The sequence below is a fragment of the Streptococcus sp. OMI870 genome (genome assembly GCF_047460295.1).
Lineage (GTDB): Bacteria > Bacillota > Bacilli > Lactobacillales > Streptococcaceae > Streptococcus.
The window spans coordinates 1-115,343 of sequence record NZ_JASHGM010000003.1; the positions used below are offsets into that span (position 1 = coordinate 1).

The 115,343-nt window shown below is 42.9% G+C and carries 103 protein-coding genes and 1 other annotated feature (1 of these 104 running past the window's edge); of the genes, 83 read left to right on the forward strand and 20 right to left on the reverse strand.

The features are described from left to right. On the forward strand, window positions 1-96 hold a 96-nt coding region (locus QM968_RS06140; protein WP_164978895.1), incomplete at its 5' end, for an IS3 family transposase. Window positions 97-246: 150 nt separating this feature from the next. On the opposite strand, the gene QM968_RS06145 is transcribed toward QM968_RS06140, so the two are convergent. Further along, on the reverse strand, window positions 247-540 hold the full coding sequence (locus QM968_RS06145) for a DUF3270 family protein (RefSeq protein ID WP_414382991.1): 294 nt from the start codon (window positions 538-540) through the stop codon (window positions 247-249). A gap of 129 nt (window positions 541-669) precedes the next feature. Here QM968_RS06145 and QM968_RS06150 point away from each other — a divergent pair, with 129 nt between their 5' ends. Next, window positions 670-1,599 carry a peptidase U32 family protein gene (locus QM968_RS06150; RefSeq protein ID WP_009731398.1) on the forward strand — a complete coding sequence of 310 codons (930 nt, stop codon included), beginning with the start codon at window positions 670-672 and terminating at the stop codon, window positions 1,597-1,599. Between the two features lie 96 nt (window positions 1,600-1,695). Next, the gene (locus tag QM968_RS06155) at window positions 1,696-2,982 is read left to right on the forward strand and encodes a peptidase U32 family protein (RefSeq protein WP_009731397.1); all 1,287 of its coding nucleotides are present in this window, start codon (window positions 1,696-1,698) and stop codon (window positions 2,980-2,982) included. Window positions 2,983-2,996: 14 nt separating this feature from the next. Here QM968_RS06155 and QM968_RS06160 read toward each other — a convergent pair whose 3' ends face one another. Beyond that, window positions 2,997-3,329 carry a hypothetical protein gene (locus QM968_RS06160; protein WP_037613912.1) on the reverse strand — a complete coding sequence of 111 codons (333 nt, stop codon included), beginning with the start codon at window positions 3,327-3,329 and terminating at the stop codon, window positions 2,997-2,999. A 90-nt stretch (window positions 3,330-3,419) separates the two neighbouring features. Here QM968_RS06160 and QM968_RS06165 point away from each other — a divergent pair, with 90 nt between their 5' ends. From QM968_RS06165 to QM968_RS06175, 3 genes are all read left to right on the forward strand, one after another. Beyond that, the gene (locus QM968_RS06165) at window positions 3,420-3,632 is read left to right on the forward strand and encodes a YdbC family protein (protein ID WP_009731395.1); all 213 of its coding nucleotides are present in this window, start codon (window positions 3,420-3,422) and stop codon (window positions 3,630-3,632) included. Window positions 3,633-3,791: 159 nt separating this feature from the next. Further along, entirely contained in the window at window positions 3,792-4,934 is a 1,143-nt protein-coding gene (locus QM968_RS06170) for a 5-methyltetrahydropteroyltriglutamate--homocysteine S-methyltransferase (RefSeq protein ID WP_414382993.1), read from the forward strand. A 12-nt stretch (window positions 4,935-4,946) separates the two neighbouring features. Further along, window positions 4,947-5,678: a cyclase family protein gene (locus QM968_RS06175; RefSeq protein ID WP_009731393.1), complete on the forward strand. Its 732-nt coding sequence runs from the start codon at window positions 4,947-4,949 to the stop codon at window positions 5,676-5,678. Window positions 5,679-5,872: 194 nt separating this feature from the next. Here the strand turns inward: QM968_RS06175 and gorA are convergent, their stop codons facing one another. Then, window positions 5,873-7,222, reverse strand: a complete 1,350-nt coding sequence (gene gorA, locus QM968_RS06180) for a glutathione-disulfide reductase (RefSeq protein WP_414382995.1) — start codon at window positions 7,220-7,222, stop codon at window positions 5,873-5,875. A 179-nt stretch (window positions 7,223-7,401) separates the two neighbouring features. Between gorA and QM968_RS06185 the strand changes: the two genes are divergently transcribed. From QM968_RS06185 to lysS, 4 genes are all read left to right on the forward strand, one after another. Further along, the gene (locus QM968_RS06185; RefSeq protein ID WP_009731391.1) at window positions 7,402-8,559 is read left to right on the forward strand and encodes an efflux RND transporter periplasmic adaptor subunit; all 1,158 of its coding nucleotides are present in this window, start codon (window positions 7,402-7,404) and stop codon (window positions 8,557-8,559) included. Beyond that, window positions 8,543-9,238 carry an ABC transporter ATP-binding protein gene (locus tag QM968_RS06190; RefSeq protein ID WP_414382997.1) on the forward strand — a complete coding sequence of 232 codons (696 nt, stop codon included), beginning with the start codon at window positions 8,543-8,545 and terminating at the stop codon, window positions 9,236-9,238. Before QM968_RS06185 ends, QM968_RS06190 begins: the two co-directional genes overlap by 17 nt. Beyond that, window positions 9,238-10,575, forward strand: coding sequence for an ABC transporter permease (locus QM968_RS06195; RefSeq protein WP_414382999.1), 1,338 nt, complete (start codon window positions 9,238-9,240; stop codon window positions 10,573-10,575). The genes QM968_RS06190 and QM968_RS06195 overlap by 1 nt, the downstream gene beginning before the upstream one ends. Window positions 10,576-10,848: 273 nt before the next feature. Continuing rightward, a complete protein-coding gene (lysS, locus tag QM968_RS06200) occupies window positions 10,849-12,339 on the forward strand; it encodes a lysine--tRNA ligase (protein ID WP_414383001.1) in 1,491 nt (496 codons plus the stop codon). A gap of 131 nt (window positions 12,340-12,470) precedes the next feature. Here lysS and QM968_RS06205 read toward each other — a convergent pair whose 3' ends face one another. The 3 genes from QM968_RS06205 to QM968_RS06215 form a co-directional block, all read right to left on the reverse strand. After that, window positions 12,471-13,094, reverse strand: coding sequence for a histidine phosphatase family protein (locus QM968_RS06205; RefSeq protein WP_414383003.1), 624 nt, complete (start codon window positions 13,092-13,094; stop codon window positions 12,471-12,473). Between the two features lie 14 nt (window positions 13,095-13,108). Continuing rightward, on the reverse strand, window positions 13,109-13,582 hold the full coding sequence (locus QM968_RS06210; RefSeq protein WP_009731386.1) for an aminoacyl-tRNA deacylase: 474 nt from the start codon (window positions 13,580-13,582) through the stop codon (window positions 13,109-13,111). Window positions 13,583-13,724: 142 nt separating this feature from the next. Then, the gene (locus QM968_RS06215) at window positions 13,725-14,600 is read right to left on the reverse strand and encodes a GH25 family lysozyme (RefSeq protein ID WP_009731385.1); all 876 of its coding nucleotides are present in this window, start codon (window positions 14,598-14,600) and stop codon (window positions 13,725-13,727) included. A gap of 247 nt (window positions 14,601-14,847) precedes the next feature. Between QM968_RS06215 and ftsW the strand changes: the two genes are divergently transcribed. The 4 genes from ftsW to tpiA all read left to right on the forward strand — a co-directional run bounded on the left by ftsW (window position 14,848) and on the right by tpiA (window position 21,334). Beyond that, the gene (gene ftsW, locus QM968_RS06220; RefSeq protein WP_009731384.1) at window positions 14,848-16,089 is read left to right on the forward strand and encodes a cell division peptidoglycan polymerase FtsW; all 1,242 of its coding nucleotides are present in this window, start codon (window positions 14,848-14,850) and stop codon (window positions 16,087-16,089) included. Between the two features lie 45 nt (window positions 16,090-16,134). After that, complete coding sequence (gene ppc, locus QM968_RS06225) at window positions 16,135-18,960, forward strand: phosphoenolpyruvate carboxylase (RefSeq protein WP_009731383.1); 2,826 nt, start codon at window positions 16,135-16,137, stop codon at window positions 18,958-18,960. Between the two features lie 254 nt (window positions 18,961-19,214). Further along, window positions 19,215-20,411, forward strand: a complete 1,197-nt coding sequence (gene tuf, locus QM968_RS06230) for an elongation factor Tu (RefSeq protein ID WP_009731382.1) — start codon at window positions 19,215-19,217, stop codon at window positions 20,409-20,411. Between the two features lie 164 nt (window positions 20,412-20,575). Beyond that, complete coding sequence (gene tpiA / locus QM968_RS06235) at window positions 20,576-21,334, forward strand: triose-phosphate isomerase (RefSeq protein ID WP_414383006.1); 759 nt, start codon at window positions 20,576-20,578, stop codon at window positions 21,332-21,334. A 79-nt stretch (window positions 21,335-21,413) separates the two neighbouring features. On the opposite strand, the gene QM968_RS06240 is transcribed toward tpiA, so the two are convergent. From QM968_RS06240 to QM968_RS06255, 4 genes are read right to left on the reverse strand one after another with little or no spacing between them, the layout of a single operon-like run. After that, entirely contained in the window at window positions 21,414-22,649 is a 1,236-nt protein-coding gene (locus QM968_RS06240) for an aminoacyltransferase (protein ID WP_414383008.1), read from the reverse strand. A gap of 8 nt (window positions 22,650-22,657) precedes the next feature. Beyond that, the gene (locus tag QM968_RS06245; protein WP_009731380.1) at window positions 22,658-23,872 is read right to left on the reverse strand and encodes an aminoacyltransferase; all 1,215 of its coding nucleotides are present in this window, start codon (window positions 23,870-23,872) and stop codon (window positions 22,658-22,660) included. Window positions 23,873-23,875: 3 nt separating this feature from the next. Further along, the gene (yidA, locus tag QM968_RS06250; RefSeq protein ID WP_414383010.1) at window positions 23,876-24,682 is read right to left on the reverse strand and encodes a sugar-phosphatase; all 807 of its coding nucleotides are present in this window, start codon (window positions 24,680-24,682) and stop codon (window positions 23,876-23,878) included. Then, the gene (locus QM968_RS06255; protein ID WP_009731378.1) at window positions 24,672-25,982 is read right to left on the reverse strand and encodes an HD domain-containing protein; all 1,311 of its coding nucleotides are present in this window, start codon (window positions 25,980-25,982) and stop codon (window positions 24,672-24,674) included. The genes yidA and QM968_RS06255 overlap by 11 nt, the downstream gene beginning before the upstream one ends. A gap of 115 nt (window positions 25,983-26,097) precedes the next feature. On the opposite strand from QM968_RS06255, the gene QM968_RS06260 reads away from it, so the two are divergent. The 3 genes from QM968_RS06260 (at window position 26,098) to QM968_RS06270 (ending at window position 30,158) form a co-directional block, all read left to right on the forward strand. After that, on the forward strand, window positions 26,098-26,481 hold the full coding sequence (locus tag QM968_RS06260) for a DUF1934 domain-containing protein (RefSeq protein WP_037614034.1): 384 nt from the start codon (window positions 26,098-26,100) through the stop codon (window positions 26,479-26,481). A gap of 203 nt (window positions 26,482-26,684) precedes the next feature. After that, on the forward strand, window positions 26,685-29,369 hold the full coding sequence (locus QM968_RS06265; RefSeq protein WP_414383012.1) for a calcium-translocating P-type ATPase, PMCA-type: 2,685 nt from the start codon (window positions 26,685-26,687) through the stop codon (window positions 29,367-29,369). A gap of 120 nt (window positions 29,370-29,489) precedes the next feature. Continuing rightward, window positions 29,490-30,158, forward strand: a complete 669-nt coding sequence (locus QM968_RS06270) for an MIP/aquaporin family protein (protein ID WP_414383014.1) — start codon at window positions 29,490-29,492, stop codon at window positions 30,156-30,158. A 303-nt stretch (window positions 30,159-30,461) separates the two neighbouring features. Here the strand turns inward: QM968_RS06270 and QM968_RS06275 are convergent, their stop codons facing one another. Beyond that, entirely contained in the window at window positions 30,462-31,319 is an 858-nt protein-coding gene (locus QM968_RS06275; RefSeq protein ID WP_414383016.1) for a metallophosphoesterase, read from the reverse strand. 174 nt (window positions 31,320-31,493) lie between these two features. Between QM968_RS06275 and prfB the strand changes: the two genes are divergently transcribed. The 3 genes from prfB (at window position 31,494) to ftsX (ending at window position 34,243) form a co-directional block, all read left to right on the forward strand. Further along, window positions 31,494-32,589, forward strand: a protein-coding gene (prfB, locus tag QM968_RS06280) for a peptide chain release factor 2 (protein ID WP_100209015.1) whose coding sequence is annotated in 2 segments (ribosomal slippage) — window positions 31,494-31,565 and window positions 31,567-32,589 — 1,095 coding nt in all. Because the reading frame shifts where the segments join, the coding sequence is not laid out codon by codon here. A gap of 42 nt (window positions 32,590-32,631) precedes the next feature. Then, window positions 32,632-33,324, forward strand: a complete 693-nt coding sequence (gene ftsE / locus QM968_RS06285) for a cell division ATP-binding protein FtsE (protein ID WP_009731372.1) — start codon at window positions 32,632-32,634, stop codon at window positions 33,322-33,324. Next, complete coding sequence (ftsX, locus tag QM968_RS06290) at window positions 33,317-34,243, forward strand: permease-like cell division protein FtsX (RefSeq protein WP_009731371.1); 927 nt, start codon at window positions 33,317-33,319, stop codon at window positions 34,241-34,243. The genes ftsE and ftsX overlap by 8 nt, the downstream gene beginning before the upstream one ends. Window positions 34,244-34,318: 75 nt before the next feature. On the opposite strand, the gene QM968_RS06295 is transcribed toward ftsX, so the two are convergent. Next, complete coding sequence (locus QM968_RS06295; RefSeq protein ID WP_414383018.1) at window positions 34,319-34,954, reverse strand: MBL fold metallo-hydrolase; 636 nt, start codon at window positions 34,952-34,954, stop codon at window positions 34,319-34,321. A 118-nt stretch (window positions 34,955-35,072) separates the two neighbouring features. Between QM968_RS06295 and QM968_RS06300 the strand changes: the two genes are divergently transcribed. The 9 genes from QM968_RS06300 (at window position 35,073) to QM968_RS06340 (ending at window position 46,724) form a co-directional block, all read left to right on the forward strand. Then, complete coding sequence (locus QM968_RS06300) at window positions 35,073-37,535, forward strand: bifunctional DnaQ family exonuclease/ATP-dependent helicase (RefSeq protein ID WP_414383020.1); 2,463 nt, start codon at window positions 35,073-35,075, stop codon at window positions 37,533-37,535. Then, on the forward strand, window positions 37,532-38,512 hold the full coding sequence (locus QM968_RS06305; RefSeq protein ID WP_414383022.1) for a YeiH family protein: 981 nt from the start codon (window positions 37,532-37,534) through the stop codon (window positions 38,510-38,512). The genes QM968_RS06300 and QM968_RS06305 overlap by 4 nt, the downstream gene beginning before the upstream one ends. Window positions 38,513-38,545: 33 nt before the next feature. Next, on the forward strand, window positions 38,546-39,775 hold the full coding sequence (locus QM968_RS06310) for an FtsW/RodA/SpoVE family cell cycle protein (RefSeq protein WP_414383024.1): 1,230 nt from the start codon (window positions 38,546-38,548) through the stop codon (window positions 39,773-39,775). A 15-nt stretch (window positions 39,776-39,790) separates the two neighbouring features. Continuing rightward, entirely contained in the window at window positions 39,791-40,342 is a 552-nt protein-coding gene (locus QM968_RS06315; RefSeq protein ID WP_414383026.1) for a DJ-1 family glyoxalase III, read from the forward strand. A gap of 165 nt (window positions 40,343-40,507) precedes the next feature. Continuing rightward, window positions 40,508-41,071: an HAD-IA family hydrolase gene (locus QM968_RS06320; protein ID WP_009731365.1), complete on the forward strand. Its 564-nt coding sequence runs from the start codon at window positions 40,508-40,510 to the stop codon at window positions 41,069-41,071. Window positions 41,072-41,083: 12 nt separating this feature from the next. Then, window positions 41,084-43,033: a DNA topoisomerase (ATP-hydrolyzing) subunit B gene (gyrB, locus tag QM968_RS06325; RefSeq protein ID WP_009731364.1), complete on the forward strand. Its 1,950-nt coding sequence runs from the start codon at window positions 41,084-41,086 to the stop codon at window positions 43,031-43,033. An 86-nt stretch (window positions 43,034-43,119) separates the two neighbouring features. Further along, window positions 43,120-44,844, forward strand: coding sequence for a septation ring formation regulator EzrA (ezrA, locus tag QM968_RS06330; RefSeq protein WP_414383029.1), 1,725 nt, complete (start codon window positions 43,120-43,122; stop codon window positions 44,842-44,844). Between the two features lie 111 nt (window positions 44,845-44,955). Further along, window positions 44,956-45,624 carry a phosphoserine phosphatase SerB gene (serB, locus tag QM968_RS06335; RefSeq protein ID WP_414383031.1) on the forward strand — a complete coding sequence of 223 codons (669 nt, stop codon included), beginning with the start codon at window positions 44,956-44,958 and terminating at the stop codon, window positions 45,622-45,624. Beyond that, a complete protein-coding gene (locus tag QM968_RS06340; RefSeq protein ID WP_009731361.1) occupies window positions 45,609-46,724 on the forward strand; it encodes a glycerate kinase in 1,116 nt (371 codons plus the stop codon). Before serB ends, QM968_RS06340 begins: the two co-directional genes overlap by 16 nt. Window positions 46,725-46,766: 42 nt before the next feature. Here QM968_RS06340 and QM968_RS06345 read toward each other — a convergent pair whose 3' ends face one another. Continuing rightward, window positions 46,767-47,219 carry a DUF1694 domain-containing protein gene (locus QM968_RS06345; RefSeq protein ID WP_009731360.1) on the reverse strand — a complete coding sequence of 151 codons (453 nt, stop codon included), beginning with the start codon at window positions 47,217-47,219 and terminating at the stop codon, window positions 46,767-46,769. A 211-nt stretch (window positions 47,220-47,430) separates the two neighbouring features. Here QM968_RS06345 and eno point away from each other — a divergent pair, with 211 nt between their 5' ends. Further along, on the forward strand, window positions 47,431-48,735 hold the full coding sequence (gene eno / locus QM968_RS06350; protein WP_009731359.1) for a surface-displayed alpha-enolase: 1,305 nt from the start codon (window positions 47,431-47,433) through the stop codon (window positions 48,733-48,735). A gap of 102 nt (window positions 48,736-48,837) precedes the next feature. On the opposite strand, the gene QM968_RS06355 is transcribed toward eno, so the two are convergent. Together QM968_RS06355 and QM968_RS06360 are read right to left on the reverse strand one after the other, a co-directional pair. Then, complete coding sequence (locus QM968_RS06355; RefSeq protein WP_009731358.1) at window positions 48,838-49,023, reverse strand: hypothetical protein; 186 nt, start codon at window positions 49,021-49,023, stop codon at window positions 48,838-48,840. 73 nt (window positions 49,024-49,096) lie between these two features. Beyond that, the gene (locus QM968_RS06360; protein ID WP_414383033.1) at window positions 49,097-50,107 is read right to left on the reverse strand and encodes a lactonase family protein; all 1,011 of its coding nucleotides are present in this window, start codon (window positions 50,105-50,107) and stop codon (window positions 49,097-49,099) included. A 165-nt stretch (window positions 50,108-50,272) separates the two neighbouring features. Here QM968_RS06360 and QM968_RS06365 point away from each other — a divergent pair, with 165 nt between their 5' ends. The 3 genes from QM968_RS06365 to budA all read left to right on the forward strand — a co-directional run bounded on the left by QM968_RS06365 (window position 50,273) and on the right by budA (window position 53,454). Beyond that, the gene (locus QM968_RS06365) at window positions 50,273-51,448 is read left to right on the forward strand and encodes an AI-2E family transporter (RefSeq protein ID WP_414383035.1); all 1,176 of its coding nucleotides are present in this window, start codon (window positions 50,273-50,275) and stop codon (window positions 51,446-51,448) included. Beyond that, window positions 51,438-52,670, forward strand: a complete 1,233-nt coding sequence (locus tag QM968_RS06370) for a tetratricopeptide repeat protein (protein WP_414383037.1) — start codon at window positions 51,438-51,440, stop codon at window positions 52,668-52,670. Before QM968_RS06365 ends, QM968_RS06370 begins: the two co-directional genes overlap by 11 nt. 67 nt (window positions 52,671-52,737) lie before the next feature. Next, window positions 52,738-53,454: an acetolactate decarboxylase gene (gene budA, locus QM968_RS06375; RefSeq protein WP_414383039.1), complete on the forward strand. Its 717-nt coding sequence runs from the start codon at window positions 52,738-52,740 to the stop codon at window positions 53,452-53,454. 36 nt (window positions 53,455-53,490) lie between these two features. Here the strand turns inward: budA and QM968_RS06380 are convergent, their stop codons facing one another. Further along, the gene (locus QM968_RS06380) at window positions 53,491-55,152 is read right to left on the reverse strand and encodes an NFACT family protein (RefSeq protein ID WP_414383041.1); all 1,662 of its coding nucleotides are present in this window, start codon (window positions 55,150-55,152) and stop codon (window positions 53,491-53,493) included. A gap of 151 nt (window positions 55,153-55,303) precedes the next feature. Then, window positions 55,304-55,536, forward strand: a binding site (T-box leader). 132 nt (window positions 55,537-55,668) lie between these two features. Here QM968_RS06380 and trpX point away from each other — a divergent pair. The 22 genes from trpX to QM968_RS06490 all read left to right on the forward strand — a co-directional run bounded on the left by trpX (window position 55,669) and on the right by QM968_RS06490 (window position 77,838). Beyond that, window positions 55,669-56,670 (forward strand): tryptophan ABC transporter substrate-binding protein, encoded by a 1,002-nt coding sequence (gene trpX / locus QM968_RS06385; protein ID WP_414325829.1) that lies wholly within the window; start codon window positions 55,669-55,671, stop codon window positions 56,668-56,670. Window positions 56,671-56,748: 78 nt separating this feature from the next. Beyond that, entirely contained in the window at window positions 56,749-57,168 is a 420-nt protein-coding gene (locus QM968_RS06390; RefSeq protein ID WP_414325828.1) for a chromosome partitioning protein ParB, read from the forward strand. A 313-nt stretch (window positions 57,169-57,481) separates the two neighbouring features. Further along, a complete protein-coding gene (gene pheS / locus QM968_RS06395; protein ID WP_414383043.1) occupies window positions 57,482-58,528 on the forward strand; it encodes a phenylalanine--tRNA ligase subunit alpha in 1,047 nt (348 codons plus the stop codon). Between the two features lie 2 nt (window positions 58,529-58,530). Further along, window positions 58,531-59,046, forward strand: coding sequence for a GNAT family N-acetyltransferase (locus QM968_RS06400; protein ID WP_343093240.1), 516 nt, complete (start codon window positions 58,531-58,533; stop codon window positions 59,044-59,046). A gap of 157 nt (window positions 59,047-59,203) precedes the next feature. Next, complete coding sequence (gene pheT / locus QM968_RS06405; protein WP_414383045.1) at window positions 59,204-61,609, forward strand: phenylalanine--tRNA ligase subunit beta; 2,406 nt, start codon at window positions 59,204-59,206, stop codon at window positions 61,607-61,609. Between the two features lie 235 nt (window positions 61,610-61,844). Continuing rightward, the gene (locus QM968_RS06410) at window positions 61,845-62,153 is read left to right on the forward strand and encodes a hypothetical protein (protein WP_414326066.1); all 309 of its coding nucleotides are present in this window, start codon (window positions 61,845-61,847) and stop codon (window positions 62,151-62,153) included. Window positions 62,154-62,166: 13 nt separating this feature from the next. After that, window positions 62,167-62,376 (forward strand): helix-turn-helix transcriptional regulator, encoded by a 210-nt coding sequence (locus QM968_RS06415; protein ID WP_003002675.1) that lies wholly within the window; start codon window positions 62,167-62,169, stop codon window positions 62,374-62,376. A 2-nt stretch (window positions 62,377-62,378) separates the two neighbouring features. Next, the gene (locus QM968_RS06420; RefSeq protein WP_009731346.1) at window positions 62,379-63,164 is read left to right on the forward strand and encodes a DUF3169 family protein; all 786 of its coding nucleotides are present in this window, start codon (window positions 62,379-62,381) and stop codon (window positions 63,162-63,164) included. A gap of 11 nt (window positions 63,165-63,175) precedes the next feature. Further along, entirely contained in the window at window positions 63,176-64,069 is an 894-nt protein-coding gene (locus QM968_RS06425; RefSeq protein WP_049482268.1) for an ABC transporter ATP-binding protein, read from the forward strand. Further along, window positions 64,066-65,280 (forward strand): ABC transporter permease, encoded by a 1,215-nt coding sequence (locus QM968_RS06430; protein ID WP_301356599.1) that lies wholly within the window; start codon window positions 64,066-64,068, stop codon window positions 65,278-65,280. Before QM968_RS06425 ends, QM968_RS06430 begins: the two co-directional genes overlap by 4 nt. 183 nt (window positions 65,281-65,463) lie before the next feature. Then, complete coding sequence (locus tag QM968_RS06435) at window positions 65,464-66,072, forward strand: hypothetical protein (protein ID WP_272144606.1); 609 nt, start codon at window positions 65,464-65,466, stop codon at window positions 66,070-66,072. Further along, window positions 66,069-66,698 (forward strand): hypothetical protein, encoded by a 630-nt coding sequence (locus QM968_RS06440; protein ID WP_414383048.1) that lies wholly within the window; start codon window positions 66,069-66,071, stop codon window positions 66,696-66,698. The genes QM968_RS06435 and QM968_RS06440 overlap by 4 nt, the downstream gene beginning before the upstream one ends. Beyond that, window positions 66,695-67,321: a hypothetical protein gene (locus QM968_RS06445; protein ID WP_414383050.1), complete on the forward strand. Its 627-nt coding sequence runs from the start codon at window positions 66,695-66,697 to the stop codon at window positions 67,319-67,321. The genes QM968_RS06440 and QM968_RS06445 overlap by 4 nt, the downstream gene beginning before the upstream one ends. Beyond that, window positions 67,318-67,950 (forward strand): hypothetical protein, encoded by a 633-nt coding sequence (locus QM968_RS06450; RefSeq protein WP_414383052.1) that lies wholly within the window; start codon window positions 67,318-67,320, stop codon window positions 67,948-67,950. Before QM968_RS06445 ends, QM968_RS06450 begins: the two co-directional genes overlap by 4 nt. Further along, entirely contained in the window at window positions 67,947-68,555 is a 609-nt protein-coding gene (locus tag QM968_RS06455; protein WP_414383054.1) for a hypothetical protein, read from the forward strand. Before QM968_RS06450 ends, QM968_RS06455 begins: the two co-directional genes overlap by 4 nt. Window positions 68,556-68,666: 111 nt before the next feature. Then, entirely contained in the window at window positions 68,667-69,590 is a 924-nt protein-coding gene (locus tag QM968_RS06460; RefSeq protein WP_414383056.1) for an aldo/keto reductase, read from the forward strand. Window positions 69,591-69,738: 148 nt separating this feature from the next. Continuing rightward, the gene (locus QM968_RS06465) at window positions 69,739-70,314 is read left to right on the forward strand and encodes a TetR/AcrR family transcriptional regulator (protein WP_009731342.1); all 576 of its coding nucleotides are present in this window, start codon (window positions 69,739-69,741) and stop codon (window positions 70,312-70,314) included. Beyond that, window positions 70,311-70,991 carry an ABC transporter ATP-binding protein gene (locus QM968_RS06470; protein WP_414383058.1) on the forward strand — a complete coding sequence of 227 codons (681 nt, stop codon included), beginning with the start codon at window positions 70,311-70,313 and terminating at the stop codon, window positions 70,989-70,991. Before QM968_RS06465 ends, QM968_RS06470 begins: the two co-directional genes overlap by 4 nt. 3 nt (window positions 70,992-70,994) lie before the next feature. Then, the gene (locus QM968_RS06475) at window positions 70,995-72,140 is read left to right on the forward strand and encodes an FtsX-like permease family protein (protein ID WP_414383060.1); all 1,146 of its coding nucleotides are present in this window, start codon (window positions 70,995-70,997) and stop codon (window positions 72,138-72,140) included. Between the two features lie 106 nt (window positions 72,141-72,246). After that, a complete protein-coding gene (locus QM968_RS06480) occupies window positions 72,247-74,010 on the forward strand; it encodes a glycerophosphoryl diester phosphodiesterase membrane domain-containing protein (protein WP_414383062.1) in 1,764 nt (587 codons plus the stop codon). A gap of 224 nt (window positions 74,011-74,234) precedes the next feature. After that, window positions 74,235-75,980 (forward strand): ABC transporter ATP-binding protein, encoded by a 1,746-nt coding sequence (locus tag QM968_RS06485; RefSeq protein WP_414325819.1) that lies wholly within the window; start codon window positions 74,235-74,237, stop codon window positions 75,978-75,980. Beyond that, window positions 75,970-77,838: an ABC transporter ATP-binding protein gene (locus QM968_RS06490; RefSeq protein ID WP_009731337.1), complete on the forward strand. Its 1,869-nt coding sequence runs from the start codon at window positions 75,970-75,972 to the stop codon at window positions 77,836-77,838. The genes QM968_RS06485 and QM968_RS06490 overlap by 11 nt, the downstream gene beginning before the upstream one ends. Before the next feature lie 315 nt (window positions 77,839-78,153). On the opposite strand, the gene QM968_RS06495 is transcribed toward QM968_RS06490, so the two are convergent. Beyond that, a complete protein-coding gene (locus QM968_RS06495; RefSeq protein ID WP_371585592.1) occupies window positions 78,154-78,636 on the reverse strand; it encodes a glutathione peroxidase in 483 nt (160 codons plus the stop codon). A gap of 158 nt (window positions 78,637-78,794) precedes the next feature. Between QM968_RS06495 and rexB the strand changes: the two genes are divergently transcribed. Genes rexB through QM968_RS06510 form a run of 3 tightly spaced genes read left to right on the forward strand, consistent with a single transcriptional unit; the run spans window position 78,795 to window position 86,044 of the window. Continuing rightward, window positions 78,795-82,061 carry an ATP-dependent nuclease subunit B gene (gene rexB / locus QM968_RS06500; protein WP_414383065.1) on the forward strand — a complete coding sequence of 1,089 codons (3,267 nt, stop codon included), beginning with the start codon at window positions 78,795-78,797 and terminating at the stop codon, window positions 82,059-82,061. Continuing rightward, window positions 82,058-85,723 (forward strand): helicase-exonuclease AddAB subunit AddA, encoded by a 3,666-nt coding sequence (gene addA / locus QM968_RS06505; protein ID WP_414383067.1) that lies wholly within the window; start codon window positions 82,058-82,060, stop codon window positions 85,721-85,723. Before rexB ends, addA begins: the two co-directional genes overlap by 4 nt. A 3-nt stretch (window positions 85,724-85,726) precedes the next feature. Then, window positions 85,727-86,044 carry a DUF4298 domain-containing protein gene (locus QM968_RS06510; RefSeq protein WP_009731333.1) on the forward strand — a complete coding sequence of 106 codons (318 nt, stop codon included), beginning with the start codon at window positions 85,727-85,729 and terminating at the stop codon, window positions 86,042-86,044. Window positions 86,045-86,401: 357 nt separating this feature from the next. Here the strand turns inward: QM968_RS06510 and QM968_RS06515 are convergent, their stop codons facing one another. After that, window positions 86,402-86,572 (reverse strand): DUF3042 family protein, encoded by a 171-nt coding sequence (locus tag QM968_RS06515; protein WP_003002781.1) that lies wholly within the window; start codon window positions 86,570-86,572, stop codon window positions 86,402-86,404. A gap of 83 nt (window positions 86,573-86,655) precedes the next feature. Between QM968_RS06515 and miaA the strand changes: the two genes are divergently transcribed. The 9 genes from miaA (at window position 86,656) to QM968_RS06560 (ending at window position 93,867) form a co-directional block, all read left to right on the forward strand. Then, complete coding sequence (gene miaA / locus QM968_RS06520) at window positions 86,656-87,543, forward strand: tRNA (adenosine(37)-N6)-dimethylallyltransferase MiaA (RefSeq protein WP_414383069.1); 888 nt, start codon at window positions 86,656-86,658, stop codon at window positions 87,541-87,543. Next, window positions 87,536-88,783: a GTPase HflX gene (gene hflX / locus QM968_RS06525; protein ID WP_414383071.1), complete on the forward strand. Its 1,248-nt coding sequence runs from the start codon at window positions 87,536-87,538 to the stop codon at window positions 88,781-88,783. Before miaA ends, hflX begins: the two co-directional genes overlap by 8 nt. After that, window positions 88,767-89,396: a cystathionine beta-lyase gene (locus QM968_RS06530; RefSeq protein ID WP_414383073.1), complete on the forward strand. Its 630-nt coding sequence runs from the start codon at window positions 88,767-88,769 to the stop codon at window positions 89,394-89,396. Before hflX ends, QM968_RS06530 begins: the two co-directional genes overlap by 17 nt. A gap of 3 nt (window positions 89,397-89,399) precedes the next feature. Further along, window positions 89,400-90,329: a ribonuclease Z gene (gene rnz / locus QM968_RS06535; RefSeq protein ID WP_414383075.1), complete on the forward strand. Its 930-nt coding sequence runs from the start codon at window positions 89,400-89,402 to the stop codon at window positions 90,327-90,329. A 28-nt stretch (window positions 90,330-90,357) separates the two neighbouring features. Further along, window positions 90,358-90,849 carry a hypothetical protein gene (locus QM968_RS06540; protein ID WP_414383077.1) on the forward strand — a complete coding sequence of 164 codons (492 nt, stop codon included), beginning with the start codon at window positions 90,358-90,360 and terminating at the stop codon, window positions 90,847-90,849. Between the two features lie 28 nt (window positions 90,850-90,877). Continuing rightward, window positions 90,878-91,633, forward strand: a complete 756-nt coding sequence (locus QM968_RS06545; protein ID WP_414383079.1) for an SDR family NAD(P)-dependent oxidoreductase — start codon at window positions 90,878-90,880, stop codon at window positions 91,631-91,633. Between the two features lie 10 nt (window positions 91,634-91,643). After that, window positions 91,644-92,354 (forward strand): class I SAM-dependent methyltransferase, encoded by a 711-nt coding sequence (locus QM968_RS06550; protein WP_414383081.1) that lies wholly within the window; start codon window positions 91,644-91,646, stop codon window positions 92,352-92,354. 1 nt (window position 92,355) lies between these two features. Continuing rightward, window positions 92,356-92,760 carry a GNAT family N-acetyltransferase gene (locus QM968_RS06555; RefSeq protein ID WP_414383083.1) on the forward strand — a complete coding sequence of 135 codons (405 nt, stop codon included), beginning with the start codon at window positions 92,356-92,358 and terminating at the stop codon, window positions 92,758-92,760. 342 nt (window positions 92,761-93,102) lie between these two features. Beyond that, a complete protein-coding gene (locus tag QM968_RS06560; RefSeq protein ID WP_414383085.1) occupies window positions 93,103-93,867 on the forward strand; it encodes a hypothetical protein in 765 nt (254 codons plus the stop codon). Between the two features lie 55 nt (window positions 93,868-93,922). Here the strand turns inward: QM968_RS06560 and QM968_RS06565 are convergent, their stop codons facing one another. Further along, a complete protein-coding gene (locus QM968_RS06565; protein ID WP_414383087.1) occupies window positions 93,923-97,366 on the reverse strand; it encodes a Spy0128 family protein in 3,444 nt (1,147 codons plus the stop codon). A 469-nt stretch (window positions 97,367-97,835) separates the two neighbouring features. Here QM968_RS06565 and recJ point away from each other — a divergent pair, with 469 nt between their 5' ends. The 5 genes from recJ (at window position 97,836) to QM968_RS06590 (ending at window position 103,059) form a co-directional block, all read left to right on the forward strand. Beyond that, window positions 97,836-100,061, forward strand: coding sequence for a single-stranded-DNA-specific exonuclease RecJ (recJ, locus tag QM968_RS06570; protein WP_414383089.1), 2,226 nt, complete (start codon window positions 97,836-97,838; stop codon window positions 100,059-100,061). Beyond that, window positions 100,058-100,651 carry a TipC family immunity protein gene (locus QM968_RS06575; RefSeq protein WP_414383091.1) on the forward strand — a complete coding sequence of 198 codons (594 nt, stop codon included), beginning with the start codon at window positions 100,058-100,060 and terminating at the stop codon, window positions 100,649-100,651. The genes recJ and QM968_RS06575 overlap by 4 nt, the downstream gene beginning before the upstream one ends. 156 nt (window positions 100,652-100,807) lie before the next feature. Next, the gene (locus tag QM968_RS06580; RefSeq protein WP_006154681.1) at window positions 100,808-101,320 is read left to right on the forward strand and encodes an adenine phosphoribosyltransferase; all 513 of its coding nucleotides are present in this window, start codon (window positions 100,808-100,810) and stop codon (window positions 101,318-101,320) included. A gap of 101 nt (window positions 101,321-101,421) precedes the next feature. Then, window positions 101,422-102,366 (forward strand): homoserine O-acetyltransferase MetA, encoded by a 945-nt coding sequence (gene metA / locus QM968_RS06585; protein WP_009731317.1) that lies wholly within the window; start codon window positions 101,422-101,424, stop codon window positions 102,364-102,366. Window positions 102,367-102,375: 9 nt separating this feature from the next. Beyond that, window positions 102,376-103,059: a DnaD domain-containing protein gene (locus QM968_RS06590; RefSeq protein WP_371496579.1), complete on the forward strand. Its 684-nt coding sequence runs from the start codon at window positions 102,376-102,378 to the stop codon at window positions 103,057-103,059. Window positions 103,060-103,094: 35 nt separating this feature from the next. Here the strand turns inward: QM968_RS06590 and add are convergent, their stop codons facing one another. After that, window positions 103,095-104,114, reverse strand: a complete 1,020-nt coding sequence (add, locus tag QM968_RS06595; protein ID WP_414325797.1) for an adenosine deaminase — start codon at window positions 104,112-104,114, stop codon at window positions 103,095-103,097. 137 nt (window positions 104,115-104,251) lie between these two features. On the opposite strand from add, the gene yghU reads away from it, so the two are divergent. The 11 genes from yghU to QM968_RS06650 form a co-directional block, all read left to right on the forward strand. After that, window positions 104,252-105,040, forward strand: coding sequence for a glutathione-dependent disulfide-bond oxidoreductase (gene yghU / locus QM968_RS06600; RefSeq protein WP_414383094.1), 789 nt, complete (start codon window positions 104,252-104,254; stop codon window positions 105,038-105,040). A gap of 270 nt (window positions 105,041-105,310) precedes the next feature. Further along, entirely contained in the window at window positions 105,311-106,000 is a 690-nt protein-coding gene (locus QM968_RS06605; RefSeq protein ID WP_414383096.1) for a tRNA (adenine(22)-N(1))-methyltransferase, read from the forward strand. Then, a complete protein-coding gene (locus QM968_RS06610) occupies window positions 105,987-106,784 on the forward strand; it encodes a Nif3-like dinuclear metal center hexameric protein (RefSeq protein ID WP_414383098.1) in 798 nt (265 codons plus the stop codon). The genes QM968_RS06605 and QM968_RS06610 overlap by 14 nt, the downstream gene beginning before the upstream one ends. 6 nt (window positions 106,785-106,790) lie before the next feature. Further along, complete coding sequence (locus QM968_RS06615) at window positions 106,791-107,909, forward strand: NAD(P)/FAD-dependent oxidoreductase (RefSeq protein ID WP_414383100.1); 1,119 nt, start codon at window positions 106,791-106,793, stop codon at window positions 107,907-107,909. Window positions 107,910-108,133: 224 nt separating this feature from the next. After that, window positions 108,134-108,958 carry a ZIP family metal transporter gene (locus tag QM968_RS06620; protein ID WP_414383102.1) on the forward strand — a complete coding sequence of 275 codons (825 nt, stop codon included), beginning with the start codon at window positions 108,134-108,136 and terminating at the stop codon, window positions 108,956-108,958. A 693-nt stretch (window positions 108,959-109,651) separates the two neighbouring features. Beyond that, entirely contained in the window at window positions 109,652-110,521 is an 870-nt protein-coding gene (gene rfbA / locus QM968_RS06625; RefSeq protein ID WP_023022976.1) for a glucose-1-phosphate thymidylyltransferase RfbA, read from the forward strand. Then, the gene (locus QM968_RS06630; RefSeq protein ID WP_003007862.1) at window positions 110,521-111,114 is read left to right on the forward strand and encodes a dTDP-4-dehydrorhamnose 3,5-epimerase family protein; all 594 of its coding nucleotides are present in this window, start codon (window positions 110,521-110,523) and stop codon (window positions 111,112-111,114) included. Before rfbA ends, QM968_RS06630 begins: the two co-directional genes overlap by 1 nt. A 290-nt stretch (window positions 111,115-111,404) precedes the next feature. Then, window positions 111,405-112,451 (forward strand): dTDP-glucose 4,6-dehydratase, encoded by a 1,047-nt coding sequence (rfbB, locus tag QM968_RS06635; protein WP_414383104.1) that lies wholly within the window; start codon window positions 111,405-111,407, stop codon window positions 112,449-112,451. Between the two features lie 123 nt (window positions 112,452-112,574). After that, window positions 112,575-113,669: a hypothetical protein gene (locus QM968_RS06640; RefSeq protein WP_247913715.1), complete on the forward strand. Its 1,095-nt coding sequence runs from the start codon at window positions 112,575-112,577 to the stop codon at window positions 113,667-113,669. Between the two features lie 300 nt (window positions 113,670-113,969). Continuing rightward, the gene (gene udk / locus QM968_RS06645; RefSeq protein ID WP_003007856.1) at window positions 113,970-114,608 is read left to right on the forward strand and encodes a uridine kinase; all 639 of its coding nucleotides are present in this window, start codon (window positions 113,970-113,972) and stop codon (window positions 114,606-114,608) included. Window positions 114,609-114,801: 193 nt separating this feature from the next. Continuing rightward, on the forward strand, window positions 114,802-115,343 hold the 5' portion of the coding sequence (locus QM968_RS06650; protein WP_414383106.1) for a YoaK family protein. Its footprint extends 139 nt past the window's final position; only the first 542 of its 681 coding nucleotides appear in the window; its start codon is at window positions 114,802-114,804; its stop codon lies beyond the right edge, outside the window.

Sequence of the window (115,343 nt, forward strand, 5' to 3'; positions counted from 1 at the left end):
ATTGTCGACTATATTGATTACTACAACAACAAACGAATTAAGGTAAAACTAAAAGGACTTAGTCCTGTACAATACAGAACTAAATCCTTTGATTAAATTAATTGTCTAACTTTTTGGGGTCAGTACAAATGAGCCTCTTTTCAGATTTAGTAAAGAGTAGATGGCAATCTATGCCATAGACTGCTTGAACTTTTATTTCCATTTATTACATTTCGAGTATAACAAAAAATCAGGCTAACCTGATTTTTATTTTTTCTTTTTATGGTAGTAAATTCTAAATCCTTGGATACTCGCAAAACTAGTAGCAATAGCTAAGGTAAAAGCAAATAAGGTGTTCATCTTGGTTGCCAAGAAAATAAAGCTAAACACAACCGTCAGCACACAGAAAACAGCGATATTTAAAAAATACAGCAATTCACTTAATTGAGGGGCGGGTTCAGTTTCAGGAGCGTAGTCCTGAATAGGGGATTCTTGGGTTTGTTTGGTTAATTCGATATAATCGAATTCTTCGTCATAGTGTCTTAAATTTCTTACGGGCATTTTCTCTCTCCTAACAGTACTCTATTATTCTATCATGAATTCAGCTTTATAAATGTTACAAAAATGTTACAAATTTTACAAAATGAATAAATTTTTCTAGAATATCGGATTTTTTGTTATAATGGATCTATGAAAAATATTATTATAACAGCAACAGCAGAGAGCGTTGAGCAAGCGCAAGCCTTGATTGATGCGGGGGTTGACCGGATCTATGTCGGCGAAAAAGACTATGGATTACGATTGCCTCAAACTTTAAGTTATGACGAAATAAATCGAATTTCACAACTGGTCCATGCTGCTGGCAAAGAATTGACAGTAGCTGTAAATGCACTGATGCACCAATCGATGATGGATTCAATCAAGCCATTCCTTGATTTTCTAAAGGAAATTCAGGCTGATTATGTTACTGTCGGAGATGCGGGCGTTTTTTATGTTTTGAAACGAGATGGCTATCCCTTCAAAACCATCTACGATGCTTCTACTATGGTAACCTCTAGTCGCCAGATCAATTTCTGGGGGAAACAAGCAGGAGCTTCTGAGGCTGTTTTGGCCCGTGAAATTCCGTCTGCTGAATTATTTGTGATGGCTGAGAATCTTCAAATCCCAGCAGAAGTATTGGTCTACGGTGCTAGCATTATTCACCATTCCAAGCGTCCTCTTCTTCAGAACTATTACAACTTCATCAAGACAGAGGAGTCTGTGACCAAAGATCGTGATTTGTTCCTAGCAGAACCGGGAGATCCAGATTCTCACTATTCGGTCTACGAAGACAAACATGGAACCCATATTTTTTCAAATAATGATTTGAACATGATGACCAAATTGTCAGAGTTGGTGGATCATGGATATGATCATTGGAAACTTGATGGGGTCTACTGTCCGGGTGAGAACTTTGTTAAGATTACAGAGTACTTTATCAAGGCGCGTGATTTGATTCAAAATGGAACCTTCACGCAAGATCAAGCTTATCTGTTTGATGAAGAGATTCGCAAATTGCATCCAGCTAATCGTGGCTTGGATACTGGTTTCTATGATTATGAACCAGATCGTGTAAAATAATAAATAAAGTAGTAGCTTCTTCGTTTGTGAGTTTTCCTTTTTCAGGGAACGAAGGAGCAATTCATCATATCGACAATCTTGTAAATTGGAGAAAAAATGACAAATACAAAAAAACGTCCAGAGGTCTTGGTACCTGCTGGAACCTTAGAAAAATTAAAAGTCGCCGTTAATTACGGAGCAGACGCTGTGTTCGTTGGTGGACAAGCCTATGGGTTGCGGAGCCGTGCCGGAAACTTTACTATGGATGAACTGCGCGAGGGAATTGAATACGCTCATGCACGTGGGGTCGATGTACACGTAGCTTCGAACATGGTAACTCACGAAGGAAATGAACAAGGAGCTGGTGAGTGGTTTCGTGAATTGCGGGATATGGGGCTCGATGCCGTGATCGTATCAGACCCGGCCTTGATTGAAATCTGTGCAACGAATGCACCTGGTCTCAATATCCACTTGTCTACGCAAGCTTCTGCGACTAATGTGGAGACCTTCCATTTCTGGAAAGAATATGGCTTGACCCGTGTCGTATTGGCTCGTGAGGTGTCCATGGAAGAGTTGGCTGAGATCCGTAAGCGTACCGATCTGGAGATCGAAGCCTTTGTTCATGGAGCCATGTGTATTTCCTATTCCGGACGTTGTACCCTTTCAAACCACATGTCAGATCGTGATGCCAACCGTGGTGGTTGTTCCCAATCTTGTCGGTGGAAATACGATCTCTATGATATGCCATTTGGTCAAGAGCGAAAAAGTGTTAAAGGCCAAGTACCAGAAGAATACTCAATGTCAGCTGTGGATATGTGCATGATTGAAAATATCCCGGACATGATTGACAATGGGGTTGATAGCTTAAAGATTGAAGGTCGGATGAAATCTGTCCATTATGTGTCAACGGTTGCCAACTGTTACAAGGCTGCCTGTGATGCTTATATGGAAAGTCCAGAGGCCTTTTATGCGATCAAGGAAGATTTGATTAATGAATTGTGGAAGGTTGCCCAACGTGAATTGGCGACTGGTTTCTACTACCAAACTCCTACAGAAAATGAGCAATTGTTTGGCGCTCGTCGAAAGATTCCTCAATATAAATTTGTAGGAGAAGTGGTTGATTTTGATCCATCTACCATGACTGCGACTATTCGACAGCGGAATGTCATCAATGAAGGCGACCAGGTGGAATTCTATGGACCAGGTTTCCGTCATTTTGAATGCCAGATCCAAGACTTGCATGACAAGGACGGAGTGAAGATTGATCGTGCACCAAATCCGATGGAACTCTTAACCATCACCGTCCCACAGGAAGTAAAACCAGGAGATATGATTCGTTCGTGCCAAGAAGGCTTGATCAATCTCTACTCCAAAGATGGGGCAAGTAAAACTGTTCGAGCATAAGAAAAAAGAGAGGGTTAAACCTCTCCTTTTTGTTGGGCGATGCGAATATTATTGGGAACCAAACTGATTTTCTGGATCTCAGAAATTCGGATAATGGTTGACATACTTTTCTTGAAATTTTTGACGATCAGTTGTCGGCGCTCTTGGTCAAACTTGACAATGTCACCCGTAAAACTTTTATTTGAAAAAATAACATGAACTCCTTGCTTTTTTCGCAATGCTTGTTGAATGATTTCAGTAATTCTTTCATCTTCTATTGGGGCAGGGGTGCTGACTTTTCCATTGAAAAACTCATTCGCTCGGTCTTTAACGATCTCGAGAAATTTTTTCATAGCTAAATTCTCCATAACTTGATACAATATATTATAGATAATTTCCACGATTTTGTAAATGATTTACGAATAATAGAGATGAGAAAGCAAGAAAGGAGTCGTAAAATGGCAGAATTTTCATTTGAAATTGAGGAGCATTTATTGATTTTGTCTGAAAATGACAAAGGGTGGACCAAAGAACTGAACCGTGTAAGTTTTAACGGTGCTCCTGCTAAGTATGATCTTCGCACCTGGAGTCCAGACCATACAAAGATGGGCAAAGGGATTACACTCACGAACGAAGAGTTCCAAGTCATGCTCGATGCATTTAAAAATTAAGAAAAGGGGTCTTTCAAGGACTTCTTTTTATTATAGTCTAAAACTATATAGATATCAAAGATATTAGATTATCTTAAACCCTTGTTTATCAAGTGTTAGACTGCTATAATGGTTGCATTGATGAATTAATGTAAAACTTATAGGAAAGAGGAACTAATATTGACACATACACATGCACCTTATCGCGTAGACCATGTTGGTTCATTTCTTCGTCCAGCTACTTTGGTTCAGGCTCGTGAAGATTTCGCAGCTGGAAAAATCAGTCAGGCTGACTTAACAAAAGTAGAGGATCAGGCGATTCGTGACCTCGTTGAAAAAGAAATTGCTGCTGGTCTAAAGTCAGTAACAGATGGAGAATTCCGCCGTGCTTATTGGCATTTGGATTTCTTCTGGGGCTTTGGAGGCATTGATCATGTCCAGGCGGCAGAGGGATATCATTTCCATGATGAAACGACCAAGGCGGACTCAGCTCTTGTCATTGGAAAGATCACGGGAGCCAATCATCCATTTGTAGAGCATTATAAGTTCTTGCGGGATCTTGTGGCAGATGTAGATGGTGTAGAGGCTAAATATACTATTCCAGCGCCAGCGCAATTTTATTTTGAACTGATTCGTGATGCCGAACATGTGGAGCAATTGAATACCATCTATCCTGATTTTGCGGCTGTTCGTGAAGACATCAAGCAAGCCTATCTTCAAGTGATTCAAGATTTGTATGATGCAGGACTTCGGACACTTCAAGTAGATGACTGTACGTGGGGTGTCTTGGTAGATGACAATTTCTTGACGGCTTGGGGAGCAGCTCAAGGTAAGTCAAAAGATGAGGTACGTCGGGAACTGGCTGATCTCTTCTTGACCTTTAACAACGATGTCTACCAAAATGTTCCAGCTGGTTTGACCGTCAATACGCACGTTTGTCGCGGAAACTTCCATTCGACTTGGGCTTCATCAGGAGGCTATGCGCCGATTGCTAAAGAACTCCTTGGAGAAGAAGCAGTTAATGCATACTTCCTTGAGTTTGACACCGATCGTGCCGGCGGTTTTGAACCACTTGCTGAAGTAACCCCTGGAAAAGGAGTCGTCTTAGGCCTCTTGACATCTAAGAGTGGTCAATTGGAGAACAAGGATGAGGTCATTGCTCGTATTAAAGAAGCGAGTCAGTATGTACCGTTGGAAAATCTTTATCTGTCTACCCAGTGTGGCTTTGCTTCGACAGAAGAAGGAAACATTTTGACAGAAGAAGATCAATGGAAAAAAATCGGCTTGATTAAAGAAATTGTCGCTGATGTTTGGGGCGAATAAGGAGGAAGAAACATGTCAGATTTACTAAGTATTTATAAAGAATTGCAAGCTAAAAAATGGGTGGACTTGAGTCACCAGATCAATGCGGAAAGTCCACACTTCCCAGCCCTTCCTGCTTTGCAACAAGAAGATCTCTTCACACTAAAAGATGGTTTCCATGTTCAAAAATTTACAGTGGTTGGTCAATACGGTACGCATATCGATGCACCAATTCACTTTGTAGAAGGTGGTCGTTGGTTAGATGAGATTGCCCTTAAAGATCTCCTCTTGCCACTCTATGTTATTGACAAGTCTAAAGAAGTTGCAGCCAATCCAAACTTTATCTTGAGCAAACAAGATATCTTAGACTTTGAAGCAGAGCATGGACAAATTGCAGAAGGGGCCTTTGTGGCCTTCCGTAGTGATTGGTCAAAACGTTGGCCTGATCAAGATGCTATGCGCAATCTTGATGAAAATGGGGTTCAACAAAGTCCAGGATGGAGCCGTGAAGCATTGGAATTCTTGATTCATGAACGTCATGTCAAAGCAGTGGGGCATGAAACCTTCGATACCGATGCAGGTATTCCAGCAGCAGAGCATGGCTTGGTCAATGAATACTACCTCTTGGAACAAAACATCTACCAAGTTGAAGTCTTGAACCACTTGGACCAAGTTCCAGCCGTTGGTGCCTTGATTTCGATTGCCTTCCCTCATTGGGACAAGGCAACTGGTTCACCTGTTCGTGCCATTGCCATCTTACCATAAGCGAAGAAAAAAGAGAGTGGGACAGAAATCGGTAATTCGTTAGAATTCGATTTCGTCGTCCCACCTCCGCACAGTTGAGTAGGGCTGTAAAAGCTGATGAAATCAGCGTAGTAGAGCCCACTCAACCACTGCGTCTTGCTCGACAATCCAAAAACAATTAAGAGGCTAGGACTTTTGTCCCAGCCTCTTATTTTTTATCTCATGGTTACGAATTCTTCTGATCCAGTTGGGTGAATGGCGACGGTTGCGTCGAAATCGGCTTTCGTCGCTCCCATCTTGATAGCAACGGCAAATCCTTGGATCATTTCGTCCACGCCATATCCAAGTCCATGGAGACCAACGACTTTTTCTTCTGGCCCCGCAGTGATGAGTTTAAATTTTGCCTGCTGGCGGTGTTGGGTAACGGCGGTATACATAGAAGCGAATTGAGAAGTATAGACTTTGATATTCTCTTTTCCATAAGTTTGCTGGGCTTCTTCCTCTGTTAAGCCAACGGTACCGATAGCAGGGTGAGAAAAGACAACTGTCGGGATACTTGTATAATCCATTTTGGCATCGACTTTTCCATTAAATAGTCTTTCAGAAAGGGTTCGCCCAGCCTTAATGGCCACTGGAGTCAACTCTTTTTCACCAGTGACATCACCAAGAGCATAGATGCCCGGAACAACGGTGTTTTGGTAATCATCTACTGCGATAAATCCCTTTTCATTTAAAGTAACACCTGCTGCTTCTAAATTCAGATCCTTGACGTTTGGTTTGCGTCCGGTTGCCCAGATGACATGTTCAGCTACATGGCTGGTCATATCTTCAAAGTATACCTTGACACGTCCGTCTATTAATTTTTCAAGCTTCATGGGAACCTTATGTTTGTGAAGTGGAAGGTTTTGTTTTTCCATTTCTTCCATTAAACCATCGGTAATATAGGAATCAAAACTACGTAAAACCCGATCTTTTCGGATGAAGAGGTCTGTTTGAACGCCTAAATGGTGGAGTACGCCGGCTAATTCTACCGCAATGTAGCCGGCCCCAATAATAGCAACAGACTTCGGAAGTTTCTCCCAAGCAAAGACATCATCAGATGTTTCGCCGAATTCTGCTCCAGGAACAGAAGGAATATGAGGATAGGCTCCAGTCGCAATCACGATATGCTTGGCCTGAATCGTTTCTCCATTGACCTCGATCGTATGAGCATCCAAAAAACGAGCACGACCTTCAATCAATTCGACTCCATTGCGTTTAAAACTACCATCATAAGAATTCCGAGTACGATCTATATAGGCTTCGCGATTTTTTCTTAAGGTTGCAAAATCAAATTTGGTCTGTTCAGAAGTAAAGCCATAGTCTGGCCCGTAATCACGAATGGCTTCTGCAATTTGTGCTCCGTACCACATAATCTTTTTAGGCACACATCCTCTGTTGACACAGGTGCCCCCCAATTGTTTTTCTTCGATGACAGCAGCGCGGGCTCCGTGTTCACCAGCCCGGTTCATCGTAGCGATACCTCCGCTACCTCCACCGATTGAAATAATATCAAATTCTTTCATGCTTTCCTCCTTGGTAAGACTTCAGTTTGATTGTAATACCAACTGTTACTAAAGTCAAGAGGTTAGCCTTTTACCAAGAATTTTAATTTCATTTGCTCGTGTTATTTTTAGATAGAAAAGAAAGGAAGTATGGTATACTATGGTATAGAATAAAACGCTTTCGTTGATGGAGAAAAACGATGAAGAAATTAAAAAAATGGCAACTATTTACAGCTGCTGGAGCAGCAATTGCAGTGATCGGAACAGGAAGTGTGATGATGTTTTCACGTCCGAGCTCTCCTGATCAAGCAGTGACGAATGAAACTCCAATGGTCCAAACGGTCAAGGATGGATCGATCGCCTCTTCAGTCTTGTTAACAGGAAAGGTTACCGCTAACCAAGAACAGTATGTCTATTTTGATGGAACAAAAGGAGACTTGCAATCGATTCTGGTCAATGTGGGAGATCAAGTGACGGCCGGTCAGCCGATCGTCCAGTACAGCAGTACAGAGGCCCAGACCGCTTACGATGCTGCCGTTCGAGCCGTCAATAAGGCCGATCGTCAGTTAAATGATTTGCTAACAAATGGTGTGACTATTGATACGACAGGAGATGAGGAGGCAGACGCTAAGTCAGCTTCCCAAACGCAACGAACCGTGGATTCGCAAGCTAGCGATCTACGTGATGCCAAGTCTGATGCGGTTGATAATATGAACAAGGCCAAGGCTCTTCTGGATGCAACAACCGTCAAGAGTAACACAGATGGCACTGTCGTTGAAGTCAATAAAGATGTTTCAAAATCAACTACAGGAACCAATCAAACTCTGGTTCATATTGTGAGCAATGGGAATTTACAAGTAAAAGGGGAATTGTCCGAATACAATTTGGCCAATATTTCTGAAGGTCAGGAAGTAGTCCTCACTTCCAAAGTTTATCCTGATAAAACTTGGACAGGAAAGATTTCGTATGTAGCCAACTATCCGACTGACGCGGCTCAAGCAGGTGCCAATGCAGCAGGTGGAACACAAGGAAGTGGGGGAGCCAAGTACCCATTCACAGTAGATATTACTAGTGACATTGGGGAACTCAAACAAGGCTTTTCTGTTAATATTGAGGTCAAAAGTTCCACTCAACATCCACTTGTTCCAGTAACAAGTGTTATGGCTGATGGAGAGACAAGCTACGTATGGACAGTTGAAAATGGCAAGGCTAAGAAAGTAACAGTGACTCTTGGAAATGCCGATGCTGAAAACCAGGAAATCTTGTCAGGCTTGAAGAAAGATGCCCAAGTCATCGTAAATCCTAGTGAGAAACTGGAAGATGGAAAAGAGATCGGTAAATATGACAAAATTGATTGAACTAAAAGGAATCAATAAAACCTATAAAAATGGGGACCAGGAACTTCGTGTCTTAAAAGATATCGATTTAGAAGTCGAAGAGGGCGAGTTTGTGGCTATTATGGGCCCATCTGGCTCAGGAAAATCAACCTTGATGAACGTCATTGGCTTGTTGGACAGGCCGACCAGTGGAGAATATTTCCTAGAAGGCCAGGAAGTCGGAAATCTCAGTGAGAAAAAATTAGCGCGTGTTCGAAATGAACAGATTGGTTTTGTCTTTCAACAATTCTTTCTTCTCTCCAAGCTCAATGCCTTTCAAAATGTAGAACTCCCTCTCATTTATGCAGGGGTTCATCCTGCTAAAAGAAAGGAATTAGCTGAGCAATATCTTGAAAAGGTAGAGCTTCATTCTCGCATGCACCATTTGCCTTCGGAACTTTCGGGTGGGCAAAAGCAGCGGGTTGCGATAGCTCGAGCTCTCGTCAATCAACCGGCCATTGTCTTGGCAGATGAACCGACTGGTGCCTTGGATACCAAGACGGGGGAACAAATTATGGACTTGTTAACCACATTGAACCAAGAAGGAAAAACCATTATTATGGTAACCCACGAACCAGAAATTGCAGCCTTTGCCAAGCGTCGCATCGTTATTCGTGATGGGGAAATCTCCTCAGATAGCAAGCTGGAAAGGAGGCCCTAATGCAAAATTGGAAATTTGCGATTAGCTCTATTATGAGCCATAAATTACGATCTTTCTTAACCATGGTGGGGATCATTATTGGGGTCGCTTCTGTGGTGGTGATCATGGCACTGGGAGATGGCATGAAGGCTGGTGTCACCAAGACCTTCACCAAAGATCAAGAGTATGTACAAATCTCCTATTCTCCCAATAAGAGTGGTTATGTGACAGGCATCAATATTGGTCCTTCTGACGATATGGGGGAGGGCGGTGGAGAAGGAGGCCCTGCTACTGAAGACCGAGGGATGGCTGCTCCATCAGATATCGATGGGGAAAATGCAGAAGATATTGACGGTCAAGTCCAAGAAACACCGCCAGTTGTGCAAGAATCCTGGGTCAAGGAATTAACCAAGATTCAAGGGATTGATGGCTACTATGTTGGCAACACGTCTAATGCAACGATTGCTTTTCAAAAGAAAAAGGCTGACGGGGTCAACATCCAAGGAGTTAATGAAACCTATTTTTCAGTTAAAAAGGTTGAACTCTTATCTGGACGGAAATTAACTCCTTCAGATTACAGTAATTTTTCACGGGTTGTACTCCTTGATGAAGGCTTGGCTCAACAATTATTTGGAACTGAGAATCCTCTAAATCAGGTAGTCTCTGTCGGAGATAACAACTATCGAGTTGTTGGTATTTTCAAGGATCCAAATGCAGGAACAGCCCTATATGGAGCAACCTCGGGTGGTAGCGCACTCATGGCCAATACTCAGCTGGCTTCTGAATTCGGAACGGATGAAATTCAAAATATTGTCGTCCATGTACCGGATGTGAAACAAATCAAATCCGTTGGGATTGAAGCTGCTCAAAAGCTAACAGAACTTTCAGGTGTTCGCCAAGGGGAATTCCAAATCTTTAATTTGGATAGTATCCTAGAGGAAACCAATAAAGTTGTAGGAATTATGACGACAGTCATCGGTGCTATTGCTGGGATTTCTCTCTTAGTTGGTGGTATTGGAGTTATGAATATCATGTTGGTTTCTGTCACTGAGCGGACGAGAGAAATTGGTCTTCGCAAAGCATTGGGAGCAACACGAAGTAAGATTTTGGTTCAATTTTTGATTGAGTCGATGGTCTTGACGATCATTGGTGGGCTCATTGGTCTCGGGCTTGCATATGGTGTGAATAGCTTGATTGCTTCAGTCGCTGCAGCGACCCTGGAAGGGCCACCAATTATTTCCTTAAATGTTGCGATTGGTAGTATTATTTTCTCTGCCTTTGTGGGGATTATCTTTGGGATTTTACCAGCCAACAAAGCTTCTAAATTAAACCCAATCGAAGCACTGCGTTATGAATAAAAAATAGGAGTGAGATAGGATGAATGATTCATCAACATCTACCTTGCTCCTTTTTCTATGTTCACGTAATAGAAAGCTCTAGCTCTTTTTTATTCATTATCTTTTGAAAGCCGAAACTGTATGAGGCCATCCATCAGTCTATCAGAATAGCTTTTGACTAGGGTGGAAGGGGGGACAGTCATTGCTCGCCTTATTTTTGTTTAATTGGTAATTATTAGTGAATTTCTGCTCTAAATATGATAAAATAGGGAAGAATAACTTAGGAGGTTCCAAATGACTACTGAACATATGGAAGAATTAAATGACCAGCAGATTGTCCGTCGTGAGAAAATGGCGGCCCTTCGTGAACAAGGAATCGACCCATTTGGAAAGCGATTCGAACGTACTGCAGATTCTGGTCAACTGAAAGAAAAATATTCAGAATTAGATAAAGAACAACTTCATGACTTGAACGAAACAGCCATTATTGCGGGTCGTCTTGTGACCAAACGTGGAAAAGGAAAGGTTGGTTTTGCCCACCTTCAAGACCGTGAAGGTCAAATCCAAATTTACGTTCGTAAAGACGCAGTTGGTGAAGAAAATTATGAAATTTTCAAAAAGGCTGACCTTGGAGATTTCCTCGGGGTAGAAGGAGAAGTGATGCGGACAGACATGGGTGAGCTTTCCATCAAAGCTACTCACATCACACACTTGTCTAAAGCTCTTCGTCCCTTGCCTGAAAAATTCCACGGACTTTCAGATGTAGAAACCATCTACCGCAAACGTTACTTGGATTTGATTTCTAACCGTGAAAGTTTCGAGCGCTTTGTCACTCGTTCAAAAATCATCTCAGAAATCCGTCGTTACTTGGATGGTCAAGGCTTCCTTGAAGTAGAAACTCCTGTCCTTCACAATGAAGCTGGTGGAGCATCTGCGCGTCCGTTTATCACTCACCACAATGCCCAAAACATTGACATGGTCCTTCGTATTGCGACCGAACTTCACTTGAAACGCCTGATTGTTGGTGGGATGGAACGCGTTTATGAGATTGGCCGTATCTTCCGTAACGAAGGAATGGATGCTACCCACAATCCAGAATTTACTTCCATCGAAGTCTACCAAGCCTATGCTGACTACCAAGACATTATGGACTTGACGGAAGGGATTATCCAACACGCTGCGAAAGCTATTCATGGGGATGGTCCTGTTAACTACCAAGGAACTGAAATCAAGATCAATGAACCATTCAAGCGTGTTCATATGGTGGATGCGATCAAGGAAATTGCTGGTGTTGACTTCTGGAAGGAAATGAGCTTTGAAGAAGCAGCAGCCCTTGCCAAAGAAAAACATGTGCCAGTTGAAAAACACTACACTGAAGTGGGTCATATCATCAATGCCTTCTTCGAAGAATATGTGGAAGAAACCTTGACACAACCAACCTTTGTCTATGGCCACCCTGTAGCTGTATCACCATTGGCTAAGAAGAATGACGAGGATCCTCGTTTCACAGATCGTTTTGAGCTCTTCATCATGACCAAGGAATATGCGAATGCCTTTACAGAATTGAACGATCCAATCGACCAATTGGAACGTTTCGAAGCTCAGGCACGCGCCAAAGAATTGGGAGACGACGAAGCAACTGGAATTGACTACGATTATGTAGAAGCTCTTGAATATGGTATGCCACCAACAGGAGGATTGGGAATCGGTATCGACCGTCTCTGCATGCTCCTTACTGATACGACTACTATCCGTGACGTATTGCTCTTCCCAACTATGAAATAAGCTAAAAGAAAACACTGATCTGATGATCAGTGTTTTTGAATGTATACAGACTATTGTTTTACATAAGACAACTAGATGATTTTCAAAAAATAACTTTTATTCTAAAACAATTATCTTGCAAACAGTGTTTTTTAGTCTTCCAAATAAGAGGTATCATTCCAAGTCTCTAAGTAAAAGTGCTCAAAATCATCTGTTGTCAAAATGGTCACACTGGCATTGTCGAGGCCACCGTTTTTACGGAGTTCCTCTGTTTTATAGCCAAGTAGGGTCCGAATAGAAGCGGTTAAATTGGCTCCATGGCCAACGATTAGAATGGCCTCGCCAGACTTGTCTTTTAAACTTTTGATAAAATTTCCGGTCCGCTGGGTGGTTTCTTCAACGGATTCTGCTCTGAAAATATCGTGGTGAAACTCAGCTAAATTATGACGAAAGGCCTTCATTTCCTCCGGATAGAGAGCCTTCAACTCCATAATTTTTCTACCTTCTAGGCTACCAAGCCGCCATTCCCGTAGAGCAGGAGTCTCTTGGAGGGAGATAGGATGTTGATTTTGCTCGAGAATGATTTGAGCAGTATGGACGGCTCTTGGCAAGTCGCTTGAATAAGCTGCGTCAAAGTATGTTTGAGATAGATGCTGGCCCAAGGCTTCCAACTGCTGGATGGAAGATTCTAACAGCGGGGAGTCGCCATTTGCCCCTTGAATACGTCCCTCTTCATTCCACTCAGTACGTCCGTGACGGACAAAATATAATTTCATATTGGTTTTATCCTTTACTCAACTAAGTCCTCGAAGCTAGCCTTGACAAAATCAGCTAAATCTTGCGCCTTGATTTGAATACTGTGACCAACTTCACCTGCAGAGACAATTATCTGATCTAGATCAAGGGCTGACTGGTCAATAAAAATAGGGTAGTTGTGTTTTTGTCGAATGCCAACAGGATTATTGGCTCCGTGAACATAGCCCGTCGTCTTTTCTAAGTCTTTTTGCGGAATCATACTAACTTTTTTATTGCCAGAGAGTTTGGCTAATTTTTTTTCTGATAAGTGGGCAGAGATGGGAACAATCCCGATGACAGGACCAGTTTTATCGCCTGTTAGGGCTAGTGTCTTATAGATTTGATCGGTCGTAATCCCATCTGGAATGATTCCCTCAAGGGCGTTGATTTGCAATCCTGTATGGTTGATTTTTGCTTTTTGCAGTATTTGTTCAACCAATGTTTTTTTCACTTTTTGTTTTTTTGCCATTACTTTCTCCCTTTCTATTTGTCTTTGCAAAATCAGATTTCACCTAAACCATTATATCATATAATAGAACTGATCTTGTTTTCCTCCTCAAAAATAGAAAACAGCAGAGAAGGCTTAGAGCACATAATCTGCTGTTTTGAGGCTATGAGGAAGAGCTATCTTTTTGTACCTTGAATAGTTTCCGATAAATCGCTTCTTGATCTTGCGTTGGAGCAATTTGGTTGAGATCCAAGTAGTGTGAAAATCCATTTAATTGCCCTTGAGAAGTATATTGATGCAAGTCGTATTCCGTATTGGTATCTGGTGCGGCATTATAGTAGCCATCATCAAATCCGTAGGTTGGAATCCAAAGAGCAGAAAATTTATCAGTGGAGATACTATGTTCTTCCATGAAGTAGGTTCCGATATAAATTCCAATATTTTTAGCTCCGAGGGCTTCTAATTTCGCTCGGAAAGCTTCAACTCCTGCATTCATATCCTTCATGGTTTTTTCCTCAACGTCTAACCAATAGTAGGTAGGTTTGTAAGGAGAAGCAGCTTTATAAAATTCCTCTGCTTCCTTCTCCATTTCTTTTTTATCCTTGGCTGCTACATAAGCATAGACAGCGACAGGGATATTTCGTTTTTGGAATTCTTGGATATGAGTTTTATATGATTTATCCAGACCATTGAGGTAGGTTGCCGCATTTTCTTTTTTGGCTTGGGCCCCACTATGGACACGAATGATTACACCTCCCACATTTTGAGAGAGGATATCGTAATCGATTTCGCTTGGCAATTGCCAACCCGAGATATCAATGATTGGGCGGCCAACCAATTCTGGATTAATGTCTTCTTCTTTTTTAGAAGAAGAACTTGCAGTGGTTGTCTTTTTAGATGTATTGGAGTTCGGAATAGTTTTGGTTGTTTCTTGTCGTTCTCTAGCTTGAAGATCGGCAATCGTTCTTGAAAGAACGAGGAAAGAAATGATACCGATAAAAAAGGCCAAGAGAACAACGGGTTTTATCCTTTTTCTCATACAGAATCATTTTACCGTAAAAAAAACGAAAAGGCAAAACTTAATGCTTAAAGATGCTGATTTAAGCTATTATTTTCAAAAAATAGGAATCTTTTCCTCCAAAAAGGATAAAAATATATGAAAATAAGAAGAATCATTCGAATATCTAGTAAAAAAAGTGAAGAAGCCGAATCTTTTCCGGCCTTTCCTTGGTTTTGGACCTTAAAAATGATATAATGAAGGTTGAATATCAGCAATATGGTGAACTATGAAAATTGAAAAAAGACATCTATTAAATTATTCCATTCTCATTCCTTATTTGATTTTATCCATTATTGGTTTGATTGTGGTCTATTCTACAACCAGTGCCTTGGCGATTCAAAATGGAGTGAGTTCTATTCGGATGGTGCGGACCCAGGGCCTCTTTTTTATCCTTAGCCTCTTGACCATCGCATTAATTTATAAGTTTAGCTTAAACTTCTTGCGAAATAAAAAAGTATTGGCTTTTGTCATCTTCATTGAAGTGATTTTATTAATTCTGTCCAGATTTATTACGGATACGGTCAATGGGGCACATGGTTGGTTAACGATCCCTGGGGGCTTCAGCATCCAGCCAGCCGAATACCTCAAGGTTATTTTAGTCTGGTATTTGGCCTTGATATTTTCTAAACGACAAGATGAGATCCGTGATTATGATTACCAGGCCTTGACCCACAATGAATGGATTCCAAGGAATTTAAACGATTGGCGTTGGTTGACCATGATCCTTATTGGAATCGTTGTGATCATGCCGGATTTGGGAAATGCGACGATCTTGGCCTTGACCGTCTTAGTCATGGTTACTGTTAGTGGAGTGGGCTATCGTTGGTTCACCTCCTTACTTGGTATAGTCATTGGAGCAGCTACCTTGGTCCTTGGATCTATTTGGATAATTGGTGTAGACCGTGTCGCTAAAATCCCTGTCTTTGGTTATGTGGCAAAACGCTTTAGTGCCTTCTTTAACCCCTTTAATGATTTGTCAGGTGCGGGCCACCAATTGGCTAATTCCTATTATGCGATGAGTAATGGTGGTTGGTTTGGATTGGGGCTTGGTAATTCTATTGAGAAACAAGGTTATTTACCAGAAGCTCATACGGATTTTGTATTTGCGATTGTGATTGAAGAATTAGGTTTTGTTGGAGCTAGCTTGATTCTCGCTCTCTTATTCTTTTTAATTCTTCGCATCATTTTAGTCGGTATTCGAGCAAAGAATCCATTCAATTCTATGATGGCCATTGGTATCGGAGGCATGATTCTGGTGCAAACCTTCATTAATATTGGAGGTATTTCTGGTTTGATTCCATCTACTGGAGTAACCTTCCCCTTCTTATCCCAAGGGGGAAACAGTTTATGGGTCCTATCAGTTGCGATTGCTTTTGTCTTAAATATTGATGCCAGTGAAAAACGAGCGAAGATGGAACAGGATGGTATGGTTTTTGAAGAAAAAGGTAAAATCAAACCGTATTACTAAAAGCTAAGAGACAATTGTTTAATGAGGATTCAAAAAGGAGAAAAAATGGTCTTACAAAAATTAGAGAACTATAGAAATAAAGATATTGTCAAAGAAGAAGCCGAAATTTTAACCGACTTATTAGATGATATTACCAAGAATTTGGTTCGTCCGGAAACTTTTGAAAAAATTTCACAATTGAAGGATCTATCCAAAACAAAGAATTATCAAGAGTTAAACCAATTAGTGGAACAACTGACCAATGAGGAAATGACAGTAATTTCGCGTTATTTTGCGATTTTGCCACTCTTGATCAATATTTCTGAAGATGTCGATTTAGCTTATGAAATCAATCATCTCAATAATGTCAATGGCGAGTATCTAGGGAAGCTATCTTCAACTATTCAAGAGGTTGCGAAACAAGAAGATGCACAAGAAATTCTTGAAAATCTTAATATTGTGCCTGTTTTAACAGCTCACCCAACTCAAGTACAAAGAAAAACCATGTTGGATCTAACTAATCATATCCACGCCCTGCTTCGCCAGCATCGGGATGTTAAAGCAGGATTGATTAATGAGGATAAATGGTATAGCAACCTTCGCTGTAATATTGAGATCATGATGCAAACGGATATGATCCGTGATAAAAAATTGAAGGTGACCAATGAGATCACCAATGTCATGGAGTATTACAATAGTTCTTTCTTACAAGCTGTTCCAAATCTGATGTTGGAGTACAAACGCCTAGCAAAAGAACATGGTGTTGAACTCCAACAACCACGTCCAATTACAATGGGCATGTGGATTGGAGGAGACCGGGATGGAAATCCTTTTGTAACGGCTGATACTTTGAAACGGTCAGCCACTATTCAAAGTGAAGTCATTTTGAACTATTACATTGAAAAGATTTCTAAATTATACCGTCACTTCTCACTTTCAACTAGTCTTTCGAAAACAAGTGAAGCAGTGGCTGAAATGGCTGCCCTATCAAGTGATACATCCGTTTTTCGTGAAAAAGAACCCTACCGTCGTGCCTTCCACTATATCCAATCAAAATTGATCCAAACTTTGGTCAACTTAAAAGAGTGGACCATGATTGGAGAAACAAGAGAAGATCGTTATGCGGTAGAGAGACTATTGGGAGCAAGCGCTCATCAACAAGGGCCAGTGTCCGATTATATCGGTAATCGTATCTCTGGAGCTTTAAAGGAAATTTCTGCAAAAGAGTCTCCTGCATATGCATCTGCTCAAGAATTTAAAGAAGATCTTGAAAAGATCAAAAACTCCTTATTGGAAAATAAATCAGAGTATTTAATTTCTGGTGAATTTGCAGAACTTCTAGAGGCGATTGATGTCTTTGGTTTCTATCTTGCATCCATTGATATGCGTCAAGATTCCAGTGTCCATGAAGCCTGTGTGGCTGAATTATTGAAATCTGCTGGGATCAATGACCATTATTCAGATTTGTCTGAAGATGAGAAGTGTCAGGTTCTCTTGAAGGAACTCTTGGAAGATCCACGGATTTTATCAGCTACCCATGTCGAAAAGTCTGACTTACTTGAAAAGGAATTGGCGATTTTCCAAACGGCGCGTGAATTGAAAGACCGTTTGGGAGAAGAAGTCATCCGTCAAAATATCATTTCCCATGCAACAAGTGTATCAGACATGTTGGAATTGGCCGTGATGTTAAAAGAAGTGGGCTTAATCGATACTGAAAAAGCACGTGTACAAATTGTCCCTTTGTTTGAAACGATTGAAGACTTAGATCATTCGGAAGAAACCATGAGAAGTTACTTGTCTCTTCCTATTGCTAAACGTTGGATTGCTTCAAAACATAATTACCAAGAAATTATGTTAGGCTACTCGGATTCCAACAAAGATGGTGGATACTTGTCTTCTTGTTGGACCCTCTTTAAAGCGCAACAACAATTGACCGCTATCGGGGATGAGTTTGGCGTGAAGATCACCTTCTTCCATGGCCGTGGAGGAACGGTTGGTCGTGGTGGTGGCCCTACTTATGAAGCCATCACTTCTCAACCATTGAAATCGATTAATGACCGTATCCGTCTAACTGAGCAAGGGGAAGTGATTGGTAATAAATACGGAAATAAGGATGCAGCCTACTACAACCTTGAGATGCTTGTTTCTGCAACTATTAACCGCATGATTTCAGAACAAAAGAGCCCTCTCTCCATGTTTGATCGCTTCGGGGAAGTCATGGATAAAGTGGTCGATCGCAGTTACGATATCTACCGTGATTTGGTCTTCGGGAACGAGCATTTCTATGATTACTTCTTTGAATCCAGTCCGATTAAAGCCATCTCTAGCTTTAATATTGGTTCCCGTCCAGCTGCTCGTAAGACCATTACAGAAATTGGTGGCTTGCGTGCGATTCCTTGGGTCTTCTCTTGGTCACAAAGTCGGGTGATGTTCCCAGGTTGGTACGGAGTGGGGTCTAGCTTTAAAGAATTCATTGATGAGGATCCTGAAAACATCGAAACCCTTCGCTACATGTATAAAAACTGGCCATTCTTCCAGTCCCTTTTGTCCAATGTAGACATGGTCTTGTCAAAAGCGAATATGGATATCGCCTTTGAATACGCTCAATTATGTGAGGAAGAAGAAGTCCGTAATATCTATCAAATTATTTTGCATGAGTGGCAATTGACCAAGGATATCATCCTAATGATTGAGGAACAAGAAGAGTTGCTTGCGGAAAATACCTATCTGAAAGAAAGTTTGGACTATCGGATGCCGTACTTTAACGTCTTGAACTATATCCAGTTAGAATTGATTCGCCGTCAACGAACTGGTCAATTACCGGCTGATCAGGACAAGCTAATCCATATTACCATCAATGGGGTGGCTACAGGACTACGAAATTCAGGTTAAAAAAATCGGAACCCTTGTTCCGATTTTTTTATTCAGAATCAGAAGAAATAGGGGATTTAACGGGAGATTTTTCAAAGCTGGATCAAGATCTTTCTGCCAGATGGAAAAATAAAAGATAAGAATAGGAATAATTAAGAAAATATAGGTAAAAGGCTTGCAATTTCATCTAAAATTAGATAGAATAGTAAGGAAAGTTAGACTGTATTGCCTACTGTCTATCTATAAAATATATTTTATTGGAGGCTTTTACTCAAATGGCAAAAGAAAAATACGATCGTAGTAAACCACACGTTAACATTGGTACTATCGGACACGTTGACCACGGTAAAACTACCCTAACTGCAGCTATCACAACTGTTTTGGCACGTCGCTTGCCTTCAGCAGTTAACCAACCTAAAGACTATGCGTCTATCGATGCTGCTCCAGAAGAACGCGAACGCGGTATCACTATCAACACTGCGCACGTTGAGTACGAAACTGAAAAACGTCACTACGCTCACATTGACGCTCCAGGACACGCGGACTACGTTAAAAACATGATCACTGGTGCCGCTCAAATGGACGGAGCTATCCTTGTAGTAGCTTCTACTGACGGACCAATGCCACAAACTCGTGAGCACATCCTTCTTTCACGTCAGGTTGGTGTTAAACACTTGATCGTCTTCATGAATAAAGTTGACTTGGTTGACGATGAAGAATTGCTTGAGTTGGTTGAAATGGAAATCCGTGACCTTCTTTCAGAATACGATTTCCCAGGTGATGACCTTCCAGTTATCCAAGGTTCAGCTCTTAAAGCTCTTGAAGGTGATTCTAAATACGAAGACATCATCATGGACTTGATGAACACTGTTGATGAGTATATCCCAGAACCAGAACGCGATACTGACAAACCATTGCTTCTTCCAGTCGAAGACGTATTCTCAATCACTGGACGTGGTACTGTAGCATCAGGACGTATCGACCGTGGTATCGTTAAAGTCAACGACGAAATCGAAATCGTTGGTATTAAAGAAGAAATCCAAAAAGCGGTTGTTACTGGTGTTGAAATGTTCCGTAAACAACTTGACGAAGGTCTTGCAGGGGACAACGTTGGTGTGCTTCTTCGTGGTATCCAACGTGATGAAATCGAACGTGGACAAGTTATCGCTAAACCAGGTTCAATCAACCCACACACTAAATTTAAAGGTGAAGTTTACATCCTTACTAAAGAAGAAGGTGGACGTCATACTCCATTCTTCAACAACTACCGTCCACAGTTCTACTTCCGTACAACTGACGTAACTGGATCTATCGAACTTCCAGCAGGAACTGAAATGGTAATGCCTGGTGATAACGTGACTATCGACGTTGAGTTGATCCACCCAATCGCCGTTGAACAAGGTACTACATTCTCAATCCGTGAAGGTGGACGTACTGTTGGTTCAGGTATGGTTACTGAAATCGAAGCTTAATTCGATCTAGTTCCCAGATTAACAATTATATAGACAGACAGAAAACCCCGTGAAGACGGGGTTTTTATTTTGGTAAAAAGTAAAATGAGCTTGTGCAACCTTTCATTATGACGAAAATTATGGTAGAATAGGTAGTATAAAATTAGAAAAACGAGGTATGTGAAATGTCACGTAAACCATTTATCGCTGGTAACTGGAAAATGAACAAAAATCCAGAAGAAGCAAAAGCATTTGTTGAAGCAGTAGCATCAAAACTTCCTTCATCTGATCTTGTTGAAGCTGGGATTGCAGCTTCTGCACTTGACTTGACAACTGTTCTTGCTGCAGCTAAAGGTTCAAACCTTAAAGTTGCTGCTCAAAACTGCTACTTTGAAAACGCTGGTGCCTTCACTGGTGAAACTAGCCCACAAGTTTTGAAAGAAATCGGTACGGACTACGTGGTAATCGGTCACTCAGAACGTCGTGACTACTTCCACGAAACAGACGAAGACATCAACAAAAAAGCAAAAGCTATCTTTGCTAATGGTTTGCTTCCAATCATCTGTTGTGGTGAAAGTCTTGAAACTTACGAAGCTGGTAAAGCTGCTGAATTCGTAGGTGCTCAAGTATCTGCTGCTTTGGCTGGTTTGACTCCTGAGCAAGTAGCTGCATCCGTTATCGCTTATGAGCCAATCTGGGCGATCGGTACTGGTAAATCTGCATCACAAGACGACGCACAAAAAATGTGTAAAGTGGTCCGTGACGTTGTAGCTGCTGACTTCGGTCAAGAAGTAGCTGACAAAGTACGTGTCCAATACGGTGGTTCAGTGAAACCTGAAAATGTTGCAGAATACATGGCTTGTCCAGACGTTGATGGAGCTCTTGTTGGTGGTGCATCACTTGATCCAGAAAGCTTCTTGGCATTGTTGAACTTCGTAAACTAATCGAACATAAATAAGACGAGATATTTCTCGTCTTTTTTTATCTTTAAAAAAACCAGCTAGTAAGCTGGCTTTTGTTTTCTTATGAGCGTCCTAAGATTCGTTTGATCAAGGACAAGGCTTTGAATTTCAGAGGATTTGGGTAATAACGGAAGGTTCCCATCTTACGAACGATATAGCCATTGAAGTTTTGTTTAAAACGAAGAACACCGTCTGAGCCGTCAAAAATTCCTTGAATACCTAGGAAATTATATCTTGGAATGCCACGTTTAATTGTTTCAAGCATCATGTATTCCTGGAGCACAGCAGGAGCATAGAACTTATTAAATTCTGTATAAGAGCCACTGAATAAATAGGTAGATTCTTGCGGCATATAGACAAAGAGGCTACCTGCAAGGATGACATCTTGGTCACCATATTTTTCAATATATTCTTTGGCTTCTTTCTTTCTCACCTCAAAGGTCTCAAACTGACTAGAAAATTCACGAAGTTGATTTTGTTTTTTCTCTGAATGTGGATTGACTTCAAGATCCTTCTGTAATTTCTCAATCTTCTGAGCTAGTTTGCCTTGGTCTTTTTCAAGATTGGTGTAGTAATCGTGGAAATTCAGAGTAGCAAGCATGAAATCCGCTTTGTCCCCAAAACTATCGTAGAAGGTTTGGTAATAATCCAAAGTTTTATCCAGATAGTCTCGACGGTCACTGGTAGAAGAAGTGATATCCTTGAAAAGTTGCAGTTCATCTCGATTTAATCGTTTCAGTTTCATCCCGAAAGATTTCGCTTTCTTCACAAGTGGCTTTCCTTTTTTGCTAAAACTCTTGAGAAGATCTTTTTCGGTGATGCCTTCCATATCTTTTACATAGTGCCAATCAGGCTCTCCACCAGGATATCCCGTTTGTAATCCGTCAAAGGAATAGCCGATATGGGTCAATTCGTTAATATAGTCTTGGTTAGGTTCTGAAATTGGATTACCATCACTATTGAAGGTTTGATAAGTATCGTAGGGTTTGATAATCAATTCTAGAGCCCCTTGGTTCTTGGCATAGTCCTGCAAAGACTGATAGAAATCCTGAAGATGGGAACGATCAGTAATAACTGGGCCACAGTTAACTTCTATGTGAAATCCGCCTGTCATAGGAATTGAATATAGGAGGGCAGAGATGGTAATTTGAGTTCCTGTTTTCCAACCGACATACTGGATCTTAAAGCCTCTTTTCTCAAGAAGGCTAGCCATTTCAGGTGTCTGCATAAAGGAACGATAGGAGGCGCTATTAGCATGGCTAGCGAACTCTTTTTGGGTCAGAATAGCGAAAGTCATCGGTTACCTCATTGTTTATTTCTTAATTTTTTCCGGATCTTGTAGGCTTTGTTTACAAGTGGATAGAGTGTGCTGGTTGGGAGGTTGAATTCCCCAACAAATTCTTCAATGACAGGATTGAATTTAGATTTGAAATGATAAAGTCCACCACCTAGTGAGTTTTCAATTCCCCCCATATTTTGCCACGAAGCACCACGATCGAAGGCGTGTTGAGCTGTTTCGTACCAGGTGAGGATGGCAGGTTGGTAACGACGGAATTCTTCATCCATCCCTGCATAGACATTTTCAGATGTCCCACCAAATTCGAGTGTCAAGGTACCAGATAGAGGGACGACCTGTCTGCCTGCTTGGAGATGTTGCTCAAGAAATTGCAACTCTTCTTCTAAGCGTTCTTTTTCTTTCTGGTTGTTCTCTACCTTTCCAGGTTTAGTTTTTTCTGTGAATTTTTCAGCCTCAGCCTTATTTTTCTCAAGATTGTTTGTCAGCATGGCCTTCCTCTCTACGAGATCAAGGCTAGACAAGGTAATGTAGGATTGTCCTTGGTAAGTTGTCAGCAGTTTCTCGTAGTAGTCTCTTCCACGTAAATGAATGCTTTTCCGAGCTTCCGTCTTTTTCATGAGGGAAGAGAAGTATTCTAACAATTCTATCCCGCCAAATTGCACTTGGATCCCTTTATTTCGAGCAGTTCGTATCGCTTGACGAGTCGATTTAGAAAGGTTTTGTTCGGTAAAAAAGTCTTTATGAATATTGGCTTGAAAGCGTGGTTGGATATTTTCTCCCATATCACTTGTAGGGCCTGTCCATTCAATCCCTTCTTTTGTTAGGGTTTCAATGATCGCTTGTACATCCGTCGTTTCCATATTTTCTTGTCCAATCAAGTGTTTGCTCAAGAAAAGACTTGGATCAAATTTCACAAATAAGGCCTTGTATTGTTTGGCTATTTTTTTTAGGGACTGCATCACGTATGAAACTAGTTCCTTGTTCTGGTAATCCATGATGGGGCCTCGAGGAATGTAAAGCATGGAAAAGCCAAGTGGCAGGGGTTGAATCAAAATGCTTGCAACGGCGACTAATTGGTCTTCTTGATAAAAACCAACTCGTTCATTTCCCCAATTATCTTTGATTTTTGCCCATGAGCTACTTTGTAAGAGATTAGTCTGGTCACTCTGAATAACAAAGTTATCATGCTCAGTGGCAGAAATTCCTAGCTGGTAATGATACATTTCTTATAATACCCACTTTCTAAGGGCGTAGGCTACGCCCGATTCATCGTTTGATTTGGTAATAGTTGTAGCAATTTTTTTGAGGGCAGGATTGCCATTCTCCATAACGACAGCATGTCCTACAACTTCTAACATGGAGCGGTCATTCTCCTCATCTCCAATAGCCATGGTCTCTTCTTGTTTGATTCCAAGTTGTTCAGCCAGATGGAGAACGGCAGCTCCTTTATTGGTCGTTTTCCCGAGAATTTCTAAATAAAATGGAGCTGATTTAACCATAGTGAAGCGGTCCTGAAATTCTCTTGGAATTTTTGCAATCGCAGCGTCCAGAATTTCTGGTTCATCGATGTACATGGCTTTAACAAATTCTTTCTCTCGCACTTCTTCAGGCGTCCGGTAGTAAAGGGGCATATTGACCAGTTGAGACTCATGAATAGTATAGCGTCCGATATCTCGATTACTGGTGTAAATACCGTCTTTTGTAATGGCATGAGAGTGAATCTGGAGTTTGTTGGCCAGAGACTCGATATCGAGATAGTCCTCATAATCTAAAAGGTCCTTGATGATTTCTTTTCCAGTAGCAGTTTCTTGGACCAAGCCCCCATTAAAAGTAATGACATAATCCTCAGGATCCGTGAGATGAAGTTGTGCTAACAAGTTTGAGACACCTGCGATGGGACGACCAGTTGTGATCACGATTTTCACACCTGCAGCTTTTGCGTCTTGAATGGCTTCAAAAACGGAAGGTGTAATTTCTTTTTTTGAATTAAGTAGCGTACCATCGATATCGATCGCGACTAATTTAATGGCCATTCATCTCTCCTGTAAAATAATCGTTGGTGATGTAGGAAGTGAATTCCTCCACTTGTTTGCTGAAAAGTCCATTGGCTTCCAGCATTTCTTTTGGGAAATAGAAACGGTTGTCCCCATAGCGGGTTCCAGCTAAAGCTGCAACGAGTGGGGACAAATGAGACAATTCAGCTAGACTACCATCTTTTCGGATCATCTCGATCTGAGTACGTGGTTTTTCAAGCTCCGGTCGATAAATATCGTAGGGCAGATCGAAATTCTCATGGATGGCGGTGTAATAAGTAGGATTAAACCCAACCTCTTTGATCAGTTTTCCAAGGATTGCTAAGTCTTTTCGCTTATCTTCTGTAAATAGAATCGATTTAAAGACTTTCCGATTGATATAGCGCTGAGCAAGATCAGACAGGATGGTATCCGGGCTCTCCATCCAGACTTGGAAATAGGTGTTCATCACACCGTCATCCAAATTCAGGTAATCGTCAATGGTCACCTCTTCTTCAAAAAAAGGAATCAAGCGAGGCGAAGTCAGTTGGAAATACTCTTTCTGATCTGGATAGATAGTTCGAGCGCGTTTGAGTAGATTTTGAAGGAGGACTTCCATCGCACGAGTAGCTGGGTGGAAGTAGACTTGCATATACATTTGGTAACGGCTGACTACATAATCTTCAACGGCATGCATCCCATTTTGTTGAAAGGCAATGCCATTTTCAATCGGTCGAATGACGCGAAGAATGCGGGTCAAGTCAAATTTCCCATAGGAAGCACCTGTAAAGTAGGCATCTCGTAGTAAATAATCCATTCGGTCCACATCAATTTGACTGGAAATCAACTGCACCACTTGCTTATTGGGATAGGTGTGGTCAATGACGCTGGCTACACGATTTGGAAAATCAGGTGCCACCTGTAATAGGATTTGATTGACCTCCGTCTCAGGATTGGTGATGATGAGCTGGGTCATTTTTTCATGATCGGTCCCAAAAAGTCCTTCAAAGGTATGGGAATAGGCACCGTGCCCGATGTCATGAAGAAGGGCGGCTGTCATGGTCAGTAAGTTTTCATCAGAATTCCATTGATCTGCATATTTTTCTTCAAAAATTGAGAGAATGCGTCTTGAAATCTCATAGGCGCCAAGACAGTGAGAAAAACGACTATGCTCCCCACCGTGGAAGGTAAAACCAGATGTCCCCAGTTGTTTGATGCGGCGTAGTCGTTGAAATTCTTTACTATTAATCAATTGATAAATGATGGGATGATCCACGTGAACATAATCATGTACGGGATCGCGAAAGACTTTTTCATTCATGGGTCTATTATAGCAAAAAAAAGCCTATTTTGCGATCTAGAGGCTAATGAGGGCAGTCAAAAAGCGTAAAATTTGATAGAATAGAGAAGCAATGAAAGAAGAGAAGGAGACAAAGGTGCAGATTCATATTCAAAATACGATTCGATTTGGAGAAGAAATGGAAATCATCGATCAGTACTATCAAGGAGAGTGGAAAGAAAAAGCTGGTTTTCATTATCTTTTATATACCAATGAAGAAAAGGAAAAAGTTGCCTTGAAATTTTCTAAGGCTGAACTGATTATGACCCGCTTTTCAAGCCCGAAATCCATCATGCGCTTCTACAAATTTGAAGACGGTGGGGCTGTTATTCCAACTCCGATGGGAATCCAGCAATTTTTGATCGCAACAGACCTCTTTCAACTAGAGGATAGTCGTTTACATCTTTCCTATCGCTTGATGACGCTCGATGGGGAGCAAGAATTTGCCCATTATCAATTATTGGTTGAATGGGGAGAATAGGATCTATGAAATTATTTGCGATCCTGCTTGCTTTATTCCATAAAAATGGTATAATAATACCACTCAAGGGAGTAGCTGGCGGTTAACCGCGATAGTGTCGTCATTCCGAATTATTTCCGGCACTATATTAAACAGCGAGACTTGTTTTTTTAAAAAACAGGTCTCTTTTTTTGTAAAAAGAGGCCAAAAAGGAGGAGACTGTTTTGTCAAAAGAACAAAATAAAGACTTGTTTTACACACAGACCTCAGAAGAAGTCCTAAAGAACTTGGACTCATCTATCGAAGGTTTGTCAACTGCTCAGGCTCAAGAACGCTTAGCGACTTATGGTCGGAATGAGTTGGAAGAGGGCGAAAAACGTAGCCTACTAGCTAAATTCCTTGATCAATTTAAGGATTTGATGATTATCATCTTGCTTGCGGCAGCGGCACTTTCTGTGATTACAGAAGGAATGGACGGTCTAACGGATGCCATTATCATCTTGGCCGTTGTTGTCTTGAATGCTGCCTTTGGGGTTTATCAGGAAGGGCAAGCAGAAGCAGCCATTGAAGCTCTGAAAAATATGTCTAGCCCGATGGCTCGTGTTCGTCGTGATGGTCATGTTATTGAGATTGACTCAAAAGAATTGGTACCTGGGGATATCGTCTTGCTAGAAGCAGGAGATGTCGTACCTGCTGATATGCGCTTGTTTGAAGCGGCGTCTCTTAAAATCGAAGAAGCTGCCCTTACAGGGGAGTCTGTCCCAGTTGAAAAAGATGTGACAGAACTTGTTGAAGCAGATGCTGGTATCGGGGATCGTGTTAACATGGGTTACCAAAACTCAAACGTAACTTACGGTCGTGGTATTGGTGTCGTGACCAACACTGGTATGTATACTGAAGTTGGTAAGATTGCGGACATGTTGGCCAATGCTGATGAGACAGAAACACCATTGAAGCAAAGCTTGGAACAATTATCTAAGGCCTTGACTTACTTGATCGTTGTGATTGCAGTGATCACTTTCTTGGTTGGTGTCTTTGTTCGTGGAGAACATCCATTAGAAGGCTTGATGGTGGCGGTTGCTCTTGCGGTTGCTGCGATTCCAGAAGGTCTCCCTGCCATTGTAACCATCGTTCTCTCTTTGGGAACAACAACCCTTGCCAAACGGAATTCGATTGTTCGTAAATTACCAGCGGTTGAAACTCTTGGTTCAACAGAAATCATCGCATCTGATAAAACAGGTACTTTGACCATGAACCAAATGACGGTTGAAAAAGTTTATACCAACGGTCAATTGCAAAGCTCGGCATCCGAGATTGCTGCTGACAACAATACCCTTCGTATCATGAACTTTGCCAATGACACCAAGGTAGATCCATCTGGTAAGTTGATTGGGGACCCAACTGAGACAGCTCTTGTACAGTTTGGTTTGGACCACAACTTTGATGTTCGTGAAGTCTTGAAGGATGAACCACGTGTAGCTGAATTGCCATTTGACTCAGACCGTAAGCTCATGTCTACCATTCATAAGGAAGCAGACGGTTCTTACTTTATCGCTGTCAAGGGTGCACCTGATCAGCTGCTCAAGCGCGTGACTCGTATTGAAGTCAATGGGGAAGTTCGCCCCATCACAGAAGAAGATAAACAAGCTATCCTTGCTACCAATAAAGACTTGGCCAAACAAGCCCTTCGTGTCTTGATGATGGCTTATAAGACAAGTAAGGAAATTCCAACCTTGGAATCTGAAATTGTTGAATCTGACCTCATCTTCTCTGGTTTGGTCGGCATGATCGACCCTGAGCGCCCAGAAGCTGCAGAAGCTGTTCGTGTCGCTAAGGAAGCGGGTATCCGTCCGATCATGATTACGGGTGACCACCAAGATACGGCTGAAGCTATTGCCAAACGTTTGGGGATCATCGATCCAAATGATACAGAAGACCATGTCTTCACTGGTGCGGAGTTGAATGAACTCTCTGATGAAGAATTCCAAAAAGTCTTTAAGCAATACTCTGTTTATGCTCGTGTATCACCTGAACACAAGGTTCGGATCGTGAAAGCATGGCAAAAAGAAGGTAAAGTTGTTGCCATGACAGGTGATGGAGTCAACGATGCGCCATCACTTAAGACAGCAGATATTGGTATCGGTATGGGGATTACAGGTACAGAGGTTTCTAAGGGGGCTTCTGATATGGTCCTTGCCGATGACAACTTCGCAACTATTATTGTAGCAGTAGAAGAAGGACGTAAGGTCTTCTCCAATATCCAAAAATCCATCCAATACCTCTTGTCTGCCAATATGGCTGAAGTATTCACCATCTTCTTTGCAACCCTCTTTGGTTGGGATGTGTTGCAACCAGTACACCTTCTCTGGATTAACTTGGTAACAGATACCCTACCAGCTATCGCTCTTGGGGTGGAACCAGCTGAACCAGGTGTCATGAGCCACAAACCTCGTGGCCGTAAGTCTAACTTCTTTGATGGTGGTGTCTTTGGAGCTATCCTTTATCAAGGGATCTTCCAAACTATCTTGGTACTTGGTGTATACGGTTGGGCTATTCTCTTCCCAGAGCACCAAGGTCATGCAGAGATGCATGCAGACGCCCTTACCATGGCCTTTGCAACTCTTGGTTTGATCCAATTGCTCCATGCCTTTAACGTTAAATCCGTTTACCAATCAATCTTTAAAGTGGGACTCTTCAAGAACAAGACCTTTAACTGGTCTATTCCAGTTGCCTTTATTCTCTTAATGGCAACCATCATGGTTCCAGGATTTAACAAACTCTTCCATGTTTCAAACCTGAGTTTGACGCAATGGTTGGTGGTTGCTGTAGGTGCAATTATGATCGTGTTCCTTGTTGAGATTGTCAAAGCTGTTCAACGATCTCTTGGTAAAGATAAAAACGCGATTTAAGCTTAAAAAGTCATCTTCGGATGGCTTTTTTATCTGACAGAAAATGACTAGGCATATTTCTTGAGGCAAGAGTCGATTTTTGATAAACTAGACAACAGTTTTAAGAAAGGAAACTTGATTATGAAAAAGTTTATTGCTGAAGTCATCGGCACATTTATGCTCGTCTTTATCGGGACTGGAGCAGTTGTTTTTGGGAATGGGACTGAAGGTCTCGGTCATTTAGGAATTGCCTTGGCATTTGGTTTGTCGATTGTTGCAGCAGCATACTCTATTGGGACTGTTTCTGGTGCTCACTTGAACCCAGCTGTTTCCATTGCTATGTTTGTCAACAAACGCTTGTCTTCTAAAGACTTGGTCAACTATATCGCAGCGCAAGTAGTGGGAGCTTTCCTTGCGACTGCAACTGTCTTCTTCCTTTTGTCCAATTCAGGTATGTCAACCGCTAGTCTTGGTGAAAATGCCTTAGCTAAAGGAGTGACTCCATTTGGCGGTTTCTTGTTTGAAGTGATTGCATCCTTTATCTTTATCTTGGTCATCATGACCGTGACATCAGCTTCTAAAGGAAATGGGAAGATCGCTGGTCTTGTGATCGGTTTGAGCTTGACTTTGATTATTCTTGTTGGTTTGAATATTACAGGACTTTCTGTAAACCCAGCTCGTAGCTTGGCTCCTGCTCTCTTTGTAGGTGGTGCAGCCCTTCAACAAATTTGGATCTTTATCTTGGCTCCAATTGTGGGAGGAATTCTCGCAGCAATCGTTGCAAAAAATCTCTTAGATACAGAAGAGTAAAAAAATTGGTTCCAGAGGGACCAATTCAGATTGAAGACAAAGTCATATAAAAAACTTCCCTTAGGTGAGTACGGACGTCAGCGAACTTCGTCGAAGTTCCAAGACTTAGTTTTGAACCTAGGGTCTCAAAACTCCCGAGTGCCTGAAACGTAATTGTTTCAGGCACTTTTCTCACAGCGGAAAGTTTCGGTATTTTCTTGAATCGATTTAAAAATTGGAATTTTCTTTGCAAAATCGCTTAACTTATTTTATTTTAAAGTAGTTTGTCTACATTCTAAATTGATTCTAGGAGGACTAAGTTTTTTATAGTTCAAGGATAGTCATGGCTTGGGAGAATTCATGGGCAAGTTGTTTTTTCTTATATGCCTGAAATTCTGGCAGGTCTTTTATTTTGCGATAGCGTTTGTAGGGATCATACCGTTTGGGAAAATCAAATTGAGGGAAGTCTTCGAAGAATTGCTTGCAAAGTTCCCATTCTCGAACATAGCCTAAAGGTCTAGCATGATAGGTGATCTTGTCGATTGTCCTATCTGAAATTCGGTGGTGGCTGTGTCCAAATATGACATCTTTGATAGGGAATTGCCTAAAAAGTTCATGGAAGGCTTGGCTTCCTAGAAAAGCATTAAAACGCTCGAAATAAGGATGGCGCATAAGAAAATGAGCGTGGGGAACAAAGTGCATAGCGATGACCAAGGGTTGATCCACCAGCTTCAGTTCTTCTTGGAGCTCTTGCAAAAGATTTTTGGTAATCTCTGGATCGGACCCCCTTCGTTGGAGGCGTCTATCAAACCAAAACAGATTCTTAGTTTGAAGATGTTTTTGAGGAGAGATGGCGGGAACGAAGCTATAGTCATACCAGCCTGAAAAGGCCAGAAGAGTATGCTTTGAAAAGGAAATCTTTTGAAATTCAAAAGGTTTTATAGATTCTTCTGATAGCCCCAGCATATCATGGTTCCCTAGACTGAAGGTTACGGGGACTTGGTGTTGAAGTTGGGCTATAAAATCTTGTGAGATCATTTCAAAGCCATTGGCAATATCTCCTGCGATATGGAGGTGTTGAATCTCTTCTTGCTTGAAAAGGGTGATGAGGGTCTCTATTTCTTCTTGGCCAAAGAGGTTCGAATCAATATGTAAATCGGACATAAAAGCTACTCTTGTCATGCTATCAGTCTAGCATATCCGGTTCTTTTTTTCTAACAATTAGGTTACAAATAAATAGAAAAAGACTGAAAATAAGCTGGTTTGATAGTCGTAAACCAGTAGGTTCCATATTGGAAAGTGGGCAAATAATGAAGGTTATGATATAATAGACTAGATACATAGAAAGAGGTACTTATGGATATTTCAGAAATTCGTCAAAAAATTGACGCAAATCGTGAAAAATTAGCTTCTTTCAGGGGGTCTCTTTGACTTAGAGGCATTGGAAGAAGAAATTGCCATTTTAGAAAATAAAATGACAGAACCTGATTTTTGGGATGATAATATTGCTGCGCAAAAAACATCTCAGGAATTGAACGAACTCAAGCAGACCTATGAAAATTTCCATCAAATGGTGGATCTCTTTGATGAGTCTGAAATCTTACTGGACTTTTTGGCAGAAGATGATTCGGTCAAAGAAGAATTGATCGAAAAGTTAGAAGAACTAGACAAACGAATGACCAGCTATGAGATGACCTTACTATTGTCTGAACCCTATGACAATAATAATGCTATCTTAGAAATCCACCCAGGTTCAGGAGGCACAGAGGCTCAGGACTGGGGCGACATGCTTCTTCGGATGTATACACGTTTTGGAAATGCCCACGGCTTTAAAGTTGAAGTCTTGGATTATCAGGCTGGAGATGAGGCGGGAATCAAATCCGTAACCTTATCCTTTGAAGGGCCTCATGCCTATGGTCTTCTCAAGTCTGAGATGGGGGTTCACCGTTTGGTTCGGATCTCTCCATTTGACTCTGCCAAACGTCGGCATACTTCCTTCACTTCTGTTGAAGTCATGCCAGAATTAGATGATACTATCGAAGTGGAAGTTCGAGATGATGATATCAAGATGGATACCTTCCGCTCTGGTGGTGCTGGTGGACAAAATGTCAACAAGGTCTCTACTGGGGTGCGCTTGACACATATTCCGACAGGGATTGTAGTAGCTTCGACGGTTGACCGGACTCAGTACGGAAACCGTGATCGGGCTATGAAGATGTTGCAAGCCAAACTCTATCAATTAGAGCAAGAGAAAAAAGCTGCAGAAGTGGATTCTCTAAAAGGGGATAAGAAAGAAATCACTTGGGGAAGTCAAATCCGCTCTTATGTGTTTACCCCATACACGATGGTTAAGGATCACCGGACCAACTACGAAGTTGCGCAGGTGGATAAGGTGATGGATGGAGATATCGATGGTTTTATCGATGCCTATCTCAAATGGAGACTCCAATAACCTAAAGGGGATACCTAAAAAGAATGAAAGGAATTTCATTACATGTCAATGATTGAAATGAAAGATGTTGTCAAAAAGTATGACAACGGGACTACGGCCCTTCGAGGGGTAACGGTCCAAATTGAACCGGGAGAATTTGCCTATATTGTAGGACCTTCTGGTGCAGGGAAGTCGACCTTTATTCGACTTTTATACCGTGAAGTAAAACACGATAAAGGAAGTTTGAAAGTAGCTGATTTTGATTTAGATAAAATCAAAAAACGCGATATTCCTATGTTGCGTCGGAACGTTGGGGTAGTCTTCCAAGACTACAAATTGCTTCCAAAGAAAACAGTTTATGAAAACATTGCCTATGCTATGCAAGTTATTGGGGAACGCCGACGGAATATTAAAAAGCGGGTTATGGAAGTCTTGGATCTTGTTGGCTTAAAACACAAGGTTCGTTCATTCCCGAATGAATTGTCAGGTGGGGAACAACAACGGATTGCCATTGCGCGGGCCATTGTAAACAATCCTAAAGTCTTGATTGCGGATGAACCCACTGGTAACTTGGACCCAGATAATTCATGGGAGATCATGAATCTTTTGGAACGGATTAATTTACAAGGGACCACAGTCTTAATGGCGACCCATAATAGCTTAATTGTAAATACCTTACGTCACCGTGTCATCGCGATTGAAAATGGTCGTGTCGTGCGTGATGAAGCGGAAGGAGAGTACGGATACGATGATTAGAAGATTTTTCCGACACTTAATCGAATCGTTTAAAAGCTTGAAACGAAATGGTTGGATGACGATTGCGGCAGTCAGCTCGGTTATGATTACCCTTAGCTTGGTTGCTATCTTTGCCTCTGTCATTGCCAATACCATCAAGCTCTCAGATGATATTCAAAACAGTGTGCGGGTTGTAGTATACATGCGCAAAGATATTCAAGATCAGAGCGAACAGATTGAACAAGAAGGTCAGACTGTCACTAATGAAAATTACCATAAAGTCTACGATGCTTTAACAGCCATGAAACATGTCGATAAGGTAGTTTTTTCTAGTAAGGAAGAACAGTATGATAAACTGATCAAAACAGCTGGAAACAACTGGAAGATTTTTGATGGAGATGCAAATCCTCTTTATGATGCCTATTATGTAGAGACCACAGCTCCTAAATATGTTAAGCAAGTTTCGGCTGATGCCAAAAAAATTGAAGGGGTCTCTGAAGTCAAAGATGGTGGGGTAGATACCCAACGCTTGTTTGCCCTTGGAACCTTTATTCGAAACTGGGGCTTGATTGGTGTAGCCTTATTGATCTTTATCGCGGTCTTCTTGATTTCCAATACGATTCGGATCACTATTATTTCACGTAGTCGTGAGATTAAGATTATGCGTCTAGTTGGTGCGAAAAGTGGCTATATTCGTGCCCCATTCCTTTTAGAAGGAGCTTGGATCGGTCTCTTAGGAGCCGTGGTCCCTTCTGCCTTGGTTTTCTATGTCTACAATGTTGTCTACACATCGATGAACAATAACTTAGCGGACCAAAACTTGTACCTATATAGCCCAAATCTCTTGGTGCCTATTATGGTCGGTGCCTTGTTTGGATTGGGAATTTTGATCGGAGCGATTGGTTCTTCAATCTCCATGAGACGTTTCCTTAAAATATAACAAAAAAGCAAGTTCACACTTGCTTTTTTGTATCCTTTAATTAGTACAGGAAGGATGAGACAGGGCTTTTTAAGATTACCTAAAGAAGGGATTGAACATTTTTTCATGTCCGATAGAAGTTTCAGGGCCATGACCAGGATAGACGGTGTAGGAAGATGGAAGAGGAAAGAGTTCTTCCTTGATACTGTTTAATAGCTGTGTAGCATTTCCAGTTGGAAGATCGGTCCGTCCAATAGTCTCACGAAAGAGGGCATCGCCGGATAGGACCAAGTGATCCTCGGGAAAGACGATAGAGACTCCACCGGCCGAATGGCCCGGTGTCTCCAGAACATAAAAGTGGAAATCCGCTATGTCATACTCACTGCGAATCTCATAGAGAAACTCTGCTTCTTTACAAATCACATCTTGCAAATCTGCATGACGATCCAAACCAGATAAATTGTCAACAGGAGAAGACAACCAACTAGATTCTGCTGGGTGGACATAGACAGGTGGGAAGTGATACTGCTGACGAACCTTTTCAAGACTCATAATGTGATCGTAATGCGTATGGGTTAAAAGAATCGCTACGATTGGTTTTCCTATGCGATCAATTTGTTTTTGAATAGTAGCCCAGTCGCTACCTGGATCTACTAGGATAAGGGCCTGTTCATTTTCAAGGTAGTAGGTGTTTTCATAAGCTACAGGATTAACAGTTCGATAGATTTTCATTGGGACTCCTTTCTAGAATAGTGTATCAAATTACAAGGAAAATAACAGGATTGAAGTCGGCTTGAAAGGATAAAAAAATCTGCAGAGCTTGCTCAAACGTGATATAATTTTAAGTACTATGACAAGACAGAAACGGAAATACGCCATTGTGGATCTGGAAGCCACCAGTGCTGGAAGCAATGCCAAGATTATTCAGGTTGGAATTGTCATCGTTGAAGATGGCAGGATCACTCAATCCTATGAGACGGATGTGAATCCCCATGAACGATTGGATGAGCACATCAAACAATTGACTGGCCTGACAGATGCTCGCTTGCGAAAAGCTCCAGAGTTTGCACAAGTGGCAAAAGAAATTTTTGAGTTAATAGAAGATGCCGTCTTTGTGGCCCATAATGTCAAATTTGATGCGAATTTATTGGCAGAAGCCCTCTTTTGGGAAGGCTTTGAGCTAACCACTCCTCGAATTGATACGGTCGAATTGTCTCAAATTTTCTATCCTACTTTGGAACGTTACAATTTAGGAGCACTTGCGACTGAACTGGAAATTGAGTTGCATCATGCTCACTCTGCCCTAGCTGATGCTATGGCAACAGCCCAGTTGCTGTTGAAGTTAAGAGAAAAAATTGCGAGCTTACCAAGAGGATTGATTGAGAACCTCCTTTCGATGGCAGATTGTTTGATTTATGAATCACGGCTGTTGATAGAAGATGCACTTGAAGACAGTAGCCTCTTTTTGCCGTCTCATTTATTCGAAGTTCATGGACTCTATTTGCGAAAGCCACAGCAGTTTCTGGAAAGCTACCATTTATCTGAACAATTTGAACTTAATATGCAGTTGTTGGGATTGGAGGCTTATCCGGAGCAGAGTCAATTTGTGGCTTATCTCGAGGAAAGTTTGCGTCAGCCTCTTCCAAGTTTTATAGAGGCTCCGACAGGAATTGGGAAGACCTACGCCTATCTGTTAACGCTATTGTCCAAAACCTCTAAGCGTATCCTTGTGAGTGTACCGACTAAAATTCTTCAGGATCAAATAATGAAAAAGGAAGGAAAAGCTATTCAGGATCTTTTCCAAATTCCCTTTCATAGCCTGAAAAGTCCCAAGGATTACATCCAACTTGATAAATTTTATGAGACCTTACAGAGTGATTCAGATAATCGGATGATCCGACGCTTTAAGATGCAACTGTTGGTTTGGCTAACCATGACAGAAACAGGAGAGTTGAGTGAGATTGGACAGCTTTATCGTCATGCCCATTTTGTCTCTGAAATAAGTCACGATGGCCAATTGTCGAAGCATTCACTTTTTTATCAGGAAGATTTCTGGCGTCTTGGCCAGGAAAAAGTAAAAACTAGCCGGGTGATTCTGACCAATCATGCTTATCTTTTAACCCGCCTAGAAGATGACAAAAGTCTGCTTCAAGAGACTGTCCTGGTTGTGGATGAAGCACAAAAACTCTTCTTTGCTTTGGAGCAGTTTTCACAGAGAGAAGAGACCTTGCAATCTCTTCTAATGAGCCTGCAACACGCAATTGAGGAGGAGAAAGATCTTCTGCAACGGCGTTTGTTGGAGAGTATTCAATTTGAGTTAAATGCCTGCTCCAAAGAAATCCAGCAAGGAAAAACGGCAGTTTTATCCGATCAAACGGTGGCCAAAATACGTCAAGATGTATCGGAATTAAAAAACGACTCTTTAGAGAAACTAAGAGAATTATTTGATGAGCGCTACCAGACCTTTTGGATAGATAAAGAAGTGGTCGATAGCCACCAAATCCTTCATCTTCATGCAGGAGTTGAGGATTTATGTTCCTTTAGGGATTTTGTTCCTGAAGAAGTGCCCGTGCTCTTTGTATCAGCGACCATCGCTATCAGTAAAAAGGTGAATTTGCCTTCTCTATTAGGTTACCAAGAGCAGCAAATCTACCAGGTTCCAACCCAGTTAAAGCAACACCAGGCAATGCTCCTACCAATTGATTTTCCAGATGTGGTTTCCCTGTCTTCATCAGAGTATGCAATTGAAATCAGTCGACTGATCGAAGAGTTGCTTCCTCTTAGAAAACCAATCTTTCTTTTGTTCACTTCAAAAGAATTATTACTGGAGACCTCAGCTGCTTTGAAGTTTCCTCATTTGGCCCAGTACCGAAATGGGGATGCAGCCAATATTAAACGACGATTTGATCGTGGAGAGAGTACGATTTTATTGGGAACAGGAAGCTTCTGGGAGGGAGTCGATTTTTCCCAACAAAGAGAAGTGATTCAAATCATCACGCGCTTGCCTTTTGATAATCCTAAAAACTATATGGTTCAAAAGGTAAATAGCCAACTCAGACAAGAGGGGAAGAACCCTTTTTATGACTATAGTCTGCCAGTCGCGATTTTGAGACTAAAGCAGGCCATTGGGAGAACCAGTCGTTTCCAAGAACAGGAATCTTTAGTGCTCCTATTAGACCAGCGAGTGGTGACCAAACGATATGGAAAACAAATTTTAGATAGCTTGCAACAGGTATTGCCCCTTCACACGACATTGAGAGAACGACTTGTTGAGCAAGCAGCCAACTTTTTCAAAAAGGAAAATAGAGAATGAAAAATAAGGGATTTGGACTTGCAATTGCATTTGTATTAGCGTTGGGCGCTATGTTTTTGGGAAAGTTCTTTCCCATCATTGGCTCAAGTGTCTTTGCTTTGATTTTAGGAATTGTCCTCAATGAATTGGTAGACCTGCCTGAGACGTCGCGGCCAGGACTCAATTGGTCCGGTAAGAAATTGTTGCAGTATTCGATTATGTTCATGGGTTTTAGCTTGCCTATTGCGACCGTTGCCTCTACAGGGGTCTCTTCCCTGAAGATTAGTTTGCCCACTATTGCGGTTGCCTTTCTTGCTGCTGCGATCTTTGGAAAAGTCTTTCATCTGAAATCTCATTTACGAACCTTAATCGGTTTTGGAACAGCTATTTGTGGTGGATCAGCTATCGCTGCCGCCGCGCCCATCATTGAAGCAGATGAAGAGGAAATTGCTCTATCCATGTCAACCATTTTCTTTTTCAACATTTTGGCTGTCTTTATCTTTCCGCTATTAGGTCATTTATGGCACATGTCTGATTTTCAATTTGGCCTTTGGTCAGGGACAGCTATTAACGATACATCATCTGTTGTAGCGGCAGCCTTTTCCTACAGTAAAGCGGCTGGTGAAATGGCGACGATTGTAAAATTATCAAGGGCTCTCATGATCGTGCCGGTTTGTTTGGGCATGATCGGTTTAAAATGGTATCGGAGTCAGCACCAGGAAGGTAACAAAGGAATGGTGAAACAAATTATTCCTTGGTTTATCATTTGGTTTATTGTGGCTTCTATTCTATCTTCTATCGGCGTGGTTCCTAAGGTAGTCCTTCCTTACCTAAAGGACCTTTCTCATCTCTTTATGGCTATGGCCTTGGTTGGAATCGGCAGTAAGGTTTCTTGGAAACAGTTCCGCGCTGCTGGAGCAGCTCCTCTTTTAGTTGGCTTGATAGCTTGGTTTTTTGTAGCAGGATCTAGCTTGATTCTACAAATGTTATTTTATTAATTGAATTTATCACCCTTTTAGAAAGGAATGTGAATGAAGAAAAAGCAGTACTGGAAGGTACACCTGGATTATTCGATTCTTACGATTGTCCTTATTCTTCTCCTGATTGGGATCTTATCTGTTTATGTCGCGGTTTCTCACGATTATCCCCAATGGGTCTGGCCTTTTTTGGGACAACAATTGGCCTGGATTGGTCTAGGAGTTCTTATTTGCCTCATTGTGACGATTTTTAGCACAAAATTTCTTTGGAAAATCACTCCCTTTCTCTATCTACTCGGTTTGGCCTTGATGGTTCTTCCTCTTGTTTTTTATAATCCCAACTTGGTGGCTTCAACAGGGGCTAAAAACTGGGTGGCTTATGGCAATATCACCTTATTTCAGCCTTCAGAATTTATGAAGATTCCCTTTATTCTGATGTTGTCACGCTCGATTGTCTTATTTTTACAACGAAACAAAGGGCGTGAGCGCTGGTTGCGACAAGATTGGTTTTTGATCCTCGAGTTGATCGTTTATACGATTCCTGTTTTTGTCTTACTGGCTTTACAACAGGACTTGGGAACGGCTTTGGTATTCTTAGCCATCTTTTCAGGTTTGGTGCTGGTTTCAGGAGTTTCCTGGAAAATTATTTTTCCGGTGATCTTACTTGTAGCGGGAGGCGTAGCAGGCTTTCTCTTTCTCTTTTTATCAGAAGGTGGCCGTGCTTTTCTTCACCAGCAAGTAGGGATGCCTACTTACCAAATGAATCGGATCGTTGCCTGGTTAAATCCCTTTGATTATGCCCAAACAACAACCTATCAGCAAGCCCAAGGACAGTTGGCTATTGCTAGCGGTGGTCTCTTTGGACAAGGATTTAATGTCTCCAATTTATTGGTCCCTGTTCGGGAAAGCGATATGATTTTTACAGTAGTAGCAGAGGACTTCGGTTTTGTTGGATCTCTCCTGCTTTTGATTCTTTATGTTGCTTTAATTTACCGAATTTTAAAAATCACTCTACGGTCCAATAACCAATTTTATACCTATATTTCCATTGGGTTTATTATGATGTTGGTCTTTCATATTTTTGAAAATGTTGGAGCAGTGACGGGGCTACTGCCATTGACTGGGATTCCCCTTCCCTTTATCTCTCAAGGTGGCTCCTCTATTATTAGTAACCTGATCGGTATTGGTCTGGTTCTCTCGATTTACAATCATAGTAGCAAAAAGAAAGAGCCAAAGGAGCAGGTGCCGATCCGTAAAAAAGTCATCCTTAAAGGAGCGCAATAGAAAGAAGGAATGAAGATGAAAAAAGTAGCGACTATTTTAGCAAATGGATTTGAAGAAATTGAAGCTTTGACCATTGTCGATGTTTTGAGACGTGCAGGGATTGACTGTGACCTTATTGGTATGGAAGAGACTGTAACAGGCTCTCACCAAATCTCGGTGGAAGTAGACCGTCTCTGGAATGGAGACTTGTCAGATTATGATGGGGTCTTTCTACCAGGTGGAATGCCAGGAGCAGCGAATTTACGGGATAATCCAGAATTGATTGCAGCCCTTCAAGAAGAAAGTAGCAAAGGAAAAACCATCTCTGCGATTTGTGCAGCTCCCATTGTCTTGGCGCGCGCCGGTCTCTTAAAAGATAAACACTATACCTGTTACGATGGCTTTGAAGAGGAGATTCAAGACGGACAGTATCTAAAGGAGACAGTCGTCAAGGATGGCAACCTTCTAACCAGTCGTGGTCCTTCAACTGCCCTAGCCTTGGCTTATGCCTTGGTAGACCATTTTGGAGGAGACGCCCAAAGTCTTCGCCAAGGGATGCTTTACCAAGACGTCTTTGGAGACTCCTAAAAATGTGCTTTGGACTACAGTTTTTGTAAGGGAGAGAAGGCATTTTCTGCTAGGAAATGCCTTCTCTTTGATGTAAAATGAAACGAAGGTAAAAAATGGCTAAAATCCCCCCTAAATGAGGGTTTTGGCTTATTTTTTTTGTCCATTTGTGGTATAATATTGACTATGAATTATCATGATTTTATATGGGATCTTGGTGGGACGCTGTTGGATAATTACGAAATGTCCACAAATGCCTTTGTAGCGACATTGAAGGACTTTCACATCCAAGCTGATCATGATTCTGTTTATGCAGCATTAAAAATCTCAACACAGGATGCGATTGCTACCTTTGCACCTCATATCTCTGAATTTCGTACAGAATATAAGAAAAAAGAAGCCGTTGCCTTGCAAGAGCCGGTACTGTTTGAGGGAGCGAAAGAGTTGCTAGAAGAGATTCAATTACAAGGAGGTCATCATTTTTTGGTATCCCATCGGGATCGCCAAGTATTGACTCTCATTGATCAGACGGGTATCGCGTCTTTCTTTACGGAGATTGTAACAGCAGACGAGGGGTTCCCTCGCAAACCAGATCCAGCCTCTATGCTTTATTTGAAGGAAAAATATGGCATCCAAGACGGCCTGGTTATCGGAGATCGTCCGATCGATATAGAAGCTGGAAAGGCAGCAGGTCTCACAACTTATTTATTTGATACCATGCCCCAATTACACCAGTTTATATTTGAATAGAAAAGGGAAATTATGACAGAGGATAAACAGCAAGAAGTTCAAGCACAAGAATACGATGCCAGTCAAATTCAGGTCTTGGAAGGACTAGAGGCAGTGCGGATGCGTCCGGGGATGTATATCGGATCTACCTCAAAAGAAGGTCTCCATCACTTGGTCTGGGAAATCGTAGATAACTCGATTGATGAAGCCTTGGCCGGCTTTGCTAGCCATATTGAAGTTTTTATTGAAGCGGATAACTCCATCACGGTTGTCGATGATGGACGGGGAATCCCAGTGGATATCCAAGAAAAGACAGGTCGTCCTGCTGTTGAAACCGTCTTTACCGTACTTCACGCAGGAGGAAAATTCGGCGGTGGTGGCTATAAGGTATCTGGTGGTCTACACGGGGTAGGTTCTTCCGTCGTGAATGCCCTGTCCACGTCACTGGATGTTCGTGTCTACAAAAATGGCAGTATCCATTACCAAGAATATCGTCGAGGCCATGTTGTAGATGACTTGAAAATCATCGGGGAGACCGATCGAACAGGGACAACCGTCCACTTTATTCCAGATCCAGAAATTTTCACAGAAACTACTGAATTTGACTTTGACAAGTTGAACAAGCGGATTCAAGAATTAGCCTTCTTGAATCGTGGCTTGCGCATCTCGATTACGGACAAGCGTGAAGGGCAGGAGCAAACGAAAGATTACCACTATGAGGGTGGTATTTCAAGCTATGTAGAATACATCAATGAAAACAAGGATGTTATCTTTGAAACACCGATCTACACAGATGGCGAAATGGATGATATTACGGTTGAAGTAGCTATGCAATACACAACCGGCTATCACGAAACCGTCATGAGTTTTGCCAATAATATCCATACCCATGAAGGTGGAACCCATGAGCAGGGATTCCGTACAGCCCTCACTCGCGTCATCAATGACTATGCCAAGAAAAATAAGCTCTTAAAAGAAAACGAAGACAATCTAACTGGGGAAGATGTTCGGGAAGGGTTGACAGCAGTGATCTCGGTCAAGCATCCTAACCCACAGTTCGAAGGACAAACCAAGACCAAACTTGGGAATTCAGAAGTTGTAAAAATTACCAACCGACTCTTTAGTGATGCCTTTTCTGATTTCCTATTAGAAAACCCGCAAATTGCTAAGAAAATCGTCGAAAAAGGGATTTTAGCAGCTAAGGCTCGGGTCGCTGCTAAGCGGGCTCGGGAAGTGACCCGCAAGAAATCTGGTTTAGAAATCTCAAACCTTCCTGGTAAATTGGCAGATTGTTCTTCAAACAACCCAGCAGAAACAGAACTCTTTATCGTCGAAGGGGATTCAGCCGGAGGATCTGCAAAATCAGGTCGAAACCGAGAGTTCCAGGCGATTCTCCCTATTCGTGGGAAAATCCTCAACGTGGAAAAAGCTAGCATGGACAAAATTCTAGCCAATGAAGAAATCCGGAGTTTATTTACCGCTATGGGTACCGGTTTTGGTGCAGAATTTGACGTATCAAAAGCTCGTTATCAAAAGTTAGTCATCATGACAGATGCCGATGTCGATGGCGCCCATATTCGAACCCTTCTGTTAACCTTGATCTATCGCTATATGAAACCAGTTTTGGAGGCAGGATATGTTTACATCGCTCAACCACCAATCTATGGGGTCAAAGTCGGTAGTGAAATCAAAGAATATATCCAACCGGGTGCGAACCAAGAAGCACAATTAGCTGCCGCTTTGGAACGCTATTCAGAAGGTCGCTCAAAACCAACGATTCAACGATACAAAGGTCTTGGGGAAATGGATGATCACCAGCTTTGGGAAACAACCATGAACCCTGAACACCGCTTGATGGCACGCGTTTCCGTAGATGATGCTGCCGAAGCGGATAAGATTTTTGATATGTTGATGGGGGACCGAGTAGAACCGCGTCGTGAATTTATCGAAGAAAACGCTGAATATAGTACTCTCGATGTATAAAATTCACTGAACACTTCCCATTAATGGATATTTTATGGTATAATTACAAGGATTACGCTCAAGTAATACGATGAAGGAGTTTTTATATGTCTAGTGGACTAATTGCTCTCATCTTTATTGTAGCCCTTATCTTGATTGTAGGATATGTGGTTGCAGTGATTTTGAGAAAAAGAAATGAAGCCTTACTTGCAGCACTGGAAGAACGAAAAGAAAAGTTATACAACCTTCCGGTCAACGATGAAGTAGAGGCTGTCAAAAACATGCATTTGATTGGTCAAAGTCAAGTGGCATTTCGTGAATGGAATCAAAAATGGGTAGACTTATCCTTGAATTCATTTGCTGATATTGAAAACAATCTATTTGAAGCAGAAGGTTATAATAATTCTTTCCGTTTCATGAAGGCTAAACAAGCCATTGACAATATCGAAAGTCAGATCCAATTAATCGATGAGGATATCAAGGCGATTCGCCAAGCCCTTTCAGATCTGAAAGAGCAAGAGCAAAAGAATAGCGGTCGTGTTGTCCATGCCTTAGATATGTTTGAGGAACTTCAAAAAGAAGTTACTTCGAATCCAGATCGTTATGGTAGTGCGCTTCCTGAAATTGAAAAGCAAATTGGGAATATTCAATCTGAATTTTCACAATTTGTCACTCTGAATTCTTCAGGGGACCCTGTTGAGGCTGCTGAAATTCTTGATACTGCTGAAAATCATATTGTTGCTTTAAAACAAATTGTAGAGCGGGTACCAGAAATTGTCACAGCCCTTCAATCAAAACTTCCGGATCAATTGGAAGATTTGGAAAGTGGCTACCGCAAGCTTTTAGAATCTGGTTATCATTTTACTGAAACGGATATTGAATCTCGCTTCCAACAATTGCATGCTTCTTTGAAGAATAACATGGCAAATGTATCAGCTCTTGAATTGGACAATGCCATTTACGAAAATGAGCAAATTCAAGAAGAGATCGATGCTTTGTATCACATTTTTACCCGTGAGATTGAATCGCAAAAAGTTGTCAAGAAGTTAGTGAAACAATTGCCTGGTTATTTGAACCATGCAAAGGAAAACAATAAAAACCTTGCAACGGAAGTAGAACGTCTTGGTAAAACCTTTGTCTTGAATGAAGCCTTTAGCCAACAGTTAAAAGAGTTGGAAGCTGAATTGTCTTCACAAGAAGATGTGGTGGAGGATGCTTTGAAAGATTCATCTGAAACACAAAAAGCTTATTCCATCGTTGAAGAGGAATTAGAAGCGATTGAAACTCGTTTGAAAGAAATTGAAGATGAACAAATCAACTTAAGCAATTCCCTTTCAAAAATTGAAAAAGACGATGCCAATGCTCGCCAAAAGGTTAATATCTATGCCAACCGTTTGCATGCGATCAAACGCTACATGGATAAGCGAAACTTGCCAGGAATTCCTCAAGAATTCTTAGAAATTTTCTTCACAGCAAGTAACAATACTGAAGCATTGATGAATGAATTGGAAGGCGAAAAAGTCGATATTGAAACAACTAACCGTTTATTGGATATCCTAACAAATGATATGAATGAACTGGAAGAAGCGGCTTATCGAATTGTGCAAAATGCGACGTTGACAGAGCAATTATTGCAATACTCGAATCGTTACCGTTCATTTGATGATCATGTACAAGCGGCTTTTGACGAATCGCTATATATTTTCGAAAGAGAGTACGATTATGCGGCTTCCTTCAAAGTCATCTCAGATGCTTTGGAAATGGTAGAAGCAGGAGTAACTGACCGCTTTGTTACTTCATATGAAAAAACGCGGGAGCAAATTCGCTTCTAAGGATAGAAAACGACCTGTTTGAAGGTCGTTTTTTTTTATTAGCTTACTCTTGAAACTTGAAATTTGCTACCTCTTTTTGTATAGTAAGGGAGAAGTAAAGAGAGGGAAAAAATGAAGAAAGTTTCAGGACTCCTTGTCATGGATGTAGATGGAACCTTGATCCGACAAGAAGGAATTAATCTACTGGCTCAAGCAGCTGATATGGGAGAAAAAGTGGCAGAGATCACAGCAGGGGCAATGAATGGAGACTCGGATTTTGCTACCTCTTTACACGCAAGAGTGGAGCTTTTGAAGGGCTTGGAGACCTCCGTCTTTCCAAAAATTTTGGAGCAGATAGATATAACAAGAGGGGCAGGTGACTTGATCACTGAACTTCGTCTAAGAGGATACAAGATCGGTTTGGTTTCAGGTGGTTTTCATGAAGTCATTGATCCCATCGCTCAGTCTCTAGGAATTGATCTCGTCCAAGCCAATCGATTGGAAGTTGCTGATGGCCGTTTGACAGGAAAAGTGCTCGGTGAAGTTGTCACGCCCGAGAAGAAAAAAGAAACCCTTTTGACCTGGGCTAGAGACTATCATGTTCAAACAAGTCAAACCATTGCCATAGGGGACGGTGCCAATGATCTTCCTATGATAAAGACTGCCGGAATGGGGATTGCCTTTATGGCCAAGCCAATCGTGTCAAGACTAGCTTCTTATCGGATTGAGACAAGGGATTTAAGACTTGTTCTTGAGATTCTAGACAAGCATGGAAAGGATACAAGATGCATATTCTACTAGCACCGGATTCCTTTAAAGAATCCTTATCTGCTAAACAAGTAGCAGAGTCCTTAAAAAAGGGGTTTCAAGAAGCCCTACCAAATGCTACCTTTGACCTTCTTCCTATCGGGGATGGTGGCGAAGGGACCATGGATACTCTCGCTGGAGTTCTGAATTTAACTGAGTACCACACTCAAGTGACGGGTCCATTTGGACAGCCTGTTTCAATGCCCTACTATCAAAGGGACCAGATGGCTTTTTTTGAAATGGCCTCGATTGTCGGTTTAGCCTCTATTCCAGCTGAAAAACGAAATCCTATTGAACTGGAAACAAGAGGAATTGGTGAACTCATTTTGCAGTTAGTTGATCAAGGGATCAAAACGATCTGTGTGGGAATTGGCGGTTCTGCAACCAATGATGGTGGCATCGGAATGGCTGCTGGCTTAGGTGTAGCTTTCTATGATGAGCAAGGTCATTTGCTTCGTCCTATAGGTGCTTCACTCGGTCGTGTGGCTAGAATAGATACCAGTGCGGTTCCCAAGGCGCTACAAGAGATTGATCTCCAAGTCTTAACAGATGTGACCAATCTTCTCTGTGGTAGTCAAGGAGCAACCTATATTTTTGGAGGGCAAAAAGGGTTAAATCCTCTCCTATTTCCAGCGGTGGATCAGGCCATGCAAAAGTTTTATCAGCTAGTAGATTCACGAATATTAACTATAGAGGGAGCTGGTGCTGGCGGGGGCATGGCAGCTGGTTTGGTCGCCTTTGCAGGAGGGCAGATTTCTTCAGGAATTGAGAAGAGTCTGGATTTAATTGATTTTGATCGCATAGTGCAAAAAGCAGATCTGGTCGTCGTTGGGGAAGGCAGGATGGACCTTCAGTCACTCTCCGGAAAAGCACCTGTTGGGGTTGCTCAAAGAACCCCAGACCAGATCCCAGTCCTTGCAATTTGCGGGGCTCTAGCCTCAGATTTACCAGCTTTTCCAAGTCATCACATTGACGCTGCTTTCTCTATCCTAACAGGGCCTTGTGAGGTGACAGAAGCACTTGCACAGGCAGAGAGCAATCTCATTTCCTGTGCTCGGAATATTGGCAATCTTTTAAAAATGAAAACAAACTAAAAACCAATTGAAAGAGGGGCTTCCCTTTTCAATTGGTTTTCTTTAGCCGAAGAGGCGTTTCCAAAATGATTTCTTTTCTGGAGCAGAAGTTTCCTGCTTCTTCTCAAAGAGATCTGGATACTGGAGACGGAGATCGGTTGGATCTATTCCAGATGGGTGGTCGGTATGAATGATGAAACCAAATGGTGAATGGCGACAGTCATCTGAAACGATACTGGCAACCAGACCGAGGTCCTTGGTCTTTTTCAAATACTGGAGTTGGCTGCTTTCATCTAGGGCGGGAGAAATCTTGACCAAGACAGGATCAAAGCGCTCGGAAATCTCCGTAAGGATGGTCGAGTAATGCTCCAGATACTTACTTTCCCTTGCCTCCACCAAGGTACATGAAGCAATCACGCGCTCCTCATAGGTTTCCAAAAATCGACGCTGCTCATCAGGATTGAAACGACTAGGGCCTGCAGCTTTTTCTAAAATGGTTTTATTAATATCTGTCATAAGCTAAGTATAGCATAAAGCCAAGCGGAAGAGTAGAGGAATGCGAAAAAATTAAATCAGCTATGAAAACGAAGGTGAAACTGTAACTGGAACCGTTTTCTTGTTAAAAACTTCTCAATTTTCGATGTTTTCCTTGTTTTTTCTTGAAAAAATAGCCTAATTACGATATGATAGAGGAGTAAAAAATATAACTCAATAAGGAGAGTAAGAAATGTCAATTATTACTGATGTTTACGCTCGCGAAGTCCTAGACTCACGCGGTAACCCAACACTTGAAGTAGAAGTTTATACTGAATCAGGTGCTCATGGACGTGGTATGGTTCCATCAGGAGCTTCTACTGGTGAACACGAAGCGGTAGAACTTCGCGACGGTGACAAATCTCGTTACGGTGGTCTTGGAACTCAAAAAGCGGTTGACAATGTGAACAACATTATTGCTGAAGCAATCATCGGTTACGATGTACGTGATCAACAAGCTATTGACCGTGCAATGATCGCTCTTGACGGAACTCCTAATAAAGGTAAATTGGGTGCAAACGCAATCCTTGGTGTGTCTATCGCTGTAGCTCGCGCTGCTGCTGACTACCTTGAAATCCCACTTTATAGCTACCTTGGTGGATTCAACACTAAAGTTCTTCCAACTCCAATGATGAACATCATCAACGGTGGTTCTCACTCAGATGCTCCAATCGCTTTCCAAGAATTCATGATCTTGCCAGTTGGTGCACCTACATTTAAAGAAGCTCTTCGTTACGGTGCTGAAATCTTCCACGCTCTTAAGAAAATCCTTAAATCACGTGGTTTGGAAACTGCCGTAGGTGATGAAGGTGGATTCGCTCCTCGTTTCGAAGGAACTGAAGATGGTGTTGAAACTATCCTTGCTGCGATCGAAGCTGCTGGATATGTACCAGGTAAAGACGTATTCATCGGATTTGACTGTGCATCATCAGAATTCTACGATAAAGAACGTAAAGTCTACGACTACACTAAATTCGAAGGTGAAGGCGCTGCTGTTCGTACATCTGCAGAACAAATCGACTACCTTGAAGAATTGGTTAACAAATACCCAATCATCACTATCGAAGATGGTATGGATGAAAACGACTGGGAAGGATGGAAAGCTCTTACTGAACGTCTTGGTAAGAAAGTCCAATTGGTTGGTGACGACTTCTTCGTAACAAACACTGAGTACCTTGCACGTGGTATCCAAGAAGGTGCTGCTAACTCAATCCTTATCAAAGTTAACCAAATCGGTACACTTACTGAAACTTTCGAAGCTATTGAAATGGCTAAAGAAGCTGGTTACACTGCCGTTGTATCACACCGTTCAGGTGAAACTGAAGATTCAACAATCGCTGACATCGCAGTTGCAACAAACGCAGGACAAATCAAGACTGGTTCACTTTCACGTACAGACCGTATCGCTAAATACAACCAATTGCTTCGCATCGAAGATCAACTTGGTGAAGTAGCTGAATACCGTGGATTGAAATCATTCTACAACTTGAAAAAATAAGCTATTTTACTAGACTAAAAAGATCCTTGAGTTTTCTCAAGGATTTTTTTGTTATCGAGCCAAAGAAAAACTCCTCAACTATCTAGTTGAGGAGTAGATCTATTAGAATAGGCCTTTGATTTTGTCCAAGGCACCGCTAACCATTTCGTTTCCGGAAACAAGCCCTTTGGCTTGTTCAAGGTAGTCTCCAAGGTTATCTTTATTGTCATCCACAAATTTCTTTGCAGCATCGAAATCTTTCTTTTCGATCATTTCTTTGACTTGGTTAAACAGATCCATTGGGTTCATGAGGTTTCTCCTATAAACTATTTATTTTATCACTATTTAATCATTTTTTTAGAGGTTTGACAACTAAAACGACTTAACGAAAAACGGTACAAACAGCTTCTGGAACATAGAAGTCGTGGGATAAAAGGGTCAACTTTCCGCTAGCAGGATCGCGCTTGAAGATAGTAGCATTTGGTGAATCTTGATGGGCTACAATCAGATGATTTTGATCCGGACTTAGAGTGAAATCGCGTGGATTGAGTCCATGTGTTGGAACAATTTCAATCAGTTCGATGCTGCCATCTGCCAAAACTTGAAAGACAGCGATCGAGTTATGAGCCCGGTTAGAAGCGTAGAGGAATTTTCCATCAGCTGAGAGTTTAATGGCTGCTGCCCATTTTTGTCCCTCGTAGTCGGAAGGAAGAGTAGAGACGGTTTGGAAATGTTCGAACTCTCCCATTCCATCGTAGAAGAGCACGTCAATGGTAGCGTTTAATTCATTGATCAGATAGGCAGTCTTATAATGGGGATGAAAAACAAGGTGGCGAGGTCCTGCACCGGGTGCTGTTTGATACTGATTGATCAGCCTTAGTTTTCCTTCCTCGCTAAGATCGTAGACATGTAAACTATCGGTTCCTAGATCACACGTGATCAGGTACTGATCTGGAGTCAGATCGGCATAGTGGGTATGCGGACTGGCTTGGTTGGCGTGAGGACCGCTTCCTTGGTGAGTGTCTTGATCGACAAAGGTTAAGCTACCATCAGCTTCTAGTTTGTATACGAGAACCTGTCCCTTGTGATAGTTTGCCCCATAAACCAGTTGACGTTTGTCATCGACAGAGACATAGCAGAGTGGTGCTCCGTCTTCAACAACGTGATTGAGCGGTTGAAAATCGGCTGTAAAACTAGCAATCCCTCCTTTGCCATCTTCAGCTCCTACACTATAAAGGTTCCCTTTTTTAGAAAAAGCGATATAGGTTGGATTGGGCTCAGCTGCAAGGAGTTTAAGATCGCTCAATGATCCTGTTTCAGGGTCAAATGCGGCCTTGTAAATTCCTTTGGATTCTTTTTTGGTATAGGTTCCGAAATAAATAGATTGAGACATAGGTCACCTCGTATGATTTGTTAGGTTTATTATATCAAAGGTCCTATTGGAAGGCAATTGCTAGTTGAAGAAGGGAGAGGTCTTTCTTATTTTACCAGTTTTTTCGTAACTTCACGCTCAAAAAATGCTAAAATAGAAACAGATTGAAATGAAAAGGAGTTCCCTGTGGATAATAAAGAAAAACAGTTTAGTATGTCCTGGTTTTTTAGATGGTTTTTAGACAATAAGGCCATCACCGTGTTTTTAGTTACCTTGCTCTTGGGTCTGAATCTTTTGGTCTTGAGTAAAATTACCTTTATTTTTATACCGATTTTTGAGTTTGCAGGAGCCGTCATGCTGCCAGTCATTATTTCTGGCTTGCTTTATTACTTGCTCAACCCTATTGTCGACTTTCTTGAAAGAAAAGGAATCAAGCGGATTTTTGCGATTTCCTTCGTCTTTTTCTTGATTGCAGTCCTCTTGGTATGGGGGCTAGCTGTCGTAATTCCAGCTGTTCAACGACAAGTCATTAGTTTCTTTCATAATTTACCAACTTATTTGGAGAAGGCCAATGCGACCATCGATGATTTTCTAGACAACCGCGTCTCCTCTGATATAAAACCCCAGTTGGACGAGATCACCAAGGAACTGTCTGCAAACATCACTTCTTGGGGTAGTACTATCTCTGGTCGGGCAGTCAACTGGGTCAGCAACTTGATCGGAGTGGCATCTCAAGTCATTGTTGCCTTGATCATCATGCCTTTTATTGTCTTTTATCTTCTTCGGGATGGAAAAAATTTAAAGGGTCATATTGTTCGCTTCTTGCCAACTAAGATTCGGAAATCAGCTGAACAAGTTCTCTCGGACGTCAATACCCAGCTCTCCAACTATGTTCGAGGACAAATTACGGTAGCCATTGTTGTAGCGATCATGTTTATCCTCTTCTTTAAAATCATTGGCTTGCGCTATGCAGTGACACTTGGGATCTCTGCGGGGATTTTGAATTTGATCCCTTACTTGGGTAGTTTTTTGGCTATGTTGCCTGCTTTGGTCTTAGGTTTGGTGGCAGGACCGGAGATGTTTATCAAGGTTTTGATTGTATTTGCCGTGGAGCAAACTATTGAAGGACGCTTTGTATCGCCTTTGGTTTTGGGCAGTCAGTTGAATATTCATCCGATTACCATTTTATTTGTTCTCTTGACCTCAGGATCTATGTTTGGGATTTGGGGAGTCTTTCTTGGAATTCCAGTCTATGCATCCGCTAAGGTTGTCATCGGAGCCATCTTTGAATGGTACAAGGTAGTCAGTGGCTTGTATGAAGAAAATCATGAATTAGTAGAGGAAAAACACAGTGAATCATAGTCAACAAATGGTAGAGGCTCTCGAAATGCAAGAGTTGGAAGAGGCAGAAATTCAATATCAAAAGGCCTTGCTTGAGGATGAGGATGCAGACTTATTGGATTTGGGCCAATACCTTGAGAGCATCGGTTTTTACCCTCAGGCAAAAGAAATCTACCAACAAATTGCCCCAACCTATCCGGAAGTATATCTGAGTTTGGCAACCATTCTTGCTGAAGATGGTCAAATGGAAGAGGCCTTTGCTTACTTAGAAGAAATTGGCCCTGAGTCAAACTGGTATGTGGCGAGTCTGTTGGTTAAGGCGGATCTGTATCAGCTGGAAGGCTTAGCCGATGTTGCGCGTGAAAAATTAGTCGAAGCAGCCAGTCTGTCGGATGATCCCATCATTCAATTAGGGCTAGCAGAGATTGATCTGGAATTGGAACACTACCAAGAGGCTATTCAAGAGTATGCCCAGTTGGATAATCGAGAAATTTTGGAAGCAACAGGGATTTCCACCTATCAACGGATTGGTTTTGCCTATGCCAATCTTGGCAAATTTGAAGCCGCTGTTCCTTTCTTGGAAAAAGCTTTGGAAATTGAGTTTGATGATCAGATTGCTTACGAATTAGCGACCTTATTATATGACCAGGAAGAATATCAAAAGGCCGTCATCTACTACAAACAAATTGATACCTTGTCACCGGAGTTTGAAGGCTATGAGTATGGCTATGCCTTGGCCTTACAGGCAGAGAATGACCGTGAAAAGGCGCTTGAGATCGCTAAACAAGGGATTCAGAAGAACCCATTTGATGCACAGCTGAAGCTCCTGGCTTCTCAGCTTTCATATGAACTTCACCAGCCAGAGCAAGCGGAAGCTTACCTGTTAGAAGCCAAAGAAGTGGCGGATGATTTAGAAGAGATTGCTCTTCGCCTCACGACGCTTTATATAGAACAGGAACGCTTTGAAGAAGTACTGGCTTGGAGAGCAGAAGAAATCGAAACTCTTGTTACCCAATGGAACATTGCCCGTGCCTTGGCTGCCTTAGAGAAAACAGAAGAAGCCGTATCAGCCTACCAAGAGCTCTATGAGGACTTGAAGGACAATCCAGAATTCCTCGAAACCTATGTTTATCTGTTGCGTGAAGCTGGAGATGTGACGCGGGCGCGTGAAGTGGCCAAGCACTATTTGGCGATTGTTCCAGATGATGTGCAAATGCAATCCATCTATGATAGCCTTGAATGAAAACCAAGTAGTAAAGTTTCGGAACAGTTTATGGTATACTGGTAGAAGATAGAATGAGGAGAGAAACATGGAACCGGTGAAACTTTTTCAATACAATACTTTGGGTGCCCTGATGGCAGGTCTTTATGGGGGCTCATTTACGATTGGAGAACTCTTGGAACATGGGGATCTAGGAGTTGGAACGCTTGATTCTATTGATGGAGAGTTGATTGTATTAGATGGAAAGGCTTATCAGGCTAAGGGATCAGGCGACCATCCTGAAATTGTCGAAGTTTCTCCTGATGCAAAGGTTCCTTATGCAGCAGTTGTTCCTCACCAGGCAGAAGTGATTTTTCGGCAACGCTTTGAAATGACGGATGAGGAATTAGAAGCGCGCATTGAGTCTTATTACGATGGGGAGAATCTTTTTCGCTCCATCAAGATTCGTGGTGACTTTGCCAAGATGCATGTCCGTATGATTCCAAAATCTACACCAGAGATGAAATTTGCGGAAGTAGCAACCCATCAGCCAGAGTATACACGGGAAAACGTGACAGGAACCATCGTCGGTTTTTGGACCCCAGAAATTTTCCACGGTGTCAGCGTGGCCGGCTATCATTTGCATTTTATTTCAGATGATTTCACCTTTGGTGGCCATGTGATGGATTTTGTCATCTCAGAAGGGATTGTAGAGGTGGGGGCTATCGATCAGCTGGATCAACGTTTCCCAGTCCAAGACCGTCAGTACCTCTTTGCCAAATTCAATGTTGATGAAGTGAGACAAGACATTCATAAAGCAGAATAAAAAGGTTGAGCGATGCTCAACCTTTTATTTTTGAAATCAATCAGCTAGTTTCATGGCTTTGATTTTTTCTTCTTCCGGAGTAACCCGCAGGGTCTTCTGGCCGGTATAGGTGACAAAGCCAGGTTTTCCACCGGTTGGTTTATTGAGTTTCTTAGCTTCGATCATATCGACTTGGACTAGATTTGACAGCCGGGCCTTGGAGTAGTAGGCGGCCAATTCTGCAGCGTCGGTTTTCACTTCATCCGTTGGATCGAGATTTCCTGTAATGACGACGTGGCTACCTGGGATATCCTTGGCATGGAACCAGAGCTCGTCTTTTTTAGCGATCTTAAAGGTCAATTCATCGTTTTGGAGATTGTTGCGCCCGACTAAAATAATGGTTTTCCCGTCAGAAGCTAAATACTTCTCTGGTTTTTTGCGTTTGTGGATCTTTTCTCGGTTGCGTCGTTTGATGAAGCCAGTTTGGATCAGCTCTTCTCGGATCTCAGCGACTTCAGAAAGGCTTGCTAGGGCAAGGGCTGTTTCAACCGTTTCGAGATAGGAAATGGTCTCCTTGGTTTCTTGAATCAGGAAGGTTAAATGTTTGACGGCTTCTTTTAATTTCTGGTAACGCTTGAAGTAGCGTTGGGCATTTTGGTTGGGGGTTAGTGCCTTGTTGAGTTGGATGGTGATCGGTTCGTTGGTATAGTAATTGTCTAGGACAACCTGATCTTGGTCGTTGGGTACCTGATGGAGGAAGGTGGACAGTAATTCCCCTTTTTGGCGAAACTCTTCCGCATTGTCGGTCGCTGCTAACTCAGCTTCTTGTTTACCTAATTTTTTTCGGTTCTTTTCAAGATCGTTTTCGACCTTCCGGATCAATTCGCTGGCCTGTTGTTGCACCCGATCGCGCTCAGCCTTGTCTCGGTAATAGTCATCCAGTAGATCTGAAAGTGTCTCAAAAGTTTGACTAGTGGCATCTTCAAAGGGAATAGCTGAGAAGGATTTGGTTGTTAAGCGAGGCTCAGTTGGAGCTTGGAAAAAGGCACGGAAGGTTCTTAATTTTTCATCCGTCTCAAGTCTCTTGGCCAATTCTTGAGCCGTATCTCGGCCAAGCCCTTGGAAACATTTTTGAAGGTTCTTAGGGCTTAGTTCTTCCTTGTGAAGAAGGGCAAATAGGGCTTCATCTCCAATTGTAAAAGGATTAACCGCGTCGGTTTTCGGAGGAGCTACATAGGTTGATCCAGGGAGAATGGTCCGATAGCTATTTTGTGAGAAGCCGACGTGTTTGATGGCTTCAATGATTTTATTGCTGGTGCGATCCAGGAGGATAATATTGCTGTGCTTGCCCATGATTTCGATCATGAGGCTGACGGAAATAGCATCACCGATTTCGTTTTTATTGGAAACACGGATTTCGAGGATCCGGTCGTTGTCCAATTGCTCAATTCCTTCAATGACAGCGCCTTGAAGATACTTGCGCATGACCATAATAAAGGTATTGGGAAAGGCTGGGTTTTCAAAGTTGGTCTGGGTCAGTTGGATTCGCCCGAAGACAGAATGGGCAGAGAGCAAGAGTTTTTGGTTTTTCCGATTGCCTCGGATTTGGAGCACCAATTCTTGCTCGAAGGGTTGGTTAATTTTTTGAATGCGACCACTCAAGAGTTGGGCCTTCAATTCTTGCACCATATGGTGTAAAAAAAATCCATCAAAAGACATGGGATTCCTCATCATTCTAGCTGTTATTCTAGTAAATTATATCAAAAATAGATCGGAAATCCTAGAAAGAAGCAAGAGGATGTAGAATAGAAAATGCGAACGTTTCCAAAAAAAATACTGAAAAAGTATTGACATTTTTGAAAGAAAACTTTAAAATGTAAGAAATTAGAAAAGTAGTAAATGAAAGTTTCAAGAGAGCCCACGGTTGCTGAGAGTGGGTAGCGGCAGTTTATGAAATTGGACTAATGATGAGATGAATTTGAAACAATAAAAATTCGGTTGGCACACCTTATCGTGCAACTTGTTGCTAGACAAGACAGAGATATGGGGAGAGACTATCCTTTTCCCATAAGTGAGGTGGCACCGCGATGACACGTCCTCACATAGCTTTTGCTATGTGTGGGCGTGTTTTTTTGTTTTAGATGAGAAGGGAGAAAAGATATGAAGAAACGATGGCGTCGCATTCTTTAGAGGATGAAAAATAGAAGAAAATGAAAAAATAGAAGAGGTAGTAAAATGAAAAATAAACGGTTAATGGGAATTATTGGTTTGATTGCAGCAGCAGTCATTGGGACAGCGATCTATTCAGCTACAGCAGGCAAGGACAACAAGGTAGCAACTAGCAATGAAAAGGCTAAAGTAGGCGTCTTGCAGTTGGTCAGCCACCCTTCGCTTGATTTGATCTACAAGGGAATTCAAGATGGTTTGGCTGAAGAAGGTTATGACAAGGACAAAGTGGACATTGATTTCCTCAATGCAGAAGGGGACCAAAATAAAGTTGCAACTATGAGTAAACAATTGGTAGACAAGGATAACCAAGTCTTGATTGGAATCGCAACCCCATCTGCTCAAGGTTTGGCCAGTGCAACCAAAGACAAACCAATTGTCATGGGAGCCATCACCGATCCAGTCGGTGCAAACTTGGTCAAAGATTTGAAAAAACCAGGTGGCAATATCACAGGGGTATCTGACCACAATCCAACGGAGCAACAATTGAAATTGATCAAAGAATTGACTCCGAACGTGAAAACAATCGGTGCCCTTTACTCAACCAGTGAAGACAATTCTAAATCTCAAGTAGAAGAATTTACAAAATTGGCTGAAAAAGCAGGCTTCAAGGTGATTCCTTACTCTGTACCTTCAACAAACGAAGTTGCTTCAACAGTTTCTGTCATGACTGGTAAAGTCGATGCCATCTGGGTTCCAATCGATAATACCATCGCATCAGCCTTCTCAACTGTTGTTGAAGCCAACAAAACAGCTAAAAAACCAATCTTCCCAAGTGCGACAGCCATGGTAGAAGCGGGTGGCCTTGCTTCAGTCGTTGTCGACCAACATGATCTTGGGGTAGCAACTGGTAAAATGGCTGCCAAGATCTTGAAAGGTCAAAAACCTGCAGACACACCTGTTGAAATCTTTAGCCAAGGAAAATCTGTCATCAATAAAAAAGTCGCAGATGAATTGGGCATTACTATTCCAGAATCTGTCTTGAAAGATGCTGGACAAGTCATTAAATAAAAAGAAAACGAATCACAAGAGTGGCAGGAGAATTTGGCTTTGATAGGTCTTTTAATCGGGACCTTTGAGGGGAAAGAAATGAAAGTCAAGCTAACGGATCTTCATCCGACCCAACTATACTTATCAGAAAAGAAGTTGCAAGCTATCCAGATGCTTGATCAGTCGGCAGAAATCATCAATATGGATCCAATTAGTATTCTTACATTTGGAAATCGCTTCTTGATTACAGACGGGCATCACAGGGCTTATCAGGCTTTATTGGCAGGTCGGGATACGATTTCTGCTGAGTTTGATAGAGATGGTGGCGATGCCTTGTATGCTCTCTATGCGCAAGCTTGCGAGGAAAGAAAGATAGACTCTGTTTTGGATTTAAAACATCATATCTTACCTCAAGATGAGTATGCAGCAAAATGGTATAACTGGTGTGATGGTTTTAACCAAGCAGCAACTCTTCTATTGAAAGGGAAAGCAGATGAAACAGACAAGGCAAATAAATAATGCCCTGCGTCTTGTTTCTTTGTCTATTGAAATTAGTCTCATCTAACTTGTTTTTTAACTAAAAATCTGATAAACTAGAACGTAATTGAATAGAAATCTGCAAGACTAGTACCTCAAGGGAAGTGCAACAGGGAGAAGAGCCGTGACTGAAAGCTCTTTGCATGAAAGCTGAGTGAATTCACTTGCGCAAGGATTTAGAAATTAAGGTCTGAGTTTCAGATAAAAGACGGATGGTACCGCGTGTCAACGCTCCGAATATGGGTGTGGCGCGTGGTTTTTTCAATGTCTGAGTGAAGACCATGATGGAGGAAATATGTCAACGATTGAAGAACAATTAAAAGCGCTTCGGGAAGAAACGCTGGCAGCTTTGAAGCAGATCTCTGCTGAAAATGAAAAAGAGATGCAAGAGTTACGCGTCTCTGTCCTTGGGAAAAAAGGTTCCCTTACTGAAATCCTTAAAGGGATGAAAGATGTCTCTGCTGAAATGCGTCCGGTTATCGGAAAACACGTCAATGAAGCCCGTGATGTCCTTACCGCAGCTTTTGAAGAAACAGCTAAACTCTTGGAAGAAAAGAAAGTCCAAGCTAAATTGGCCAGTGAGAGTATCGACGTGACCCTACCAGGACGTCCAGTTGCTAGTGGTTACCGTCATATTTTGACGCAAACCAGTGAAGAAATCGAAGATATCTTTATCGGGATGGGCTATCAAGTCGTAGATGGCTTTGAAGTCGAAAAAGACTACTACAACTTTGAACGCATGAATCTTCCAAAAGATCATCCAGCGCGGGATATGCAGGACACCTTCTATATCACAGAAGAAATCTTGCTTCGGACCCACACGTCTCCAGTTCAAGCGCGGGCGATGGATGAGCATGACTTTAGCAAGGGACCTTTGAAGATGATCTCTCCAGGGCGTGTTTTCCGTCGGGATACAGATGATGCGACCCACAGCCACCAGTTCCATCAGATCGAAGGTTTGGTCGTTGGGAAGAATATTTCTATGGCAGATCTTCAAGGAACGCTTCAGTTGATCGTGCAAAAGATGTTTGGTGCAGAACGCCAAATCCGTCTGCGTCCTTCTTACTTCCCATTTACAGAGCCATCTGTTGAGGTCGATGTCTCTTGCTTCAAATGTGGTGGAGCGGGATGTAATGTATGTAAGAAGACAGGTTGGATCGAAATCATGGGGGCCGGTATGGTTCACCCACGCGTGCTTGAAATGAGTGGCATTGATGCAACCGTCTATTCAGGATTTGCCTTTGGTCTTGGGCAGGAGCGTGTAGCCATGCTTCGTTATGGAATCAATGATATCCGTGGCTTCTATCAAGGAGATGTTCGCTTCTCAGAACAGTTTAAATAATCATGTTAGTTAGAGTAAAAATCGATCAAGTACAGACCTTACGTGACCTAGAGGTGGAGACCTACCGGGATACCTTCGGTCCCTATATTGTTGAGAAAGATTTGGAAGACTACTTTTCCACGGTGCTCTCTTTGGAGCAAATCGAGAAGGATCTGCTAGATCCAGAATCCGAAACCTATTTTGTCCTCAATGAAGGTCAAGAAATCTGTGGTTTTCTTAAGATCAACTGGGGTCAAGCGCAGACCGAGCCAGTAGAGATGGACAAGTCCTTTGAGATTCAACGGATCTATGTCAAAAAGGAATTTCATGGGGCTGGTTTCGGTAAGGAAATGTTTACCTTTGCGCTGGATCAAGCCAAGAGCCGTGGCTTTGAATGGGCCTGGCTAGGTGTCTGGGAGCGTAATTTTAAGGCGCAAGATTTTTACTACCGCTTTGGTTTTGAACGATTTAGTGAACACCAGTATATAACCGGAGATACCGTGGATACAGACTGGTTGTTGAGAAAGAAATTGATCTAGAAGGAACAAGAAACTTCTATTCTAGAGAAGGGGAGGTTACTAGACCTACCTAAGCCAGCCTCGAGCTGGAAAACACAAAATGAAAGGATCTAAACTAGGGCTTAAGGAAATCTAGGAAAGTCATCTAGATTTCTACATGGCCCTTGGTATCTTACATATGTTAGTTAGTTATAAATGGTTAAAAGAATTGGTGGACATTGATGTACCATCACAAGAGTTGGCTGAAAAAATGTCAACCACAGGGATCGAAGTAGAAGGTGTGGAATCACCTGCTGCTGGTCTCTCAAAAATTGTCGTCGGAGAAGTCTTGTCTTGTGAAGATGTACCCGAAACACATCTTCATGTCTGCCAAGTCAATGTGGGTGAAGAAGAAGCCCGTCAGATCGTCTGTGGAGCGCCAAATGTGCGTGCAGGCATCAAGGTCATGGTGGCTCTTCCGGGTGCCCGTATCGCGGATAACTACAAGATTAAAAAAGGGAAAATCCGTGGCTTAGAGTCACTCGGAATGATCTGTTCACTTGGTGAATTGGGGATTTCTGACTCCGTTGTACCAAAAGAATTTGCAGATGGCATCCAAATCTTGCCAGAAGAAGCTGTTCCAGGTGAAGAAGTTTTCTCTTACCTCGACTTGGATGATGAAATCATCGAGCTTTCTATCACACCTAACCGTGCAGACGCTCTTTCTATGCGTGGGGTAGCTTACGAAGTAGCAGCTATCTATGACAAGGCAGTCAACTTCAAAGAATTTACTTTAACAGAAACAGACCAAGTTGCAGTGGATGCTCTTTCTGTCAGCATTGATACAGACAAGGCTCCTTATTATGCAGCCCGCATCTTGGACAACGTAACCATCGCACCAAGTCCACAATGGTTGCAAAACCTCCTCATGAACGAAGGTATTCGTCCCATTAACAATGTCGTCGACGTGACCAACTATATCTTGCTTTACTTTGGTCAGCCTATGCATGCCTTTGACTTGGATACCTTTGAAGGTACTGACATCCGTGTGCGTGAAGCACGTGCTGGTGAGAAATTAGTGACCTTGGATGGGGAAGAGCGTGAGTTGGAAACAACTGACTTAGTCATTACTGTTGCTGACAAACCTGTTGCCCTTGCAGGTGTCATGGGTGGACAAGCTACAGAAATCTCTGAAAAGTCTACTCGTGTAGTTCTTGAAGCTGCTGTCTTCAATGGCAAATCTATCCGTAAGACAAGTGGTCGCCTCAATCTTCGCTCAGAATCTTCTTCTCGCTTTGAAAAGGGAATCAACGTGGCAACTGTTAATGAAGCCCTTGATGCAGCAGCAAGCATGATTGCAGAATTGGCTGGTGCGACCGTGCGTAAAGGTATCGTTTCAGCAGGTCAGTTGGATACATCTGATGTGGAAGTTTCTTCAACTCTTGCAAACGTTAACCGTGTTCTTGGTACTGAGCTTTCCTACGCGGATGTAGAGGATGTCTTCCGTCGTCTTGGATTTGGCCTTTCTGGAAATGCAGAAGCCTTCACAGTTAGCGTTCCACGTCGCCGTTGGGATATCACTATCGAAGCGGACCTCTTTGAGGAAATCGCACGTATCTATGGCTATGACCGCTTGCCAACCAGTCTTCCAAAAGATGACGGGACAGCCGGTGAGTTGACAGCGACACAAAAACTCCGTCGTCAAGTTCGTAACATTGCAGAAGGTGCTGGATTGACAGAAATCATCACCTATGCACTGACAACTCCTGAAAAAGCAGTGGAGTTCACGACTGCACCAAGTAACTTAACGGAGCTCATGTGGCCAATGACTGTGGATCGTTCAGTCCTTCGTCAAAATATGGTTTCTGGTATCCTTGATACAGTTGCCTACAACGTAGCGCGTAAGAACAAAGACTTGGCTCTTTATGAGATTGGAAAAGTCTTTGAACAAACAGGTAATCCAAAAGAAGACTTGCCAAATGAAATCAACAGCTTTGCCTTTGCATTGACAGGTTTAGTCGCTGAAAAAGACTTCCAAACTGCAGCTGTTCCAGTTGACTTCTTCTATGCTAAGGGAATCCTTGAAGCCCTCTTTGCTCGCTTGGGTCTTGAAGCGACCTATACAGCAACGCAAGAGATCAAGAGTCTTCACCCAGGACGTACAGCCCTGATCTCACTTGGTGATCAAGTAGTCGGTTTCCTCGGTCAAGTGCACCCTGTGACGGCTAAGGCTTACGATATTCCAGAAACTTATGTAGCTGAGATCAACCTTTCAGCTATTGAAGAAGCCCTTCAACCAGCAGCAGCCTTTGTGGAAATTACTAAGTTCCCAGCAGTCAGCCGTGATATCGCTCTTCTCCTCAAAGCAGAAGTGACTCACCAAGAAGTGGTCGATGCCATCCAAGCTGCGGGCGTGAAACGTTTGACAGACATCAAACTCTTTGACGTCTTCTCAGGTGAAAAACTAGGTGTTGGAATGAAATCTATGGCCTACAGCTTGACCTTCCAAAATCCAGAAGATAGCTTGACTGACGAAGAAGTCGCTCGCTATATGGAAAAAATTCAAGCTTCCCTCGAAGAAAAAGTCGACGCAGAAGTGCGCTAAATCTAAAAAACATGAAACAGTTGAGAATTTCTCAGCTGTTTTTTTCTTCCAGGATTTGCAAGTTATAGGCCTTAAAACCCTATAAGAACAAAGAAATTCCTTTAAGTACTAAAAATATCTATGTCAACCATCCTTCTATTTTTGACAAATATTTTTATTTTTTTGTAAAATATACTTGTCAAAAAGAAAAAGAAGTGTTACAATGATTTCAGTTGAAATAAGGGGAGGTTTTCTTATGGGAGCTGTGTGGATTATTTTTATCCCTTTTCTGCTTATATTTTATGCAAGCTCAGAAAAGAAGATAAAAAGATTGAACAAACGCATCAGACGATTAGAAAAACAAGTGAAAGGAAATCAAGACATGTCTAGACTTTTAGAAGAATTGAAAGGCCAAACGGCCACTGTTACAGTAGATGGTGTTGGATTTGAGTATGAAATTATAGATATCGATGAAGATTGGGTCAAACTGACTCGTGTGAATCATAAACAACAGAGGGAAACCAAATTAGTCCGCATCGAAGATATTCAAGGTATTCAACTATAAGGGGGCGAAAGCCATGATTTTAAAAAATCGACTGAAAGAGCTGAGGGCGCGTGATGGGCTCAACCAATCCGAGCTAGCCAAGCTAGCAGGAGTCTCGCGCCAGTCCATCAGTCTCTTGGAGCGGGGGGAATACACCCCCTCGGTTATCATTGCGATCACCATCGCCCAAATTTTCAAGGAACCGGTGGAGAATGTCTTTAGTCTAGTAGAGGGAGAGGAATAAAAATGAAAAAGCAACAACAAGAACGATCTGATCGTTACCGTTTTTGGAGAAATGTCGGAATCATCATAGGTTCCGGCTTGATTGGAGGAGTCATTGGTTTTTTGACAGGCATGTTTGGATCCGAAAAGCCCCTTGAAATCCAATCCTTCTTTAGTAAAGAGGTGCTCCTTTTGGGCTCAGTAGTTTTATTCTTGGTCGTGTTTATGATCACGATGGTCCTATTGATGCGGGTAAGTAAACTTCATTACAAGATTCTCCAAATAGAAGACGAGGATGAAGCCTATCACTATGATATCCAGAAGGAAAAACTGTATGGGTTAGCGACCATCTTTAAAGGAATCATGATCTTGCCATACTTTTTTATTATCATCTTTTATATTCAATTGGTGAATTTGGATAAACCTGCGGCTTTTATCTTTGGACCTTTTACCATGCTCTATCTTTTTCTTGCCTTGATTGTCCTATTTTTCCTAGTGGGTATCTTCTATCGTAAGACCTTTAACTTGGTTTATGGGAAACCGATTCCCCGCAATGCCGATGCCAAGGAAATGCGTGAATTTATGATGAGTATGATGGATGAGGCAGAAAAACAGATAAACTACGAGGAAAATTTCGAAGTGGTGGTTAAGTTAAGCAATTATATCTTGCCGAGCTTTCTCCTTGCTCTCCTCCTCATTGGAGTTGCCTTCAAAACGGATATCCTCTTAGCTTTGTTCGTCGTATCCATTCTCTATATTTATATCCTTATTTCACAATACAAAATTACCAAACGTTATTATAAAGAGTAAAGGAGTCATCCATGTTAGAAATTAGAAATTTAGAAAAAAGCTTTGGCAATAAGCAGGTCCTCTTTGGAGTGGATCTGACAGCTCAACAAGGTCATATCCTTGGTTTGGTTGGGAAAAATGGGGCCGGAAAAACCACCATTTTCCACAGCATCCTGCGCTTTTTGGACTACAGCGGTGAGATCCGTCTAGATGGCAAAGCGATTACGCAAGAAACTTACAAAGAAATTGGCTATTTGCCGGAAGAGCGTAGTCTCATGCCAAAACTCACAATTTTTGAGCAGGTCCGCTATTTGGCTGCCTTAAAAGGAATGAGCACTGCCGAGGTCAAGGAAAAATTACCGACCTGGATGGAAAAACTCCAAGTAAAAGGGAAATTGACTGATAAAATCAAGAGCCTCTCAAAAGGGAACCAACAGAAGGTTCAACTGATCATCACCTTGATCCATGAGCCTAAATTGATCATTTTAGATGAACCCTTTAGTGGGTTGGATCCGGTCAACACAGAAGTGCTCAAGCAGGTCATCTTTGAAGAAAAAGAGCGTGGGGCCACCATTATCTTTTCTGACCACGTCATGACCAACGTCGAAGAGTTGTGTGATGATATCCTAATGATCCGTGATGGGTCGGTTGTCCTTTCAGGGCCTGTCCAAGAGGTCCGGAATAGCTATGGCAAGACTCGCCTCTTTGTCTCTAACGACTTTAGCAAAGAAGAGCTAGAAGCTCTGCCACACGTGACCAAGGTCAGCATGACCAAGCAAGGAACTTGGAAGCTGATCTTGGATGACGCGTCAGCTGGTCCAGAATTATTTGACCGCTTGACCAAGGGCCACTACCTTGCGACCTTTGACCACCAAGCCCCAACTATTGATGAGATCTTTAAACTTGAATCAGGAGTAGAAGTATGAAACAGATGTTTGTCGTAATGAAAGAAACCTATATCAGACAAGTGAAATCATGGAGTTTCCTCTTCATGGTCTTCGGTCCCTTCCTCTTTTTAGGGCTGGGCGTTGGAATCGGTTATCTAACGGATTCTTCTACAGATGCGAAGAATCAGGTGGCCTTGGTGACCGAAGTGCCAGCTGTCAAAGAAAGTCTAAAAGGAACTGATGGCTTGACCTTAGACTACAAAGATGAAGCTGCAGCTAAAAAAGCCATCAAGGATGAAAAAGCCGCTGCTTACCTAACGGTCGATGAAAAAGATGGCCAGCTAGAGGCCACTTATGTGGGCGACCAAGCCATGAAAATGGAATTGAAAAGCCTTGTCGCTGCGAAATTAAGCCAGGTCCAACAAGGGATCAATCTAGCGCGTGCCAATCTAAACAAAGAGCAACTGACAGCCTTGTCTCAACAGGTTTCTCTCAAAGAAAAAATTGATGAGAAAAAAGAAGGCTTGAAAATGGTGCAAACCATGGTTGCAGGTGGTCTAGGAATGCTGCTTTATATGATTTTGATCTTCTACTCGAGTATCACAGCCCAAGAAGTGGCTAGTGAAAAGGGAACTAAGATCATGGAAGTGGTCTTCTCTAGTATCAAAGCAACTGACTATTTCTTCGCACGCATGCTCGGACTCTTCGGTGTGATCTTTACCCATATTTTTGTCTATGTGATTGGTTTAGTAGCTGTTTGGATCTTTAGAGCAGATATCCCAGTTGTCAAGGATATTCTCGCTCCAAACTCTCCGATTACCCAACACCTTGCAGAGTCGATCTCGCTCAATACCGTCTTCTTCATTATCCTTGGGATCTTTATGTATGTGGTGCTCTCTGCCTTCTTAGGCTCCACAGTTGCACGACCTGAAGATTCAGGAAAAGCGATTTCGCCACTAATGATGTTAGTAATCTTTAGCTTCCTTGGGGTAACCACCTTGGGAAGTGCCGGTGATGTCTTCTTATTGAAGATCGGTTCGTACATTCCATTCTTTTCAACCTTCTTCATGCCTTTCCGTACCATCAATGGCTATGCGACTGGTCTTGAATCTTGGGCTTCATTGGGAATTGCGGTCCTCTTTACCATCGTGGGAACAGTTCTCATCGCTCGAATCTATGCGAGCTTAATCCTCCAGACCGATGACCTCGGACCATGGAAGACTATCAAACGTGCTCTTAGCTATCGCTAATCAAACAAGCTCTCAGTTATAGCTGAGGGCTTTTTGAATGGAGGTTACAATTCTTTTGAAAGACTTGTCTCTAACTATTAATAAATTACAGATAATTTAGTATGTTTTTTCATGGAAGAAAGAGTATTTTTCTTCAAATTATGATATGATGAATGGGAATAAAAAGAATAGAGAAGACGACGAATGAGATTATATATCAAAAGCGATTATACAAAAAAGATACCTTATGGTTATTTGGAACTAGCTGGCAAAATGTGGTTTCCAGAAGAAAAGCAAGTATCGTACTCAAATGCTGGAGATAATGAGCAACTACAAGAGGATTTTTCTGTAAATTTATCCTTGAGGAAAAGTACTGCAGATAAGCGATGGTCTAGTGTCCCCCTAAAGGAAGGGGTACGAAGCCTCTTTTCACATATTGAGGAATGTATTGAGATAGAGTTTGAAGACGCATTTGCTACAGATTATAATGAAAAGGGGGACTATCTTCGTATTTTAACTACCCATCTAGAAGTTTTGACAGTTGATAAACGCGCCATGTACATTATGGCGCTTGAGATTGCAAAGGTCATTGACGGGCAAATTAGCGAGGATAATAAGAAGACATGGCTAACAGTCGAGGAATTTAAGAAAAAGCACGAGGCTATTCTATCTCTGACTTTTGAAGAAGCAAATGAACGAAGTTTGGAAGAAATTCAAACGATGGATGTGGTAGATGATCCTCTTTGGGAGGAAGAAGCTAACCGTCGAAAAGAATATATACTAGCACATGGAGGCGATATCTCAGATTTATGAGACTCTATATAAAAAGTGAATTTAAGCAAAAACTAACCTTTACGACAAGTGAGTTACTCTGGAAAATGTGGTTTAAGGAATGGAATGGTCATCCTATTACATACTCAAATGTCGGTGATGATGCCATGTTACAAGATGATTTTTACTTTGTAGTAAGCTTTGATAAATGGCGTTTTTGTGACTCTAGATGGAATAATATTCCCTCTTATGATTTAAAAAAACCGTGGAATTCCTTTAAATATGAAAACATATCCCTTGAATTTGAAAAAACTTTCATTACAGAGTGGAGAGAACGTGGGGATTATCTACGTATCGCAACCTCTCATACAGATGTGTTAACAGTTGATAAACGTGCTATGTATATTATGGCAGTTGAAGTTGCAGGTGCAATTGATGGGAAAATCAGCGAAGATGACAAACAGACCTGGATGGATGTAGAGACTTTTAAGGAGTTGTACAAGGATGTTCTTTCACTGACTTATGATGAAGCGGTTGAAATTAGTTTGGAAGAATTAAAGACAATGGTGCCAGTAAGAGATCCTCTATGGGAAGAGGAAGAACGTCTTCGTGAAGAATACATAAAAATCCATGGTAAACGTGTTTATGACGATGAGGACGACGAGTGAGAATTTATATCAAAGGTGACTATGCTAGAAAAGTGCAATTTGGGTACAGAGAACTCGCATGGAAGATGTGGTTTAAAGAAAGAAATGGTCAAGAAATTAGTTTCTCACATGTTGGAGATGATGAGATGCTTCAAGATGACTTCTATCTATCTTTACGGTTAAATAAGTGGGGAGCAAGTGGTTCTCGTTGGAAAGATGCCAAGGTTAAAGGTGGTAGTGCAATCAATTCCCAAAAATATGAAAATATTGATTTGGATTATGAGGGAAGTTATGAAAGCGACGGTAGAGAAAAGGGTGAATATCTAAGGATCGCTTCGAATTATCTGGATGTTTTAACAGTTGATAAACGAGCTATGTATATTATGGCACTCGAAATTGCGACTGCGATTGATGGGAAAATTAGTGAAGATGATAAGAAAACATGGCTAACAATCGAGGAGTTCAAGGAAAAGCACCAAGATATCTTATCTCTGACCTTTGATGAAGCAAATGAAATGAGTCTGGAGGAAATTCAGACGATTGATGCTATTGATGATCATATCTGGGAAGAATTGGATAGGAAGCGTGAAGAGTATATCCGAATCCATGGTGAACGTGTTTATGGCGATGAGGACAACGAGTGAGACTATATATTAAAGGTGATTACACCAAAGAAATTCCGTTTGATTATTTAGAACTAGCGAAGAGGATGTGGTTTGAAAGTTATCAAGGAAAAGATATCCCTCTCTCCTATTCTGGTTTTCTTCAAATCAGAGATGGGAATGATATAGCCATTCATCTAAAGCTAGATAAACAGGATTATGACGAACGTTGGTTGTATATTCCGATTCAAGAAGGTATAAAATATCGTTTTTATTCACAAATTGATGAATATTTGAATTTAGATTATGAAGGTGCTTATGTAACAGATTTTCGCGAAAATGGAGAATGTTTACGTTTGGCCTCTACCCATCTTGAACTACTCACTCTTGATAAAAGAGCGTTCTATGTCATGGCTATTGAGATTGCTACAATCTTTAATGGAAAAATTAGTGAAGATGATAAGAAAACGTGGCTAACAATTGAGGAATTCAAGGAAAAACATAAAGATATCTTATCTCTAACCTTTGAGGAAGCAAATGAAATGAGTCTGGAGGAAATTCAGACGATTGATGTTGCTGACGATCCTATCTGGGAAGAATTGGATCGAAAACGTGAGGAATACATCAAGATCCATGGTGAAGTGGAGTTGGATGATGAGGACGACGAATGAGACTATATCTTAAAGGCAACTACGAAACTAGTATCTATCAAGCCTGTATGGAATATCCTTGGAAAATGTGGTTCAAGGAACGCAAGGGAGTGCAGATTAGTTTTTCTTATGCACGTGATGATGATTTTTATTTAAGTTTAACTTTAGATAAATTTTCTTCAAATGATGAGCGTTGGGGCATGGCTGATTTTAGAATAGGCAACGATCCCTGGGCGACTTTTAAGTATGAAGATATAAATTTAAATTTTGAAGATTCCTATGAAAGTGATGGGAGAGAAAACGGAGACTATCTACGAATCATCACGACTCATAAAGATATTCTAACGGTTGATAAGCGAGCTCTTTATATCATGGCCATTGAGGTAGCATCTGCCATTGGTGGTCACATTAGCGAAGATGATAAGGAAACATGGCTGAGCATTGAAGAATTTAAAACGAAACATGCAGATCTGTTGCATTTGACCTACGATGAAGCGGTTGACATTAGCTTGGAAGAGATAGAAGTAATGAAAGCTGTTGATGAGCCACTCTGGGAAGAATTGGATCGAAAGCGTGAGGAGTACATCAAAATCCATGGAGAAGTGGAGTTGGATGATGACGAATGAGGCATTCTACTTCAACCTGTAAGCCTTCAGTTGTTTCTGAGGGCTTTTTGATTTCACATTGACTTTTGAAAGCCTTTTCACTACAATAGAACTACAGAAAAGGAGGCGGACATGAACTATATTGAGTTTACTGAAAATGAGCGTCTGTCCACGATTGTCCTTGGGATGATGCGGATCAGTCAGATGAGTGAAGATGAGGTGGAGGCCTTGGTGGAGGCAGCCTTGTCGATTGGGATCAACACCTTTGACCTGGCAGATATCTATGGCGATGGCCAGTGTGAGGTCCTGCTGGGGAAGGTTCTCAAGCGCCGTCCGGATCTTCGGGACCAGATGTGGATTCAGTCCAAGTGTGGGATTCGCAAAGACGGCTTTACCTATTTTGATTTTTCGAAGGACTATATTTTGGACTCCGTCGATGGCATCCTCGAGCGTCTGCAGATCGAGCGCTTAGATAGTCTCCTCCTTCACCGACCGGATGCCCTCATGAAGCCGGAAGAAGTGGCGGCAGCTTTTGATCACTTGGAGAAAGCGGGCAAGGTCCGTCATTTTGGGGTGTCCAATCAAAATCCTATGATGATGGAATTGCTCAAAACAGCTGTCAAACAACCACTCAAGGTCAACCAGTTGCAGTTGAGTGCCGCCTTTACGCCTAGCTTTGAAGCCGGTTTTCATGTCAACATGGAAGGGCCAAAAGCAGCCGTGCGAGATGGCAGTGTCTTTGAGTATTGTCGTTTAACTGATACGGTGATTCAAGCCTGGTCTGTCCTCCAGCATGGCTATTTCAAGGGGAATTTTGTGGGCAAGGAAGAGTTTGCGGCCCTCAATCACGTCCTCAATGACTTGGCGAAAAAATACCAAGTCACTCCGACAGCCATTGCCCTTGCTTGGGTCCTCCGCTATCCGGGTAAGATGCAGGCTGTCATCGGAACGACCAAACCCCAGCATATCCTTGAAGCGGGGAAAGCAGCAACAGTCACTCTAACGCGCAAGGAATGGTACCAAATCTACTTGGCGGCGGGAAATGATTTGCCTTAGAATCTTGTTAGTAGACCAGACTTCACTTGTATCAGTGGGCTGGTCTTTTGTTTTATACTTTACGAATTTTTCTTGACAAGTCTTACTTTGTTATGGTATTCTTTATGCAACAAGTGTTGCGCAACGTTTGTTGCGTGAAAGGAGTCTTATGCCACCCAAGGTTAAATTTAGTAAAGAGGCTATCATTGGGACAGCTTTACAATTGGTGAGAGAAGAGGGCCTGGCTAGTTTGACGGCTCGAGCATTAGCAGAGAAACTGGGAGCCACGCCAAGGGTCATTTTTGGGCAATTTGCTAATATGGCTGAGTTACAAGCAGAGGTTATTGTTGCTGCGGAGATGGTCGTGGTGGGGTATATTCGCAAGGCCTTAGAAGATGAGAAACCTTTTCGATCTGTCGGGGTTGCTTATATCCTCTTCGCCTCAAAAGAGCCCCAACTCTTTCAATTGCTTTTCCAAAATCCTAGCAAAGATCCGATTCGTCGCTTTCAAGATTTTCTTCCCATGAAGGATCATAGTTACCAATTAGTTCTGGATTCGATTGTCGCAGACTATCCTTTGACGTTAGAGGAGGCTAGTCGCCTGTACCAGCATTTATTTATCTACTCACACGGAATGGCCTCTATGGTTGCTTCTGGCATTTATCAGTTCAGCATGGAAGAAGTGATTGGATTACTGACGGAGGTTTGTCAATCTCTCATCAAAGAAATGGTAGGAAAGAAATGATTCAACTAGAAAATGTACACAAAAGTTACGGCCAGACCAAGGTTTTAAAGGGGATTGATTTGCTGATTCAAGACCAGGATGATGTGGTGATCCTTGGTCCTTCTGGATCGGGGAAATCAACTCTCTTAAATGTGCTGTCAGGCTTAGAAAAGGTAGACGAGGGGCATATCCTCATTCAAGGACAAGATTTATCACAACTCACGGATGCTCAATTGACAGCCTTTAGACGTGAGAAGATTGCCTTTATTTTCCAGCAGTATTATCTATTGCCGAATCTAACGGTTAGACAAAATGTAAAGATGGGGGCAGATCTAGCAAACAATCATGATTTTTTGCAGATCATTGAGGATTTGGGCCTTGGAGATAAGCTGGACAAATATCCGAGTGAATTGTCGGGTGGGGAACAGCAGAGAGTCTCCATTGCTCGGGCCTTGGCCAAAAAGCCAGAGATACTCTTCTTAGATGAGCCGACGGGAGCCCTGGATGAAGAAACAGGGCGCAAGATTCTCGACTATATCTGGAAGTTGAAGAAAAAGTTGGGCTTTACCTTAATTATGGTGACGCACAACCAAAATATTGCGGATATGGCCAGAACCATCATTCGCGTCAATAGTGGCAGGATTACCCAAGTTGTGATCAACGATCAGCCTCAGACTGCCTATGAGATTGGATGGTAAGCCATGTTTTCAGTAAAAGATATTCGAAAATTAGTTGTCGTCAGTATCATTGGGGCTTGTGCAGTCTTTGTGGCCAATCTCTTCTTAAATTTTTACCTGGATATCGAGCAGTTGGAGATTTCTAAAACCAATCCCATGATTCAGACCTACTATGATGCCCAGGTTTCGCTATCTTGGATGGTGGCCATGGTCAGTGGGGGCGTCTTGTCCTTGACGTCTATCCTTCTCATGTGTTTTTATATCAAACAATTTGTCGATGACCACAAGGAACAATTAGGAATTTTAAAGGCTTTGGGATACAGCAATGGCCAGTTGGCGAAACGATTTTGGGCTTTTGGACTCAGTTTTGGAGTTGGAGCGCTTCTTGGCTATTTCGCTTCTTTTCTTATGATGAGTCATTTTTATGACTTTCGCAATGAGAAGGGGATTCTGCCAGACATTACCATTCATTTTCATTGGCAACTCTTAGTTGCTTTAGTGATGCTACCAACGACTTTCTTTATGGTCCTTGCGATTGCTTATGCTAGAAGACAACTACAAACGCCGGCCCTTCGCTTATTGAAAAAATCTCCAACACCAATCAAGGCCCAAAGGAGAAAGAGGGTTTCCAAGAAAGACAAATCTTTCCTAAAAGAACTGTCCTCATCACTGATTTGGGGGAGAAAATCGATCTTGTTTTTTGTGGTCTTTGGCTCCATGTGTTTCGCGGCCATGGTTCAATTGTCTTTTGTCCTAAGGGACTATACAGATGACATCATCCAAACGATGATGATTATGATTGGTTTGATCCTTTCTTTCTCGATCCTCTTTTTGTCATTGGGAATTGTGGTCTCAGAAAGTCGCGAAACCTTGGCTGTTATGAAGGCATTTGGCTACACCGATCGTGAATGCCAAAGTCATATTCTCGCTCCCTATCGTTTTTGGGCTTATCTAGGATTTATTTTAGGAACAGCTTATCAATACGCTATCATGGAAATTTTGATCGGTGTGATCAAAGATACAGTTCCTGGTAAAATTGAGCACAACTTTGACTGGAATGTGTGCTTTTGGACTTTGATCAGTTTTGCTGTGGTTTATGAAAGCCTCTTTTATCTATCTAACAGAAAACTCCAAAAACAAACCATCAAAGAAGTGCTTTTAGCAGAATGATCAGAAAAGGTTGGCTCTCCCAGCCTTTTTTTCTTGTGATAAATGATTGACAGGGAGAGGCTTTTCCGCTATTCTAGGGGAATGAAAGAAAAGGAAAGGGATTGAGATGAAACGGAGTTACTGGCAGGACCTGAAAGGGGCCTTTTACTTAATCTGGCGCTATAAATGGTCCTTTATCTCTGTAGGGATCCTCTTGCAGTTTGTGGTTGGTATTGGAGCTGCGGCCTTGAGCTGGGTCTTTCAACTGGCAGTCTTGCTTGCTGGTCAGGCCAATATCGATAAGAACAACTTGGTCTCTGTGATGAGCCATCCCTTAAGCTTGCTGGCTCTTTTGGTCTTTATCATGGTCTTTGCTTTCTTGTTTATGTTGGAGATGCGGACCCTGATTTCGGTCATTTACCTATCTCGAACCGACCGACACTTGTCCTTTAAAAAGGTCTTGCGGCAATCATTTGGTCGTTTGAAGGATTTGTCGGGGAGAAACCTGCTTTACTTTCTGCTCTATCTTCTTTTGACCTTGCCTGTCGCAGGTGTCTTGATTGGATCGACCCTGACAGATGGTCTTTACATTCCAACCTTTATCACAGGGGAGTTTGAAAAGACCACGATGGGCTCCATCGGGCTCTTAGTGGTGCAGCTGACCCTTCTCTATCTCAATCTTCGCCTCATCTATACAGTTCCCAACCTCGTGGTGGAGGAGCTGCCATTTGGTCGTGCCTTGAAAAAAAGCTGGAGCATGACCAAAAGAAGAAGCTTTTGTCTCTTATGGAGAATTCTGTCCTTTGAGTTTCTCTTAACCTTTCTAGGGATTTTGCTGGTCTTGGGTCTGGTCTTTACCTTGACGGTGATCGATAAAGAGGGGCAGTATTTCTGGGTGGAGACCATCTTTTTGGTCTTGATTCGGACCTTCCTGTTTATTTTTACAGTCTTGACAAAGGTGGGGTCGCTCGGCATCATCTTGGATTCTGCATGGGAAGTACCGAGCCGTTCCGTCATGCGCTCCAAAGGCAGTCGAAAGATGAAGGGGCTCTTTGCTCTGACAGTGGTCTTTCTCATAGTCCAATCGGGGATTTCAGCTTTTGAACTGGCAACCCTAAAAGTCAATGATCAGATCAAGCTGATCGCCCATCGAGGAGACGTCTCTAAAGGGGTAGAAAATTCCCTGGAAGCCTTAGAAGCAGCAGCCAAGGGAAAGGCGGCTTATGCAGAGATGGATATTCTTCTCACCAAGGACCATCAATTTGTCGTCCTGCATGACTACAATCTCAAGCGCCTTGCTGGGGTGGACAAGGATGTGAAAGATATGACCCTAGCTGAGGTGCAAGGCCTCAAGATTCAGCAGGATGGTCACACGAGTCATATCCCTTCTTTTGAAGAATATGTTAAACGGGCCAAAGAATTGAAGATGAAGCTCTTGGTCGAGCTTAAGCCTCACGGTACAGAACCGGAAAACTACGTGGATCTTTTCGTCCAGAAGATGCGGGACTTGGGGATCGAGAAAGACTATCCGGCTATGTCTTTGGATCTGTCGGTCATGGAAAAGGTCGAGAAAAAAGCTCCTGAGATCAAGACTGGCTATGTTATTCCCATTCAATTTGGTCGCTTTGAGAATAATTTGGTAGACTTCTTTGCGATTGAAGACTTTTCTTATCAGGAGGAATTGGTGACCCAGGCCCATGAGATGAAAAAAGAGCTCTATGTCTGGACCATCAATGACAAGCAGAAGTTGACGAAGTATTTGCAACAACCCATTGATGGCTTGATTACGGATGAATTGACAGAGGCTCAAAGATTGAAAAAAGATTTGAAACAAAACAAGTCCTACTTTGATCGCGTCTTAAATCTTGTCGCTACGTCTAAGGAAGAATAAGAGGCACTCTGCTTTAAAGGTTTCTCAAAATAGGAGAAGCCTTTTTAGCTGACTTAAATCTTGCTTTTTTTGTGAAATTAGTATACAATGATACTTAATTAGTATACATGCGTAATCCCTAGGGTCTTTCCCTCAGGGAATTTTGTGTGTTTTGACCTATTTTTCGGTGGGAAAAAGCTTTGCTTCTCCCGCAGAAAAAAGTATGAAAAACTTTGGAGGTAATGATGATTCGATCCTTAATTTCCGAGATCAAGGAATTCAAGAAGCCCTCGATTTTGGCTTCCTTGTTCATGGTCTTTGAAGTCATGTTTGAGATTTCGATTCCCTTTGTCATGGCGAGTCTATTGGACCAGGGTGTTCAACAAAGAAACATGAACAATATCCTATTTTACGGTGGGCTCATGCTGGTCTGTGCCTTTCTCTCCCTCTTTTGTGGGATGCAGTCTGCCCGTTATGGTGCCTATGCTTCAGCTGGTTTTGCTAAAAACCTTCGTCGGGCCATTTTCAAAAAGGTTCAAACCTTCTCATTTGAAAATATTGACCAGTTCTCATCTGGTGGTCTGGTTACTCGGATGATGACGGACGTGACCAATGTGCAAAATGCCTATCAAATGGTCATCCGGATCTGTGTACGGGCACCGCTCAATTTGATTTTTGCCATTGCGGCCTGTTTTTTGATCAACCCGGAAATGGCTATGATCTTTGTCTATGTGACCATCTTTTTGGCAGCTGTTCTAAGCATCATCATGAAGATTGTTTATCCGCTCTTTACAGAAGTGTTTGAATCCTATGACAATCTTAACAACAGCATTCAGGAAAACATTACCAATATGCGAGTGGTGAAGTCTTACGTTAAAGAAGCCGACGAAACGGTTAAATTCCAAAAAGCTTCCCGCCGGATTTACAACATGTTTATGAAGGCAATCCGTATCGTTGTCTTTAGTAGCCCAGCTATGATGCTTTCCATGTATGCTTCCTTCCTTTTGATCTCTTGGATTGGGGCTCATCTAATCGTTGGTGGTCAACTCTCTACTGGAAATTTGACCTCCATGTTTAGCTACACCATGACCATTCTCATGTCGCTCATGATGTTTATGATGATCTTTGTCATGCTGTCAATTTCTATGGCCTCTGTCGAGCGGATCAATGAAGTCTTGACGACCAAAGCGACGATTGTCTCCCCAGAAAATGGAATCAAAGAAGTTGCAGATGGATCCATCAACTTTGAAGATGTGACCTTTGCCTATACTGATGAGAATGGCGACAAGACCCATGTCTTGCAAGGAATTAACCTTTCCATTCGTTCAGGGGAAGTCATTGGTATCTTAGGGGGGACAGGATCAGGGAAGTCTAGTCTAGTACAGTTGATTCCTCGTCTCTATGATGTCGAGTCTGGTCGGGTGACAGTAGCAGGCCACGATGTCAAAGAATACGATCTTGATTCCCTTCGTAAGCAAGTGGCCATGGTTCTTCAGACCAATGTTCTTTTCTCTGGTACGATTAAAGAAAATATGCGCTGGGGAAATAAAGATGCGACGGATGAAGAGATCATCGCAGCTTGTAAGATTGCCCAAGCCGATGAATTTATTCAAGATTTCAAAGAGGGTTATGACACCATGATTGAGCGTGGGGGATCCAATGTCTCCGGTGGACAGCGCCAACGTCTCTGTATTGCGCGTGCTCTCCTCATGAATCCGAAGATCTTGATCTTGGATGATTCGACTTCAGCGGTCGATACCAAGACAGATAGTTTGATCCGTCAAGGATTGGCAAGGAGCTTGAAAGAGACTACCAAAATTATCATTGGTCAACGGATATCCTCTATTCAGGATGCAGATCGTATCATCGTCATGAATGATGGGCAAATCGATGCCATCGGTAGCCACGAGGAATTGCTTGCCAATAATGCCATCTACCAAGAAGTATATGAAATGCAAACACAAGGGAAAGGAGTAGCAGATGAAAACTAAGAAAAAAGCAAATCTAGGTTCACTCCTTCGCCTACTGGACTTCCTATGGAAAAACTACAAGCTGTCCTTGATTGTTTCCTTTATCTTAATCATTCTATCGTCTCTTGCGACGGTCAATGTGATAGCTTCGATTCAGTCCTTGGTCGACGTCTATGTGGAGCCCATGCTGTCGTCCAACAGCCATGACTTTGGACCGCTCTTGTCCTTCTTGACAAGGGTTGGTTTGATCTGTTTGATCGGGGTCCTTGCCAACTATGGCTTTACCTTGATTATGGCGACCATTTCACAAGACTCGCTTAGAAGCCTTCGGAATCAGTTGTTTGCTCGCATGCAAAAACTGCCCGTTCGCTACTTTGATACCCACCAACACGGGGACATCATGTCTATCTATACCAATGACATTGACGCTCTTCGCCAAGCGATTGAACAATCCATTCCCCAACTTTTATCCTCAGCGATTATGATCCTTGGGGTAACGATTACCATGCTGACCGTCAGTCCGCTCTTGTTCTTAATTGTTCTGATTATGGTCATCGTTATGTTCTTTATTATCAAGGATGTTTCTGGTAAGTCCGGCCGTTACTTTGGGGCCCAACAAAAGAACTTAGGGATCGAAAATGGCTTTATTGAAGAAATGATGTCGGGTCAAAAGGTGGTCAAGGCCTTTGTCCACGAAGCAGAAAGCATCGAGGATTTTGATCGGATCAATGACCAACTCTTTGAATCTTCTTACCAAGCCAATCGCTATGCCAATGTTCTCATGCCGATTCTTGGGAACCTAGGAAATGTTTCCTTTGTTCTGACATCCTTGATCGGTGGGATCATTGCCCTCAATGGCATCGGTGGTTTAACCATTGGTGGTCTCATGGCCTTCTTACAATTGAACCGCTCCTTCACGGGTCCCATTGCCCAGGTCTCTCAACAATTGAACTTTGTCCTGATGGCCTTGGCTGGTGGAGATCGTATCTTTGATCTTTTGGACGAAGAAGAAGAAGTCGACCAAGGAAAAGTGACGCTGGTCAATTATGAACTGGTCGATGGAGAAATGGTCGAAACCGATCAGAAAACCAACAAATGGGCTTGGAAACACCCGCGTCCAAATGGAGATTACCAGCTTGTCAAGATGGTCGGAAATGTGGTCTTTGATGATGTTGATTTCTCTTATGATGGGAAGAAACAAATCCTTCATGGCATCAACTTGTACGCGGATAAGGGTCAAAAAGTGGCCTTTGTCGGTGCGACTGGTGCAGGGAAGACAACCATCACCAACTTGATCAACCGCTTCTATGATATCCAATCCGGAATGATTACTTATGATGGGATCGATATCAAATTGATTGAGAAAGATTCTCTTCGTCGTTCCCTCGGAATCGTTCTTCAAGATACCCACTTATTCACTGGTACGATTGCGGAAAACATCGCTTATGGCCGTGCCGATGCAACGCGGGAGGAGATCCTTGAGGCAGCTCGGATTGCCAATGTGGATTCCTTTGTCAAACACTTGGATCAGGGCTATGAAACGGTCTTGACAGATGATGGGGCTGGCCTTTCAAATGGTCAACGACAATTGATCGCCATTGCCCGTGCAGCCCTTGCCAATGCGCCAGTCTTGATTCTGGACGAAGCGACGTCTTCCATTGACTCTCGGACAGAGAAGATGGTGCAAGAAGGGATGGACCGCTTGATGGAAGGTCGGACTGTCTTTGTCATTGCCCACCGTCTGTCGACGATTGTCAATTCCGATGTCATCATGGTGATGGACCATGGACGCATCATCGAGCGAGGCAACCATGCTTCCTTGATGGCAGAAAAAGGAACCTATCACCGTTTGTACACCGGTGGACTTGAGATTGATTAAACCAAAAAAGCTTGAGCGTTGGCTCAGGCATAGATTGAAGACAAAGTCATCTTAAAAACTTTCCTTAGGTGAGTACGGACGTCAGCGAACTTCGAAGAAGTTCCATGACTAATTATTGAGCCTAAGGTCTCAATAATTCCGAGTGCCTGAATCTTAATTGTTTCAGGCACTTTTCTCACGGCGGAAAGTTTTGGTATTTTCTTGATTCATTTTAAAAATTAGAACTCATTATTATTTTTTGCAGAATCGCTTAACTTATTTCTAAATAGTTTGTCTACATAAAAAAAGCCTGAGCCAGCGCTCAAGCTTTTTTGCTTATTTTTCAAGTAATTCTTGGATTAAGTCTTCCATAGCAGCTGGTTCTGTTTTGGAGGAGAAGCGTTGGGCGACTTGGCCTTGTCGGTCGATGACAAATTTTGCGAAGTTCCATTCAATGCGTTTGCCCAGTGGTCCAGCTGCTTGGCTTTTGAGCCAGTCATAAAGAGGAAGGGCTTCTTTACCATTGACCTTGGCTTTAGCGAATCGTGGGAAGGTGGTCTGGTAGTTGAGGCTACAGAAGCTATTGATTTCTTCTGCAGTTCCTGGAGCTTGTCCCATGAATTGGTTACAAGGGATGTCTAGGATTTCCAGCCCTTTTTCCTTGTAGCGCAGGTAGAGATCTTGCAGTCCTTGGTATTGCGGGGTCAAGCCACAGCCTGTTGCTGTATTGACCACGATAAGGACTTTACCTTGGTAGTGGGAAAGAGAAATTTCTTCCCCTTGTTGGTTTTCTAAAGAAAAATCATAAATGCTGGTCATAGGTGTTATCCTTTCTGTCTTTTCATCTTTAATTGTAGCACAAATATCCTAAAATTGGGCCAAGAGGACCATGACTTCTTGCTTTAGTCCCACTTGTGAAAATGATATAATAAGAAGATAAAAGCTCTCAAGAAAGTGCTAAAAGGAGAACGGATCGGATGAAATTACTCTATACGGATGTTCGGACCCCCTTGACCCAGGTCCTGACGCAAGAAGCCGTAAGGTTAGTAGAAGATGGCAAGCGTGTGTTTTACATTGCACCTAACTCTCTTTCCTTTGAAAAAGAAGCCAAGGTCTTGTCCTATTTAGAAGGTCAGGCTTCTTTTACCATAACCGTTACGCGCTTTGCTCAAATGGCCCGTTATTTCATCCTGAATCAGGTTTTTGAGGAGCAAGCCTTAGATGACATCGGACTAGGCATATTATTTTTTAAAGCTCTTTCCCACATGAAGGACCAGGATCTTAAAGTTTACGGAGCCCTGCGCAAGGATCCTCAGTTTATCCAGCAACTGGTTCAGCTCTACCATGAATTACAGACAGCCCAGATGGATTTTACAGATTTGGAGTTGCTCGGGGAAGCTGAAAAAAGAGAGGACCTCTTGGCGATTTTTGAAGCGGTCTCTGAGATGCTGGTCCAGCATCAGTATGAATCCCAGTCCAAGATGGCCGTTTTCCTCAATCAGGTCGAAGCAGGGCACTTAGAGGAGCAATTAAAGGATGTGGCGATCGTCGTCGATGGCTTCACGCGTTTTTCTGCGGAAGAAGAGGCCTTGATTGGTCTCCTTCACCGAAAAGGAGTGGAGATTGTCATCGGAGTCTATGCCAGTGAAAAAGCCTATCGGGCAAGCTTTAGAGAGGGCAATCTTTACCAAGCCAGTGTTGACTTTCTCCTTCAGCTGGCAAAGACTTTTGAGGTACAGCCTCAGTATTGTGGGCAAGCGATCGAAGACTCCTTTAGTCGCATGACCCGCATGTTAGAAGCGCGTTACGATTTTTCACAAGTGGAAGATGAACTGGAGAACCAAGATCGAACTGCTGTTCAACTCTGGCAAACCAATACACAAAAAGAAGAGTTGGAATTTGTTGCTAAATCCATCCGTCAGCGCCTTCATGATGGGGCACGCTATCGGGATATTCGGGTCTTGCTAGGCGATGTAGAAGCTTATCAACTGCAACTCAAGACCATTTTTGATCAGTATCAGATACCCTTTTACTTGGGACGAAGCGAAGCCATGGTCCATCATCCCTTGATTCAGGTCATTGAATCCTTGTGGCGGATCAAGCAGTTCAATTACCAGACCGAAGACATCATCAATCTATTGAAAACGAGTCTGTATAGTGACTTGACCCAAGAAGAAGTCGATTCTTTTGAGCAGTACCTTCGCTTTGCGGAAGTAAAGGGGGCTGCAAAATTTCACAAGCATTTTACCAGCAATCGTCAGGGTAAGTTTAATTTGGAAGGGCTCAATACTCTCCGGGAACGCGTCGCAGAACCTTTAGCTCCTTTCTTTTCACAGCGCAAACAAAAGGTGACCCATCTCTTAATGGCCTTTACAGAGTTTCTGCAAGAGGCTCAGCTTTCTCAGAATTTACAAGCTTTGATCAAGGATCTAGCTTTGGAAGAGCAGGAGCGCTATGACCAGGTCTGGAAGGCTTTCCTCCACGTCTTAGAAGAATTGAATCTGGTTTTTGAGGACCAAGAGCTGACAGTGGATGACTTTTTGGCCCTCCTCTTATCGGGGATGCAATTGTCTCAATACCGGACAGTTCCTGCTACTGTCGATGTGGTGATGGTTCAGTCCTATGACTTGATTGAACCCTTGACAGCACCTTATGTCTACGCGATCGGGCTGACCCAGGAACGTTTTCCCAAGATCGCGCAGAATACCTCGCTTCTCAGTGAAGAAGAGCGTCAGCAGCTCAATGAGGCCACCCAAGAAGGAGCAGAGCTCCAGGTGGTGACCAGCGAAAATCTCAAGAAGAATCGCTTTGTGGCGGTTTCGTTACTCAATGCAGCGACCAAGCAGTTGGTCCTATCGGCCCCTAGCTTGGTGAATGAAACGGAAGATAGTGTCTCTCCTTATCTTCTAGAATTGGCCAAGGAGCCTATTGCCATCGAGTGGAAGACCAAACAAGCCCAAGCTTCGAGTGATGATATCGGGACCTACCGAGCCCTCTTAGCGCGCGTGATCGAACTCCATCAAGAAGAAATTACGAGTGAGTTGTCTCCTGAAGAAGCCAGCTTTTGGGGTGTGGCCGTGCGGGTCTTGCGAAAGAAATTGGCCGCTGAAGGCATCCAGATTCCTCAAATTTCAACGGAATTGAAGAGTCGCCAGCTCCAGTCGGATACGCTTCAAGCGCTCTATCCAGAGGGCAAAGCCTTGACTTTATCTGCTTCTGCCTTGAATGAATACTACAAGCACCAGTATGCCTTTTATCTGCGCTATGTCTTGGGCTTACAAGAAGATGAGACGATCCGGCCAGACGCTCGCAGTCATGGGAATTTCTTGCACCGAATCTTTGAAAAAGTCTTAAAAGACAGCTCCGATCAAGCTTTTGATCAGCGCTTAAGCGAGGCGATTCGAGAAACCAGCCAAGAAGCAGAGTTCCAGCAATTGTATGGAGAAAATGGAGAGACCGAGTTTATTCGAAACTTGCTTCTTGATACCGCTAAAACAACGGGGCGTGTCCTCGCCCAGCAAAATGGCATCGAGACCATTGGTGAGGAGACCCTCTTTGGAGGGAGCGCCCATACCTCTTATCCTTTGTCTGATGGCCGTCTCCTGCAGCTACGAGGCAAGGTGGACCGGATTGACAAATTACGAGAACAAGGAGCTCTTGGCGTTGTGGATTACAAGTCGAGCTTGACGCAATTCCACTATGACAAGTTCTTTAATGGCCTGAATTCTCAATTGCCAACCTATCTCTCTGCCATTCAGGATCTGAAGGAATACCAAGCGGAGCAAGGGATTTTCGGAGCCATGTATTTGGAAATGGGAGATCCCTTAGTGGATCTGAAAAAGACTAGGACAGTCGAGGACGCCATCAATCAAACTATGAAAAGTCAACAGTACAAGGGGCTCTTTATGGCAGATCAGGCGTCTTATCTGGGCGAGGCCTATGATAAGAACAAGGCCATGATGCTGAGTAAGGAAGAGCTGGACCTGCTCCTCTTGTACAACGCTTATCTCTATAAAACAGCAGCAGAAGGGATCCTCAAGGGGCAATTTGCCATCAATCCCTATAGTGAAAATGGGCGCAATATCGCACCATATGTGGAGCAGTTTAAATCCATCACTGGATTTGAAGCCGATCGTCACCTCGGTCAGGCAAGATTCTTGACCAAACTAGACCAAAAAGGAATACGCGGTGAAAAGGTGAAAGCCGCTTGGATCGAGAAGATGAAGGAGGTCTTGAACAAATGATCAAACAAGCATTTTTGACAAGAGAAGAAATCAAGGCCCTTCAGGCCCAAGAGGCAGCCTCTACCAAGGAGCAAAAGCGAACAGCAGAACAGATCGATGCCATCTATAGTTCGGGGACTAATATCTTGGTGTCGGCCTCTGCTGGTTCAGGAAAGACCTTTGTCATGGTGCAAAGGATTTTGGATCAGATCCAGCGAGGCATTTCGATTAAGGAGCTCTTTATCTCGACCTTTACGGTCAAGGCAGCAGGCGAGCTTAAGGAGCGTTTGGAAAGTGAACTTGGAAAAGCCCTGCAAGCGAGCGATGCCCCAGAACTCAAGCAACACCTGGCCCGTCAAATCGCAGATGTCGCAACGAGCGATATCGGAACCATGGACTCCTTTACCCAAAAGGTCCTAACGCGCTATGGCTATTTGCTTGGGTTGGCGCCTCAGTTTCAGATTTTACAAAATGCCAGTGAGCAGCGTCTCTTGCAAAATGAAGTCTTTCAGACTGTTTTTGACCGCTATTACCAAGGAGAAAACCAAGAAGCCTTTGTCCAGATGGTCAAGAATTTCACGGGACAGCGCAAAAATTTGACCTTGTTTAAAGAGCAGGTCTACCAGATCTATGACTTTCTTCAGTCGACCAGTGATCCGGAGAAATGGTTGGAGGAGCATTTCCTAAAAGGCTATGAGGAGACCGATTTTGAACAGGTGGAAGCTACCCTGATGGAGAGCATCCAGCAGGCTCTTTATGAGGCAGAGAGCTTTTTTGACTTCCATTTGTCCAATGAAGGCCAAGCATTTGGTAAGGCCAAGTATTTGGAAGCGGTGCAAGAGGTGCTCGACCAGATTGGAAGCCTCACAGAGCGCCCTAATAAAGGGCAACTGACCTCTGTCTTAAAGGCAGTCGTGGCGATTAGTCGAGCTTCAAATGGGGGAGCCTTGACCAATAGAGCCCGTAAAGAAGAGCTGAAAGACCTAGTTACGGCTTATAACCAGGACAAAAACCTTCATATCAATCGCCTCAGAGACTTGGAAAATCAGCTCTATCAGCTGGAATTTCAACAAACCTTCCACCAAGAAGAAGGGCCTATGCTCTCTTTGCTGCGGGACTTTATCCGAGACTTTGCTCGTGCTTATCTGGAGCGAAAAATCCAAGAAAAGGCTTATGAATTTGGGGATATCAGTCATTTTGCTATTCAAATTTTAGAGCAATTCCCAGAGGTCAGACAAGCCTTTCAGGAGCGCTACCACGAGGTCATGGTCGATGAGTACCAGGATACCAACCATACCCAAGAGCGGATGTTGGACTTGCTGTCAAATGGTCACAATCGCTTCATGGTGGGGGATATCAAGCAATCGATTTACCGCTTCCGTCAGGCAGATCCACAAATTTTCAATGATAAATTTAAGGCTTATCAAGAAGAAGGGGCAAAAGGGCGGTTGATCCTTCTCAAGGAAAATTTCCGGAGTCATGTGGAAGTGTTGGATGCGACCAATGATGTCTTTCGCCATTTGATGGACGAAGAGGTAGGAGAGATTGACTACAATCAAACCCACTATCTAGTTGCAGGAAGCGACAAGCAGCGGATAGCCTTGCCACAACATCGGGCTGAATTTTTACTCTATGATGGTAGCCAAGACCCGGAAGAAAAGGCCGAAGACGAGGAAGCAACCCTTGGACTTGAGACAGTTTCCAAGGGAGAAATTCTCCTTGTCATCAAAGAAATTTTACGCCTCCATCGGGTAGAAAAAGTGCCTTTTAAAGAGATCACACTCTTGACCGCGACTCGAACGCGAAATGACGCCATTCTGGAAGCCTTTGACCAGTACCAGATTCCGATTGTGGCAGATAGCGGACAGGCGCATTATCTAGAGTCGCTGGAAGTGATGGTCATGCTGGATACCTTGCGGACCATTAACAACCCCTTGCACGATTATGCCTTGGTTGCTCTCATGAAATCCCCTATGTTTGACTTTGATGAAGATGAGCTGGCACGGATTTCCTTGCAGACCCTTTCAGAGCAAAAGCAAGTGGCCTTCTACCACAAGGTCCAGTTAGCCCTTGAAAAAACTGCAGAGCATGCAAATCTGATCGATGCCAAGCTCCTAGCTAAAATCGAGAACTTCCTCCAGGTTTTATCTACTTGGCGCGCTGCTGCCAAGACCTCTTCACTCTATGATTTGCTTTGGAAAATCTATGAGGATCGTTATTACTATGACTATGTCGGCGGCCTTCCAAATGGTGCCCAGCGCCAGGCCAACCTCTATGCCTTGACGCTTCGGGCCAATGATTACGAGAAGGCCAGCTTTAAGGGCTTGTCGCGTTTTATTGCCATGATCGATAAGGTGATCGAAAATGAACACGATTTGGCCAGCGTCCCTCTGGCAGCACCCAAAGATGCCGTCCAGCTCATGACCGTCCATAAGAGTAAGGGGCTGGAATTCAAGTATGTCTTTATTCTCAATATGGACAAGGCCTTTAACCGTAAGGATCAATCAGGACCGATCATTCTCAGCCGTCAAAAAGGGATTGGCTTTAAATATGTTGCGAACCTGCCAGTTGAGACAGAGAATCCAGCTGCTCCTGAAACTATCCGCCTGCAGATCGAAACCCCTTGCTACCAAGGCAATGTGGAAGAAACAAAATTAGCCACGATTTCAGAGCAGATGCGTCTTCTATATGTTGCTATGACACGGGCCGAGCTCAAGCTCTATCTGGTCGGAAAAGGCCGTGAGGACAAACTGCGAGATACCGATTGGGGGACCAGTCGCAATGGCAAGCTGGATCCGGAAAAACGAAAAGAATGGACCTCTTATCAGGACTGGCTCTTTGCCATTCAAGATGTGTTTGCCAAGAATACTCTGGCCTATGACACGCGTTTTGTGACAGATGAAGACCTGACACCGAACCAGCTGGAGCCACTAGAGAAGGAGAAGGATTCCCGCCTGGATCAGCTCAAGGATGTCCGCCAGTCAGAGGATATTCGTCGGGCTTTGGATATCTTGGAAAATGTTGATCGGCTCAATCAGCTTTATGCTCCGGCCATTCATTTACCTAGTGTCCGTACCCCTAGCCAGATCAAGAAATTCTACGAGCCGGTCATGGATGCCAATGGCGTCCAGATCATGGATGCGAAGACCGTGACACCTGACTTTGAGCTCCCAACTTTTGGTCAAGAAAAAGCGGTGACAGGAGCCCAAGTTGGTAGTGCTGTCCATGAACTCATGCAGCGCGTGCCTCTTGAAGAAGCAATCACTCTTGATACACTGCGTCAAGCCTTGGAGCAAGTCCAAGCAGAGCCAGCGGTCAAAGCGCGCATCAAGCTAGAGGCTATTCTCGCTTTCTATGAGACGCCTTTGGGAACCTTACTTCAAAGAGAAGCCCCTCGTGTTTATCGTGAAGCCCCCTTTGCCATGCTGAAGAAAGATCCAGCTAGTGGAGAGGACTTTGTCGTGCGGGGGATCTTGGATGGGTATATCGTGCTAGAAGATCGGATTCTGCTCTTTGACTACAAGACGGATCACTACAAGGTCCCTAGCCAATTGGTCGAACGATACCGAGATCAGCTCGATCTTTATGCAGAAGCTCTTCGCCGTTCCTATGGCCAAGAGCACGTTGAAAAATATCTGGTACTTTTAGGTGGCCCTCATCTAGAAGTAGTGAAAGTGGAGTAACACATGACAATTGCAAAAGAAAAAATTGAACGCATCCAAAGGATGGAAGGTTATTTGAACGACTATGCCAAGACTTTGGAAGAAACAAAAAAAGCAGTGGATCGACTAAAAGAGCATCAAGAGAGCTATATCCAACTGCGCGATTATTATAGTAGTCAGGCCTATTTTGATGACTTGGAACTGTCCAATCAAGCTGATTTTCCAGCCGATCTTCCTTGTGGTGTCTTGTCTGAAGATGCCGTCTATGATTTGTTAGACGAGCATTTTCAGATGGGAGTGGAACTCTTGGAGATCGCAACGAAAATGATCAAAGAACGGTGAAATTTCAATCTAAAAGCTCCGGGAAACCGGAGCTTTTAGATTGAGGACAAACGTCATCATAGAAACTTTCCTTAGGTGAGTACGGACGTCAGCGAACTTCGAAGAAGTTCCATGACTTAGTTTTGAACCTAAAGTTTCAAAACTCCCGAGTGCTAGAAACTATCGTGTTTCTAGCACTTTTCTCACGGCGGAAAGTTTCAGTAATGTTTGAATAAACATAACATATATCATTCTAATTCTTTTAGCATTACTTGTGTTAGCTTATCTTGACAAAACCTACCAGTAAAAGAAAATTTTCCAAAATGGACTTTTTTCTTCAGCAAAAAAAGCTCCGGTTTCCCGGGGCTTTTTGTTGGATTAGTGTGAGACACGACGACGTGCTGCTTTTTTGCGGTTTTCTTCGATAAAAGCTGCTTTTTGTTCTTCTGGCTCGATTACTTTTTTCTTGAATGTGTAAACTGCACCTGCGACAGCCGCAACTGTACCAGCAACACCAGTAACAAAACCTTTACCAAATCCTTTAGCCATGAGAATTTCTCCTTTTCTGAACTTTAAATATTTATGTTATAATATATGGTAACGAAAAAACGTGAATTTTGCAAGGAAAAACGATGAAAACCAAGATAATTGTGATTGTGGGACCGACTGCTGTTGGGAAAACAGCTCTTGCGATCGATTTGGCGCAAGCCTTCAATGGTGAGATCATCAGTGGCGATAGCCAGCAAGTCTATCGCAAGCTGGATATTGGAACAGCCAAGGCGACGCCAGAGGAGCAAGCTGCGGCTCCCCATCATTTAATTGATGTACGGGAGGTGACCGAGTCTTACTCGGCCTTTGATTTTGTAGAGGAAGCCAAGCAGGCCATCGAGGATATCACAGCTCGAGGGAAGTTGCCCATCATTGCAGGTGGGACGGGCCTCTACATCCAAAGTCTTCTTGAAGGCTATCATCTTGGTGGTGAAGTTCCCCATGAAGAGATTCTGGCCTATCGGGCTCAATTAGACTTGCTTTCAGACGAAGACTTGTACCAAAGAGTGGCGGAGCAAGGACTTGTGATTCCTCAGATCAATCGTCGTCGGGCCATGCGGGCTCTTGAAATTGCGCATTTGGGGAAAGACCTAGCAAACGAAGAGACCGATTATGAACCTTATCTGATCTGCCTAGATGATGATCGGTCCTTGATCTATGATCGCATCAATCGTCGAGTAGATCGCATGCTAGAGGAGGGCTTATTAGAGGAAGCCCGTTGGCTCTATGACCATTATCCGGATGTGCAAGCCAGTAAAGGGATTGGCTACAAGGAACTCTTTCCTTACTTTAAGGGGGAGCAAATCCTTGAAGAAGCCAGTGAGACCCTCAAGCGCAACACCCGGCGTTTTGCCAAACGGCAGCTGACCTGGTTTCGAAATCGGATGGAAGTAACCTTTTACGCCATTTCTGCCCCCCACTTCAAGGAGCAGGTTCTTGTAGATGTAAAGGAGTTTTTAGAGCATGATTGAAACAGAAAAGAAACAAGAACGCATCCTATTGGTCGGTGTGGAACTTCAAGGCATGGACAATTTTGATATGTCTATGGAGGAGTTGGCCAGCCTAGCTAAAACAGCCGGTGGAGATGTCCGGGGCTCTTATACACAAAAACGGGAGAAATACGACACCAAGACCTTTGTCGGCTCAGGAAAATTAGAAGAAATTGCTCAGATGGTCGAAGCAGATGAGATTACGACAGTGGTAGTCAATAACCGCCTAACACCCCGGCAAAATGTCAATTTAGAAGAAATCCTTGGGGTTAAGGTCATTGACCGGATGCAGCTGATTCTAGATATCTTTGCCATGCGGGCTAGGAGTCATGAAGGGAAGTTGCAGGTGCACTTGGCCCAGCTCAAATACCTCTTGCCACGCCTTGTTGGTCAAGGGATCATGCTCAGCCGTCAGGCTGGGGGAATTGGTTCTCGTGGACCTGGGGAAAGTCAGTTGGAGTTGAACCGCCGGAGCGTTCGCAATCAAATCACCGATATCGAGCGCCAGCTCAAGGCTGTTGAAAAGAACCGGGAAACCCTTCGTGAAAAACGCTTGGAATCACCTGTCTTCAAGATTGGTTTGATCGGCTATACCAATGCAGGAAAGTCGACCATTATGAATCAGCTGACCAGTAAGAGCCAGTATGAAGCCGATGAACTCTTTGCGACTTTGGATGCCACAACCAAGAGCATCCACCTAACAGGCAATCTGCAAGTGACCCTGACCGATACGGTTGGCTTTATTCAGGACTTGCCAACAGAGTTGGTATCGAGCTTTAAGTCGACCCTGGAAGAAAGTAAGAATGTGGATCTCTTGGTCCATGTCATCGATGCTTCCGATCCCAATCATGAAGAGCATGAAAAGACCGTTCTCTCTATCATGAAAGACATAGATATGCTGGAGATTCCTCGCTTAACCCTCTACAACAAAGCGGATAAAGTAACGGACTTTACCCCAACCCAGACACCTTTTAGCTTGATTTCAGCTCGCTCTGAGACAGCCCGTGAGGATCTGCAGGCTTTGTTCCTAGAAAAACTGAGAGAACTCTTTGTTCCCTTTACCATTCGCGTTCCCTTTTCAAAATCCTATCGGACACATGACTTAGAGACGGTCGCGATCATTGACCAGCGCGAATTTGAAGAAGATGTCGAGGTCATTCAAGGCTATATCGCAGAGAAAAATAAGTGGAAGTTGGAAGAATTTTATGACGGATTACGTTGATTTAGCAATAAAATGTGGAGGCTATACCAGCCTCGATCGGGTCTATCTGACCAATCTTTTAAGCACGATCCCTGAGGAATTGCGTCTCCGTGTGATTACGCCTCCCCCAAGTGTGATCAACGCTTATTTCGCAGAGCTCTACCAAAAGAAGAGTCCCAAGGAGGCCATGGATTATTTCTTGGACTTGAGCCGGGCATTTGACCTGTTCACAGTTCAGAAAAGCTTTAATGAACAAAAACCTTTTATCCGCCTCAACTTATCAGGTCAGTCTTATGGCTTGGCCTATGTAAATGGAGAGATAGCCTGTGTCTTTGCTGAACATCCAGCGGCGGAAATCACCCCTTCGATTTTATTCGAAATCGCAGAGATTTTTCCGCATTGTTTGGTCTTTGAAAAAGATGGCAAGATCTGTCTGCAAGAGGCCGGCCCAGAAGTGGTCACTAAAACAGAAGCCCTCTCAGCCCTGACGGATTTGATGACATTGGAAGATGGACGCTTGAAACTGTCAGGTTATAACCAGGAGGAGCTGCTTGAGCATGCTCAAGCCTATCCTTTCAACCATTCGTTCCGTTCAGAGAACCGGACGGCCATGATTTATATAGATAGAAAGTAGACAATGGACATTCAATTTTTAGGAACGGGAGCTGGGCAACCCTCAAAAGCCCGGAATGTATCGAGCTTAGCACTCAAATTGCTGGATGAGATCAATGAAGTCTGGCTCTTTGATTGTGGCGAGGCGACACAGAATCAAATTTTAGAAACGACCATTCGTCCGCGAAAGGTTAGCAAGATCTTTATCACTCACCTACACGGAGACCATATTTTTGGTTTGCCAGGTTTCCTCTCTAGCCGGGCTTTCCAGGCCAATGAAGAGCAGACGGATCTGGATATCTATGGACCAGTAGGGATCAAATCTTTTGTCATGACAAGTCTTCGCGTATCGGGTTCTCGCCTGCCTTATCGCATCCATTTTCATGAATTCGATGAAAACTCTCTAGGAAAAATTTTAGAAACTGATAAATTCACGGTTTATGCGGAAGCTTTGGACCACACCATTTTCTGTGTAGGTTACCGGATTATGCAGAAGGACCTTGAAGGAACACTGGATGCAGAGAAGTTGAAGGCGGCAGGAGTTCCTTTTGGACCGCTCTTTGGGAAAGTCAAAAATGGGCAAGACGTCACCCTGGAAGATGGCACCAAAATCATTGCGGCAGACTATATTTCAGCCCCTCGACCTGGTAAGATTATCACGATCCTAGGAGATACACGGAAGACAAATGCTAGTGTACGACTAGCAGTCAATGCGGATGTTTTGGTCCATGAGTCTACCTATGGCAAGGGCGATGAGAAGATTGCTCGGAAGCACGGACATTCGACCAATATGCAGGCGGCAGAAGTGGCGCGTGAAGCAGGAACCAAACGCCTTCTTCTCAACCATATCAGTGCCCGCTTCCTCTCCAAGGATATCAGTCAATTGCGCAAGGATGCTGCAACAATTTTTGAGAAGGTCCATGTGGTCAAGGACTTAGAAGAAGTGGAAATTTAATGTTACAGGTTCATCGAGAGGAAATAAGATGACAGTTGAAAATCGGTTATTAGATAAAGCAGATTGGTATTTTGAGAAGACCGTAAACAACTATCTGCACAGCTATCAATTACAAGAAGAAGCATTAACCCAAAATGATGTCCGCGAGATTTATCGTTGGGCTGCCAATCACATCGGTTTCTTCCTTACTTGGCTCATCCAGCAGGATGCGAAAGAAACGATGTCTCCTGATGAAGAAACAGCATGCCAGAGTGTAAAAGACGAGCAAACTTTGGGCGTTGATTATCTTTTAGACTGGTGCGATGGTAAGTTGGGAACCATGGATATCAAAGAGGAGTTTCAAGCTTTTGTAAATGACTATTATGAACACCAGTATATGGATGATTATTCCGAATTTGTAGTCAATGACTTGGATGACTTGCCTTTAGAATTTTTAGGTAGCTGGGAGGATTATCACCTCTTTGCTCCTATCATTGATGATGCTTATGCTGACTACTTAGCTGGAATAAGATTTCATTAATAGGACCAACCCATTGAAAGGAATAGAGATGCGAACTATCATCATCACAGGAGCGAGTGGAGGTCTGGCACAGGAAATGGTCAAACTCCTTCCTGAGGACCGGCTCATTCTCTTAGGCAGAAATCAAGAAAAACTAGAACAACTCTATGCTGACCATCCTCAGAAAGAATGCATCGGGATCGATATCACGGATTCATCAGCTGTCCAAAAGCTCGTCCAAGAGCTCTATCAGCGCTATGGAAAGATAGATGTCTTGGTCAACAATGCTGGGTATGGGATCTTTGAAGAGTTTGATAGTATTTCTGACCAGCAGGTGCGAGAGATGTTTGAAGTCAATACCTTTGCCCTCATGCAGCTTTCACGCTTGATCGGTGCCCGCATGAAGGCAGCAGGCAAGGGGCACATTGTCAATATCGTCAGCATGGCGGGACTGGTCGCAACAGCCAAATCCAGCCTTTATTCTGCTACAAAGTTTGCGGCCATTGGCTTTTCTAACGCTTTGCGTTTGGAACTCATGCCCTTTGGTGTCCATGTGACGACGGTTAATCCAGGCCCCATTCGGACTAGTTTCTTTGACCAGGCAGATCCTGATGGAAGCTATGTCAAGGCTGTGGACCGTTATATTTTGGAACCAGACTTTGTAGCCAAGAAAATTGTGAAGAACTTTGGAAAAGCAAAACGCGAGCTCAATCTTCCTTGGCTCTTGAACCTGACCCACAAGCTCTATACCCTTTTCTCACGCATCTCAGACAAGCTAGCCAGCAAGATGTTTAACTACAAATAGGAGGAGCCAGATGGCCGCAAATATTCAAGCCTATTTAGAAAATCTCCAGCAACCCTGGGGACAGATCTATTATGATATTCTTTTTGACCAATTACAGGATATCAAGGGCAAGCGAGTCCTTGATTTCGGCAGTGGCTTCGGTCTCGTGGCTAACCACCTGGCACAAGCCAATGAGGTCCTTGCTGTGGAACCAAACGAGGAAATGGTGGCCTTGCGTGCCCAGGACCACCCCTACCAGCAACTGGTCGGAAGTCTGGACCAGTTAGCAAGTCTTGAAGATGCTAGCTTTGAGGTCATCCTTTGCCACAATGTCTTGGAGTATGTAGGGAATCGCGAGTCTGTTCTCAAGGCATTCACCCGGCTCTTGAAACCAGGAGGTCTACTCTCCATTGTCAAGCACAATGAAGTTGGCCGCGTCCTGCAGACGGTGGTCTTTGAAAATGATACTCAGAAAGCGCTCGATCTCCTAGCAGGTCAGGATCTGGAAACCCACTCCATGGGCTTGGCCCAGGCCTATGATCTAGATAGAGCAGTCGAAGACCTAGCTCTCGAAGTCCAGGACTACCAAGGAATTCGAGTCTTTTATGCCTTGCAGGACAATCGCTTCAAGGACCAAGAGGGTTGGCGAGAGTCCATGCTTCAGATGGAACTGGCCGTTTGCCAGGAGTCCCCTTATCGGGATATGGCCTTCTTCCAGCACTATAGGTTAAAAAGGAGTTAAGATGTTAGAGTACAAACAAGATATTCCAGCGATGACAGACCTAGTCGCACTCTACAGCTCGGTCGGCTGGACCAATTATACCAATAACCCAACCATGCTAGAAGAAGCTGTCGAAGCCAGTCTTTGGCAGTTAGCAGTCTTTGATGAGGAAGCGTTAGTAGCCTACATTCGCTTGGTAGGAGACGGTCACTCGGTCCTGTTGGTGCAAGACCTCTTGGTGCGACCAGATTACCAGCGCCAAGGCATCGGAAGGAAACTTTTAAAAGAGGCTTTAACGACCTTCCCACATGTCTATCAACGGCTCCTTGTTACTGAACGGAGCGAGAAAAATCTAGCCTTTTACCAGTCTCTCGGCTTTGTCGAACTTTCCGAGCAAGCCTGTACAGGGATGATCTATAAAAATTGACGGAGAGAGAGTGGGACAGAAGTCCTAGCCTCTTAATTGTTTTTGGATTGTCGAGCAAGACGCAGTGGTTGAGTGGGCTCTACTACGCTGATTTCATCAGCTTTTACAGCCCTACTCAACTGTGCGGAGGTGGGACGACGAAATCGAATTCTAACGAATTACCGATTTCTGTCCCACTCTCTTTTCTTGTTTCTCCTGACATTCCTTGTAAATAATGGTAGAATAGAGTTAGATCATTGAATACGTTGAGGAGTATTTCAAATTGTGTGGCCCCTTCATCATCTAGTTCTTGCTAGTTCTCTAGCTAACTTTTGGAAGTTTTCTATTTTTGGAGGTAGATCTATGAAAAACAAACGTTATTCCTTTATATTCCTAGTTCCCATCCTATTCTTAACGATGGTTCTAAGCAGTTGTAAGATCATGACATCGAGTGATTACAAAAAGGCTAAAGAAGTTGTTAGTAGTGAGCTTGCTCAAGTTGGTCTGCATGGAACTGTTACCATAAACAAACTGGATTGGACTGCTTTGGAATTCCCACAGTATCATGTAAGCTACACCTACTCTGAGAAAACCTACGATGATCAAACGGTGTCATTAGAACAGAAAACAACTTTTGCGGGTGACTGGTCAGATTCATATAATGACCATCTTCCAGAATATAAGAAAGCTTTTTTGGAGCAGAAATCTATTAAAGAACTGGAAGATAAAATTGAGAAACAATTAAAGAAGCAAAAGATCGGTCTCCCTATTCATTTCATTAGTTTCTTTGGGGACTTTTTTAAAGAAGAGAAAGAGGCAAGGTTGGATGCCATTGCCACCCAAAATCTTAAAGAAGGAAAGAAGGACTTTGCTGGCTACTATCAGATTCCTTTTCAGACTCTAATTGACCAAGAGTTAGTTGATATGACCATTTATATAGATGATGCCGTATCCGTTAAGGAGCAAGACCTAAAAGCGGCAGCTAAAAAGCTAGATGCGAGTAAATTACCAGATGGTGCCTATAATTTCTACTATTCCAAAGATAGTTACGTCGATTCCATCAGTTACTCCTTCAAAGTTAAAGATAGGAAAATTGTTTTTTATGAAGATCAAAACAAACCAGAATAAGAGAAGCATATACAAAAAAAGATCTAGTCACGTTTGACTAGATCTTTCATGTTTCTTAGAAGTCTTCTTTCTTCTTAAGTGTTATAGAAGCAATAGCTGTAGCGACGAATGTCAAACCAGTTACAAGAAGTCCTAAATGATCTTCAGTTCCTGTTGAAGGAAGAGATTTTTTATTTTCTTTAGGTTTGTCACTAGATTTAGGAGTTTCACTAGATTTAGGTTTGTCGTTAGACTTAGGTTTATCTCCATTTGGTGATGGAGGTGTTGATGATTTCGGTTTATCTGTTGATGGTGGAGGTGTTGATGATTTCGGTTTATCTGTTGATGGTGGAGGTGGAAGAAGTTTATTCACCACGTTTCCTTTATCAACAACAAGGTTTGTAGCAGCAACATAGTCGCTTACAGAAACTTTGATAACTTCATTTGAAAGTTGGTAACCACTTGGAGCAGAGAGCTCTTTGATTACGTAATCTTTCGCTTCAAATCCAACAAAGCTTGCAAGTCCATCTTGACCAGAAATTGCTTGCGCTTGGCCTTGTCCATATGGGTTTGCAACAGGTGTGACCCCATCTGCTTCAAAGAGTCCAAAAACGGCACCTGCAAGATAATCACCCTTTTCATTCACTTTCCGCACTTTAAGTGTATAGAGTTTTAATTCAGGGGTATCAATTGTTGGTGGGGTTGGTGGAATCACCTTGTTGATAAAGGTTTTCTTGTCACCATAAGAAACTACCGCTTGAATCGCATTTGATGCTTCATCTTTTGTGACGGTAACTGTGACATCCACTTGACCTTCATCATATTGGATGTTTGCCTTATCAGCTGGTACGACTTCTTTAATGGTATATTGATGAGTACCAATCATCGCTTCCGTGTAGGCGATCGCATCAAATGTCACTGTACCATCTGCAGCATTTTGTTTTGTTTGAAGAACAGTTCCATTTTCGTCCAAGAGGTTAAAGCTAAATTCACCACCTTGAAGGTCACGACCTTCTAAAATCTTACTTGTGGTAATTTGTTTTTCACTTGGAGTTGGAGGTGTCGGAGGTGTATACGTGTTGGTAAAAGTAGGAGTATCCTTTTTACCGTCGTATTGCACATCCGCATTCAATTGTCCATTTTCGTCTTTTGTAACAGTTACTGTTACAGTATGAACAGTTTCATCATAAGAAATAGCTGATTCCGGTGTAGCTGGTTTTTGTTCAGCGATTGTGTAAGTGAAAGTACCGGCCTTGCTATAGGTTACTGGATTGAAGAGAATATCACCATTCTCACCATTTGTCTTGGTATCAAGGACTGTACCATTTTGATCCTTGAGAAGGAAAGTAAATTCATTGGCTTTTAGGGTACGATCGCTTGCCCCATTGATCGCCAATACTTTTTTCGCTTTAAATTGAGCGGTCGTTGGTTTCTCTGTTGGAGGAACTGGAGTTGGAGGTGTCGGAGGTGTCTTCGTATTTGTGAAGGTATCTCCTTGTTCTGTATCTCCACCTGAGTAAGTCACAGTAGCGACGAGTTTGTCGTTTGCTTTCTTCACAGCAACAGTAGCCGTGATGGTTTGTGTGCTATAGTTGATAGAAGCATCCGTACCTTTGTTTTCGGTAATGGTGTAAGTGTGTGTTCCTTCTGCAGTATAAGAAAGTTCCTTAAAGGTGACAGTACCATCTGCCTTGTTCTTGGCAGTTTCAAGGGTAGTGTTTCCTTCTTTCAAGACAAATTCAAATTGATTGTCTGTCAATGGTAAGTTTGTTTCACCTTCTTTAAGGAGCTTTTTCACTTGAAGTGTAGCTGTTACACTTTCTGTTTTAGGAGCATCTTTTTTGTTGGTGAACGTATCTGTGTCAGTTTGACCATCAGAGTAGCTAACTTGTTCTACAACTAAAGCATTGTCTTTTTCAACCACTACAACCGTAGCCGTGATGGTTTGCTCACTGTAGGTAATGGTTTTGTCACTACCTTTTGTTTCAGTGATGGTATAGTTGAATGTCCCCGCTTTGTCTACAGTGATGGTATCAAAAGTAATCGAACCATCTTTTTTGTTCTTAGCTGTACCAACAACTTTATCGTTTGAATCTTTTGCAACAAACTCAAAGTCATCGCCCTTAAGTTCACCACCTTCAAATGCTTTTTTAAGGTTTAAGGTCACCTTAGCATTGAAAACTTTTGGTTTAGTTGAAGTGTTGACAACTTTGATATCATTCGACTCATTGATTGGTTCAACTTTTGAAGTATATCCATCAGGTGTGTTTGTTTCCACTACGGAGTACTCAATCTTCTTACCGTCTTTGATACCAGGTAAGTTAGTGAAATCAGCTTTCCAACCAGAAGCTTTTGTAAGAGTTTGTGTCAACCCTTCCAAGGCTTGGCCGTCAGCATACAATTGAACAGTGATATCTTTACGGTCAGCTTCTTCGTCACCAACCCATTCTTTCTGAACGGTCACAGTTGTATCACCAGAAACCCAGAATTTCAACTCATTGTTGTTCCAGAAGGCTGGATCTGTTTGAGGTGTTGTGATTTCATCTGAAGTCAAGGTAGCGTTGTTATCGATACGGATAGTTGTCTTAGGAATTAATGTCCAGTATTCAACGATTAACTCATCGTCTGTAGCTGTTTTGAATACATCACTGACATCTGATAAATTCACAGTAAATCCATTGCCGTCAGCATCGAATTTCACATGTTTCCAGAAGTCCCAACCTGAAGCAACCACTTGTCCACCTTTTCTTAAAGTGAAGGATGGTTTCAAGTAAGTACCCACGAAGAATTCACTTGCAGCGTGATTGGCAGCTGGAGCAAAAGTGATTTTTGAGTAATCGACGGCTGGAGCTTGGATTTTATCTGAAACAACTGGGTTTGTGATGGCTTGTTTTTTGCCATCTCCGTTGATACGGATGAACCATTTTGTTAGATAGTAGTCATCTCCAACATTCATCCATGCATAGTTTTCAGATGCATCTAATTTGAATTGCTTAGTTACATAGGAACCATCTTGGTTGTACTTATTCAATACAGATTCAAATACACCAGGTCCATCAGGACGAGTGATTACCACTGATTCAGAACCTACTTTTGAAGTAGCTGTTTTGTTACCAGGGTTTCCTGGAGTGTTATCCCATTCCGCTTTGTATGAGAATCTACCTTTTACGTTTTGGTTCATGGATTCGATGGCTTTTTTAAAGGTAAAAGTAATCTTTTTGTTTGTCATCGAAATGGTCGCGACTTCAGCTCCATTTGCTTGGAGGGATTGAGTTGCAACTTCCGTAATATTGACACCTTCAGGAGCATCAATGGTGAACGTATCACCTTCTTTGACCGACTTCCCAGTTAAATCCCAGTCAAATGAAAATGTAACTTTTTGTCCACTTGTCTGAGCCTTTAAATTGGTGACAGTTGGTGAAACAGTGGCTGCACTGACAGGTTTGATCACAGACAATCCTAAGGCTACCACAGCGATGATAGCTACAAATGCAACTATCTTTTTATAAAGAGATTTCAATTGGCCTCATTTCCTTTCTTTTGCATGCCTTCTCCCCTTTTTCTATATAGTGATTTATCCTAAAACAGAAAGGCTTCTAATTTCTACTCCTTGAAACTAGTCGCCTTATTTGATGATGGATCTATAAACGATCTGTTAGCTAAAAGTAACAACCTCAGCGATCAGATCCGCATCAAAGCCTCTAATTACGTTTGTTTACATAGAAAAATAAGGTGAATGACAAGCTTAGTAATGTTAAAACGATAATAAACGTTCGAAATTATAACAGAATAATCATCCCATCACATATTTAAAAAGATTATTATCATAATATATTATAAGTTTTTGTACCTATAAGTCAAGCCAAATGCAACAAAAATAGAGGTTGCTGTTCATTTTGTTTCAAGATCTGTCTGACCCTTTATTTCCCGACATTTCTTGCTTTCATGATATAATAATCAGATAAGAAAAAGAGGAGACTAAAAGCTAGATGATCACTTCAAAATACGATTGGCAGTTAGCTTCGCCAAGTGCAGATGAGGCCTTTTTAGCCCTTGCTAAAAAAGCAGGCCTAGAAGCGTCCGTAGCAACCTTACTGTATGAGCGTGGCATTCAGACCAAAGAGGATTTAGAAGACTTTTTAGAACCCAAGTTAGAGAACCTTCACGACCCTTATTTGCTCCATGATATGGACAAGGCTGTGGAGCGCATTCGACGGGCCATCGAAGATTACGAGCAGATCCTCATCTATGGAGACTATGACGCGGACGGGATGACTTCGGCCTCTATTATGAAGGAAACTTTGGAGCAGATGGGAGCAGAGGTGCAAGTCTACCTACCCAACCGCTTCACAGACGGCTATGGTCCCAATGAGAGTGTCTACAAGTACTTTATCGAGCAGCAAGGTATTTCTTTGATTGTCACGGTGGACAATGGTGTCGCGGGTAATCAAGCCATCGCCATGGCCCAGGCAATGGGAGTAGATGTCATTGTAACGGACCACCACTCTATGCCAGAGGACTTGCCGGATGCTTATGCGATCATCCATCCGGAGCATCCAGATGCGGCTTATCCCTTCCATTATCTAGCAGGTTGTGGTGTGGCCTTTAAGTTGGCCTGTGCCCTCTTAGAAGAAGTGCCGGTTGATCTTTTAGATTTGGTCGCGATCGGGACCATCGCTGACATGGTGAGTCTGACAGATGAAAATCGAATTCTGGTTAAATACGGTCTGGGTGTTCTCCAACATACCCAGAGGATGGGCTTGCAGGAGCTTTTGGAGATCGCAGGGATTCGTCTGGAGGATGTCAATGAAGAAACAATTGGCTTTCAGATCGCCCCTCGTCTCAATGCCCTTGGTCGCCTCGATGACCCAAATCCAGCCATCGAACTACTGACTGGTTTTGACGATGAAGAAGCGCACGAGATTGCTCTCATGATTCATCAAAAGAATGAGGAACGAAAAGAGATCGTCCAAAGCATCTACGACGAAGCTAAAACCATGGTCGACCCAAGCTTGTCTGCCCAGGTCTTGGCTAAAGAAGGCTGGAATCCGGGAGTGCTTGGCATTGTTGCCGGTCGTCTCTTAGAAGAACTTCACCAGCCGGTTGTTGTTTTAAGCATCGAAGATGGACGGGCTAAAGGAAGTGCTCGAAGTCCTGAGTCGGTCAATATCTTTGATGCCCTTGATCCCCACCGGTCGCTCTTTGTCGCCTTTGGAGGACATGCCGGTGCAGCAGGGATGACGCTCGAGGTGGACCAACTTCCTGCCCTATCTCAGGCCCTTACGGATTACATTAGAGAGCAAGAGATTGATCTCAGTAGCAAGTCTAGCTTAGCCATCGATGAGGAACTGCATCTAACAGAACTAACGCTTGAAACCTTGAAAAGCTTTGAACGCTTGAGTCCTTTTGGCATGGACAATAAAAAGCCCGTCTTTCTGGTCCGTAATTTCAAGGTAGAAGGAGCGCGCTCAATGGGTGCTGGCAATACCCACTTGAAACTCAAAATTTCTCAAGAAGATGCGACCTTTGAGGTGGTTGCCTTTGGCTTGGGGAGCTTAGAGGCGGAGTTTGCCCAGGCGCAAGACTTAGAGTTAGCCGTGCAATTGTCTGTCAACCAATGGAATGGCCAAACAACCCTTCAGCTCATGCTGGTCGATGCGCGTGTGGATGGCGTACAGCTCTTTAATATCCGTTCCAAAACTGCCAGCCTCCCTGCTGGTGTTCCTGTTCTCAACTTTACCAAAGAACTGCCTGATCTAGCGGGCGCTTCTGCTGTTGTAGTCGGAAATATCCCTGAGGATTTAGAGTCCTTACGGCAAATTTTCCAAGAGCATGATTTTCAGGCTGTCTATTTCAAAAATGAGATCCCCAAAGCCTATTATCTGACAGGGTACGGGAGCAGGGACCAGTATGCTAAACTCTATAAGACCATCTACCAGTATCCTGAGTTCGATGTCCGCTACAAACTGAAAGACCTAGCAGCCTATCTCAAGATCCAGCAGATCCTCTTGGTCAAAATGATCCAGATTTTCCAAGAGCTGGGCTTTGTGACCATTGAAAATGGGGTCATGAAGGTCAATAAAGAAGCAGAAAAACGGGAAATCGCTGAAAGTAGCATCTACCAAAATCTCAAACAAACCGTGAAAGAGCAGGAGTTGATGGCCCTTGGAACGGTTCGTGAAATCTATGACTATCTGACAGGACATGCCTTATGAAAAAACACCTAAAACAGTTCCTCTGGCTCAGCCCCTTCCTGCTTGTTGCTTTTTATTGGTTGGGAATCTACCTGAGCTTGAAGAACCCCATGGAAGAAATTAACTACTCTGAAAATGGTGGATGGATGCGCTATGTGATGTTTAATCCTTATACGCAGATCATTGGAAGTGATGATACTTTTCAAGAGGGTGAAGGACATAAAACTTTCTCTTTTTCCAAAAATATTGTCGATGATAAGCAACATCTTTCTGTAACAGTATTTAAGGGTACTTCTGATTGGTTATATTTGTATGATCATGAGTTGGATAGTAAAACCATGATTGGATTTGGATTTGTTTATGACTCTCATAAAAAAGCTATAGTGCAAGAAAAAGTATATCTAGAAACAGATAACAAAATCTATAAAGACCGGCAACTTCTTGATCAACTTGCCGCCTACGGCAAAGACCGCACTTGGTTGAAAAAGCAAAGTAAGAAAGTTGTTGAACAGTATATCCTTGGTACCTGGTTCAAGAATGGAAGTTCCCGCTATTCCTTGAAAAACTTGGGAGATATGAAAATTGAGTACAACAAATTGATAGAAGAGTAGTAAGTTTTTTGGGATCCAATCCCACATCATTTTTCGGATGTGGGATTTTTGCATTTGACGCGGAGACTTGGGAAAATGATTTGGCAAAAATGATGCATGTTAGTAGAATTCATGGTATAATGGAATGTAAAAATTTTTTATGAAAGAAAGTTAACCATGAATTTAAAAGATTACATTGCAAGCATTGAAAACTATCCACAAGAAGGAATTACCTTCCGTGATATCAGCCCTTTGATGGCAGATGGCAATGCTTATAGTTATGCGGTTCGTGAAATCGTTCAATACGCAACCGATAAGAAGATCGATATGATCGTCGGTCCTGAAGCGCGTGGGTTCATCGTTGGATGTCCGGTCGCTTTTGAATTGGGAATTGGATTTGCGCCTGTTCGTAAACCTGGAAAATTGCCTCGTGAAGTCATCTCTGCTGACTACGAAAAAGAATACGGTGTGGATACCTTGACCATGCACGCCGATGCTATCAAACCAGGCCAACGCGTCCTGATCGTTGATGACCTTTTGGCAACTGGTGGTACGGTGAAAGCAACCATCGAAATGATCGAAAAACTCGGTGGAGTGGTTGCAGGGTGTGCCTTCTTGATCGAGTTGGATGAATTGAAAGGTCGCGAAGCGATCGGCGATTACGACTACAAAGTCTTGATGCATTACTAATATAGTCTAATGCTATAACTAGATACAGAAAAACCATAATTGAAAACTATAAGCTCCTATCATATAATGTTAGTTAAGAACTTGTAAGATGGGAGCTTTTTATGCCAATTACTCTAGATAAAAAATTACCAGCAGTCGATATCCTTCGTTCAGAAAATATTTTTGTCATGGATGATGTTCGGGCGACTCACCAGGATATTCGGCCCATGAATGTTCTCATTCTTAATCTGATGCCGACCAAGGTTGCGACAGAAACCCAGCTCTTACGCCTCTTGGCCAATACGCCCTTGCAGATCAATGTGGATTTCCTCTATATGGCGAGCCATGAGTCCAAGAATACAGCGGCAGAACATTTGGAGAGCTTCTACAAGACCTTTGAGGATATCAAGGATAATTACTATGACGGTTTGATTGTGACAGGAGCACCTGTCGAAAAGATGGACTTTGAAGAAGTGGACTACTGGGATGAGTTGACCCAGGTCTTTAAATGGGCCAAGCGTCATGTTTTTTCCACCTTGCACCTCTGTTGGGGAGCTCAGGCTGGTCTTTACTACCGTTACGGGATTCAAAAAGTAGAGCTCTGTGACAAGCTATCCGGTATCTATGACCAAGTAGTGGTGCGTCCGGAAAGTCTTCTCATGAGAGGCTTTGACGATCGCTTCCTTGCCCCTCATTCTCGCTATACGGATGTTCCTTTGAAGGAAGTCCTTGAAAAGAGCAATCTTCAGGTGATCGCGCAAGGAAATGAAGTTGGCCTTTCCATCATTGCCAGTCCAGACATGCGTGAGGTGTATAGCTTTGGCCATCTGGAGTATGATCGCGATACGCTGGCTAAGGAATATAACCGAGATGTCAAGGCAGGCTTGGATCCGGATGTTCCTAAGAATTATTTTGATCACGATGATGCCAGTACAGAGCCTCGCATTCGCTGGAATCTAGCTGCGACAACCTTCTTTAGTAATTGGATCAACTATGCGGTTTATCAAGAAACACCTTACCGCTTGGAAGAATTGGAAAAAGATATTTCATTTTATGGTTACCTATAAAGGGGAATTATGACATATTCACAAGCATTTAAGTATGGCAACTTGGTTCTTCCAAGTGCCTTGCTTTTTCATTATCATGAGTTATTTGACCAGGCAGATGACTACTTGGTTTGGCAGTTTTTCTTCCTTCAAAATACGACTGGTCAAGAGACCTTGACTCCCAATCAGATTGCCAGTCATCTGGGAAAAACGGTGACAGAGGTCAATCGGATTATGTCCAATTTGACCACCAAGGGACTTCTTCAATATCGGACCATTGAGCTTAATGGAGAAATTGAGGCCATCTTTGATGCGACCATAGCCCTGGAACGCTTGGATGAAATTTTAGACGCTCAGACACAAGGGAAGACACAGAGTGCTCCTGCCAAGGGAAATGTCATCAAGGACTTGGTGGAAACCTTCCAACAGGAGCTTGGACGACTCTTGACGCCTTTTGAGATTGAAGATTTGACCAAGACCGTGCGCGAGGATCAGACAGATCCAGATGTGATCAAGGCAGCGCTACGAGAAGCTGTTTTTAATGGCAAGCCTCACTGGAAATATATCCAGGCCATTTTGCGAAACTGGCGCAGTGAAGGCATCAACAGCCTGGTCCAAGTAGAGGCGAAACTACAAGAACGCGAGCAAGCCAACCCACGCAATGTGACAGTTTCAGACGATTTCTTACAGGCCATGGATTTGTGGAAGGATTAAAAAACTAGCACTCATAAAGTGCTAGTTTTTTTCGTTTATAAATAGTCCGCGTAAGCTTTTTCTAGTTTGGTCAGGAGTTCTTGCTTTTCTTCGTCGCTAGCAAAGGAAGCTTGGATAGCATCGACATTGTGCTGGTAAAAATCAGCTGGCGTCGTTTGGAAGTGGTGGTGGTAGAGCTTGTATTCCTTGGTTAAATCCGTATCAGATACGGTCCGGTTATCGGTGTTGATACTGATGTGAGCATGTGCTTCCTTCATCTTGAGGTAAGGGAAGTCTTCCACAGTTGCAGCTGCTTTGGTTTGAAGGTTACTTGTCAAGCAGAGCTCACCGGTGACCCCATTTTTTACAAACTCTTTTAGAAGTTCTGGTTCAACAGCTAGTAAGGTCACATGACCATTTCGTTTGATACTATAGGCCATGGATTGAGCGACATTGGCTGGGCAGTGGCATTCTCCTGCATGAAGGGTCATGGGCCGGTTGTAACTGTTGACCTGTTGGATGAGGGCCTCAATGGCTTGTGGTGGATAGTGGTGCTCATCTCCAGCGAAGTCAAAACCAACAAAATATTGATCCCTAACCTGGTTAGCTTCGGCAAGGATACGAGAGGTGAGTTCTTGGTCCGACTGGCGCATGCCACAAACGAGGGCTTTGGCTGTAATGCCAAATTCATCCTGGGCTTGGCGCAATCCTTCACAGACAGCATCGATAGTTTCTGGGACGGTAAGTCCTTGGTCCATGGACAACTCTGGGGCAAAACGAACCTCGATATAGAGGACATTCTCCAGAGCCGCTTGCTTAGCCACATCGTAAGCAGCAAGGGTCAGGGCTTCCTTGGTCTGAAGGAGAGGGCGAATGTAGTCAAAGGCCTCCAAATAGTCCAAAAGATTCTCACAGTGGGCAGGGGCAGTGACATGGTGTTTGAGCTCCTCATCGCTAGCAGGAAGGTCAATATTGGCCAGGGCTGCCAATTGGCGAATAGTCGGAAGAGACAAGGAACCGTCTAAGTGACAGTGGAGTTCCGTCTTTGCCAAACTATGAAAGTCAATTGTGGACATATTTTTTCTCCTTAAAATGTATTTTTTCTATACTATCATTTTGCTAAGAAAAGTCAAGTAAAGCTAGCGTAGCAGATTTTTGAAAGTGCGAACGGGATTTGATATGCTAGTAGTAACGTAGAAAAAGGAGAACAGAGATGTCAGATTATCAATTACCGGAAGTATGGGAAGCGCCAAATCAAATGGGTGGAGCCTGGGGTAGCTTGAACCAACCAACAGCAGGTGCCCGCTTTGAACAAAGCCTTCCAAAAGGCGACCAGCCTTTCCAACTCTATACTCTTCCAACCCCAAATGGGATCAAGGTGACTATTATGCTGGAAGAACTAAAAGAGTTGGGTGTAGATGCGGACTATGACGCTTATCGCATCAAGATTGGTGATGGGGATCAATTCGGCAGTGACTTTGTGGCTATCAATCCAAACTCGAAAATTCCAGCTATGTTGGATCAATCAGGAGAGGAAGCGATTCGGGTCTTTGAATCAGCCAATATTCTCTTGTATTTAGCAGAGAAATTTGGTCAATTGATTCCAGCAGATCCTGCTAAACGGACCGAAGTGCTTAATTGGCTCTTCTGGCAGACAGGGGCTGCGCCATTTTTAGGTGGGGGCTTTGGCCATTTCTTCCACTACGCTCCTGAAAAAATCGAGTATGCCATCAACCGCTTTGCCATGGAAGCCAAACGCCAATTGGACCTACTGGATAAAGAATTGGAGACAAAACCTTATATCGCAGGAGATGACTATACCATTGCGGATATTGCCATCTGGTCTTGGTATGGTCGCCTTGCCCAAGACAAGGTCTGGGATCGAGCGGGAATATTCTTAGATGTGAAGGAATACAAGCATTTGCAAGCTTGGACAGAAAAAATTGCTAATCGCCCAGCAGTGCAACGTGGCTTGGAAGTGGAATATAAGGAAATTGACTAAAGTCTAGTATCGGCTTGTTGAGGATGATTGCGAGAGTTTCCGCCGTGAGTATAGCACATGAAACGTATAAGTTTCATGTGCCCGGAAGTTTTGAGACAATAGACTCAAAACTTAGTCATGGAACTTCTACGAAGTTCGCTGACGTCCGGACTCACCTAAGGAAAGTCTAAAATAATACCTTTCCATAATAGACAGGGCGCCGTTGCGCCTTTTTTTAACGGTGCAAACATGGTATACTAAAGGATGGAATAAAAGTATAGAAAGAAGCACATGGAATTTACGAAATTATCAAATCGCTTGGACTTGGTGGCTAGCTTCGTCCCAGCTGGAGCGCGTCTGTTAGATGTTGGAAGTGACCATGCTTATCTCCCAATCGCTCTTTTACAGGAAGGCAAGATTGAGGCTGCTATTGCAGGGGAAGTGGTTGAGGGACCTTATCAGTCTGCCCTGCAAAACGTCGCTGATAATGGTTTAGAGGACAAGATTGAAGTCCGCCTAGCTAATGGCTTGGCTGCTTTCGAATTGTCCGATGACATTTCTTGCATCACCATCGCAGGAATGGGCGGACGCTTGATTGCAGATATCTTAGCAGCTGGACTTGAGAAATTAGCCGGTGTCTCCCGCTTGGTCTTGCAACCCAATAATCGGGAGGATGAATTGCGGACTTGGTTAGTAGACCATGATTTTCGCATAGTTGATGAAGCTATCTTAGAAGAAAATGAGAAGTTTTATGAGATCCTCGTGGTAGAGCATGGTTCTCAAGTTCTGACAGCTAAGGAACTGCGTTTTGGTCCGTATTTGATGCTGGAACAAGATCTAGCCTTTGTCCAAAAGTGGTCCAGGGAAGTGGAGAAATTAGCCTTTGCCTTGGAGCAGGTCCCAGTTGAGAATCAGTCCGCCAGAGCATCGTTAGAAGAGCGCATCGCCCAAATCAAGGAGGTTCTAAATGTTAGCAAGTGAAGTTATCAAACGCTATGAAGCCTACTGTCCCCAGGAACTTTCCATGGAGGGAGATGTCCGTGGGCTACAGGTCGGGACGTTGCAAAAAGACATCAAGAAGGTCATGGTAGCCTTGGATATCCGGGAGCAGACGGTGGCGGAAGCCATCGCCCATGGAGTGGACTTGATCATCGTCAAGCATGCGCCCATTTTTCGTCCGATTAAGGATCTGGTTGCCGATCGGGCTCAGAATCAGATCTACATTGACTTGATTAAGCATGATATTGCGGTCTATGTCAGCCATACCAATATTGATATTGTCCCAGATGGTCTCAACGATTGGTTTTGCCAGCTCTTGGAAATTGAAGATGCAGAGCCCCTCAGCATGACAGGAGAAGGACTCGGAATCGGCCGCATCGGTCGGGTAGCTGCCCAAACTTTTGGACAGTTGGCTAGCAAGGTCAAAGAAACTTTTGGCTTAGATGCTTTGCGCTTGGTTGGTTATGACCAGGCGGATTTGGAACGGGTCATTGAGCGCGTAGCTATCTGTGGAGGAAGTGGTCAGTCCTTTTACAAGGATGCTCTCGCCAAGGGAGCAGAGGTCTATATCACAGGAGATATCTACTACCACACAGCTCAGGACATGCTGAGCGATGGGCTTTTGGCCTTGGATCCAGGACACCATATTGAAGTTCTTTTTGTGTCGAAACTAGTCGAAAAGCTCAACCAGTGGAAGGCTGAGGAAGCTTGGGAGATTGAAGTGATTGGCAGTCAAGCCAGCACCAATCCTTTTTATCATATCTAAGGGGTCATGATGAAAGTTGCCATTATCGGTGCAGGGATCGTGGGATCCACTGCAGCCTATTATTTATCCAAGGAAGCACAGATAGATGTCACCGTCTATGATCACGGAGTTGGCCAAGCAACCAAGGCAGCGGCTGGGATCATTAGCCCTTGGTTTTCCAAGCGACGAAACAAGGCCTGGTATCGCCTGGCTCGGCTGGGAGCTGATTTTTACCAAGAATTGGTAGAGGACCTGGCCAAGGACGGAATCGAAACAGACTTTTACCAGCAGACAGGGGTCTATCTCCTCAAGAAAAAGGAAGAGAAATTAGATGAACTCTATCAGTTGGCGCTGAGTCGACGGGAAGAATCTCCCTTAATCGGGGAATTGGCGGTTTTAACCAAAGAAGAAGTAGGTCAACAGTTCCCAGGTCTGCAAGGCTTTGAACAGCTCCTTTATGCCTCAGGTGGGGCCCATGTAGAGGGAGCCCTTCTAACTGAAACCCTTCTAAAGGCAAGTGGCGCAAGAGTGATCAAGGAAGAGATTGCTCTCACAATCTCGGATCATGGCTATCAGATAGCAGGAGAGAGCTATGACCAAGTCATCCTAGCGACAGGAGCCTGGTTGGGGCAAATCCTTGAGCCACTTGGCTACCAAGTAGATGTCCGTCCCCAAAAAGGACAGTTGAAGGATTATCAGCTAGACTTAGTTACTGATGATTATCCCGTGGTCATGCCCGAAGGAGAGCTGGATATCATTCCCTTCCAGCAAGGCAAGATCAGTATGGGAGCCACCCATGAAAACGAGATGGGCTTTGACCTGTCGGTGGATCAAGCTTTGCTGAATCAGATGGAAACAGAAGCCTTGACCTACTATCCAAAACTAGCTCAAGCGACAGTTGTCGGTGAGCGCGTGGGTACCCGGGCTTATACCAGCGACTTCTCGCCCTTTTGGGGAGGCCTTCCCGATCAAGCTGGTACTTATGTCGCCAGTGGCCTAGGTTCGTCTGGTCTTACAACCGGTCCGCTCATTGGTTGGCACCTAGCCCAACTAGTGGTAGGAGGAAACCTGCGCTTAGATCCAGCAGATTATCCAGTTGAACAATATGTGAAGAAGAGAGTGGGACAGAAATCGGTAATTCGTTAGAATTCGATTTCGTCGTCCCACCTCCGCACAGTTGAGTAGGGCTGTAAAAGCTGATGAAATCAGCGTAGTAGAGCCCACTCAACCACTGCGTCTTGCTCGACAATCCAAAGAAAATTGAGAGGCTAGGACTTTTGTCCCAGCCTCTTATTTTCGAAAGACCTTCCTTCATTCGGATAAAAATAGTAGAATAGAACGAGTGAATTAACAAGAAACTGGGAGTTGTTATGAATTGGTTTCAATCACAATCCGTGGTCTTGCAGGCCTTTCTCGCAGGATTGTTTACATGGGGCTGTACCATTGTCGGGTCCGCCATCGTCTTTTTCTTCAAGCATATTAGACGAAAACTATTGGACATCATGATGGGCTTCGCGGCAGGGGTCATGATTGCAGCTTCTTTTTGGTCCCTCTTGCAACCGTCTATTGAGTATGCCGAAACCTCCTACGGGAGCTTGGCTTGGTTGCCATCTGCGATCGGTTTTCTAACTGGAGGATTTTTCCTCCGCTTGATCGACGCCATCGTCCCTCACCTTCATATGACGAAGGAGATTGAAGAGGCTGAGAGCATCCATACGCCGCGGGAGAAGAAGTTGTCTAAGACAACTCTACTCTTTCTCGCTATTACCATCCACAATTTTCCAGAAGGCTTGGCGGTCGGTGTGGCCTTTGGGGCTCTCGCTAGTAATCCAAGTCCAGAAGCTTTTATCGGAGCAGTTGGTTTGGCTATTGGGATTGGCTTGCAGAATATCCCAGAAGGGGCTGCCCTCTCGATTCCAATTCGGACGGATGGAAAATCTCGTCTCAACGCCTTTTATTGGGGATCTATGTCAGCCATCGTGGAACCAGTAGGAGCCCTGCTAGGGGCAGTAGCGGTCCTATCTATGACGGCCATCTTGCCTTACGCCCTCTCTTTTGCGGCAGGTGCAATGATCTTTGTAGTGGTCGAAGAATTGATTCCAGATTCCCAGACCAATGGCAACACAGACGTTGCGACCTTAGGTCTCATGGTTGGCTTTGTCATTATGATGATCCTAGACGTCGCTTTGGGATAAGTGACTGAAAAGGAGAGCGTCAGGACAAGCTCTCTTTTTGATTGCTGTTATTGTCTTTGAGAAAAAGATAGTCAGATACAGCTCAAAGGGACCTTCATTAGTAAGGAGTATCGTCTTATGGTAAAAATCAAGTTTAAAAAGAAAAGCAAAAGGATGATGGTCATCGCCTTGGCTCTCCTTATGGTAATTGGGATTTCTTTGTTTTATGTGACTAAAAAATTAGAGGAAAAGTAACGCAATAGAGAGTACGAAGTCAGCCTTGTAAAGACCTTGAAGAGGTCTTACGAGGGTATTGAGGAGATTGAGATTAAAAACCCATCCTATAGCTCCATTCCTTCAGACGCATGGGGGGCTGATGTCAAAATTACATTTGTTGATGGGACTTCAAAGCAACACGAAATGGCCTATGATAAAGATGCTCATAAAATGAAGATAGGAATCTATGAAAACCAAGATGAGGGATTTCAAAGGTTTATGGATTCTAGGAAAGGCACGACCAAATCGAGAGTAAAGGTAAGGTTTTCAGACGGCTCAGTCAAGGAGCAGTAATCTATTTGAATCATGAGTAAGACTAATGCTAACAATTCTACAACTTTCATCTCCTGTCATCACCTTGCAACACAAATGCAAGGTGACTTTTTTATATAAACATGATAAAATAAGGGTAATGACTACGTAGAAAGGCCTAACATTATGAAAGGTATTATTTTAGCCGGTGGCTCAGGAACTCGCTTGTATCCATTGACACGTGCGGCTTCCAAACAGTTGATGCCCATTTATGACAAACCAATGATCTACTACCCATTGTCAACCCTTATGTTGGCAGGGATCAAAGATATCCTGATCATCTCAACTCCGCAGGATCTTCCTCGTTTTGAAGAGCTTCTTGGAGATGGTTCTGAACTTGGGATTTCCCTCTCTTATGCTGAACAACCAAGCCCAGATGGATTGGCACAAGCCTTCATCATTGGAGAAGATTTTATCGGGGATGATCATGTTGCCCTCGTACTTGGAGATAATATCTTCCACGGAAATGGTTTAACCAAGATGTTGCAACGGGCGGAAGCCAAAGAAAAAGGCGCGACTGTCTTTGGTTACCAAGTCAAAGATCCAGAACGTTTTGGTGTGGTAGAGTTTGATGCGGACATGAATGCCGTCTCAATCGAAGAAAAACCAGAACATCCGAAATCAAACTTTGCGGTGACTGGTCTTTACTTCTATGACAATGATGTGGTAGAGATTGCCAAAAACATCAAACCAAGTCCTCGTGGAGAGCTCGAAATCACCGATGTCAACAAGGCCTATTTGGAGCGTGGAGATCTCTCTGTTGAGCTCATGGGCCGTGGTTTTGCTTGGTTGGATACAGGAACTCATGAAAGTCTCTTGCAGGCTTCTCAATATATCGAGACGGTTCAACGTTTGCAAAATGTCCAAGTAGCTAACCTTGAGGAAATCGCCTATCGTATGGGCTATATTACTAAAGAGCAAGTCTATGAATTGGCTCAACCTCTGAAGAAAAACGAGTACGGACAATATTTGCTCCGTTTGATTGGAGAAGCTTAATGACAGAACAATTTTTCGAGAAAGAATTAGCAGCCCGCAAGATTGAAGCGATCCCAGGTTTGATGGAGTTTGATATTCCAGTTCGTGGGGACAACCGTGGTTGGTTCAAGGAAAACTTCCAAAAAGAGAAGATGCTTCCTCTTGGTTTTCCAGAAAGCTTCTTTGCGGAAGGCAAGTTGCAAAATAACATTTCATTCTCTCGTAAGAATGTCTTGCGTGGCTTGCATGCAGAACCTTGGGACAAGTACATCTCTGTAGCAGATGAAGGAAAGGTTCTCGGTACTTGGGTAGACCTTCGTGAAGGTGAGACCTTTGGGAACACCTACCAAACCGTGATCGATGCTTCAAAAGGCATCTTCGTCCCTCGCGGCGTTGCCAATGGATTCCAAGTTTTGACGGATAAAGTGGCTTATACCTACTTAGTCAATGACTACTGGGCACTGGAGCTCAAGCCAAAATATGCATTTGTTAATTACGCAGACCCAAGCCTAGACATCCAATGGGAAAACTTGGAAGAAGCAGAAGTTTCAGAAGCTGACAAGAATCACCCATTGCTCAAAGACGTCAAACCCCTAAAAGCAGAAGATTTGTAAAAATGAACCTCTTAAAACAATCAAGAAAATTATTATATAGTTTTTAGCTTTGCTATAAACGAGCGAAGCGAGCTATATGCTTAGCTTTCCGCCGTGAGAAAAGCACATGAACCATTGTGTTTCAGGTGCTCGGAAGTTTTGAGACACTAGGCTCAAAACTTAGTCATGGAACTTCCTGGATTACTGAAATCATCCACTGGATAATTTCACCTAACGTCCGTACTCACCTAAGGAAAGCTAAAAAAAATGATTTAAGGAACAATCAAAACTAAAACCTATTTGGAGAAAAAATGACTGAATACAAAAACATCATCGTAACCGGTGGCGCTGGTTTCATCGGTTCAAACTTCGTACACTATGTCTACAACAACCATCCAGATGTACATGTGACTGTCCTTGACAAACTCACTTACGCTGGTAACCGTGCCAACATTGAAGAAATCCTTGGGGATCGTGTTGAATTGGTTGTGGGTGACATTGCTGATGCAGCCTTGGTTGACCAATTGGCTGCTAAGGCTGATGCGATTGTTCACTATGCGGCTGAAAGCCACAATGACAATTCATTGAATGACCCATCACCATTTATCCACACCAACTTCATCGGTACCTACACACTTTTGGAAGCGGCTCGCAAGTACGATATTCGTTTCCACCATGTGTCAACAGACGAGGTCTATGGGGACCTTCCATTGCGTGAAGATCTTCCTGGACATGGGGAAGGTCCTGGTGAAAAATTCACTGCTGAAACCAAATACAACCCATCATCCCCTTATTCATCAACCAAGGCTGCTTCAGACTTGATTGTGAAGGCTTGGGTTCGTTCCTTCGGTGTTAAGGCAACCATTTCAAACTGCTCAAATAACTATGGACCATACCAACACATCGAGAAGTTTATCCCTCGTCAAATCACCAACATCTTGTCTGGTATCAAGCCAAAACTTTATGGTGAAGGAAAGAACGTCCGTGACTGGATCCATACCAACGACCACTCAACTGGTGTTTGGGCTATTCTTACCAAGGGCCGTATTGGTGAAACTTACTTGATCGGTGCTGATGGTGAAAAGAACAACAAGGAAGTGCTTGAACTGATCCTTGAAAAAATGGGTCAACCAAAAGATGCTTACGACCGTGTAACAGACCGTGCTGGTCACGATTTACGTTACGCCATCGATTCAACAAAATTACGTGAAGAATTAGGTTGGGAACCACAATTCACCAACTTCGAAGCAGGTTTGGAAGAAACCATCAAGTGGTACACCGATCACCAAGACTGGTGGAAAGCTGAAAAAGAAGCTGTCGAAGCCAACTACGCAAAAACACAAGAAGTTTTGAAATAAGGATGTTAGTCCAAGTGGGAAACCGCTTGGACTTTTTCTTGCTTTTCTAAAAAAGTCACTAAATAGGGAATTGATTTATGGTATAATTAGAGCAGTTTCTATACTGAATGAAAAGGGGAAGTGATGATGAATCAAAGAGATTGGGTTGAATATTTTGAAGCGATCAATGGTCGCAAACCAAGTATGCAAGAATTTCAAGAAGCGCGTGAAAAAGGGGAGTTTGTAGTCGAACCTAAGGATGTGTGCGCTCCGACAACAGTAACACCAGCTCCAACAACTGAAGCTCAGGCTGCTACTCAGGAAGCGTCTGTTGCCCCTAGTGCACCTCTTTCACAAGAGTCTACAGCTTTTGTCCCACCGCATCCTGTTCCAAGACCAAAAAGATCGACATTGTCTTTCAATAAACCAACAAAGTTCGGTCTTGCAGTCGTCGCTATTGTTACGGCAATTACTCTTGTTTGGATCTTTTTCTTTACAGGGACACAAAGTCTGGATGGAATTTGGTTGAGCAACACGGATTCGATGCCTGTGGTCTATGAACTAAATGGAAAGACAAAGAAAGTCAATACAACTCATCCGATCAAAAAAATCATCGAAGGAAAAGAAGCTAAAAAGGAATTTGTTCAGAAACTTTCGGCATTAAACTTACCGAATATAAAGACGCTAGCGGATGTGGATAAAAAGTTTCATTTGAAGACCAAAGAAGTGGTCATTTTTAAAACAGACGGTTCAGCACTTTATAATTTGCTTCAGTCCAATGGGACAAATGTCATATTTTCTGATGATTTGGATGATCTAGCATATTATAAATCCAATTTGTCAGAATTTAAGAAGAGAGCCGTTTTCCAAAAAATCGAATACCCTGATGTTTTGGTTGGAAAATGGAAAAATGTGACTAATAATGATGATCATTTAGTTTTTCAAATAACGAAAAATGGCGCATCTAATACTGATGTCACTGCCATTTATCCACTTGTAGATACTGATCGTATCAATGATAAGAGTGGAAATTCTCATTCTTCGGATGATAAAAAAAATACTGAGTTTGAACAGGTTAAAAAAGAGATTAAAAATCAAGGTTACACAGTGAAAAGTGCTAGGGAGGTATATAAAGAGGCTTATACTAATTCCTACATTGTGCCTGTCGATGGAGGGAAGAAGGTTATTGTTCTAGACAAAGACTATAATTTTAAGTCGATGGTGGAAAAAGTGAAATAATGAAGAGAGTGGGACAGAAATCGGTCATTCGTTAGAATTCGATTTCGTTGTCCCACCTCCGCACAGTTGAGTAGGGCTGTAAAAGCTGATGAAATCAGCGTATTAGAGCCCACTCAACCACTGCGTCTTGCTCGACAATCCAAAGAAAATTGAGAGGCTAGGACTTTTATCCCAGCCTCTTTCTTCTCCAAATTTCATCGGTAAAAATGATTCAAGTCTAGGCAAAAATATGGTAAAATGGATAAGATGTAGTGGAGAGGTTAGGACCTTTTCAAGCGATTAGAGGTATTGGAGTAGAAAATGCAAAATAGACCTATTATTATTGGTGTTACTGGTGGTTCTGGTGGTGGAAAGACCAGTGTGTCTCGTGCCATTTTGGCTAATTTTCCGAATGAAAAGATTGCTATGATTGAGCATGATTCTTATTACAAGGACCAGAGTCATTTAACCTTTGAGGAGCGGATCAAGACCAACTATGACCATCCTTTTGCCTTTGATACGGACTTGATGATTGCGCAGATCAATGAACTCTTGGCAGGTCGTCCGGTGGATATCCCAACCTATGACTATGCAGAGCATACGCGCAGTAGTAAGACCTATCGCCAGGAACCTCAGGATGTCTTTATCGTGGAAGGGATCTTGGTCCTTGAAGACAAGCGCCTTCGAGACTTGATGGATATCAAGATCTTTGTGGATACGGATGATGATGTTCGGATCATTCGCCGGATCAAGCGCGATATGGAGGAGCGTGGACGTAGTCTCGATAGCGTTATTGAGCAGTACCTTGGAGTGGTGAAACCCATGTACCATCAGTTCATTGAGCCAACCAAGCGCTATGCGGACGTGATCATTCCTGAAGGAGTGACCAACACGGTAGCGATTGATTTGATCACAACCAAGATTGAAAAAATCCTCAACGAAGCGCGTGAGGGAAAATAGAAAAAGGAGAAAGAGGCAAGTGATCTCCAAGTGTCTATGGATATGAGGAGTGACGGAATGTCTCAGTAGTTGATGAGACTCTTCATTCGCTAAAAGACTCAGAAGAGTTCTCAATCAACTTTGTGGGGGTGGTATGGGAAATGTTTATTTAAACATTTGGTACCACTCCCTCTTTTTCCTAAGGAGAATGGAAATGAAAAGGGAGTTTCATTCGCGGACCAAGGCGTTCGCTTGTTTATTGACCATGTGTGCTGGTTTTTCAGATGCTTATACCTTTATTTGTCGGGGTGGGACCTTGGCGGCAGGCCAGACGGGAAATGTGGTCTTTCTATCGGTTGGTTTGATCGGCCATCAAATCTCAGATGTAGAAGTAAAGTTAGCCACGATGCTGGCCTTTATGCTGGGGATCTTTTTAATGACGGTCTTGCGTCGCTTGATTGATAATTCAGTCTGGCGCTTGAGTACCCTAGTGCCCTATATCCTCACAACTTTGGTGACGGGATTTTTGCCAGCATCGGTAAAAAATGTCTTCATCGTGCCTTTTTTTGGCCTGAGTTTAGGAATCGTAGCGACCTCATTTGGAGAAGTAGGTAGCTATGCCTACAACCACTCTTTTATGACCGGAAATCTCAAGAAAACCATGGTGGCTTATGGAAATTTTGTCAGAGAAAAGGAGATGAAATTCCTCTGGGAAGCCATCTTTATGACCTGCTTGATCGGGAGTTTCGTCTGTGG

Excerpts from the sequence above, each read along its gene's own strand:
- QM968_RS06270 (WP_414383014.1), top strand. The coding sequence starts at position 29,490 with ATGAAAAAGTTTATTGCTGAAGTCATCGGCACATTTATGCTCGTCTTT.
- QM968_RS06295 (WP_414383018.1), bottom strand. The coding sequence starts at position 34,954 with ATGAAAATCTATCGAACTGTTAATCCTGTAGCTTATGAAAACACCTAC.
- addA (WP_414383067.1), top strand. The coding sequence starts at position 82,058 with ATGATCAAACAAGCATTTTTGACAAGAGAAGAAATCAAGGCCCTTCAG.
- QM968_RS06640 (WP_247913715.1), top strand. The coding sequence starts at position 112,575 with ATGATGAATCAAAGAGATTGGGTTGAATATTTTGAAGCGATCAATGGT.
- QM968_RS06530 (WP_414383073.1), top strand. The coding sequence starts at position 88,767 with ATGACGGATTACGTTGATTTAGCAATAAAATGTGGAGGCTATACCAGC.
- QM968_RS06555 (WP_414383083.1), top strand. The coding sequence starts at position 92,356 with ATGTTAGAGTACAAACAAGATATTCCAGCGATGACAGACCTAGTCGCA.
- QM968_RS06620 (WP_414383102.1), top strand. The coding sequence starts at position 108,134 with ATGAATTGGTTTCAATCACAATCCGTGGTCTTGCAGGCCTTTCTCGCA.
- QM968_RS06145 (WP_414382991.1), bottom strand. The coding sequence starts at position 540 with ATGCCCGTAAGAAATTTAAGACACTATGACGAAGAATTCGATTATATC.
- yghU (WP_414383094.1), top strand. The coding sequence starts at position 104,252 with ATGTCAGATTATCAATTACCGGAAGTATGGGAAGCGCCAAATCAAATG.
- tuf (WP_009731382.1), top strand. The coding sequence starts at position 19,215 with ATGGCAAAAGAAAAATACGATCGTAGTAAACCACACGTTAACATTGGT.
- metA (WP_009731317.1), top strand. The coding sequence starts at position 101,422 with ATGCCAATTACTCTAGATAAAAAATTACCAGCAGTCGATATCCTTCGT.
- rnz (WP_414383075.1), top strand. The coding sequence starts at position 89,400 with ATGGACATTCAATTTTTAGGAACGGGAGCTGGGCAACCCTCAAAAGCC.
- pheT (WP_414383045.1), top strand. The coding sequence starts at position 59,204 with ATGTTAGTTAGTTATAAATGGTTAAAAGAATTGGTGGACATTGATGTA.
- QM968_RS06420 (WP_009731346.1), top strand. The coding sequence starts at position 62,379 with ATGAAAAAGCAACAACAAGAACGATCTGATCGTTACCGTTTTTGGAGA.
- QM968_RS06425 (WP_049482268.1), top strand. The coding sequence starts at position 63,176 with ATGTTAGAAATTAGAAATTTAGAAAAAAGCTTTGGCAATAAGCAGGTC.
- budA (WP_414383039.1), top strand. The coding sequence starts at position 52,738 with ATGGAACCGGTGAAACTTTTTCAATACAATACTTTGGGTGCCCTGATG.
- QM968_RS06455 (WP_414383054.1), top strand. The coding sequence starts at position 67,947 with ATGAGACTATATCTTAAAGGCAACTACGAAACTAGTATCTATCAAGCC.
- QM968_RS06590 (WP_371496579.1), top strand. The coding sequence starts at position 102,376 with ATGACATATTCACAAGCATTTAAGTATGGCAACTTGGTTCTTCCAAGT.
- QM968_RS06360 (WP_414383033.1), bottom strand. The coding sequence starts at position 50,107 with ATGTCTCAATCTATTTATTTCGGAACCTATACCAAAAAAGAATCCAAA.
- QM968_RS06275 (WP_414383016.1), bottom strand. The coding sequence starts at position 31,319 with ATGACAAGAGTAGCTTTTATGTCCGATTTACATATTGATTCGAACCTC.
- QM968_RS06240 (WP_414383008.1), bottom strand. The coding sequence starts at position 22,649 with ATGACTTTCGCTATTCTGACCCAAAAAGAGTTCGCTAGCCATGCTAAT.
- QM968_RS06215 (WP_009731385.1), bottom strand. The coding sequence starts at position 14,600 with ATGAGAAAAAGGATAAAACCCGTTGTTCTCTTGGCCTTTTTTATCGGT.
- QM968_RS06495 (WP_371585592.1), bottom strand. The coding sequence starts at position 78,636 with ATGACCAGCATTTATGATTTTTCTTTAGAAAACCAACAAGGGGAAGAA.
- pheS (WP_414383043.1), top strand. The coding sequence starts at position 57,482 with ATGTCAACGATTGAAGAACAATTAAAAGCGCTTCGGGAAGAAACGCTG.
- QM968_RS06190 (WP_414382997.1), top strand. The coding sequence starts at position 8,543 with ATGACAAAATTGATTGAACTAAAAGGAATCAATAAAACCTATAAAAAT.
- QM968_RS06345 (WP_009731360.1), bottom strand. The coding sequence starts at position 47,219 with ATGACAGATATTAATAAAACCATTTTAGAAAAAGCTGCAGGCCCTAGT.
- QM968_RS06305 (WP_414383022.1), top strand. The coding sequence starts at position 37,532 with ATGAAAAATAAGGGATTTGGACTTGCAATTGCATTTGTATTAGCGTTG.
- QM968_RS06440 (WP_414383048.1), top strand. The coding sequence starts at position 66,069 with ATGAGACTCTATATAAAAAGTGAATTTAAGCAAAAACTAACCTTTACG.
- QM968_RS06160 (WP_037613912.1), bottom strand. The coding sequence starts at position 3,329 with ATGGAGAATTTAGCTATGAAAAAATTTCTCGAGATCGTTAAAGACCGA.
- QM968_RS06355 (WP_009731358.1), bottom strand. The coding sequence starts at position 49,023 with ATGAACCCAATGGATCTGTTTAACCAAGTCAAAGAAATGATCGAAAAG.
- trpX (WP_414325829.1), top strand. The coding sequence starts at position 55,669 with ATGAAAAATAAACGGTTAATGGGAATTATTGGTTTGATTGCAGCAGCA.
- QM968_RS06310 (WP_414383024.1), top strand. The coding sequence starts at position 38,546 with ATGAAGAAAAAGCAGTACTGGAAGGTACACCTGGATTATTCGATTCTT.
- tpiA (WP_414383006.1), top strand. The coding sequence starts at position 20,576 with ATGTCACGTAAACCATTTATCGCTGGTAACTGGAAAATGAACAAAAAT.
- serB (WP_414383031.1), top strand. The coding sequence starts at position 44,956 with ATGAAGAAAGTTTCAGGACTCCTTGTCATGGATGTAGATGGAACCTTG.
- QM968_RS06485 (WP_414325819.1), top strand. The coding sequence starts at position 74,235 with ATGATTCGATCCTTAATTTCCGAGATCAAGGAATTCAAGAAGCCCTCG.
- ftsE (WP_009731372.1), top strand. The coding sequence starts at position 32,632 with ATGTCAATGATTGAAATGAAAGATGTTGTCAAAAAGTATGACAACGGG.
- QM968_RS06560 (WP_414383085.1), top strand. The coding sequence starts at position 93,103 with ATGAAAAACAAACGTTATTCCTTTATATTCCTAGTTCCCATCCTATTC.
- QM968_RS06410 (WP_414326066.1), top strand. The coding sequence starts at position 61,845 with ATGGGAGCTGTGTGGATTATTTTTATCCCTTTTCTGCTTATATTTTAT.
- add (WP_414325797.1), bottom strand. The coding sequence starts at position 104,114 with ATGTCCACAATTGACTTTCATAGTTTGGCAAAGACGGAACTCCACTGT.
- QM968_RS06550 (WP_414383081.1), top strand. The coding sequence starts at position 91,644 with ATGGCCGCAAATATTCAAGCCTATTTAGAAAATCTCCAGCAACCCTGG.
- QM968_RS06435 (WP_272144606.1), top strand. The coding sequence starts at position 65,464 with ATGAGATTATATATCAAAAGCGATTATACAAAAAAGATACCTTATGGT.
- gyrB (WP_009731364.1), top strand. The coding sequence starts at position 41,084 with ATGACAGAGGATAAACAGCAAGAAGTTCAAGCACAAGAATACGATGCC.
- QM968_RS06480 (WP_414383062.1), top strand. The coding sequence starts at position 72,247 with ATGAAACGGAGTTACTGGCAGGACCTGAAAGGGGCCTTTTACTTAATC.
- QM968_RS06380 (WP_414383041.1), bottom strand. The coding sequence starts at position 55,152 with ATGTCTTTTGATGGATTTTTTTTACACCATATGGTGCAAGAATTGAAG.
- QM968_RS06175 (WP_009731393.1), top strand. The coding sequence starts at position 4,947 with ATGTCAGATTTACTAAGTATTTATAAAGAATTGCAAGCTAAAAAATGG.
- QM968_RS06470 (WP_414383058.1), top strand. The coding sequence starts at position 70,311 with ATGATTCAACTAGAAAATGTACACAAAAGTTACGGCCAGACCAAGGTT.
- QM968_RS06185 (WP_009731391.1), top strand. The coding sequence starts at position 7,402 with ATGAAGAAATTAAAAAAATGGCAACTATTTACAGCTGCTGGAGCAGCA.
- QM968_RS06475 (WP_414383060.1), top strand. The coding sequence starts at position 70,995 with ATGTTTTCAGTAAAAGATATTCGAAAATTAGTTGTCGTCAGTATCATT.
- QM968_RS06460 (WP_414383056.1), top strand. The coding sequence starts at position 68,667 with ATGAACTATATTGAGTTTACTGAAAATGAGCGTCTGTCCACGATTGTC.
- QM968_RS06205 (WP_414383003.1), bottom strand. The coding sequence starts at position 13,094 with ATGAAATTATATTTTGTCCGTCACGGACGTACTGAGTGGAATGAAGAG.
- eno (WP_009731359.1), top strand. The coding sequence starts at position 47,431 with ATGTCAATTATTACTGATGTTTACGCTCGCGAAGTCCTAGACTCACGC.
- rexB (WP_414383065.1), top strand. The coding sequence starts at position 78,795 with ATGAAATTACTCTATACGGATGTTCGGACCCCCTTGACCCAGGTCCTG.
- udk (WP_003007856.1), top strand. The coding sequence starts at position 113,970 with ATGCAAAATAGACCTATTATTATTGGTGTTACTGGTGGTTCTGGTGGT.
- ftsX (WP_009731371.1), top strand. The coding sequence starts at position 33,317 with ATGATTAGAAGATTTTTCCGACACTTAATCGAATCGTTTAAAAGCTTG.
- ppc (WP_009731383.1), top strand. The coding sequence starts at position 16,135 with ATGGTCTTACAAAAATTAGAGAACTATAGAAATAAAGATATTGTCAAA.
- QM968_RS06255 (WP_009731378.1), bottom strand. The coding sequence starts at position 25,982 with ATGAATGAAAAAGTCTTTCGCGATCCCGTACATGATTATGTTCACGTG.
- QM968_RS06150 (WP_009731398.1), top strand. The coding sequence starts at position 670 with ATGAAAAATATTATTATAACAGCAACAGCAGAGAGCGTTGAGCAAGCG.
- QM968_RS06575 (WP_414383091.1), top strand. The coding sequence starts at position 100,058 with ATGAAAAAACACCTAAAACAGTTCCTCTGGCTCAGCCCCTTCCTGCTT.
- QM968_RS06340 (WP_009731361.1), top strand. The coding sequence starts at position 45,609 with ATGCATATTCTACTAGCACCGGATTCCTTTAAAGAATCCTTATCTGCT.
- QM968_RS06430 (WP_301356599.1), top strand. The coding sequence starts at position 64,066 with ATGAAACAGATGTTTGTCGTAATGAAAGAAACCTATATCAGACAAGTG.
- ftsW (WP_009731384.1), top strand. The coding sequence starts at position 14,848 with ATGAAAATTGAAAAAAGACATCTATTAAATTATTCCATTCTCATTCCT.
- QM968_RS06390 (WP_414325828.1), top strand. The coding sequence starts at position 56,749 with ATGAAAGTCAAGCTAACGGATCTTCATCCGACCCAACTATACTTATCA.
- rfbA (WP_023022976.1), top strand. The coding sequence starts at position 109,652 with ATGAAAGGTATTATTTTAGCCGGTGGCTCAGGAACTCGCTTGTATCCA.
- gorA (WP_414382995.1), bottom strand. The coding sequence starts at position 7,222 with ATGAAAGAATTTGATATTATTTCAATCGGTGGAGGTAGCGGAGGTATC.
- QM968_RS06465 (WP_009731342.1), top strand. The coding sequence starts at position 69,739 with ATGCCACCCAAGGTTAAATTTAGTAAAGAGGCTATCATTGGGACAGCT.
- ezrA (WP_414383029.1), top strand. The coding sequence starts at position 43,120 with ATGTCTAGTGGACTAATTGCTCTCATCTTTATTGTAGCCCTTATCTTG.
- QM968_RS06415 (WP_003002675.1), top strand. The coding sequence starts at position 62,167 with ATGATTTTAAAAAATCGACTGAAAGAGCTGAGGGCGCGTGATGGGCTC.
- miaA (WP_414383069.1), top strand. The coding sequence starts at position 86,656 with ATGAAAACCAAGATAATTGTGATTGTGGGACCGACTGCTGTTGGGAAA.
- rfbB (WP_414383104.1), top strand. The coding sequence starts at position 111,405 with ATGACTGAATACAAAAACATCATCGTAACCGGTGGCGCTGGTTTCATC.
- QM968_RS06515 (WP_003002781.1), bottom strand. The coding sequence starts at position 86,572 with ATGGCTAAAGGATTTGGTAAAGGTTTTGTTACTGGTGTTGCTGGTACA.
- QM968_RS06580 (WP_006154681.1), top strand. The coding sequence starts at position 100,808 with ATGAATTTAAAAGATTACATTGCAAGCATTGAAAACTATCCACAAGAA.
- QM968_RS06510 (WP_009731333.1), top strand. The coding sequence starts at position 85,727 with ATGACAATTGCAAAAGAAAAAATTGAACGCATCCAAAGGATGGAAGGT.
- hflX (WP_414383071.1), top strand. The coding sequence starts at position 87,536 with ATGATTGAAACAGAAAAGAAACAAGAACGCATCCTATTGGTCGGTGTG.
- QM968_RS06300 (WP_414383020.1), top strand. The coding sequence starts at position 35,073 with ATGACAAGACAGAAACGGAAATACGCCATTGTGGATCTGGAAGCCACC.
- QM968_RS06165 (WP_009731395.1), top strand. The coding sequence starts at position 3,420 with ATGGCAGAATTTTCATTTGAAATTGAGGAGCATTTATTGATTTTGTCT.
- QM968_RS06400 (WP_343093240.1), top strand. The coding sequence starts at position 58,531 with ATGTTAGTTAGAGTAAAAATCGATCAAGTACAGACCTTACGTGACCTA.
- QM968_RS06610 (WP_414383098.1), top strand. The coding sequence starts at position 105,987 with ATGTTAGCAAGTGAAGTTATCAAACGCTATGAAGCCTACTGTCCCCAG.
- QM968_RS06490 (WP_009731337.1), top strand. The coding sequence starts at position 75,970 with ATGAAAACTAAGAAAAAAGCAAATCTAGGTTCACTCCTTCGCCTACTG.
- yidA (WP_414383010.1), bottom strand. The coding sequence starts at position 24,682 with ATGGCCATTAAATTAGTCGCGATCGATATCGATGGTACGCTACTTAAT.
- QM968_RS06545 (WP_414383079.1), top strand. The coding sequence starts at position 90,878 with ATGCGAACTATCATCATCACAGGAGCGAGTGGAGGTCTGGCACAGGAA.
- QM968_RS06540 (WP_414383077.1), top strand. The coding sequence starts at position 90,358 with ATGACAGTTGAAAATCGGTTATTAGATAAAGCAGATTGGTATTTTGAG.
- QM968_RS06245 (WP_009731380.1), bottom strand. The coding sequence starts at position 23,872 with ATGTATCATTACCAGCTAGGAATTTCTGCCACTGAGCATGATAACTTT.
- recJ (WP_414383089.1), top strand. The coding sequence starts at position 97,836 with ATGATCACTTCAAAATACGATTGGCAGTTAGCTTCGCCAAGTGCAGAT.
- QM968_RS06210 (WP_009731386.1), bottom strand. The coding sequence starts at position 13,582 with ATGGCAAAAAAACAAAAAGTGAAAAAAACATTGGTTGAACAAATACTG.
- QM968_RS06615 (WP_414383100.1), top strand. The coding sequence starts at position 106,791 with ATGATGAAAGTTGCCATTATCGGTGCAGGGATCGTGGGATCCACTGCA.
- QM968_RS06320 (WP_009731365.1), top strand. The coding sequence starts at position 40,508 with ATGAATTATCATGATTTTATATGGGATCTTGGTGGGACGCTGTTGGAT.
- QM968_RS06605 (WP_414383096.1), top strand. The coding sequence starts at position 105,311 with ATGGAATTTACGAAATTATCAAATCGCTTGGACTTGGTGGCTAGCTTC.
- lysS (WP_414383001.1), top strand. The coding sequence starts at position 10,849 with ATGACTACTGAACATATGGAAGAATTAAATGACCAGCAGATTGTCCGT.
- QM968_RS06155 (WP_009731397.1), top strand. The coding sequence starts at position 1,696 with ATGACAAATACAAAAAAACGTCCAGAGGTCTTGGTACCTGCTGGAACC.
- QM968_RS06195 (WP_414382999.1), top strand. The coding sequence starts at position 9,238 with ATGCAAAATTGGAAATTTGCGATTAGCTCTATTATGAGCCATAAATTA.
- QM968_RS06315 (WP_414383026.1), top strand. The coding sequence starts at position 39,791 with ATGAAAAAAGTAGCGACTATTTTAGCAAATGGATTTGAAGAAATTGAA.
- QM968_RS06630 (WP_003007862.1), top strand. The coding sequence starts at position 110,521 with ATGACAGAACAATTTTTCGAGAAAGAATTAGCAGCCCGCAAGATTGAA.